Origin of the sequence: Oscillatoria nigro-viridis PCC 7112, assembly GCF_000317475.1 — a bacterium.
Taxonomy (GTDB): Bacteria; Cyanobacteriota; Cyanobacteriia; order Cyanobacteriales; family Microcoleaceae; genus Microcoleus; species Microcoleus nigroviridis.
Genome location: NC_019729.1, coordinates 1,898,945 through 2,014,287, shown reverse-complemented (window position 1 = coordinate 2,014,287; position 115,343 = coordinate 1,898,945). Strand labels below are relative to the sequence as shown.

General features: G+C 45.9%; 106 protein-coding genes and 2 pseudogenes. 61 read left to right on the top strand and 47 right to left on the bottom strand.

The features are described from left to right. Positions 1 to 68 precede the first annotated feature (68 nt). Positions 69 to 158, bottom strand: coding sequence for a cytochrome b6-f complex subunit PetN (gene petN, locus OSC7112_RS35480; protein WP_071883976.1), 90 nt, complete (start codon positions 156 to 158; stop codon positions 69 to 71). 82 nt (positions 159 to 240) lie between these two features. Here petN and OSC7112_RS08590 point away from each other — a divergent pair, with 82 nt between their 5' ends. After that, positions 241 to 720, top strand: a complete 480-nt coding sequence (locus OSC7112_RS08590) for a hypothetical protein (RefSeq protein WP_015175537.1) — start codon at positions 241 to 243, stop codon at positions 718 to 720. 141 nt (positions 721 to 861) lie between these two features. Here OSC7112_RS08590 and OSC7112_RS08585 read toward each other — a convergent pair whose 3' ends face one another. From OSC7112_RS08585 to OSC7112_RS08560, 6 genes are all read right to left on the bottom strand, one after another. Beyond that, the gene (locus tag OSC7112_RS08585) at positions 862 to 1,536 is read right to left on the bottom strand and encodes an SDR family oxidoreductase (RefSeq protein WP_015175536.1); all 675 of its coding nucleotides are present in this window, start codon (positions 1,534 to 1,536) and stop codon (positions 862 to 864) included. A 171-nt stretch (positions 1,537 to 1,707) separates the two neighbouring features. Then, on the bottom strand, positions 1,708 to 2,319 hold the full coding sequence (locus OSC7112_RS08580) for a class I SAM-dependent methyltransferase (protein WP_015175535.1): 612 nt from the start codon (positions 2,317 to 2,319) through the stop codon (positions 1,708 to 1,710). Positions 2,320 to 2,553: 234 nt separating this feature from the next. Beyond that, positions 2,554 to 3,597, bottom strand: a complete 1,044-nt coding sequence (gene bioB, locus OSC7112_RS08575) for a biotin synthase BioB (protein WP_015175534.1) — start codon at positions 3,595 to 3,597, stop codon at positions 2,554 to 2,556. Positions 3,598 to 3,614: 17 nt separating this feature from the next. Next, positions 3,615 to 4,919 carry an adenosylmethionine--8-amino-7-oxononanoate transaminase gene (gene bioA / locus OSC7112_RS08570; protein ID WP_015175533.1) on the bottom strand — a complete coding sequence of 435 codons (1,305 nt, stop codon included), beginning with the start codon at positions 4,917 to 4,919 and terminating at the stop codon, positions 3,615 to 3,617. 215 nt (positions 4,920 to 5,134) lie between these two features. Then, positions 5,135 to 6,547 (bottom strand): adenylate/guanylate cyclase domain-containing protein, encoded by a 1,413-nt coding sequence (locus OSC7112_RS08565; protein WP_015175532.1) that lies wholly within the window; start codon positions 6,545 to 6,547, stop codon positions 5,135 to 5,137. 395 nt (positions 6,548 to 6,942) lie between these two features. Beyond that, the gene (locus tag OSC7112_RS08560; RefSeq protein ID WP_015175531.1) at positions 6,943 to 8,412 is read right to left on the bottom strand and encodes an adenylate/guanylate cyclase domain-containing protein; all 1,470 of its coding nucleotides are present in this window, start codon (positions 8,410 to 8,412) and stop codon (positions 6,943 to 6,945) included. Between the two features lie 306 nt (positions 8,413 to 8,718). On the opposite strand from OSC7112_RS08560, the gene OSC7112_RS08555 reads away from it, so the two are divergent. Beyond that, complete coding sequence (locus tag OSC7112_RS08555; protein WP_015175530.1) at positions 8,719 to 9,468, top strand: class I SAM-dependent methyltransferase; 750 nt, start codon at positions 8,719 to 8,721, stop codon at positions 9,466 to 9,468. 147 nt (positions 9,469 to 9,615) lie between these two features. Further along, positions 9,616 to 10,974, top strand: a complete 1,359-nt coding sequence (locus OSC7112_RS08550; protein WP_015175529.1) for an FAD-binding oxidoreductase — start codon at positions 9,616 to 9,618, stop codon at positions 10,972 to 10,974. 155 nt (positions 10,975 to 11,129) lie between these two features. On the opposite strand, the gene OSC7112_RS08545 is transcribed toward OSC7112_RS08550, so the two are convergent. The 3 genes from OSC7112_RS08545 to OSC7112_RS08540 form a co-directional block, all read right to left on the bottom strand. Further along, positions 11,130 to 11,513: a hypothetical protein gene (locus OSC7112_RS08545; protein ID WP_015175528.1), complete on the bottom strand. Its 384-nt coding sequence runs from the start codon at positions 11,511 to 11,513 to the stop codon at positions 11,130 to 11,132. A 311-nt stretch (positions 11,514 to 11,824) separates the two neighbouring features. Further along, positions 11,825 to 11,992, bottom strand: coding sequence for a hypothetical protein (locus OSC7112_RS39525; protein ID WP_190274352.1), 168 nt, complete (start codon positions 11,990 to 11,992; stop codon positions 11,825 to 11,827). 136 nt (positions 11,993 to 12,128) lie between these two features. Further along, complete coding sequence (locus tag OSC7112_RS08540) at positions 12,129 to 13,019, bottom strand: ABC transporter permease (RefSeq protein WP_015175527.1); 891 nt, start codon at positions 13,017 to 13,019, stop codon at positions 12,129 to 12,131. Between the two features lie 152 nt (positions 13,020 to 13,171). Here OSC7112_RS08540 and OSC7112_RS34410 point away from each other — a divergent pair, with 152 nt between their 5' ends. The 5 genes from OSC7112_RS34410 to OSC7112_RS40855 are packed head-to-tail and all read left to right on the top strand — an operon-like array spanning position 13,172 to position 14,861. After that, positions 13,172 to 13,693, top strand: coding sequence for a hypothetical protein (locus OSC7112_RS34410; RefSeq protein WP_015175526.1), 522 nt, complete (start codon positions 13,172 to 13,174; stop codon positions 13,691 to 13,693). A gap of 18 nt (positions 13,694 to 13,711) precedes the next feature. After that, entirely contained in the window at positions 13,712 to 14,131 is a 420-nt protein-coding gene (locus OSC7112_RS08530; protein ID WP_015175525.1) for an element excision factor XisH family protein, read from the top strand. Continuing rightward, entirely contained in the window at positions 14,116 to 14,454 is a 339-nt protein-coding gene (locus OSC7112_RS08525) for a XisI protein (RefSeq protein ID WP_015175524.1), read from the top strand. The genes OSC7112_RS08530 and OSC7112_RS08525 overlap by 16 nt, the downstream gene beginning before the upstream one ends. Before the next feature lie 17 nt (positions 14,455 to 14,471). Continuing rightward, entirely contained in the window at positions 14,472 to 14,594 is a 123-nt protein-coding gene (locus OSC7112_RS41695) for a hypothetical protein (RefSeq protein WP_015175523.1), read from the top strand. 57 nt (positions 14,595 to 14,651) lie between these two features. Beyond that, entirely contained in the window at positions 14,652 to 14,861 is a 210-nt protein-coding gene (locus OSC7112_RS40855; protein ID WP_015175522.1) for a hypothetical protein, read from the top strand. Between the two features lie 102 nt (positions 14,862 to 14,963). Here the strand turns inward: OSC7112_RS40855 and OSC7112_RS08510 are convergent, their stop codons facing one another. Continuing rightward, positions 14,964 to 15,488, bottom strand: coding sequence for a hypothetical protein (locus OSC7112_RS08510; RefSeq protein ID WP_015175521.1), 525 nt, complete (start codon positions 15,486 to 15,488; stop codon positions 14,964 to 14,966). 33 nt (positions 15,489 to 15,521) lie between these two features. After that, complete coding sequence (locus tag OSC7112_RS08505; RefSeq protein ID WP_015175520.1) at positions 15,522 to 16,022, bottom strand: DUF2273 domain-containing protein; 501 nt, start codon at positions 16,020 to 16,022, stop codon at positions 15,522 to 15,524. A 374-nt stretch (positions 16,023 to 16,396) separates the two neighbouring features. On the opposite strand from OSC7112_RS08505, the gene OSC7112_RS08500 reads away from it, so the two are divergent. Together OSC7112_RS08500 and OSC7112_RS08495 are read left to right on the top strand one after the other, a co-directional pair. Beyond that, positions 16,397 to 17,836 carry a helix-turn-helix domain-containing protein gene (locus tag OSC7112_RS08500; RefSeq protein ID WP_015175519.1) on the top strand — a complete coding sequence of 480 codons (1,440 nt, stop codon included), beginning with the start codon at positions 16,397 to 16,399 and terminating at the stop codon, positions 17,834 to 17,836. A gap of 31 nt (positions 17,837 to 17,867) precedes the next feature. Then, positions 17,868 to 18,482, top strand: a complete 615-nt coding sequence (locus OSC7112_RS08495; protein ID WP_015175518.1) for a Uma2 family endonuclease — start codon at positions 17,868 to 17,870, stop codon at positions 18,480 to 18,482. Positions 18,483 to 19,060: 578 nt separating this feature from the next. Here the strand turns inward: OSC7112_RS08495 and OSC7112_RS08490 are convergent. The 3 genes from OSC7112_RS08490 to OSC7112_RS08480 all read right to left on the bottom strand — a co-directional run bounded on the left by OSC7112_RS08490 (position 19,061) and on the right by OSC7112_RS08480 (position 22,113). Beyond that, positions 19,061 to 20,083: a daunorubicin resistance protein DrrA family ABC transporter ATP-binding protein gene (locus OSC7112_RS08490; RefSeq protein ID WP_015175517.1), complete on the bottom strand. Its 1,023-nt coding sequence runs from the start codon at positions 20,081 to 20,083 to the stop codon at positions 19,061 to 19,063. A 590-nt stretch (positions 20,084 to 20,673) separates the two neighbouring features. Then, positions 20,674 to 20,862, bottom strand: a complete 189-nt coding sequence (locus OSC7112_RS08485) for a hypothetical protein (RefSeq protein ID WP_015175516.1) — start codon at positions 20,860 to 20,862, stop codon at positions 20,674 to 20,676. Between the two features lie 327 nt (positions 20,863 to 21,189). Continuing rightward, positions 21,190 to 22,113 (bottom strand): histone deacetylase family protein, encoded by a 924-nt coding sequence (locus OSC7112_RS08480; RefSeq protein WP_015175515.1) that lies wholly within the window; start codon positions 22,111 to 22,113, stop codon positions 21,190 to 21,192. A 397-nt stretch (positions 22,114 to 22,510) separates the two neighbouring features. On the opposite strand from OSC7112_RS08480, the gene gyrA reads away from it, so the two are divergent. The 3 genes from gyrA (at position 22,511) to OSC7112_RS08465 (ending at position 27,510) form a co-directional block, all read left to right on the top strand. Further along, on the top strand, positions 22,511 to 25,222 hold the full coding sequence (gyrA, locus tag OSC7112_RS08475) for a DNA gyrase subunit A (RefSeq protein WP_015175514.1): 2,712 nt from the start codon (positions 22,511 to 22,513) through the stop codon (positions 25,220 to 25,222). Positions 25,223 to 25,340: 118 nt separating this feature from the next. Continuing rightward, positions 25,341 to 25,997: a Uma2 family endonuclease gene (locus OSC7112_RS08470; protein WP_317623939.1), complete on the top strand. Its 657-nt coding sequence runs from the start codon at positions 25,341 to 25,343 to the stop codon at positions 25,995 to 25,997. Positions 25,998 to 26,217: 220 nt separating this feature from the next. Next, entirely contained in the window at positions 26,218 to 27,510 is a 1,293-nt protein-coding gene (locus OSC7112_RS08465) for a 3'-5' exonuclease (protein WP_015175512.1), read from the top strand. A gap of 547 nt (positions 27,511 to 28,057) precedes the next feature. On the opposite strand, the gene OSC7112_RS08460 is transcribed toward OSC7112_RS08465, so the two are convergent. From OSC7112_RS08460 to OSC7112_RS42565, 3 genes are read right to left on the bottom strand one after another with little or no spacing between them, the layout of a single operon-like run. Further along, positions 28,058 to 29,065 carry an aldo/keto reductase gene (locus OSC7112_RS08460; protein WP_015175511.1) on the bottom strand — a complete coding sequence of 336 codons (1,008 nt, stop codon included), beginning with the start codon at positions 29,063 to 29,065 and terminating at the stop codon, positions 28,058 to 28,060. Positions 29,066 to 29,092: 27 nt separating this feature from the next. Beyond that, a complete protein-coding gene (locus tag OSC7112_RS35475; protein ID WP_015175510.1) occupies positions 29,093 to 30,145 on the bottom strand; it encodes an NAD(P)-dependent alcohol dehydrogenase in 1,053 nt (350 codons plus the stop codon). A gap of 12 nt (positions 30,146 to 30,157) precedes the next feature. After that, positions 30,158 to 30,568 (bottom strand): (R)-mandelonitrile lyase, encoded by a 411-nt coding sequence (locus OSC7112_RS42565; RefSeq protein ID WP_015175509.1) that lies wholly within the window; start codon positions 30,566 to 30,568, stop codon positions 30,158 to 30,160. Between the two features lie 444 nt (positions 30,569 to 31,012). On the opposite strand from OSC7112_RS42565, the gene OSC7112_RS08445 reads away from it, so the two are divergent. Together OSC7112_RS08445 and OSC7112_RS08440 are read left to right on the top strand one after the other, a co-directional pair. After that, positions 31,013 to 31,996, top strand: coding sequence for an AraC family transcriptional regulator (locus tag OSC7112_RS08445; protein WP_015175507.1), 984 nt, complete (start codon positions 31,013 to 31,015; stop codon positions 31,994 to 31,996). 202 nt (positions 31,997 to 32,198) lie between these two features. Then, positions 32,199 to 32,558: a hypothetical protein gene (locus OSC7112_RS08440; RefSeq protein ID WP_015175506.1), complete on the top strand. Its 360-nt coding sequence runs from the start codon at positions 32,199 to 32,201 to the stop codon at positions 32,556 to 32,558. A 25-nt stretch (positions 32,559 to 32,583) separates the two neighbouring features. On the opposite strand, the gene OSC7112_RS08435 is transcribed toward OSC7112_RS08440, so the two are convergent. Together OSC7112_RS08435 and OSC7112_RS08430 are read right to left on the bottom strand one after the other, a co-directional pair. Continuing rightward, on the bottom strand, positions 32,584 to 32,928 hold the full coding sequence (locus tag OSC7112_RS08435) for a hypothetical protein (RefSeq protein WP_015175505.1): 345 nt from the start codon (positions 32,926 to 32,928) through the stop codon (positions 32,584 to 32,586). A 94-nt stretch (positions 32,929 to 33,022) separates the two neighbouring features. Next, positions 33,023 to 35,554, bottom strand: a complete 2,532-nt coding sequence (locus OSC7112_RS08430; protein ID WP_015175504.1) for a vWA domain-containing protein — start codon at positions 35,552 to 35,554, stop codon at positions 33,023 to 33,025. 213 nt (positions 35,555 to 35,767) lie between these two features. Between OSC7112_RS08430 and OSC7112_RS08425 the strand changes: the two genes are divergently transcribed. Together OSC7112_RS08425 and OSC7112_RS08420 are read left to right on the top strand one after the other, a co-directional pair. After that, positions 35,768 to 36,754: an AEC family transporter gene (locus OSC7112_RS08425; RefSeq protein WP_015175503.1), complete on the top strand. Its 987-nt coding sequence runs from the start codon at positions 35,768 to 35,770 to the stop codon at positions 36,752 to 36,754. Positions 36,755 to 36,916: 162 nt separating this feature from the next. Beyond that, the gene (locus tag OSC7112_RS08420; protein WP_015175502.1) at positions 36,917 to 42,361 is read left to right on the top strand and encodes a trifunctional serine/threonine-protein kinase/ATP-binding protein/sensor histidine kinase; all 5,445 of its coding nucleotides are present in this window, start codon (positions 36,917 to 36,919) and stop codon (positions 42,359 to 42,361) included. Positions 42,362 to 42,637: 276 nt separating this feature from the next. Here the strand turns inward: OSC7112_RS08420 and OSC7112_RS39520 are convergent, their stop codons facing one another. Next, complete coding sequence (locus tag OSC7112_RS39520) at positions 42,638 to 42,808, bottom strand: hypothetical protein (RefSeq protein WP_190274351.1); 171 nt, start codon at positions 42,806 to 42,808, stop codon at positions 42,638 to 42,640. A gap of 93 nt (positions 42,809 to 42,901) precedes the next feature. Here OSC7112_RS39520 and OSC7112_RS41690 point away from each other — a divergent pair, with 93 nt between their 5' ends. Further along, entirely contained in the window at positions 42,902 to 44,536 is a 1,635-nt protein-coding gene (locus OSC7112_RS41690) for a calcium-binding protein (RefSeq protein ID WP_015175501.1), read from the top strand. Between the two features lie 67 nt (positions 44,537 to 44,603). On the opposite strand, the gene OSC7112_RS08410 is transcribed toward OSC7112_RS41690, so the two are convergent. Continuing rightward, the gene (locus OSC7112_RS08410; RefSeq protein WP_015175500.1) at positions 44,604 to 44,966 is read right to left on the bottom strand and encodes a hypothetical protein; all 363 of its coding nucleotides are present in this window, start codon (positions 44,964 to 44,966) and stop codon (positions 44,604 to 44,606) included. Positions 44,967 to 45,367: 401 nt separating this feature from the next. Here OSC7112_RS08410 and OSC7112_RS08405 point away from each other — a divergent pair, with 401 nt between their 5' ends. Then, on the top strand, positions 45,368 to 46,210 hold the full coding sequence (locus tag OSC7112_RS08405; protein ID WP_015175499.1) for a photosystem II manganese-stabilizing polypeptide: 843 nt from the start codon (positions 45,368 to 45,370) through the stop codon (positions 46,208 to 46,210). A 463-nt stretch (positions 46,211 to 46,673) separates the two neighbouring features. Next, positions 46,674 to 47,447, top strand: a complete 774-nt coding sequence (locus OSC7112_RS08400) for an RNA polymerase sigma factor SigF (RefSeq protein WP_015175498.1) — start codon at positions 46,674 to 46,676, stop codon at positions 47,445 to 47,447. A 141-nt stretch (positions 47,448 to 47,588) separates the two neighbouring features. On the opposite strand, the gene OSC7112_RS08395 is transcribed toward OSC7112_RS08400, so the two are convergent. After that, a complete protein-coding gene (locus OSC7112_RS08395; protein ID WP_015175497.1) occupies positions 47,589 to 48,755 on the bottom strand; it encodes a pyridoxal phosphate-dependent aminotransferase in 1,167 nt (388 codons plus the stop codon). A gap of 237 nt (positions 48,756 to 48,992) precedes the next feature. Here OSC7112_RS08395 and OSC7112_RS08390 point away from each other — a divergent pair, with 237 nt between their 5' ends. The 15 genes and pseudogenes from OSC7112_RS08390 to nrdJ all read left to right on the top strand — a co-directional run bounded on the left by OSC7112_RS08390 (position 48,993) and on the right by nrdJ (position 66,648). Continuing rightward, positions 48,993 to 49,505 carry an adenine phosphoribosyltransferase gene (locus OSC7112_RS08390; RefSeq protein WP_015175496.1) on the top strand — a complete coding sequence of 171 codons (513 nt, stop codon included), beginning with the start codon at positions 48,993 to 48,995 and terminating at the stop codon, positions 49,503 to 49,505. A 224-nt stretch (positions 49,506 to 49,729) separates the two neighbouring features. After that, positions 49,730 to 50,770: an ABC transporter permease gene (locus tag OSC7112_RS08385; protein ID WP_015175495.1), complete on the top strand. Its 1,041-nt coding sequence runs from the start codon at positions 49,730 to 49,732 to the stop codon at positions 50,768 to 50,770. Between the two features lie 45 nt (positions 50,771 to 50,815). Continuing rightward, complete coding sequence (locus OSC7112_RS08380) at positions 50,816 to 51,250, top strand: hypothetical protein (protein WP_041622428.1); 435 nt, start codon at positions 50,816 to 50,818, stop codon at positions 51,248 to 51,250. Positions 51,251 to 51,257: 7 nt separating this feature from the next. Further along, positions 51,258 to 51,830: a hypothetical protein gene (locus OSC7112_RS08375; RefSeq protein WP_015175494.1), complete on the top strand. Its 573-nt coding sequence runs from the start codon at positions 51,258 to 51,260 to the stop codon at positions 51,828 to 51,830. 41 nt (positions 51,831 to 51,871) lie between these two features. After that, a pseudogene (locus OSC7112_RS42340) lies at positions 51,872 to 52,540 on the top strand (leucine-rich repeat domain-containing protein); the annotation flags it as partial. Beyond that, a complete protein-coding gene (locus OSC7112_RS42335; RefSeq protein ID WP_397319554.1) occupies positions 52,520 to 53,599 on the top strand; it encodes a DUF6745 domain-containing protein in 1,080 nt (359 codons plus the stop codon). The pseudogene OSC7112_RS42340 and the gene OSC7112_RS42335, both read left to right, overlap by 21 nt. An 80-nt stretch (positions 53,600 to 53,679) precedes the next feature. Further along, entirely contained in the window at positions 53,680 to 53,802 is a 123-nt protein-coding gene (locus OSC7112_RS41685; RefSeq protein WP_263053594.1) for a hypothetical protein, read from the top strand. A gap of 440 nt (positions 53,803 to 54,242) precedes the next feature. Continuing rightward, complete coding sequence (locus OSC7112_RS08365; RefSeq protein WP_015175492.1) at positions 54,243 to 55,196, top strand: ABC transporter ATP-binding protein; 954 nt, start codon at positions 54,243 to 54,245, stop codon at positions 55,194 to 55,196. A 198-nt stretch (positions 55,197 to 55,394) separates the two neighbouring features. Beyond that, positions 55,395 to 57,056, top strand: coding sequence for a hypothetical protein (locus OSC7112_RS08360; RefSeq protein WP_015175491.1), 1,662 nt, complete (start codon positions 55,395 to 55,397; stop codon positions 57,054 to 57,056). Between the two features lie 700 nt (positions 57,057 to 57,756). Next, the gene (locus OSC7112_RS08355; protein WP_015175490.1) at positions 57,757 to 59,919 is read left to right on the top strand and encodes a DUF4394 domain-containing protein; all 2,163 of its coding nucleotides are present in this window, start codon (positions 57,757 to 57,759) and stop codon (positions 59,917 to 59,919) included. A gap of 163 nt (positions 59,920 to 60,082) precedes the next feature. Then, positions 60,083 to 60,370 carry a hypothetical protein gene (locus OSC7112_RS08350; protein WP_015175489.1) on the top strand — a complete coding sequence of 96 codons (288 nt, stop codon included), beginning with the start codon at positions 60,083 to 60,085 and terminating at the stop codon, positions 60,368 to 60,370. Positions 60,371 to 60,578: 208 nt separating this feature from the next. Continuing rightward, entirely contained in the window at positions 60,579 to 60,980 is a 402-nt protein-coding gene (locus OSC7112_RS08345) for a ribonucleoside-triphosphate reductase (protein WP_041622427.1), read from the top strand. Positions 60,981 to 61,625: 645 nt separating this feature from the next. Beyond that, positions 61,626 to 63,455, top strand: coding sequence for a group II intron reverse transcriptase/maturase (gene ltrA, locus OSC7112_RS08340; RefSeq protein WP_015175488.1), 1,830 nt, complete (start codon positions 61,626 to 61,628; stop codon positions 63,453 to 63,455). 21 nt (positions 63,456 to 63,476) lie between these two features. After that, the gene (locus OSC7112_RS08335) at positions 63,477 to 64,322 is read left to right on the top strand and encodes a glycyl radical enzyme family protein (RefSeq protein ID WP_223300792.1); all 846 of its coding nucleotides are present in this window, start codon (positions 63,477 to 63,479) and stop codon (positions 64,320 to 64,322) included. A 289-nt stretch (positions 64,323 to 64,611) separates the two neighbouring features. Beyond that, entirely contained in the window at positions 64,612 to 66,648 is a 2,037-nt protein-coding gene (nrdJ, locus tag OSC7112_RS08330) for a ribonucleoside-triphosphate reductase, adenosylcobalamin-dependent (protein ID WP_223300791.1), read from the top strand. A 183-nt stretch (positions 66,649 to 66,831) separates the two neighbouring features. On the opposite strand, the gene OSC7112_RS08325 is transcribed toward nrdJ, so the two are convergent. Next, positions 66,832 to 67,050, bottom strand: a complete 219-nt coding sequence (locus tag OSC7112_RS08325; protein WP_015175487.1) for a hypothetical protein — start codon at positions 67,048 to 67,050, stop codon at positions 66,832 to 66,834. A 161-nt stretch (positions 67,051 to 67,211) separates the two neighbouring features. Between OSC7112_RS08325 and OSC7112_RS08320 the strand changes: the two genes are divergently transcribed. The 4 genes from OSC7112_RS08320 to OSC7112_RS08305 are packed head-to-tail and all read left to right on the top strand — an operon-like array spanning position 67,212 to position 68,649. Continuing rightward, positions 67,212 to 67,412, top strand: a complete 201-nt coding sequence (locus tag OSC7112_RS08320) for a helix-turn-helix transcriptional regulator (protein ID WP_015175486.1) — start codon at positions 67,212 to 67,214, stop codon at positions 67,410 to 67,412. A gap of 30 nt (positions 67,413 to 67,442) precedes the next feature. After that, on the top strand, positions 67,443 to 67,751 hold the full coding sequence (locus OSC7112_RS08315; RefSeq protein ID WP_015175485.1) for a hypothetical protein: 309 nt from the start codon (positions 67,443 to 67,445) through the stop codon (positions 67,749 to 67,751). A 12-nt stretch (positions 67,752 to 67,763) separates the two neighbouring features. Next, complete coding sequence (locus tag OSC7112_RS08310) at positions 67,764 to 68,246, top strand: hypothetical protein (protein WP_015175484.1); 483 nt, start codon at positions 67,764 to 67,766, stop codon at positions 68,244 to 68,246. 4 nt (positions 68,247 to 68,250) lie between these two features. Then, positions 68,251 to 68,649: a hypothetical protein gene (locus OSC7112_RS08305; RefSeq protein ID WP_015175483.1), complete on the top strand. Its 399-nt coding sequence runs from the start codon at positions 68,251 to 68,253 to the stop codon at positions 68,647 to 68,649. Positions 68,650 to 68,727: 78 nt separating this feature from the next. On the opposite strand, the gene OSC7112_RS39515 is transcribed toward OSC7112_RS08305, so the two are convergent. Together OSC7112_RS39515 and OSC7112_RS08300 are read right to left on the bottom strand one after the other, a co-directional pair. Beyond that, a complete protein-coding gene (locus tag OSC7112_RS39515) occupies positions 68,728 to 68,889 on the bottom strand; it encodes a hypothetical protein (RefSeq protein WP_190274350.1) in 162 nt (53 codons plus the stop codon). Between the two features lie 16 nt (positions 68,890 to 68,905). Beyond that, positions 68,906 to 70,192: a Glu/Leu/Phe/Val family dehydrogenase gene (locus OSC7112_RS08300; RefSeq protein WP_015175482.1), complete on the bottom strand. Its 1,287-nt coding sequence runs from the start codon at positions 70,190 to 70,192 to the stop codon at positions 68,906 to 68,908. A 354-nt stretch (positions 70,193 to 70,546) separates the two neighbouring features. Between OSC7112_RS08300 and OSC7112_RS08295 the strand changes: the two genes are divergently transcribed. After that, positions 70,547 to 71,158 (top strand): DUF4126 domain-containing protein, encoded by a 612-nt coding sequence (locus tag OSC7112_RS08295; protein ID WP_015175481.1) that lies wholly within the window; start codon positions 70,547 to 70,549, stop codon positions 71,156 to 71,158. 322 nt (positions 71,159 to 71,480) lie between these two features. Here OSC7112_RS08295 and hemH read toward each other — a convergent pair whose 3' ends face one another. Next, positions 71,481 to 72,644 (bottom strand): ferrochelatase, encoded by a 1,164-nt coding sequence (hemH, locus tag OSC7112_RS08290; protein ID WP_015175480.1) that lies wholly within the window; start codon positions 72,642 to 72,644, stop codon positions 71,481 to 71,483. 804 nt (positions 72,645 to 73,448) lie between these two features. Here hemH and OSC7112_RS42560 point away from each other — a divergent pair. Beyond that, positions 73,449 to 73,568 (top strand): class I SAM-dependent methyltransferase, encoded by a 120-nt coding sequence (locus OSC7112_RS42560; protein WP_317623938.1) that lies wholly within the window; start codon positions 73,449 to 73,451, stop codon positions 73,566 to 73,568. A 48-nt stretch (positions 73,569 to 73,616) separates the two neighbouring features. Next, positions 73,617 to 73,847: a hypothetical protein gene (locus tag OSC7112_RS42555; RefSeq protein ID WP_317623937.1), complete on the top strand. Its 231-nt coding sequence runs from the start codon at positions 73,617 to 73,619 to the stop codon at positions 73,845 to 73,847. 272 nt (positions 73,848 to 74,119) lie between these two features. Here OSC7112_RS42555 and OSC7112_RS08280 read toward each other — a convergent pair whose 3' ends face one another. From OSC7112_RS08280 to OSC7112_RS08270, 3 genes are all read right to left on the bottom strand, one after another. Then, entirely contained in the window at positions 74,120 to 75,244 is a 1,125-nt protein-coding gene (locus OSC7112_RS08280; protein ID WP_015175479.1) for a hypothetical protein, read from the bottom strand. Positions 75,245 to 76,084: 840 nt separating this feature from the next. After that, positions 76,085 to 76,783 (bottom strand): GDYXXLXY domain-containing protein, encoded by a 699-nt coding sequence (locus OSC7112_RS08275; protein ID WP_015175477.1) that lies wholly within the window; start codon positions 76,781 to 76,783, stop codon positions 76,085 to 76,087. Between the two features lie 98 nt (positions 76,784 to 76,881). Next, positions 76,882 to 78,282, bottom strand: a complete 1,401-nt coding sequence (locus OSC7112_RS08270; protein WP_015175476.1) for a DUF2157 domain-containing protein — start codon at positions 78,280 to 78,282, stop codon at positions 76,882 to 76,884. Positions 78,283 to 78,599: 317 nt separating this feature from the next. Here OSC7112_RS08270 and OSC7112_RS08265 point away from each other — a divergent pair, with 317 nt between their 5' ends. Then, complete coding sequence (locus tag OSC7112_RS08265) at positions 78,600 to 79,193, top strand: Uma2 family endonuclease (RefSeq protein ID WP_015175475.1); 594 nt, start codon at positions 78,600 to 78,602, stop codon at positions 79,191 to 79,193. 215 nt (positions 79,194 to 79,408) lie between these two features. On the opposite strand, the gene OSC7112_RS08260 is transcribed toward OSC7112_RS08265, so the two are convergent. From OSC7112_RS08260 to OSC7112_RS35470, 5 genes are all read right to left on the bottom strand, one after another. Continuing rightward, positions 79,409 to 81,349 (bottom strand): leucine-rich repeat domain-containing protein, encoded by a 1,941-nt coding sequence (locus tag OSC7112_RS08260; protein ID WP_051041498.1) that lies wholly within the window; start codon positions 81,347 to 81,349, stop codon positions 79,409 to 79,411. A 246-nt stretch (positions 81,350 to 81,595) separates the two neighbouring features. Next, the gene (locus OSC7112_RS39510) at positions 81,596 to 82,516 is read right to left on the bottom strand and encodes a hypothetical protein (protein WP_015175474.1); all 921 of its coding nucleotides are present in this window, start codon (positions 82,514 to 82,516) and stop codon (positions 81,596 to 81,598) included. Positions 82,517 to 82,545: 29 nt separating this feature from the next. Next, positions 82,546 to 82,677 carry a hypothetical protein gene (locus tag OSC7112_RS41680; protein WP_263053593.1) on the bottom strand — a complete coding sequence of 44 codons (132 nt, stop codon included), beginning with the start codon at positions 82,675 to 82,677 and terminating at the stop codon, positions 82,546 to 82,548. Positions 82,678 to 82,743: 66 nt separating this feature from the next. Next, positions 82,744 to 83,454 (bottom strand): DUF547 domain-containing protein, encoded by a 711-nt coding sequence (locus OSC7112_RS08250; RefSeq protein WP_015175473.1) that lies wholly within the window; start codon positions 83,452 to 83,454, stop codon positions 82,744 to 82,746. 200 nt (positions 83,455 to 83,654) lie between these two features. Further along, complete coding sequence (locus OSC7112_RS35470) at positions 83,655 to 83,837, bottom strand: pentapeptide repeat-containing protein (protein ID WP_223300862.1); 183 nt, start codon at positions 83,835 to 83,837, stop codon at positions 83,655 to 83,657. A gap of 270 nt (positions 83,838 to 84,107) precedes the next feature. On the opposite strand from OSC7112_RS35470, the gene OSC7112_RS08245 reads away from it, so the two are divergent. Next, positions 84,108 to 85,586: a bifunctional orotidine-5'-phosphate decarboxylase/orotate phosphoribosyltransferase gene (locus tag OSC7112_RS08245; protein ID WP_015175472.1), complete on the top strand. Its 1,479-nt coding sequence runs from the start codon at positions 84,108 to 84,110 to the stop codon at positions 85,584 to 85,586. Positions 85,587 to 85,916: 330 nt separating this feature from the next. On the opposite strand, the gene OSC7112_RS39505 is transcribed toward OSC7112_RS08245, so the two are convergent. The 3 genes from OSC7112_RS39505 to leuB all read right to left on the bottom strand — a co-directional run bounded on the left by OSC7112_RS39505 (position 85,917) and on the right by leuB (position 87,664). Then, the gene (locus OSC7112_RS39505) at positions 85,917 to 86,063 is read right to left on the bottom strand and encodes a hypothetical protein (RefSeq protein ID WP_190274348.1); all 147 of its coding nucleotides are present in this window, start codon (positions 86,061 to 86,063) and stop codon (positions 85,917 to 85,919) included. Between the two features lie 184 nt (positions 86,064 to 86,247). Next, positions 86,248 to 86,394, bottom strand: a complete 147-nt coding sequence (locus tag OSC7112_RS39500) for a hypothetical protein (RefSeq protein WP_190274347.1) — start codon at positions 86,392 to 86,394, stop codon at positions 86,248 to 86,250. Positions 86,395 to 86,578: 184 nt separating this feature from the next. Then, on the bottom strand, positions 86,579 to 87,664 hold the full coding sequence (gene leuB, locus OSC7112_RS08240) for a 3-isopropylmalate dehydrogenase (protein ID WP_015175471.1): 1,086 nt from the start codon (positions 87,662 to 87,664) through the stop codon (positions 86,579 to 86,581). A 119-nt stretch (positions 87,665 to 87,783) separates the two neighbouring features. Here leuB and OSC7112_RS08235 point away from each other — a divergent pair, with 119 nt between their 5' ends. Both OSC7112_RS08235 and OSC7112_RS08230 read left to right on the top strand, forming a co-directional pair. Then, complete coding sequence (locus tag OSC7112_RS08235; protein ID WP_015175470.1) at positions 87,784 to 88,584, top strand: Uma2 family endonuclease; 801 nt, start codon at positions 87,784 to 87,786, stop codon at positions 88,582 to 88,584. A 126-nt stretch (positions 88,585 to 88,710) separates the two neighbouring features. Beyond that, on the top strand, positions 88,711 to 89,916 hold the full coding sequence (locus OSC7112_RS08230; protein ID WP_015175469.1) for a DUF4336 domain-containing protein: 1,206 nt from the start codon (positions 88,711 to 88,713) through the stop codon (positions 89,914 to 89,916). 157 nt (positions 89,917 to 90,073) lie between these two features. Here OSC7112_RS08230 and OSC7112_RS08225 read toward each other — a convergent pair whose 3' ends face one another. The 3 genes from OSC7112_RS08225 to OSC7112_RS08215 form a co-directional block, all read right to left on the bottom strand. Then, positions 90,074 to 90,715, bottom strand: a complete 642-nt coding sequence (locus tag OSC7112_RS08225) for a HEPN domain-containing protein (protein WP_015175468.1) — start codon at positions 90,713 to 90,715, stop codon at positions 90,074 to 90,076. 13 nt (positions 90,716 to 90,728) lie between these two features. Next, positions 90,729 to 91,976 (bottom strand): DUF262 domain-containing protein, encoded by a 1,248-nt coding sequence (locus tag OSC7112_RS08220; protein WP_015175467.1) that lies wholly within the window; start codon positions 91,974 to 91,976, stop codon positions 90,729 to 90,731. Between the two features lie 117 nt (positions 91,977 to 92,093). Next, positions 92,094 to 93,917 (bottom strand): metallophosphoesterase family protein, encoded by a 1,824-nt coding sequence (locus tag OSC7112_RS08215; RefSeq protein WP_015175466.1) that lies wholly within the window; start codon positions 93,915 to 93,917, stop codon positions 92,094 to 92,096. A 314-nt stretch (positions 93,918 to 94,231) separates the two neighbouring features. Between OSC7112_RS08215 and OSC7112_RS08210 the strand changes: the two genes are divergently transcribed. Together OSC7112_RS08210 and OSC7112_RS08205 are read left to right on the top strand one after the other, a co-directional pair. Then, complete coding sequence (locus OSC7112_RS08210) at positions 94,232 to 95,209, top strand: acetamidase/formamidase family protein (protein ID WP_015175465.1); 978 nt, start codon at positions 94,232 to 94,234, stop codon at positions 95,207 to 95,209. A 156-nt stretch (positions 95,210 to 95,365) separates the two neighbouring features. Next, positions 95,366 to 95,650 (top strand): hypothetical protein, encoded by a 285-nt coding sequence (locus tag OSC7112_RS08205; protein WP_015175464.1) that lies wholly within the window; start codon positions 95,366 to 95,368, stop codon positions 95,648 to 95,650. Positions 95,651 to 95,997: 347 nt separating this feature from the next. On the opposite strand, the gene galT is transcribed toward OSC7112_RS08205, so the two are convergent. Then, complete coding sequence (gene galT, locus OSC7112_RS08200; RefSeq protein WP_015175463.1) at positions 95,998 to 97,044, bottom strand: galactose-1-phosphate uridylyltransferase; 1,047 nt, start codon at positions 97,042 to 97,044, stop codon at positions 95,998 to 96,000. A 238-nt stretch (positions 97,045 to 97,282) separates the two neighbouring features. Then, positions 97,283 to 97,963: a hypothetical protein gene (locus OSC7112_RS08195; protein ID WP_015175462.1), complete on the bottom strand. Its 681-nt coding sequence runs from the start codon at positions 97,961 to 97,963 to the stop codon at positions 97,283 to 97,285. A gap of 117 nt (positions 97,964 to 98,080) precedes the next feature. Between OSC7112_RS08195 and OSC7112_RS08190 the strand changes: the two genes are divergently transcribed. The 12 genes from OSC7112_RS08190 to OSC7112_RS08140 all read left to right on the top strand — a co-directional run bounded on the left by OSC7112_RS08190 (position 98,081) and on the right by OSC7112_RS08140 (position 106,568). After that, entirely contained in the window at positions 98,081 to 98,596 is a 516-nt protein-coding gene (locus OSC7112_RS08190) for a DUF433 domain-containing protein (protein ID WP_015175461.1), read from the top strand. After that, entirely contained in the window at positions 98,574 to 98,936 is a 363-nt protein-coding gene (locus OSC7112_RS08185; RefSeq protein WP_015175460.1) for a DUF5615 family PIN-like protein, read from the top strand. Before OSC7112_RS08190 ends, OSC7112_RS08185 begins: the two co-directional genes overlap by 23 nt. A 121-nt stretch (positions 98,937 to 99,057) precedes the next feature. Further along, positions 99,058 to 101,028: an acetate--CoA ligase gene (gene acs / locus OSC7112_RS08180; RefSeq protein ID WP_015175459.1), complete on the top strand. Its 1,971-nt coding sequence runs from the start codon at positions 99,058 to 99,060 to the stop codon at positions 101,026 to 101,028. Positions 101,029 to 101,195: 167 nt separating this feature from the next. Beyond that, positions 101,196 to 101,885 (top strand): WG repeat-containing protein, encoded by a 690-nt coding sequence (locus tag OSC7112_RS08175; protein ID WP_015175458.1) that lies wholly within the window; start codon positions 101,196 to 101,198, stop codon positions 101,883 to 101,885. A 102-nt stretch (positions 101,886 to 101,987) separates the two neighbouring features. Beyond that, on the top strand, positions 101,988 to 102,401 hold the full coding sequence (locus OSC7112_RS40835; protein ID WP_015175457.1) for a hypothetical protein: 414 nt from the start codon (positions 101,988 to 101,990) through the stop codon (positions 102,399 to 102,401). Further along, positions 102,398 to 102,796, top strand: a complete 399-nt coding sequence (locus OSC7112_RS08165; protein ID WP_015175456.1) for a retropepsin-like aspartic protease — start codon at positions 102,398 to 102,400, stop codon at positions 102,794 to 102,796. Before OSC7112_RS40835 ends, OSC7112_RS08165 begins: the two co-directional genes overlap by 4 nt. A 47-nt stretch (positions 102,797 to 102,843) precedes the next feature. Then, on the top strand, positions 102,844 to 103,422 hold the full coding sequence (locus OSC7112_RS08160) for a Uma2 family endonuclease (RefSeq protein WP_015175455.1): 579 nt from the start codon (positions 102,844 to 102,846) through the stop codon (positions 103,420 to 103,422). Continuing rightward, the gene (locus OSC7112_RS37980; protein ID WP_150111514.1) at positions 103,382 to 103,588 is read left to right on the top strand and encodes a PDDEXK family nuclease; all 207 of its coding nucleotides are present in this window, start codon (positions 103,382 to 103,384) and stop codon (positions 103,586 to 103,588) included. Before OSC7112_RS08160 ends, OSC7112_RS37980 begins: the two co-directional genes overlap by 41 nt. Continuing rightward, complete coding sequence (locus OSC7112_RS08155) at positions 103,576 to 103,911, top strand: XisI protein (RefSeq protein ID WP_015175454.1); 336 nt, start codon at positions 103,576 to 103,578, stop codon at positions 103,909 to 103,911. Before OSC7112_RS37980 ends, OSC7112_RS08155 begins: the two co-directional genes overlap by 13 nt. Before the next feature lie 3 nt (positions 103,912 to 103,914). Next, a complete protein-coding gene (locus OSC7112_RS08150) occupies positions 103,915 to 104,493 on the top strand; it encodes an acyl carrier protein phosphodiesterase (protein ID WP_015175453.1) in 579 nt (192 codons plus the stop codon). A 96-nt stretch (positions 104,494 to 104,589) separates the two neighbouring features. Then, entirely contained in the window at positions 104,590 to 105,486 is an 897-nt protein-coding gene (locus OSC7112_RS08145; protein ID WP_015175452.1) for a thermonuclease family protein, read from the top strand. A gap of 293 nt (positions 105,487 to 105,779) precedes the next feature. Next, positions 105,780 to 106,568 carry a class II glutamine amidotransferase gene (locus OSC7112_RS08140; protein ID WP_015175451.1) on the top strand — a complete coding sequence of 263 codons (789 nt, stop codon included), beginning with the start codon at positions 105,780 to 105,782 and terminating at the stop codon, positions 106,566 to 106,568. Positions 106,569 to 107,190: 622 nt separating this feature from the next. On the opposite strand, the gene OSC7112_RS08135 is transcribed toward OSC7112_RS08140, so the two are convergent. Together OSC7112_RS08135 and uca are read right to left on the bottom strand one after the other, a co-directional pair. Further along, the gene (locus OSC7112_RS08135; protein WP_015175450.1) at positions 107,191 to 108,417 is read right to left on the bottom strand and encodes an FAD-dependent monooxygenase; all 1,227 of its coding nucleotides are present in this window, start codon (positions 108,415 to 108,417) and stop codon (positions 107,191 to 107,193) included. Between the two features lie 1,088 nt (positions 108,418 to 109,505). Beyond that, entirely contained in the window at positions 109,506 to 113,123 is a 3,618-nt protein-coding gene (gene uca, locus OSC7112_RS08130; protein WP_015175449.1) for an urea carboxylase, read from the bottom strand. A 334-nt stretch (positions 113,124 to 113,457) separates the two neighbouring features. Here uca and OSC7112_RS08125 point away from each other — a divergent pair, with 334 nt between their 5' ends. Next, a complete protein-coding gene (locus tag OSC7112_RS08125) occupies positions 113,458 to 113,901 on the top strand; it encodes a hypothetical protein (protein ID WP_041622426.1) in 444 nt (147 codons plus the stop codon). On the opposite strand, the pseudogene OSC7112_RS34400 reads toward OSC7112_RS08125, so the two are convergent. Both OSC7112_RS34400 and OSC7112_RS42325 read right to left on the bottom strand, forming a co-directional pair. Beyond that, positions 113,879 to 114,648 (bottom strand): annotated as a pseudogene (locus tag OSC7112_RS34400) (IS5 family transposase). The gene OSC7112_RS08125 and the pseudogene OSC7112_RS34400 overlap by 23 nt on opposite strands. Before the next feature lie 234 nt (positions 114,649 to 114,882). Continuing rightward, positions 114,883 to 115,335, bottom strand: a complete 453-nt coding sequence (locus tag OSC7112_RS42325) for a transposase (protein WP_397319076.1) — start codon at positions 115,333 to 115,335, stop codon at positions 114,883 to 114,885. Between the last annotated feature and the right edge of the window lie 8 nt (positions 115,336 to 115,343).

Sequence of the window (115,343 nt, the reverse complement as noted above, 5' to 3'; positions counted from 1 at the left end):
TTGTGTTAAATAGGATTAAAAAAAATGCGGGGCAGTTAAAAAGCTTGCCCCGCAAGCTATTGTGGAATCTAGAAACCGTTGCGTCCCCAAATGACCATTGAAATTGAGAAGGAGAACAGAACTAGCACCGAAACCCAACCGAGTGACAAAATATCCATAGCTATTTATTGAACAAACTGTACAAAGTGACTCCAAACCTTATGATAAGTCAATTTGAGCCATTTTTGAAATGAGGGCGCCGTGAAGGACTCGTCAAATTTTAGTGCCGCTGAACGGGTAGAATCTTTGAAAGCAGGGAGTGTTGCTGCTTTGTCTTGTTTGCTGGCTTTTGGGGCGATCGCCCTTGGTAATAGCTTAATTCTAGCGGATAGGTTCGATTCTCTGGCGAGTTTGCAGGTAAGGGAAATTGACCTAAATTTTGCCTTCAGAGGGACTATCGCACTTTTGGGCGGTTTTTTGTTCGGCGTGACTTACCGCTATGCGATTCGCCGAGATGTTAACCCGCAGCTTAAATCTGGTGCGGTGTTGGCTTTTGGGTTGGTGCGGGCTTTTGGACAGTTGGATGCTGGATTGTTTTTTGAACCCGGGAAGATGCCAGCCCTCGAGGAGTTATTGCCGTTTGCTGTTCGCGGTGCCGAGAGTGTGGTATTGTTCGCGATCGCGGGTTTGGTTTTGGATTGGGCGATCGGGCGATCGTGGATTAAGCCCTTTGATTCTTGAGTGCCAAATCTTGCAGCATTTTTAGGAACAGGCAAGATGCCTGTTCCACAAAAGTTCAATTTTCCTCTCGGGCGTTGCTCCTAGCCCGCCCAAAAAATACTATTTAGATGCGATACAGCTTATTTTGCGCTAAACCCGCCCCTAAAGATTTAATACCTCAAATTCTGAATGGCCGTAAACCATCTGTTTATCTACCGCCGACACAACTTTATTGTTAGCAGCATCAGAAACTAAACACTGACAAACTAGCTGCGCTACATCTGCCCGGTGAATCGTTCCAGAAACTCGACAATCTTCTGTTAAAATACCGTTGCCTGTTGCAGGTTCCGATTTAAGCCCGCCGGGACGAATCACTGTATAAATCATCCCGCTTGCTATCAAATGATTTTCGGCTTTTTCCTTTTCAATTAAAACCGGGCGCAAAGTTTCTAAAGCTTGGGGCGGCAAAGCGCCGACACTGTTACCGCTGCCGATTGATGAAACTAAAATAAATTTTTGCACGCCTGCTTTGAGGGCCGCATCAATCAAGTTTTTGTTGCCCAAATAATCGGCTCTTTCCCCATCTTTGGGCAAGCCGCCAATTGTGCTGATTGCGGCATGAATTGGCTCACCGCCAGCCATCGCAGCTTCCATAGCTGCTGCATCCAAAGCATCGCCGGTCACGACTTTGATGCCCATTGCTTCTAATTCGGTGCTGGTGGCGGGCGATCGCAAAAGTGCTGTTACTTGCATTTTTTGTGCTGCCAGGCATTTCGCGATTTCTAAGCCGACTCCTCGGCTAGCACCCGCTAAAAAAATGTGGGATTTCTCTGTCATATTAATTGTGTTTTAAGTTGTGCAGAGATTGGTTATTTTGACTGTGGAACAGTATACAACAATCCTCTGTAAATTTTTGAATTAGTTTTTTTTTACCGCAGAGGGCGCAGAGGGCGCAGAGGAAGAGAGGGGAATGATTGGCAATTACCGATTGCCTATTGCCAATTTAAGTTAGATTTTTTTGCCCACTATTACTACCCAAGATTGAGCTTCGCGCGGTAAGCCGGGGGGACGATAGTAGCGATCGACAATGGCAAATCCCGCTTGTTCTAAACAAGGCGCTAAAGTATGATATTCCCATCCGGCAGTATAGCGTTTTCCGGTTGGCCGCTCGTCGTATCCCTCCCAATTTCCCCGGCACATTGACATGACAATTGCACCGCTAACAACTAAGGCTTTGTGCAAATCTTGCAGCACTTTCACCATCTCGTCGCTGGGAACGTGAATCAGGGAAGCATTGGCAAAAATACCGTCAAATTCTGCCTTTGGCAAGTCGAGATTCAGAAAAGATTGCTGCCAAACTTCGCATCCCGATAACTTCTTTGCTATTTCTACAAAAGCTGGAGTTGCATCTAAGCCTACAACTGTGTGTCCTTGGCTCTTGAACGCTACTAAATCTCGTCCCGGCCCGCATCCTATATCGAGAATTTTACCGGGATTGCGGGGCATGGCAGCGGTCAGTGCGTCGCGATTTTGGGATACGTCGTGATGCCAAGTTCCTTCTCGGAAAGATTCGGCAGTTAGCTGGTATTCTGCGATCGTAATTTCTTCGCGTTTGTCCACAATTTCCCCCTCTTGTATTATTTTAGATTTTCGATTTTAGATTTTAGATTGAAGAATGTCAACCGTAGAATAAGGGTTTCTGGCTACAATCTCAGAACTTACGGCTGACGAATTTGCTACCTCAGAAACCCGGTTTCTCTTCCCGATGCGTAAACGTGAAATATAGATATTGGGTATGGACACGGCACGGCCGTGTCCTACTCTATTTCATCCGATTGACAACTGGTAGAAGAGTTACACAACCAGGGTTTTTTGTTCGGATTTGGTAACTGCTGAATCAGCTTCTAAGACAGAACCTTCGGGGGATTCGATCGCAAATCCCGCATCTCGAATCATGTCCCAATCTTGATGGGCAGCTTGTCCGGGAGTTGTCAGATAATCGCCAACAAAGATAGAATTAGCGGGGTAGAGTCCCAGAGGTTGCAGCGATCGCAAATGCACCTCCCGTCCCCCAGCAATCCGAATTTCTTGACTGGGAAGCAAAAATCGGAACAAACAGAGAATTCGCAAACATTGGCGGGGAGTTAACCTGTTCACATCTGCAAATGGCGTTCCGGGAATCGGAATGAAAAAGTTAACGGGCACGCTAGTAACGCCCAATTTGCGAAGCGAAAGCGCTAAATCGATCGCATCATCATCCGATTCGCCCATCCCCAAAATTCCGCCCGAACAAGTTGTGATTCCCGCTGCTTTTACGTGTTCGACGGTTTCCACCCGATCGCCAAAAGTGTGAGTGGTGCAAATGTCCGTGTGATATGATTCGGAAGTATTGAGATTGTGATTTACGCGATCGACTCCAGCTTTAGCCAGCCGGTGAGTTTGTTCCTCGCTCAACAATCCCAAACAAGCGCAAATTTTCAGGTTATAATTTGCCTTCACAGTCTCGACAGCATCCAAAACGCGATCGAAAGTAGATGCGCTGGGTTGGCGGCCCGAAATCACCAAACAAAACGTACCAGCTTTTAAGTCTGCTGCGCGTTGGGCGGCATCCAGAATTTTCTCCTTAGCTAAAAGCGGATATTTCTCAATTTCCGCAGTCGAAATTTTTGACTGAGAACAATAATGGCAATCTTCAGGACAAAGCCCGCTTTGAGCATTTAACAAATAATGCAGCCTGACTCGGTTTCCCCAGTAGTGGCGGCGCACCCGGTAAGCTGCGTTTAGTTGTTCCAGCAAAACCTCATCCGGTGCGCGCAATACGGCTAAAGATTGCTCGCGAGAGAGACATTTGCCCGCCAGCGCGTCGTCAGCCAAATCGTTCCAATTGGGTAAATTCATTACTAAAATTAAAGGGTTTACAGAGTATCCAAAACCTGACGAATCACCCGATAAATCGATTCTAGTTCATCAGGAGAAATGCAGTAGGGGGGCATCAAGTAAAGCGTATTTCCCAAGGGGCGGAGCAAAAACCCCGCTTCGAGAAATCTGGCTTTCAAAACAGAACCGATGTCATTAAAATAACCGGAAACGCCGTCCGTTTTCACATCCATTGCTGCGATGGTGCCGCAAGTCCGAATCCGTTCGAGTTTAGGATGATTTCTCAGCCATTGATTCAGATATTTGCGGTGCAGTTTTTCCATCCCTTGATAAACATTTGGGTTTTGCTCCAAAAGCTCCATAGATGCTACACTCACCGCACAAGCTAAAGGATTTCCGGTGTAAGAATGACTGTGAAAAAAAGCTTTGTCCGGTTCATCTCGCCAAAAAGCTTGATAAATATCCTCCGATGCCATTGTGACAGCAATTGGCAAACAGCCGCCAGACAATCCTTTAGACAAACACAGGATATCCGGTGAAGTTGCAGATTTAACCGAGGCAAACAGTTCGCCCGTGCGGCCAAAACCCGTCATTACTTCATCGTAAATCAACAATACATTAAACTGGCCCGCAAGTTGTGCGATCGCCTGCAAAAACTCAGGGCGGCACATTCGCATTCCCCCGGCACCTTGCACCAAAGGTTCGATAAAAATTCCCGCATAGCCGCCCTGCTTTAACAAAAACTCCAATTTTTCTAAACTCGCCGCCTCCTTGCTTTCCACCTCCTCATCGCCGTCAAAAGTCGCAGGAAAAGGAACAACATCCCCAGCAAACATTAAAGGTGCAAAAGATTCCCACCACAGCGAACTTCTGCCAGCAGACATCGCGCCCACAGTATCGCCGTGATAACCTCCCTCAAAACTAATAAAGCTAGTGCGATTAGTTTCTCCGAGATTTTGCCAATATTGAAATGCCATTTTCAGAGCAACTTCAACAGCAGTCGATCCGTTATCAGAAAAGAAAATCCGCGTTAAAGAAGCAGGCGTATGAGTTAGCAATTTACTCGCAAGTTTCTGGGCAGGTTCGTGAGTAAATCCGGCAAAGATTACGTGCTCTAAATTTTGAGCTTGTGCGTAAAGAGCCTCAGCCAGAACCGGATGGCTGTGCCCGTGAACTGTCACCCACCAACTAGAAATGCAGTCGAGAATTGGCCGCCCGTCTGCTAATTCCAGCACCGATCCTTTGCCGCGAATTACCTTCAGCGGCGGGGCAGCCGTTTTCATTTGCGTGAAGGGCTGCCAAATTGGTGAAAGTGAAGAATTATGTTCCTGATTCGCAGTCATTTTTACCCATACAACTAATATCAAGTCGCCTTTTAATATAGCAATTTTAGCTCACTTGTGAACTTTTTATTTTTGATTCTTTCTTCTTCTCTTCCTTCGTGTCCTTAGCGTCTTCGCGGTTCGTTCAAAAAAAATCGAGTTTGGTGTTAAAGGCGGCTGCCCTGCAACGTCTGCCGCCAGATCACGTATTCCCGGGCGATGGTTAAAATAGTCAGTTATAATTTTCTGCCTTTGAGCAAATAAGTCGTCATAGATCCTTTGCCTTTAACATTAATTTTACCGCGCTTTTCCAACAAATACTTATCGCACAGCAACTCATAAGTTGAGTTGCTAACTTGAATTTTACCCGGAAGTCCCTGAGATTCCATGCGGCTTGCTGTATTCACAGCATCTCCCCACAAATCGTAAATAAACTTTTTAGTGCCGATGACACCTGCTACAACAGGCCCAGTATTAATGCCAATGCGGATATTGAGAGGTTTACCGCATTCGTCGCGGAATTTCATAATTTCTTGCTGCATTTCCAGGGCCATTTCGGCAATAGATTCGGCGTGATTTGTACAGGGAAGTGGCAAACCGCCTGCTACCATATAATTGTCGCCGATCGTCTTAATTTTTTCTAAGCCATATTGTTCGCTTAAGCGATCGAAAGCTGAAAATATTTTGTTAAGTAATTCTACTAATTCTTCAGGAGATGTGCGCGAAGATATTTCGGTAAAGCCCACAATATCAGCAAACAAAACCGTAACCTCGGCAAATCCGTCCGCAATATTTATCTGACCTTGTTTTAGGCGATCGGCAATCATTACCGGTAATATATTTAGTAATAAACGTTCCGACTTTTCTTGTTCGGCGCGCAATACTTCCTCAGCTTGTTTCCGCTGTGCAATTTCCTTGTAAACTCGGTGAAACATTTGATTAAATGCTACCATGAGTTCTCCCAACTCGTCATCGCGCTTGACAGACAGAGAGTAGAAATCAGGTTTTTCTCGATCTTTGCTCAAAGCGTCTCCAGCAGCGATCAAGTCATCGCGCAATCTCAAGATAGGTGAAATTACTGTCACCCCTAAAAAAAACATAGTCACAGAAGTGACAAAGGCTGATATAATGATGACTAGAACCGCAATCCGCCCGATAAATGCGTATAGTTCCGGTTGAACGGTGGAAGCATCGTGGCGAACAATTAAGATGTAATCGCCTCCCAAATGTCGCTCCGTCCACGCAATATCGTAGCGATTGCCATCGAAATTGTGACTGTGAACTATACGAGATTTTTTTAGTTGCTCTAAACTGATTTCTGGGGGTTCGCCAAGTGTATATATTAGTTCACCGTTAGCTTGGTAAATAGATAGTCCTAACACTACTTGAGAATCCTTAGTAATATTTTTTACTTCTTCTTGCAAGAAAGTGCGATCGGAAATATCTTGTTGGAGCAAAAACTCTAGGGAATCAACAGTCGCCCGAGATACCTGTTCTAATTGACTTAAAAGTTCATTTTCTCGCCGAAAATAAGAGGGAACTAAAATAATTCCCTCTATCACAAGAATGCTAGCAAATATCCACAAAGCTATTTGCCTAGACAAGCGAGATTGAAAAAATTTTAAGAATGAGAAAATTCGCACTTGCATAAAAATTACTATTTGACAATGGGCTAATTTAGGACATACAAAAAGAAACCGGATTTCTGGTAATTAATAAATTTGGGGTCGATCGACAAAGCAACTGCACAGAAACCGAGTTTCTCACCTCCCCTGTGTAATTCCTGTAATTTTCAGCAGTCAACAGCCAGCATCTATTAACTGTTAGTTCTTGGTTGACGACTAACAACGAATGACTGATGACCCACCCAAAAACGGATACCAGCCCCCGACTTAACTCGTGGATATATAAAAATTTTAGACCAAAGTTCAAGCTCCCAGATTCACCTGTGCAGTAAATCTCAAATCTCAAATCTCAAATCTCAAATCTCAAATTGACTGACTTCGGACTAACTAGCAGACCCCTTGATAATATAATAAACAAATTAAGCCAAAATTGCGCTGACTAACCTGCCTGCAAGCAGATAAGTATTCATATCGCCCTTGCCTTTGACGTGGATAATTCCTCTCTCTTCAAACAGATACTTATTTTGCAAGATATCGTAAGTTGATTGTGTGACTTGAATCGCGCCGGCAATCCCGTGGGATTCCATGCGGGCTGCTGTATTGACGGCATCGCCCCAGAGGTCGTAAATAAATTTTTTAGTGCCAATAACCCCCGCAATTGCAGGCCCGGTATTGATGCCGATGCGAATGTTGATTCCTGCATGATGTTTGGCATTAAATTTTGCTAATTCCTCCTGCATATCTAAAGCCATTTCCGCAATGCTTTCGGCGTGGTTGGTGCTGGGGTTGGGCAAACCTCCGACTACCATGTAAGCATCTCCAATTGTTTTGATTTTTTCCAAGCCGTACTTTTCCGTTAAACCATCGAAGGCTGAAAAAATTTCGTTGAGAAAATCGAGCACTTCTTCGGGAGATATTTGTGCTGACAGCGCGGTAAAGCCTACGATATCCGCAAACAAAATCGTGACTTCTGCGAAGCCGTCAGCAATACTGCTTTGACCATCTTTTAGCTTAGCAGCAATGGACTCGGGTAAAATATTCAGCAGCAGGCGATCGCACTTTTCCTGTTCTTTTACCAATTCTACATTAGTTTCTTGCAATTGTGCCGTGCGTTCCCTCACGCGCTGTTCTAATTGTTTAGCATTTTGGCGCAACCTGCTGATAGATAAAGTTAATCCTGTCACCCCTAAAAGTGAAAGTCCTACTAACAGTAAAAACAGGTTTTTAAGTTCGCTGCGAGTATTTTTAGTGATGGTATCGAGAGGTTGAGTAATTTCTAATATCCCCCGCACATCTCCCACTTTCCAATCATTTTTAGGACTGTAGGGGTGAGTATTGTGACAGTTAACGCAGCTAGCAGTTAGAATATCCGCCTCGGCATATCGAAAGGCTGGTTTGCCGCGAAAATCCTCACGTCTAAAAAACTTTTGTGTCGGATTTTGCGTCAAATACGTAATAGCTTGTTGTTCAAAATCGTCTCGAGCTCCACCTTCTTTTCGCCGCCAGGGAAACGGGTAGTTGCTGTAGAGACGAAGTGATACTTCGGGATTTTTTGTGCTGATATGGTTGCCCAGTTCTATTAAGAAAGTGGCCGGTACGGGAACAGTTACTTTTGTGGGGTTGTAGTCGTGGGTAAAGTTAATTGCTTTAGCAGTGTTGAGAGGATTGACAACATCGGAACTGTAAAGCGTGCGGGCTTCTTTAATAGCTTGGGCATAGAGGGTAGCATTTTGGAGGGCTTGCGATTCGATTAGGGTGGAGGAAAGACGAGACATATTTGCCATCGCTACTCCTACACCTACACAAAATAAAATTGTCACCGCAAGGAGAATTCGCTTATAAATTAATTGGCTGATGGCAGCCCGAATTCGAGAAATCAACTGGCGCATGGTATCCTCAAGTGTGAGGTTTAATCTTGATGGGAATTTATGCACTACTAACATAACACTGCTTTTTCAGACTGTTTTGCTGGCGTCTGGGGTAAAGCAAGACTCTCTGAGTGCAACCGAGGGTTAATTATTGTTTACCGCGAGTGTTTCGCTTATCCGTAAGAATACGCATAACTTTAGAGTGGTTTTCTGTTGAGTGAAGTACAGATGATCGAGTAAGGATACGGCGCCGTGCTCTGTCCCTACTTCACGCACTTTTTGTTCTATCTCGGTTAGGATAGCAATTGTAGTCTATGGTTGGCGATCGTGAATCCTGACTCTACTGCCTCACCGGCGCGCAATGAAATTTATCCGGGAGAAGTTTTCGTCAATACTGCTGATTTTGATACCGGCATTCGGCGACTTTTACCTAAATATGACGAAATGTTGGATGTATTAGCAGGCTGCATTGCTAACACAAACTACCGCATTTTAGAACTCGGCTGCGGTACGGGGGAACTCACTGTAAAAGTTCTCCAACGCTACCCGTCTGCGGAAATAGTGGCTGTCGATTACTCGCCGCGAATGCTTGATTTTGCCCGCGCCAAAATAGAGTCGGCAGGATACGCAGCCCGGTGGACTGGAATAGAAATGGATTTTGGAGAATGGGCGAACAATCCAAATTTATCAGGCTTGGGCGATAAATTCAATGCTTGCATTTCCTCTCTGGCAATTCACCATCTTGAGGACGAGATGAAGTTAAAATTGTTTCAACGGATTCGCGAAAGTTTAAATGCTGGTGGCTGTTTTTGGAATGCCGATCCTCTTTTAGCAGAATCAGCAGCAATGAAAGATATTTATCAAGCGGCGCGAGAAGATTGGTCGCTAAATCAGGGGGAAACGTTAGCACAAATTCGGGCAAATGTGGGGACGAGTGTCTCTTGCGGATATTCTAATCCCGATCGCCTAGCTACACTTTCGGCACAGTTGGAAATGCTGGTAAAAGCTAGATTTGAGACTGTTGCAGTGCCTTGGAAATACTACGGTATGGCGGTGTTTGGGGGATTTGTTAATTGAAAAAAGCAGTCTTGGAGGCAGAACTTCTATATGTAGGGTGCGCCGGGCCGCGCACCTTACTACTTAAATAAAGATTGCAGTTAGTATTTTAGGTTACTAAGTTCTGCTCGATCAAATATATAATACTGCCAGCATGGAGGAAACAAAATGACTGCAACTGCGATTCAAAGTATTGACTGGGATGCTTTTTATTCGGAACTTTCGGGAATTGAAATAATTAGCGATCGCGCGCAAGTTGTCAAGCTATCTCAAGACTATTATCACTTCAGTCCTGTTTTGCAACCTCTCTTAAGTGATAAAACAGGAGATTTAGTAGTTCGTCCCGCCAGCGAAGCCGAAGTTTTGCGGATTGCTGCAGCCTGCGTCAAATCCCAAATTCCGCTAACTGTCAGAGGTGCAGGAACTGGCAATTACGGGCAGTGCATTCCCCTCAAGGGCGGCGTCATTTTAGATACCAGCAAAATGAACAGTATCCGCTGGATAAAACCGGGTTTAGCTTGCGTAGAACCGGGGGTGAAAATGTCGGTTTTCGACAAACAAGCGCGAGAAACTGGTTGGGAATTGCGGATGCTTCCCTCAACTTATCGCACCGCAACGATTGGGGGATTTATCGGCGGCGGTAGCGGGGGAATTGGTTCGATAACTTACGGGCAATTGCGCGATCGCGGAAATCTTCATGCCGTTCGAGTCGTTACAATGGAAGACGAGCCCCGCGTCATCGAATTGCGCGGCGATGAAGTGCAGAAAGTCAATCACGCTTACGGCACAAATGGGATTATTACTGAGTTAGAAATTCCTCTCGCCCCTGCTTATGCTTGGGCGGAAATCATCGTCGCTTTTGACGATTTTATGAGATCGGCAAACTTCGGTCAAGCTTTGGGGGATGCTGATGGAATTATCAAAAAACTAATTTGTGTTTGTGCTTGGCCGATTCCTGCTTATTTTGCGGCTTTCCGCGATGCAATTCCTGAAGGTAAGCACTGTGCTTTGTTAATGGTAGCTGAATCTTGTCTGGAACCGCTGCAAGATTTGGTGCGCGAATATGGCGGCACAATTTGCTATCAAAAAAACGCGGCAGCAGCGAGCAAAGGTGCAGCAATTGCTGAATTTACTTGGAATCATACAACTCTGCACGCTCGCAGCGCTGACCCGTCTCTGACTTATTTGCAGACGCTTTTTCCCCCAGATAAAGGTTTGAAGTTAATTGAGGAACTGTACAATTATTATGGGGATGAGGTGATAATGCACTTGGAGTTTTTGCGGATGAATGGCAGGGCGATCGCCGCGGCTTTGCAAATAGTTCGCTACACTACGGAATCACGGCTCAATGAAATTATTCGCTATCACGAAGAGCAAGGCGCACTGATTGCTAATCCTCATACTTATATATTGGAAGATGGAGGGATGAAAAGTATTAATGTGGAACAGTTGCAGTTTAAAGAGTTGGTCGATCCTTACGGTTTGCTTAATCCGGGTAAAATGCGGGCGTGGTTGGAACGGGATTAAGGGCGATAGTGTTTAGTTTAGATCGTTCGGCGGTTGAAACCGCTCCTACACAAACAAAGTCCGCCTTCGCGGACTAAGAAATCAAGATTAAAACTCGGCGGTTGAAACCGCTGCTAGACAAACGAAGTCCACTCCAAGCGGACTAAGAAAGCAATTTAAGGGACAGGGGCGGTAATTTCTGTAGGTGCGATCGCCCCTTCAGAAGGTACAGCTTGCTTTTCCAGTAGTAGGCGCTGTTTGTTCCGATATTCTGCAGCAGCATCGTTCAAATTTTGGCGCTGTTCGCTGTTAAATTCTTCCATGCTGCGGCCGCCTCCCAATTGGGATCTGTGAATTAAATCAAATATTGCGCTGCCGCTGCTGCGGCCGGAAAATGGGTCGGTATTGTCTTGAGTTTGAAAGTCTTGCAGCGGTTGGGCGTTATTTAAACCGCTGGCTTGAGCGAAGCTGGCTTGAGGCGAGAACAGAGCACAGGATGCGATCGCGCTGGCAGCAATCCCCATCATCAATTTGTCCGATTTAGAAGCTTTGGTGTTCATAATTTATTAGTTGAACTTTCAAAAAAACAATTCTATCTAAACAATATTCTGACTTGCGACTAAATATTATATTACTTCGCTGGGGTTAAGCACAGAGCAATGCCTTTCGTCGTGTCAACTTAAGCTTTTAGTCCGCCAGTCCTCCCGCTGGCCCGGCATTCCGCCAGGGAATGAATTCCCTGTCTCATAGCTAAAGTCCTCTCAAAGAGGACTGAAGAACTCATTAGTCCTCTCGCTGACCCGGCAGTCCGCCAGGGAATGAATTCTCTGTCTCATAGCTAAAGTCCTCTCAAAGAGGACTGAAGAAGTCATTAGTCCTCTTTCAGAGGACTTTGGCTTTGAGGCTGTTGTTTCAACCGCTGACGGACTATGGGTTTTACCTTAAGTTGACACGAGGAACCGCTTACCCAGCAGTCCGCCAGGGAATGAATTCCCTGTCTGATAGCTAAAGTCCTCTCAAAGAGGACTGAATAAGTCATTAGTCCTATGCAAGAGGACTTTCGCTTTGAGGCTCTTGTTTCAACCCCTGACGGACTATCGGTTTTACCTTAAGTTGACACGACGAAAGGCATCCTAGAATTGACGGTGCAGGTGAAACGATCGCCCCGCCCTTCCTCACGCAAACCTGCGTCTCAGCAGCGGTTGAATGCTCAGCAGCGCCACCAAATCAAACGCCAGCAGCACTAATAGGGCTCCTCCAAAGGTAACATTACCCCAAGGAGCGTGCATCACGACACTGGCTAGGGACCAATCGCTGTGCAGGTACAGGTAGCGGATGGGTTCGATCGCGTAACTCAGAGGATTGAGAGTCACCACAACTTGCAGCCACTCTGGCATAAACGACAGCGGCGCGAGGGCTGTGCTGGCAAATAACAGCGGCAAGTTAGTAACAAAAATTACCGCTATTAATTCTACGTGGCCGGGAAGGGCGAAGGCTAAACCCAGACTCAAGCCGGTGACGCCCAAAACTAACAGCAGGACAATTAGGGCGATCGCCCCCAGTCCGGCAATTCCAGGCAATCCCGCGCCCAAAAACGCTCCCGCCGTAACGATTGCGCCGGTTTGGATCAAACTCAGGGTGACGATGAAAATAGCCGAAGCGAGGACGATCGAAAATCTCGAAGCCAGCGGCGCGACTAACAGACGGTTGAGAAATCCGAACTCGCGATCGAACATAATCGGCAAACCGGCATTCAGCGCCCCGGCAAAGGCTGTAAAAACGATCACGCCGGCACCGAGAAATTGTCCGTAATTCTGGCTTTCGCCGAACAAGCCGGAGGGAGCATTTTCAAACAGAGCTCCGAACAAAACCAACCACATCAGGGGCTGAATAATGCCTGCAACTAGCGTCGAGGGGCGGCGCTGCAATTGAATAAACAGGCGCTTGGTTAAGGCGAGTGTTTCTTGGATGAAGTCGCCCAGCAGGGAACTGGAAGTGTCAGCGGATGCCGTGGAGAGTGGCCGCTGCTGGTTGAGGTTGTTGGGGGATGTAACAGTACCGCTCATAATTGCTTGCGCTGATTTTGATTAAATCTAACTCTCTTTACAGTAGCAAGTCTGGAGGTATTGGTGGTGTTGGGCGGGCGATCGCTCTAAAATTGAGAATAAGCTCATCAAATATGCTAAATAAAAACTTGATTTACTAGGAGGATAAAGCTATGTCATCAAGGGCGTTAGCGAAGCCCTCGAAGAGGATCGCCACTTTGGTCGAAATTATGGAATCTCTGCCGGAAACTCTGCAAGATAGAGTTGTTGAACACCTGCGAGAATACATTCTGAAATCAAATATTACTGTTCCTGTCAACCCGGACGGTAAGTTAGAAATTCCCGCTGAGATTGAGGCTCAACTGAAGCCTGGGGATAGATATGCAGTTACAGTGACAGGAGATAGTATTGTTTTTGAGAAGGTAGCAGGTTTCCACTGGAAGGAATGGGAACGGCGAGTAGAAGCAGCGAGTCCAGATCCTGATGAGTTAACAATGAAAGAAATTTGCGAACTTGTCAGGGAAGTACGTCGCGATAAAGGTTTCGACTGGGAGGAACTGCGACGGCATAGAGAGTCTTTACCACCCGATCCTAATCCGATGACAATGGAGGAAATTTGCGAACTTGTCAGGGAAGTACGTCGCGAGAAACGTTTGGAAAGAGAGTCGCAACTAGGATATAATCGTATTGATTAAAAATTGACTTCTTCCAATATGCCAGCCAAAGACCTATATCACAATGTTGTCAAAAATGCCCTCATCAAAGACGGATGGAGAATTACCCACGATCCCTTGAGATTAAAATGGGGAATTAAAGATATGTACGTCGATTTGGGCGCAGAGCGGATTTTAAGTGCTGAGAAGGCTGGACAAAAAATAGCTGTAGAAGTCAAAAGTTTTGTGGGCGCATCAGACATGAATGACCTGGAGAATGCCCTGGGTCAATACTTAGTTTACCGTTCTGTAATCGCTAGAACTGAACCAGATAGAAAGCTCTATCTAGCTATTACACAATCAGTTTTTAGCGAATTATTGTCTGAACCGCTTGGTCAAATTATTAGAGCCGATTATCAAGTATGTTTAATCGTTTTTGCCGAACAAAATGAGGAGATAGTACAATGGGAACCTTCTTAGAAAATTATCGTTGCATTATCAAAAAGATTCTGACTGAATATGCTCAAATACCTTATGCTTATGGAGATATTCAGATTCAAACGGTTTTTGATAGCGATTCCGACCGTTATTTGCTAATGATATTGGGGCGTGAAAACGATATCAGGGTTCACGGATGTTTAGTTCATGTTGATATTATTGAGGGGAAAATTTGGATTCAAAGAGATGGAACTGAAGAGGGAATTGCCAATGAGTTAGTAGCGGGGGGAATCCCCAAAGAACAGATTGTTTTGGGATTTCGTTCTCCCAATATTCGGCAGTACACGGGATTTGCTGTAAATTAAATATGGAGGATAAAGTTATGTCATCAAGTGCGTTAGCGAAGCCCTCGAAGAGGATCGCAACTTTGGTCAAAATCATGGAATCTTTGCCAGAAACTCTTCAAGACAAAGTGGTTGAACATTTGCGAGAATATCTTGAATAATTAAGGGATGAAGAGGAGTGAAATTTATCTTGTGAGAACACACAACAATCGCTGATTGTGGCTGCACAGCGCGCCAAACAGGAAATTTTCGCAGGAAAAGCACAGCCATTAGATATTGATATAGATTTAGAAATACCAACACTAGCCGACTATCCCAGTCGCCGAGAATTTATGCAATTGCCGCTTGAAGAGAGGCGAATCATTCTAGCAAAACAAGCTGAGGGAATGTTGCAGCATTACCAGGAAGATAGAGAATGGCAAGAATGAGAGTATCAGTAGTCTCTTATAAAGAGCGATCGCACTTGGTTTAAGTAAGGGCGATCGCAGACTTACAACTTAGCATTCGCAGGTTACGCAGTCAAAAGGCAGTTATGGTTTAGCAGCTTTAACATCTTCAACCATTTTAATCGCCTCTTTGATTGCAATTTGACCGCTTTCTACGGCGCTAATTAAATCCTGAGCGTCTTTCGGGCTAATTAAATTGAGCCTGACGGGTTCTTTCAAGGAAACAATAAATTTATTTTTATCGCTGTCTTCCAGCTTAGAGGCTGTTTCTTTGGCTTTAATATCTCTTGCCTGTTGTTTTAAGTTTTCAAGCATTTCTGCTTTTTTTCCATCGTCAAAATTGCCATCAAATATTCGTTTTACCCCTACAAGAGCAGCAGCACCTAAAAGTGCACCGCCAACAACTAATCCTACGGGAGGTGCAACGGTTATTAACCCAAATAGAACTGGTACACCACCGAAAGCTGCCACCGCCGCACCAGCACCGGCAGCCCCCACTACACCAATGCCAATATCTGCTAAAATCCCTAATTTATCGTGTGGGTTTTTTTCCAGTTGCTCAATTGCCTTCAGAATTTGCTCTTTGGTTGGCGTTTTATTGGCCGACATATTAAACCTCAATCTTTTTGCTAATTTGGGCAGTTAAGCAGTGATGACGTTGCGGAAAATTGTATTGAAAACGTCTATCAGTAATTGAAAAAAATCTTTGGCAATCTCAATAATCTCTTGAACAATTCCAATAATTCCATCAGACACCTCTTTGCCTCGATCGAGTCGGTGGCCGGCTATTGCACCAATTGGGATACCCAGCGCTGTTGCCAAAGGTTCTAATAACGGGCCGACAAATGGTATCGAACTTGCCAAAATTCTTACAGCAACACCAACAGCAACCCCTATCGCTAAATGGGGATGCGCTTTGACAAATTCTATGATTTTAATGAGGAGAATTTTGCCGATAAGTAAAACTTTGTTAGCAGCTTTTTTCGTGTATGTGGCGAGTTCATGCAGCCGCATCGAGACTTCATGCGGCAAGCCGATATCATTTAACCACACATACAAGTCGCTGCTACTCATTGCATCAGCATCGACTTGCCAGAGAGCCATTTTTAAATTAGCTTGCGGTAGGGATAATGCACTAGACATAATTTTTTATCCTGTTGGAAACTACCAAATTTTTACGAACATTTCACGAGGCGAAAATCCCCTAGACATTGCTCACCGATGCAGCCACATTTTGAGCAACTTTTTGAACCGTTAGGGATGGACGGTGCTTTCTGGCATAGTTGCGCCAGTCAGATTTACATTGTTAAAATCTTTTAGGTTGCCTAAGATTGTTTTCAAGCCCGTTATTAAATTTTAATTTAATTTTTATGTATTGGAAAGTAGGAGAATGTCACAATTTGCCAGGAGTTAATAAAATTAGCTAGCCGTTAAAAGTCATATTTTGTCCTTCTTAGCCATAAAACGTCAGAAAAAGTCTGATACAATAGATAAAACCTCCTACATTTACCCAATAAATGGATGTTCAAGAACTCTTAAGGTTGGCCGATGGCTTGGTGTTCGCTAAGACGGGCAAACGATTGGACGATCTGCAACAGGCAGTAGTACGGGGAACGTGGCAAGGTAAAAGATACTCCGAAATTTCTAAAGAGGTTCATTGTACTGAACGCCATGTCAGAAATGTTGCATCAAAGTTATGGCAAACTCTTTCAGAAATATTAGATGAAGATGTAATGAAATCAAATTTGCGCTCCACGATGGAGAGGTATGAATTTTCTCAAGTTTCAAATTTTGGTGATTTTAATTTTGTACAAAACAAAGGTAACATCAACGTTTGCACAGAAACCTCACGCCCTCCAAAAGCTCCACAACACTCACCCCCTACACAAACCTCAAATGAAGACAACACCCAACAGAAACCGCGACTCGATTTAAGAGATGCACCGGAGATCAAAACCTTCTACAACTACCCCAACTCACCCCTCACCGCCCTCGAAACCTGGATTCTAGAGCAAAACTGCCGCCTCCTCACCATCACAGGCATGGCAGGCACCGGCAAAAGTACGATCGCCCGTCACCTCATCCCCCAAATTCAAACTCAATTCGATCGCATCATCTGGCACAGTCTCCGCACCTCCCCACCCCTCGAAACAACCCTCAAAAACCTGATTCAATTTCTATCAGATAAAACCCCCCCCAACCCCCCCTTGGTAAGGGGGGGCGAAGAGGGGGTTTTCCCCGCCAACATCGATGCTCAGTTGTCAATCCTAATAGAAACATTGCGCGAAAATCGCTGTCTCATCATCCTCGATGACGTGCAGCAAATTCTCAGCAGCGGGCAACTTGCAGGACATTATAAACCCGGATATGAAAACTACGGAACCCTATTTAAACTCATCGGCGAACTTCCCCACAATAGCTGCTTAATTCTCAATAGTTGGGAACCTCCCTCAGACATCATCACATTCACCGACGATTATTCAGCAGTATGTTTGTTGCAGTTAACCGGTTTAGGTGAAGCCGCAACAGAAATTTTTAGAGAAAAGGGTTTGTTGGATGAAGAAGCCTGGCCAGACTTGATTAACCTTTATCAAGGTAATCCCCTGTGGTTAAAATTAGTCGCTCAAACCATTAACAACTTATTTGGCGGTAGAGTATCTCAATATTTAAGCTATCAACCAGTATTTTTATGTGACGAATTGACACCGATATTGCAGCAGCACTATCAGCGGTTGTCCGAAATAGAAAAACAGGCTATCTGCCTAATCAGCAATGAAATTGAGCCTGTTTCCTTTACCGAATGGATGGCAAAATGTCAAGGGTCGCAAGGCGAATTATGTAAAGCAATTCAATCTTTAGCCAGACGGGGAATTATCGAAAAATTGAGCGGTGAAACTGAAACCGTTTTCACGATTTCACCTGTGTTAAAACAGTATGTTAAAATGGTTGCAGAATAGTCCTAAATATATAGCTAAATGAGAGCCAACCATGACCGCAACTCCTACCCAACCTAAGCAGATGCTCAGTTTCGAGCAATTTGTCAAGCAACTTCCCGACGAAGAAGGCCGCTATGAGCTTGTGAATGGAGAAATTGTGAGAATATTACCAATCCGACTGCACGAAACCCTCGCTGAATTTCTTTCAGACGCTTTCAAAGACGAGGTAAAAAGACTCAAGCTCAACTACTGGGTATCTGGCCGAATTGTGGTGAGGACGTTAACTCCAAATGGTAAAGAACAAGGCCGCCATCCTGATGTGAGTGTAGTAGATAAAACGGTCTGGGACTCAGCTCCTTTCGCTTACTCAGCACTAATTGAACCGCTGCAATTAGCAGTAGAGATAGTATCAACAAATTGGGAAGATGATTATATCGACAAGCTAGATGAATATCAGCGGCTGGGAATTTCTGAATATTGGATTGTCGATTATTTAGCTTTGGGCAGCAGAAACTATTTGGGCAACCCGAAAGAGCCGACTGTTTTTGTTTACCTGCTCGATGAAAATGGCGTTTATCAAATGACTGCTTACCGAGGGACTGAGCGAATTATATCCCGAACTTTCCCAGAATTAGCGCTGACAGCAGAGCAAGTGTTAGATGTCTGATATCAAATATGCCGAAAAGATAAGAATACAGCAATCCTCCTTGGTTTCAACTTAAACCGAAAGACCGCCAGGGAATTAATTCCACGGGGCTTTTAGCTAAAGTCCTCTTGCATAGGACTAATGAGTAATGATTTCTTCAGTCCTCATAGCGAGGACTTTAGCTTTGAGGCAGGGAATTCATTCCCTGCCGGACTTCGGGAAAGAGCGTTAAGTTGACATAAATGAGCAATACTATGTCCCTAGAAATAATATCAAATTGGATTAAATAACCATAGCCGCAGCATAGTTAACCCTCAAGATTGTTTTTGGGCTAACAAGCCCGATCGCACAACGCCCAGATCCGGTTAAATGCCTAACAAACGCTGACGGAGGGAATCTGCTAATTGCTCGCGATAATATAGGACTAAGCCCCAAAAAACCCGGTTTATTAGGAAAATCTGGTTTGGCGACGAGAAATCTGTGAATAAACCGGGTTTCTGACCCCGCGCGCTGAGCTTCAGACATCTCCAAAAAAGCTAGTATAGAACAGGCAAGATGCCTGTTCCACAATAATTATTGGACAGGTTTATTAAACTAAACTACGATCGCATCGCCTGTTTTTGCTCGGCCTTCAAATCGCGGTTGCTAGCAGCAGCCAACTCGGCATCCAACAGCGTCTTACCAGTCGCAGCCAAATACACATCATCCAAACTCGGCCGAGATTGAGCAATCCCAAAAGTAGGAAGTCCCGCATTTTTCAAAGCTTGCTGAATAGTCACCAGCGCGTCGCTTTGCGGTGTTACTACTAAATTGAGAGAATTTCCTTGGGCCGTATTGACAATTACTTCCTGCACAAAAGGCAGAGATTGCATCAGAGTTTTGGCTTTTTCAGCTTCTTCGATCGGCGAAAACTCCCGAATCCGCAAAGTCACTCGATCGCCCCCAACCCGATTTTTCAACTCCTCCGGCGTGCCCTGTGCAATCACCGTACCGTTGTCAATAATCGCCACGCGATCGGCCAAAGCATCCACTTCTTCGAGATAATGGCTGGTAATCAAAACCGTCGTACCTTCTTCCCGCAAGCGCCGCAGGAAATCCCACACAACCACCCGACTTTCAATATCGAGCCCGACAGTCGGTTCGTCTAACACCAAAACATCCGGCTGGTGCAGCAATCCAGCAGCCAAATCCAAGCGTTTGCGGATACCGCCGGAATAAGTACCCGTCTTTTTATTTTCCCACTCTTCCAAACCGAGGAGTTTCACCATTTTGTCAATCCGCCCTTTAATCGTATGGCGCGGCAAATGGTAAAGCGCTGCTTGCAGTTGCAGGAGTTCCCGCCCCGTCAGCACCTTATCGAGAGCCACTTCTTGGGCGACGTAGCCTAGTCTTTGTCTGGCAATTCTCGGCTGGCTGACAGCAGAAATGCCAGACACTTCAATGCGTCCGCTATCGGGCGCACTCAAAGTACAAAGTACCCGCAGGGTTGTGGTTTTGCCTGCACCGTTGGGGCCTAGCAAACCAAATATTTCCCCCGGTTCTACCTTGAAGGAAACATCTTTAACGGCTTCTACAGTGCCGTAGCGTTTCTGAAGATTTTCAATTAAAACGGCGGGAGCCATATATTTTGGGGATGAACTGGTTGTTAATATTTTGACACTTCCGGGCTCAAATTGCCGGAATGCTCGATCGACCTATGCGACTCGGTGTGCTTGTACGATCGCACACTCCTCCTCAACCGGAAACTGCTTCTCGTTTTGATTCTTAATGCCCGTTTTAAAAAAATTAACTTTCTAGCGGTTCTCAACCCTGATATTCATCAGTTTTCCCGCTCTCCAATCTCCCGTCTCACCCCCAAAAAATTATGAGTTTTGAGTTAATTATAACTTCTCAGTTAGTAACTCAAAACTCACAATTGTTCAACAAGTAGAGATGCACCCGAAACCTGTGATTTTATAATTATCTCTACCTATAGGCTGATGTGTAGCGAGATTTTGATAATTAACACTCTGGTCAAAGACATCACACTTTCTAGCCAACTATTAAACACAAAAAACTTCCCGAAGTGGCAAGTTCTACTTTTAACGAGTTCCCCAAAAAATGTAACTGTATGCCCGTGATCTCAACCCCGATAGTTATCAGTAATTACCAATTCTTTAATCGAAAATCGAAAATGGTATTAACTCCCCTACAGAGAGTGGCTGCCACCTCTTTAATCGACAATTTTTACCCAACCGCGGCGAACGTTGTACAGCAGTCGGTTGATGATGGCATACTCATCTTCATTCAGTGTTCTTTCTAAGAGGGCAGATCTGAGCTGTCTCCGGTCGTGGCGAGTCACGACGCTGGAGAACATGACCTGACCAAATAACTCTTCGAGTGTCATTTGGGAGACTGACATGATAAACCTCCTAGTTGATTGAGACAGATAAAATTTTAACAGGCTTGTTGTATTTGTATTATGCACTCTGGGAGAGATTTCCAAGGCGATCGAAAACATTGACACGGTGTGATTTTTCGGATAAAAATCTGTGACCGAGACTTTGAGGCCCAGTGACTTGGATCTCTTAAATTGGTGATGCTTGTCACTAAAGTCAGAAGGAAGAAGTCAGAGGGAAGAAGTCAGAAGTCAGAGGGAAAAAGACCTTCAAGGGCGATCGCCCTCAAAAACTCTCAATCTTATCCTCATGGCTTCTCAACCTCATTTTCCCCTACACCAATTTTCCAGCTAATTGAGGCATCGGTCAATAGTCGCCACAACCGACTCGGCCAACTCTTTCAGCGCGTAACCCCCCTCCAAACCAAAGGCGATGCGGCGGGTGAGTTGCAGGCAGTATCCGGTGAAAGTACCGAAATCTGACGGCATCAGAGTCATGCTCGCCAGCGGATCGGACGCAGTAGCGTCATAACCAGCGCTGACAATCAACAAATCCGGTTCAAATTTGGACAAAAAAGGCACGACAAGAGATTCAAAGGCGCTCAGGTATTCAGCGATGCCGCCGCCCGGATAGAGGGGAATGTTCAGCACGTTGTCGTAGGAACCGCGCTCCTCGGCATCTCCCGTTCCCGGATAGCACGGAGATTGATGCAGGGAACAGTAGGCAATTTGGCGGCAGTTTTCCACCAAAGATTGAGTGCCGTTGCCGTGGTGCACGTCCCAGTCGAGGACGGCGACGCGGTTGATTCCCGGCTGTTCCAGGGCGTAGCGAGCGGCGATCGCAGCATTGGAAAACAAGCAAAAACCCATGGCGCGGGCGTTTTCGGCGTGGTGTCCCGGCGGTCTCGCCAGCACAAAAGCCGGTTCCCCCGCAGCCACCACTCGATCGACCCCATCGAGCCAAGCACTCGCAGCCAGCAGCGCTACGTCGTAACTTTCTGCAGAAATCGGCGTATCGCCGTCGAGGTAGCCGCCTCCCCGATGAGCCAAATGTTGGACTTCTTTGATGTATCTTTGCGAGTGAACTTTTTTGATAGCCGAGAACAGTTGTTGTTCGCGCTGCGCCACTGGGGTGGGCAGTTGCCACTCAATTTGATCCGCCCAGGGAGCAGCTTTCAGAGCGTTGACGATCGCCGTTAAACGTTCTGGTCGCTCTGGGTGAAGCATTCCAGTCTTGTGCAGCAAGAAATCTTCGGAGTAGATGACGGGTAGCATCGGCTGATTTTAGATTTTAGATTTTAGATTTTAGATTTTTAGTTTGCTTTAAGAAGGCCTTCGGTTTTGTGAAATTCAAATTGCGATCTGGCAACCCTTTTATTTTTTTAGATTGCCTTCAAAAAAACTCACCAAAGCATGAAAGCCTTCCCCCTAAAAAACCCTTTCTAGCTTTTGCCAATTGATGACTAAATCACCAACTGCTTTCCTTACGAATTTACATTGTTTCGTCCCTTAATTTTTCTAGCAACTTTCCCATAAAGTCAAAGGCAAATTGTGATATAATTTCAGGAGTAATTTGCAATATTTGGCAGCTCTACTGAATCCAAACCGATTTTATCGCATTTTTGAGATTTATAGCCGTCAAATTTAAATTTTTAACGGAGTTTTTCAACCTATGAGCACCTCTGAGTCGCGGATAATCCCGACGGATCTGGGTAATGAGATGTCCCGATCGTACTTGGAATACGCCATGAGCGTAATTGTCGGTCGGGCGCTACCAGATGCTAGGGACGGTCTCAAGCCCGTTCACCGACGCATTCTCTACGCCATGAACGAATTGGGCTTGGCTCCCGATCGACCTTTCCGCAAATGCGCCCGCGTCGTGGGGGAGGTGCTGGGCAAGTATCACCCGCACGGAGATACAGCGGTTTACGACGCCCTGGTGCGGATGGCTCAGGATTTCTCCATGCGGGAACGCCTGATCAACGGCCACGGCAACTTCGGCTCCGTTGACAACGACCCGCCCGCTGCCATGCGTTACACCGAGTGTCGCCTCACAGCTTTGACCAGCGACTCCATGCTGCGCGACATCGACTCGGAAACAGTTGATTTCGGCGACAACTTCGACGGTTCCCAGCAAGAACCCCTCGTACTGCCGGCACGCATTCCCCAAATTTTGCTCAACGGTTCCTCCGGGATTGCTGTAGGGATGGCAACCAACATTCCGCCGCACAATTTAGGCGAAATAATTGACGGTTTAGTAGCACTAATCCACAATCCAGCAATTACCGACCTGGAATTGATGCAGTACATCCCCGGCCCGGACTTTCCCACCGGAGGGCAAATTCTGGGCAGAAGCGGCATTCGCGATGCTTACACTACCGGGCGCGGTTCGATTACAATGCGCGGAGTCGCCAGCATTGAAACCATCGAACATCCCGGCCGCCCCGACAAAGAAGCAATTATTATCACCGAATTGCCTTACCAAACAAACAAGGCAGGGCTAATTGAGAAAATTGCCGAACTTGTCAACGACAAAAGATTAGATGGAATTTCCGACATTCGCGACGAAAGCGACAGAGACGGAATGCGGATCGTGATCGAACTCAAGCGCGACGCCTATCCCCGCGTCGTCCTCAACAACCTCTACAAACAAACACCCCTCCAAGCCAACTTTGGAGCCAATATGTTAGCGCTAGTAAACGGGGAACCCCAACTACTTACGCTCTCCCAATTCCTCAATGTCTTCCTAGACTTCCGCATTGAGACAATTACTCGCCGGACTCAATACGAACTCCGCAAAGCAGAAGAACGCGACCACCTTCTGCAAGGCTTATTAATTGCCCTAGAGAACTTAGATGCAATTATTCACCTAATTCGCGCCGCTGCCGACTCCGCAGCAGCCAAACAGGAATTGATGGATAATTACGGTCTTTCGGATCAGCAATCCGATGCAATTCTGCAAATGCAGCTCAGGCGTTTGACAGCATTAGAAGCGCAAAAAATTCAGCAAGAACACGAAGAATTGCGAGCTAAAATCGCGGATTTAGAAGATATCTTAGCGCGCAGGGAACGCATCTTAGAAATCGCCGAATTTGAAGCAGTCGAAATCCAAACCAAAATCGCCACTCCCAGACGCAGCGTCATCGAACACGCCGAAGGAGAAATCGATGAAAGAGATTTAATTGCCAACGAACAAGCAATTATTCTGATCACAGAGCAAGGCTATATCAAGCGGATGCCTGTCAGCACTTTCGAGGCCCAAAGTCGCGCTACTCGCGGCAAAGCAGGCGCGAAAATGAAAGAAGACGATGGAGTAGAACATTTCCTTTCCTGCTGCGATCACGACAGCGTTTTGTTCTTCAGCGACAGGGGCGTAGTTTACTCTGTCAAAGCTTATCAAATCCCCGTCTGTTCCCGGACGGCACGCGGCACTCCCGTGGTGCAACTGCTGCCGATTCCTATAGAAGAAAAAATCACTTCTATGGTGTCAGTCACAGAATTCACCAGCGAAGAATACTTAGTGATGCTGACTCGCGGCGGCTACATCAAGAAAACTGCGCTTTCCGCTTTTGGCAACATCCGCACTAACGGATTAATCGCCATTTCTCTAGAAGAAGGCGACCAACTGCGCTGGGTGCGGAGAGCAAAAGTGGATGACAGCATCATCATCGGCACGCGCCAAGGGATGGCAATTCATTTCCGCACCAATCACGAACAGTTGCGCCCTGTCGGCCGCGCGACGCGGGGTGTAAAATCAATGAAATTGCGATCGGGCGATGAGTTGATCAGCATGGACATTTTGCCCAGTTCAATTGTTGCCGAAATTGCTGAATTGGATGCAGAAGATTCGGAATTTGAGGGAGCTAATATTGCTCAATTAGAAATAGAAGACTCGGAATTTGAAGGGGCAGAAATTGCTGACTTGGAAAATGAAGAGGCGGAATTGGAAGATGAAGAATTAGAACTGCAAGCCGAGGAAATAGAAGGCGAAGAAGCCGAAGAAATTCAGAAAAATAGCAGCGGAGTTCCTTCCGTGTTGGTAATTACAACCAACGGCTACGGCAAGCGGGTTCCAGTTTCTCAATTCCGACTGCAAAGACGGGCTGGCAAGGGATTGACGGCTACTAAATTTAAGTCTAAAAAGGCTAAAGATTACGTAGCGGCGCTGCGAATTGTCAACGAAGATGACGAGTTGATGATCGTTACCAACCGAGGTATTATTATCCGTCAGGCTGTGAGTGCAATTTCTACTCAATCGCGCACAGCAACGGGCGTGCGGGTGCAGCGGTTGGACGAGGATGATTCGATCGTAGCTGTGGCTTTAGTGCCGCCTGCCGGTGAAGAATCGGCCGAAGAATCGGAATCTGAGGAAGTGGCAGAATAGTCATAGGTTAATAGTTTGTAAGGTGCGCCTAGCGCACCTTACTGCTGAATGGTAAAAATGCGATCGCCCCTACTCAGAAGTTTTCCCTCAAAAGTCAAAGATTTTTTCCGGTGAGGTAATGATGAGTCAACTCCAAACCAAACTACTAACTGATACCTGGGTTACAGCGACTTGGGATGAATATATAGAAATTATTAAACAGCCGGAGTACGATCGAGCAAAATGCTACTATTACAACGGACAGTTGAGGATTGAAATGGCTGCAGTCGGGCCCGATCGTGCTGATGACAAAGGAATTATCGTCATCTTAATAAATTTATTTGGCATTGCTAAAGGTATAAAAATGAGACTGCTGGTCAACTGTAGCTACGCCAAAACGGGTGTCAGAGGCGCTCAACCTGATGCTTCTTACTACATCGGAGACCGGGTGCAAACGGCACCTCGCGGCAGTTCGGTAGTGAATTTAGATAGCGCAGTTTCCCCAGATTTAGCGATTGAAATTGCCGACAGTTCTCTCGTTGACGATTTGGGGACAAAAAGAATGATTTATGAAGAATTAGGAGTGTCTGAGTATTGGGTAGTAGACGTACAAACAGCCCAAGTTATTGCTTTCAAAATAATTGCTAACCGGGGAAGCGAACGTCTGACGGAATCTCAAGTTTTGCCGGGGCTAAAAGTTGCTTTATTAGAGGAAGGTTTGCGCCGCAGTCGCCAGACGGACAATACAGAAGTCGGCAACTGGTTTTTAGAGGAAGTTCGCGGGAATCCTCAATAGTGCGATCGACTGCATTCTTTTGTGAAACTGAAGGCTAAAAACCCGGTTTCTACGAGTTTTGTGAACAGGAACGAGAAATATAGGAAGAAACCGGGTTTCTGAGGTTGGCGCGTCTCCAGGACACGGCAAAGCCATGTCCGGCGCTTGAATCGTTGACAATCGAGCCGATAATTGCTATAGCTTAATAGAATCAAAAAGTTAATAGCAAAAGTCTCTAAAAATGCCTTATTTAACAGCAGAAAACGACATCAAAGCACTCATCGCTAAATTTTACCAAGCTAAAATACTGTGGGTTGACACAGAAATAGCCGACTATAAATCCAACCCCAGATTATCTCTGATTCAAGTGTTAGCTGACTCCACAGATTCCACGGGAGATGCCACTTTTCTACTAGATGTCTTGGATAAACCTGAATTGGCAAAAGATTTTATCAACCAAATAATGGTCAATCCAGATATTGAAAAAGTCTTGCACAACGCCAGCTATGACATCCGATTTCTAGGCAATGACGACGCTCAAAATGTCACTTGCACATTACAAATGACGAAAAAGATTCCAGCTTACATTCTGCCATTACCTAATCGACAACTCAAAACTTTAATAGAAACACTTTGCGGCATTGCTTATGTAGATAAAACAGAACAAAGCGGCGATTGGGCCAAGCGTCCCCTGACCCAGAAACAGCTAGAATATGCCAAGATGGACGCGGTTTATTTAGCTGGACTGCATCGCCGCCTGCTAGAAATTCTTGCCCAATGTTATCCCGAACCCGCAACGGAAAACTTGACAGCATTGGGCGAAAAATATCAGGAAATAGAATCTCGGTGGAAGCCGCTAGATTCAGAAATCGCCGAAGTGAAAGAACGCATTAAAGCAGGGATGCTGGCCCAAAAGCTCAAAGACAGTTCTTATTTTGAGCTTTCCAGTTCGATAACGATGAAAGTAGATTTTATGACGCTGGCCAGACTGACGCAAACTGAGGGAATTGAGTTAAATTTTCCGGTAACGCTGACTAAAGAAATTCAAAAACAGTTAGGCCAACTCATCGCCGATCCATCTTTGGCAGTTGAGGAGATTGCGAGTTGGCGGTTAAATTCTAATGTACAGCAGCGGCGAAAATCTACTAAGAAAATTGCGCCGGAACCGGAGAGTGAGGATTTAACTGCATTGGGGGCAAGGTACAAAGAAATTTTGCCTGAATGGAAGTTGCTGGATTCTGAAATTGAGCATCTGAAAGAGCGCATTAAAAAAGCAATGTTGGTGCAAAATAAGGAAAATACTCCCCATTTTAAGTTATCGAGTTCCTCGATTTTGAAGGTAGATTTTGCTAGCTTGGCAAAACTTGCGCTATCTGTGGGAGTTGAGTTAGATTTTATGGTGCCGCTGACTCAATACATCCAAAAGCGGTTAGGCGAAGCGATTAACAAAATTGACGTGCAAATTGAGTATATTACCAGTTGGCGGATGACGGCTAAGACTGTGGAAGATGAAGATGAGGAAATCCCATTTTAACTACTAAAATATCATGTTTACTCTCATTTTTCTGTGTGATATCATGTCCGATCGATTGACCGCGATTAAAGGCTTAGGAAGGGTTTACAGATTTTCCCGTTTCTATTCAATATCTTGGTGAACCCGCCCCTACAGGAATCATGGTTAATTGACCGGACATGATATGATCGGGGGTCTTGGAGGGTGAGAAAGAGGTATAGGAACAAGACGGAATAAGGGTTACAGCCTGTATACCCTGTTGATAAAAGCGACGTTGATTACGAGTTAAATTCATTAACTATTGTACAGATTCAGAATATTTATCCAAATAATTCACCCACTGCTCTCCATCTTGCGCCAACGCCAAAGGTACTCCGTCTGCGGTATTTTTCGATCGGTTCTTTAGGCGGAACTTCCCCGCTTTGGCAGGGCGTTCCGCTTAATCAGGTCTTGTTCACCGCTGACCTTTTCCATCCACTCGTCGGTATTGCCGCAGCAGTCGTTTGTCTCGCCTATGTAGTCTGCTATCCTGACCGTAATGTCAACGAGAGAACGTATTCTTCGCCGCTCAGCGACCGGTCATTTGCTCCAGTTTTTCGGGATATCGATCGCCTTGCACCGCTATCTTGGAGGCGGCGTCATCGATGTCACGCAGATCGTCGGGCGTGAGTTCGACTGAGACTGCCCCGATGTTTTCGTCCAAGCGATGCAGCTTTGTTGTGCCTGGAATCGGAACAATCCACGGCTTCTGCGCTAGCAGCCAGGCGATCGCAATTTGAGCTGCTGTCGCCTGCTTCCGTTCTGCAATACTGCCGAGCAGATTAATCAGGGCTTGATTCGCCTTAAGGGCTTCCGGCGTGAAGCGAGGCAGAGTGCTGCGGAAGTCGGAACTGTCGAAGGTCGTGCTTTCGTCCATCTTACCAGTGAGAAAGCCCCTGCCCAGCGGGCTGTACGGAACAAACCCGATGCCAAGTTCCTCAAGAGTCGGTATCACTTCCTTTTCAGGAGTCCTCGTCCACAGAGAGTATTCGCTCTGGAGAGCAGTCACGGGCACAACCGCGTGGGCGCGCCGAATCGTTTTCACGCCTGCTTCAGATAGTCCGAAGTGCTTAACCTTGCCTTCCTGAATCAGTTCCTTCACTGTTCCTGCCACGTCTTCGATCGCCACGTTCGGATCGACCCGGTGCTGATAGAGTAGGTCGATCGCCTCAACTTTGAGCCGCTTGAGCGATCCCTCCACGGCTTCCTTGATATGCTTCGGTTGGCTGTTCAGTCCGGGTGAACCTTTCATGCCGCGAGGATCGGAATTCGGACTGATGCCGAACCCAAATTTGGTGGCGATGACGACCCGGTTGCGGAAGGGAGCGAGGGCTTGACCCACAAGCTCTTCGTTTAAGTACGGGCCGTAGACTTCGGCAGTGTCAAAGAATGTTATGCCGCGATCGACCGCAGCCCCCAAAAGAGCAGTCATCTCCTGTTTGTCTTTGGGCGGGCCGTAGGAAAAGCTCATTCCCATGCAGCCGAGCCCGATCGCCGAGACTTCCAGATTACTATTTCCAAGTTTGCGCGTTTGCATGATGACTCCTTCGAGGTTCCACCTGGGTTATTCAGATTTCAGAGATGCCATATCAATTACGAAGCGGTACTTCACATCGGACTTGAGCAGTCTTTCGTAAGCTTCGTTGACTTTTTGGATGGGGATGACTTCAACATCGGCGGTGATGTTATGTTCGCCGCAGAAGTCGAGCATCTCCTGGGTTTCCGCGATGCCACCGATGCTAGAGCCGGAGAGACTGCGGCGGCCCACGATCAGGCTGAAGGCCGAGACTTCCAGGGGATTCTCCGGTGCGCCGACAAGGGTGATGTTGCCATCGAGGCGAAGCAGGTTGAGATAGGCGTTGATGTCGTGATTGGCGGAAACGGTGTCGAGGATGAAGTCGAAGCTGCCAGCGTGCTTCTGCATCTCGTCGGCATTGCGAGAGACCACTACTTCATCAGCACCGAGGCGCAGAGCATCTTCCGTCTTATCGGGCGAGGTGGTGAAGACAACGACGCGGGCACCGAACGCACGGGCGAACTTCACACCCATGTGGCCCAGCCCGCCAAGACCGACTACGCCGACCTTCTTGCCCTTAGTGACGCCCCAGTGGCGCAGGGGCGAGTAGGTGGTGATCCCGGCGCAGAGGAGCGGCGCAACCCCGGCGAGATCGAGGTTATCTGGAACGCGCAGAACGAAGCGTTCATCGACGACGATGCTGTCGGAATAGCCACCATAGGTAACCGGAGCGGTCTTGTGCTGGTCTGGGGAGTTGTAGGTGAGGGTCAGGTTCGGGCAGAACTGTTCAAGATTAGCTTTGCACTGGGGACAGGTTCCATCCGAATCAACCATGCAGCCGACTCCTGCCAGATCGCCAGGCTTGTACTTCGTCACTGCCGAGCCAACCTGGGTGACACGACCCACCATCTCGTGACCGGGGACGATCGGGTAGACCGCGCCGCCCCACTCGTTACGCACTGAATGGAGGTCGGAGTGGCAGATGCCGCAGAAGAGGATTTCGATCTGTACGTCGCGATCGGTTGGATCGCGCCGCGCGATCGTGTCGGAGGCTAGCGGTGATGTTGCACTGGCTGCGGAATAAGCTTTCGTGTTGTACATAAATTGATGCTCCTATTGGTTTACTTTTGGTGTCTGGTATTGTTCGTCGCTGACCTGTTCCATCCAGTCCACGGTTTTGCCGTCGAGCTGTTCCACAATGGCGATGTGCGTCATAGCCGTGGTGACCGTGGCACCGTGCCAGTGCTTCTGGCCCGGCGCGAACCCGATCGCGTCCCCTGGCCGAATTTGCTCGATCGCTCCGCCCCAGCGCTGTGCGAGACCGCAGCCAGCCCTCACGATCGGGGTTTGTCCCAACGGGTGCGTGTGCCTGGGTGTCCGATCACCAGGCTCGAACGTGACACTGGCACCAAGTGTGCGTGCTCGATCGTGCGCCTCGAACAGGGGGTCAATGCGGACAGTGGCGGTAAAATACTCAGCCGATCCTTTGGCGGAAGGATGTGAGCCACTTCGTTTAATCTCCATTTCTTAATTCCTTCACTTGATGCCATTTCGGTGGCTGTCCTAATCGTAGAAATTGAACACTTATCGCTTCGGGAGCATCTCAATGAAAGCAGCCCAGCTAGAAATAGGAGTTAGGAGTCAGGAGTCAGAAGCCAGGAGAAAAGAGTCAGAAGTCAGAAGTCAGGAGCGAGAATCAGTGTTTTTACAAATATGAGATGCTCCCTATCGCTTCTCTATCAATAGGGATGGATTTTTTAAGAAGCAAGGTTAGCTTTGATGGCATTTTGGTTGTCACTCAGCAGATTTCTTGCCCAATCAAAACAGAGTTTTCTGCTGCATAAAAGTCCAGAATGCTTACAATTCGCCGGAACTATTTTTCATTGCTTTAGCCTCATTCTAAGAATCCTCAAGGGCAAGCAATAGAACGATCGTCTAAGATTGTTGTACAATCCTGCAAACTTAGAAATGAACGCTGCCAAAACGAGTGAAAAGTCCGCTATGGAGTTAATGAACGACCAGCAGGCAAAGCGCTTTGCAGATAGAGCGCAAGCCCACAGAGACGAACTGACTGAGCGGATTGCACAGGCGATCCGTCATGATGGGACGATCGAGCCGCTCAAAGGATTGCACTTCAATCGCTCCTCCTCACCGTCGGAATGCGTTCACAGTGTCTCTCTCCCTGCCTTTTGTGCGATCGCTCAGGGCAGCAAAGAAGTCCTTCTGGGCTGCGATCGCTATCAGTACGACCCTTTGCATTATTTGCTGGCGACGATCGAACTGCCGATTGCCAGCCAAATTCTGGAAGCGTCGGAGGCGCAACCGTACCTGAGCCTTCGCCTCGATCTCGACCCCACAGTTGTCGGTTCAGTCATGATTGAGGCGGGCGATCCCTCACCACAAAGGGGTGCCAATGTAAAAGCGATCGACGTAAGCCCGTTGGATGCAAATCTTTTGGACGCTGTGGTGCGGCTCGTCAGGCTTCTAGATTCCCCTGCAGAAGCTAAGGTTCTGGCACCGCTGATTAAGCGAGAAATCATTTACCGACTGCTGATGGGAGAGCAAGGTAGTCGGCTGCGTCATATTGCAGTTCTGGGTGGCTCTACCCACCAAATTGCTAGAGCAGTCGATCGACTTCGTAAAGACTTTAACCAGCCGCTTCGGATTGAAAGCATCGCACGAGAGCTTGGAATGAGTGTATCGAGCTTCCACCATCACTTCAAGTCTGTCACTGCCATGAGTCCCTTGCAGTTCCAGAAGCAACTGCGGCTCCAGGAAGCTCGCCGTCTGATGCTGGGGCACAACCTTGACGCTACCAGTGCTGCTTACCGCGTGGGCTATGACGATTCGTCGCACTTCAACCGAGAGTACAAGCGGCTCTTTGGTATACCGCCGATGCGCGATGTGGAGCGGCTGCGAGAAGCTGCTAGGGAGATTGCTGGTTCAACATGAGCTCCTCAAGATGCCCTAATCAGGCCAGAAATCCCTAAAACATTCAAAAGCGGTTAGCGGAAGCGATTAACAAAGTTTATGTGGAAATTGAGTATATTACCAGTGGGCGGATGACGGCTAAGACTGTGGAAGATGAAGATGAGGAAATTCCTTTTTAAGTAATAGAATATCACTTTGGTATAAGTGAGGATATACTGAAAGTATGAGTAAAACAACTTGGAATATCCTCGGTATCCTCACCATCTTGGCAGGGATTTCCTTCTTCATGTTGATACCAGAAAAATTTGCAGTCTTACCTCCCGATCAGCGCCCTAAATTTATTGAAGGTTGTGTTTTGCTTGGGGGAGTGCTTGGTGTGATTGTCGGTATCTGTTTCTTTCCCAAATCTCGTCCTATAACCTTGCGAATTTTGGGAGCGATCGGTATAGCGGCTTGCGTGTTTAATCTTATAGACGGCGCTCAGAGAGGTAACTTTTCTCAATTTCCCGTCACTCTCGCCTTCTGGCTACCAGGATCGATTTATCTGGTGGTTAAAGGTCAGTTAGGACCAGTTCAGGGGTGACAACACCTCTGAAGTGCGATCGCTACTAACCTTGTTCTTCCAAATACTCTGCAACTGCTTGCAAGTCTTCCACTCCTCGGTTTAAGCGGTTGATCGTAGCTTCCCCAATCTCAGTATCAAAATTGAGTTTAGGATTTTGCAAAGCTAACTCTTGAATTGCCTCTAACCATAGTGAAAGCGGTACATGACGAACAGCTTCCCGTAACCCCATATTTGCCAATACTGCAAGATAAAAACCTGTGAAGTCTTGCCATCCATAATTATAGAAACCATGCCATAGTTCTAGCTTTTCAGGCGTGTAGGCTTCGTATTGATCGAAGGTTATTGGTGTGGGATCTAGTTGGGGTTGTGGCAGTGGTGGTTTATCCATATTTTTTGTCTTGTAATATTACCATCGACTAGATGTGGCAGTTCATTTCAATCACCCATATTGAACCAAGGTGGGCCAATGCCCACCCTAATTCCTACTTCCCTACCGTGAAATACTCATTCTTAGCATACACGCTAATAATGCAGTCGCCGACTTCAAAAAACATCCCCTCTTGCTCATCTTTAGAAAGTTGCAAGTGGCCGTATTTAGAATTAATTTCCTCAGCAGTCGCCGCTTTTGCCTCCATTTCATCCGGGATCAGTCCGGTAGAACCGATATAGAAAACCAGCGGTGAAACTTTTTCCCCGTACACTTTTTCCGCATAAGCTTCCAGTCGCTCGTTGGCATTAGCTAAAGCAGCGACAAACTCCTCTCGCTTGACATCTTCTCCCTGCCATTTCGCTTGCAAAAGGCGCAGCAAACTATCTGCACCCACTTTGGCTAAAGTAGCGCTAACAATTCCGTTATCCTCCAACCCCAAAAACTCATCGAAAATCAGTTTCATCAAGTCGTCAACTTTGGTGATTTTGGTTCGGGATGACAGCGTTTTGTGTGCGAAGACAACAGGCTCATCTAAGGTGATGTCAAATGTCGGTTTTGCTAGCTTTTCGCCCGTGTTTTTGTGGTAAACTTCATAAAGGCGATCGAGAAATTTGTTGGCCGAGTGCAATTTGCCGAAGTTGAGGATGTTTTTGCTGCCGATGTCGATTTTATAGCTGACTCGCGAATCTACTGAACCGTTGGCGATCGCACTTTTTAAATCTGTGTATTCCGTCGTCGTCGGAAAGTTGATGTAAAGGCTTTTTGACAGATAATGCTGTTTCAATTCTTCCAATTGTTCCGCAGTGTAAGCCTCGGATTCTTCCTTCAAATGAGCCGAGAGAATGCTGGAGAGAATTTTGATTTCTGCGAGTTCCTCAAACACTCCGTCAAGGCTGCCGTAACGCCCGTCAAAAGGCACGAGGGGCAAATCCTCTAACTTAATATCGTACTCTGAACGGAAGTCAAATTCTTGCACGGGCGAACCGTCTTTTTCCAGGACACCGCATTTTTTGAGCAAATCAAACACTGGTTTGCTGCTGATTTTGGTTCGCAGCGACTTAATATTAACTTCGCCGTCGCTGACAATGGTATAATTGTTGAAAGTATTGAGGTCTGTAACTAGAATTCCCGCCACTTCTGCGATTAAAGTTTCATCCTCAACTTTTACCAGCTTAGCTTTTCGGGTAATCAGCATATTGATGGTAGCGGTATTTTGATTGATGGCAAATGAACCCATTTGCACGTATTCGCCACCATCTAAGAATTCAGTTTTCAGCCAAGGCTTGACAAGGTTGCCGTTTTCGTCTCGCTTTCCTTCAATTCGCTTCAAACCTTTTCGCTGATAATTTTCTTGCAAGTGTTTCAAGTTGATGATGATGCTGTTGCTGTTTTCCTCCAATATCTCGATTAACTCCAGCAGGGAAATTTTATCGCTGACTTTTACCCGATCGCCAATTTCATGATTTTTCAACACATCAGGCGCAAAAACAGCCTGTTCCAAATCTTCCGTAAACTCCGCTATTTGGGCATTTGTCAAAGCTTTTGCGTGTTTTTCCGTCAAAGTAGCGTCGAAGGTACTCGCCAGCGCATACTTAGCCGTATTTAAATTGCCGTCAGCGAGGTTAGCTTTCGCAAAAGCAAACACCGACTCATCAGTTTGAGCAACGGGAACATCTAGTTTGTCATACTCATCTTTGGCGACTTTCTGATATTTGTAAAACAGTCCGCGATCGTCTGCTTTCAGCCCGCAGATTTTCAGCGTGCTCGATGAACCGTTGATTTTCTTGCCGCTTTGGGAAACAAAAACTTGATAATCGTATTCCTTAATTAACGGTTCTTCCAGCGGAGGTGCAACGGAACTGCCTAACAGTTTTGTGCTGTCGTAAAGAGCATCGTAAACCATTTTGACTTCGCCAGCGCGGATGCAATTTCCCGATAATGTGTTGGCGATTTTGGAAAGAAGTTTGAAGTCAGCCGAGGCATAGGATATCGTGTTGGCAAACACATCCATGTCTTTGAGTTCTTCGCAAATTTCCCCTAGTTTTGCAGCTTCGGAATTGGCGCTGGGGTCATTTGCATAGCCGTCTGTGTGCAAATTGATCGCTGTCATTTCTCCCGCTTTTACCAGAGATTTAGCGAGTTGCATCGACTGCGATATGCAGGTACAGCCAGCCGTGTGGATTTTTTGAATTTCTTTGATGTATTGAGAGTCAAACTTCAGCACTTCTTGAATGGAAATTCGCTGGAAATGACAAATTACGTCCCCCTTATCAGCATAGGAAATCAGGCTGACAATTAGCTGGTAATTGTTGTATTCGTCTAAGGTCAAAAGCTTGATTAGGGTTTCTTTGAGCGGTTCTAAGTCATAATACATTGAGCCGGAACGGTCGATGATGATGATGCTGTGAGCGACGGATTTTTCTGGGATATCGCCTGGTGTTCTTTCTAAATTAATGCGATCGACTAGATAGAATGCCTTTGCGTTGCCGGCAAAATTGTAGAGGGTAAATTTGGTGCGATTATTGGAGGCTGCTTGGCTGCTGGAACTTTTGACTTGAGATGATTGTTTTGCTTGCCGTGCCATAGTTTTCACGTATGTTGACTTATTCCTCAACTTTATGATTACACGCGCTTCTGTGGATGTCAAGGCCTGTGTGGAAAATTATCTGCGAAGCTGAATAAGCATTAATATTTAGGGCTGCGGTGGCAGGGAAAACTGCGGCGCTAGGCTAAAGGTGGGCTTTTTTGGCAAAAGTAGGATATCTGCATAAGTCGTTTAGTAAATATTTAGTCAATCATGGTTTATTTAGAAAATCCGCTGCTCAAACTTTATCTAAATACGATCGGATGGGTGGCGTTGGGATTTTTTATCGGCCGCCTGCTACCGAGAAGCTATTCTACATATTTAGCCAAGTTTCTTTTCTTTTTTGGCACGCCATTGAGCATTGTTGCTTTTATCCGCAGCGCCAATTTGTCTGGCGCTATTTGGATGGCGCCGCTGATAGCTTGGGCGGCAATTCTAGCAGGTGGAGGACTCGCTGGGATTTTGATAAATTTCGGTGTCGGCGACGAACGTTTCAAGACTCTTAATCCGATCGCCCAAAATAGCCCGGAACACACCAGCGCTTGGAGTTTGCCCAGTCGAGGCAGCTTCTTATTGGCAGCGATGGTTGGTAATACGGGTTTTTTAGGCATTCCCGTCACCTTGTCCTTATTGGGATCGGAACACTTTGCCTGGGCGTTGTTTTACGACTTGCTAGGCACTACCGTGGCCATCAATGTACTGGGAGTTGCTATTGCTTCTCACTGCGGTAAAAGCGATCGGCGTCAGAGTTGGTTGGGTTCCCTGCGGGCAATTTTTCTGAACCCGGCACTGTGGGCTTTTGGTCTAGGATTTGTCTCGCGAAGCTGGCCGCTGTCGGCACAAATCGCAGAATTTTTAACAACAGGTGCTTGGACTGTAATTACTTTATCTTTAATTACGATCGGGATGCAGTTGAGCAAGTTGAATTCCTTGCACAACCTCAAACAAGTTTTAGCTTGTCTGGCGATTAAAATGCTGTTAGTTCCTTTGGTAATTGGCACGGGATTAACGTTTTTGGGGATCGCGGGCGCGCCGCGACTTGTGCTAGTGCTGCAAATGGCGATGCCTCCTGCTTTTGGTACTACATTGCTGGCAGAAGCTTTCAATCTCGATCGCGAATTAGCCGTAACTGCGATCGGCATGGGCTGCCTTAGTTTATTATTCACTATTCCCCTATGGATGAGGCTATTTAATTTTTAAATAAAATTGGATTGGTTTATTTTAAAAAAACCATTTTTTAGTGATATAAATCACAAGTCTCATGCGGTCATATTAATTATATTTAACTATCACAGGATTTGGAAACTATCTTCCCTTTTGTTAAGCTACAAATAGCCCGCCCATAAGCCGGATAATAAAAATATGAAAACTCAAAATTTTACATTGACAGGTTATCAAATTCTCGATCGCATTTACTCAGGAACTCGCACCCTAGTTTATCGAGCTTTCCGCACTGGCGACAAACAGCCCGTCGCCATCAAAGTCTTGCGGAACGAGTATCCCAGCTTCAGCGAACTGCTGCAATTTCGCAATCAGTACACGATCGCCAAAAACCTCAACTTGCCCGGAATCATCGAAACCTACAGTTTGGAACCCTACCAAAACAGCTATGCACTGGTAATGGAAGACTTTGGGGGAATTTCTCTGAACGAATGGACGGAAAAAGGGGAAACTCGGCCTTCTCTGAAGGAGTTTTTGGAAGTGGCGATCGACCTGAGCAATACATTAGATATACTCTACCGCCACCGGATAATTCACAAAGACATTAAACCAGCGAATATTTTAATTAATCCGCATACAAAACACGTCAAACTCATTGACTTTAGTATTGCATCCTTGCTGCCCAGGGAAACTCAAACCCTGATGAATCCTAACGTGCTCGAAGGCACACTCGGCTATTTGTCTCCCGAACAAACGGGAAGGATGAATCGGGGGATTGACTACCGAACAGACTTTTACTCTTTGGGCGTGACTTTTTACGGATTGCTGGCGGGACAGTTGCCGTTTCAATCCAACGATGCGATGGAATTGGTACACTGTCATATTGCCAAGCAACCGCCATCACTGCATGAAATCAACCCCGCAATCCCGCCCGTACTTTCGGAGATTGTCAGCAAATTAATGGCAAAGAATGCCGAAAACCGGTATCAGAGTGCGTTGGGACTGAAATTCGATTTAGAATTTTGTTTGCAGCAACTTGAAGAAAACGGTAGGATAAAGAGTTTTACGATCGCCCAGAGGGATGTTGGCGATCGCTTCATCATACCAGAGAAACTCTACGGTCGCGAAACTGAAGTTGCCGAATTACTGGCAGCATTCGATCGAGTAGCAGGTTTTTCCCAGCAGGCATCAGAACAGGGTGGAGGCTGTGAGTTAATGTTAGTCGCGGGTTTTTCTGGGATTGGGAAAACTGCAATTGTCAATGAAGTTCACAAACCAATTGCCCGCCAGCGCGGCTATTTCATCAAAGGCAAATTCGACCAATTTAACCGCAACATTCCTTTCTCAGCTTTTGTCCAAGCATTTCGAGATTTAATGGGACAATTGTTGAGCGCCAGTGACCAGCAGTTGAAAAATTGGCAAACTCAAATATTGCAAGCAGTGGGCGATAACGGACAAGTCATTATTGAAGTAATTCCCGAACTAGAAAGAATTATTGGGCCACAACCGCCCGCACTCGAATTATCAGGAACTGCGGCCCAAAATCGGTTTAATTTGCTATTTCAAAACTTTATTAAGGTGTTCACCAAACCAGAACATCCCCTGGTGATATTTTTGGATGACTTGCAGTGGGCTGATTCCGCCTCGCTGCGGTTAATGCAACTGCTGGTTGCCGAGTCAGCAACCGGCTATTTATTAGTAATTGGTGCCTACCGAGATAATGAAGTGTTTGCAGCACATCCGTTGATGCTGACACTGGATGCAATGGTAAAAGCTGGGGCCACGGTGAATACTATTACGCTGGAACCGTTGAGTTCAGAAAGTCTAAATCATTTGGTTGCTGATACGCTCAATTGTACTCTATATTGGGCAAGACCGTTGACTGATTTGATGGCACAAAAAACCCAAGGAAATCCCTTTTTTGCAACGCAGTTTCTCAAAGCACTGCATCAGGATGGTTTGATTGAGTTTGACCGGCAAGCTGGTTATTGGCAGTGCGATCTTGTGCGAGTTCGGGAGGCAGCGCTGACGGATGATGTGGTCGAGTTTATGGCGTTGCAGTTGCAAAAATTGCCGCCTGGGACTCAGAATGTGTTGAAGTTGGCTGCTTGTGTGGGGAATCAGTTTGATTTGGGGACTTTGGCAGTTGTTTCCCAGCAATTGGAAACGGAAACGGCGGCGGATTTGTGGAAGGCTTTGCAAGAGGGTTTAATCCTGCCTGAAAGTGAAATCTACAAGTTTTATATGGGGCGAGAAAGACGGGAGGAGACCGAAAATTCGGAGGTGGTGAATTACAAGTTTTTGCACGATCGCGTTCAGCAAGCTGCCTATTCTTTAATTCCCGAACAAGAGCGATCGCGCGCTCACTATCAGATCGGACAATTGCTGATCCAGCAAATTTCACCCGCAGCTATAGAAGAGCAAATTTTTTCAGTCGTCAATCAGTTGAATTATGGTATTGCGCTGATTGAAGACCAAACAGAACGCGACGATTTGGCACAACTCAACCTCACGGCTTGCCGCAAAGCCAGAGGCGCTACTGCTTATCAAGCTGCTCGCGAGTATGCTGCGATCGGGCTAAATTTGCTGTCCGAGAGCGCTTGGCAACGACAGTACGAGATGACTTTGAACTTGCACGACATAGCAGCAGAAGTGGCTTCACTCTCTGGCGATTTTGACCAGATGGATCGGTGGATTGACACTGCGATCCATCATACCAGAACTCCCCTAGAGCGAGCGAACGTTTACATCGTCAAAATTCAGGCATTATCATCCCAGAACAAGTTTTTAGAAGGAATTGCTATCGGTTTGTTGATTCTCAAAGAATTAGGAGTTGAATTGCCCGATAGCGCTACAGCAGAAGATATTCAGCAAGCAGTGCAGGAAATTAACAGCTCGATCGGCGATCGACCGATTGAAGAGTTATTCGATCTGCCAGCGATAGTGGATGCCCAAAAGCTGGCTGCGATGCAAGTGGCGGCAAGTATTGCGACAGCTTGTTATCTTGTCGGTTCGTCTTTGTTTGCGCTGGTGACTGCCTTACAGGTAAATTTATCTATCCAATACGGCAACAGTCCTACTTCAGCTTATAGCTATAGCTGCTATGGGATGATTCTCAACAACTTTCTACAAGATGCGACGGTAGCCGATCGGTTTGGCCGATTAGCTTATCGTCTTGCCAGTGAGGCGGATGCCAAAAATATTCGCTCTGCAACTTTTACTGCGATAGGAGTCTTGTTGTACCATCGCAAATCGCATTTGCGGGAGACCCTCCCCATTCTTCAGGCAGGCTATCAAGCCGGATTAGAAACAGGCCATTTAGAGTTTGTCGGGCATAATGGGCATGGATTTTGTCTAAATTCCTACTGGTGCGGTCAACCTTTGGCAGAACTCGAACCCCAAATTCGGGCATACCGCCAGCAATTACTCGACCTCAACCAACTAACGACGGCAAATTATTGTTCGGTTTTGTGGGAAGCAACGCTGTTTTTATTGGGTAATCCAAACAAGTTTGAGATTTCCTTTGAACAGGAAGGCTATGATGAGAAGCTGGTTTCTCAGTCGCTTGCCTCTAACGATTTTTACCGACTCTGCAGCTTTTATCTGTACAGGGCGACGTTGAGATTCCTGCTGGGAGACATTGCTCGGGCCGCAGTAGATGTCGATCGAGCAAGACAGTATATAGCGGGAAGTGCAGGAACTACTTCCGAAGCTGGTTTATATTTCTATGACTCACTCATCGCCCTTGCCACTCCTGAGTCCGAGACGGAGTTAGAAACGCAGCGGCAACGAGTTCAGGAAAATCAAAGGAAGTTGCAGCATTGGGCAGAACACGCCCCCATGAATTATTTGCATAAGTGGCAGTTGGTAGAAGCAGAGAAATACCGAGTTGCCAGGCAGAGGGCAGAAGCTATTGAAATGTACGATCGCGCCATTTCTGGATCGAAAGAAAACGAATACATCCAAGAAGAAGCCCTCGCTAACGAACTAGCAGCTAAATTCTACCTCGACTGGGGCAAAGAAAAAGTGGCGCAAGCTTATATGGAAGAAGCCTACTACTGTTATGCTCGCTGGGGTGCGAAAGCCAAAATTGATGACTTAGAAAAACGCTATACCCAACTTCTTGCTCCCATATTGCAGGCAAGAGAAAATCGTTTTGGAATCAGCGAAACCCGCCTCCACACAATCAATAAATCGTCAGTTTTACATCAAACCTGGCACGCAACTCTATCTAGCAGCAGCAGTATTTACGAAGCCCTCGATTTCGCGACTATTCTCAAAGCCTCCCAAACTCTATCGAGTGAAATTGAATTAGAAAAATTACTGGCTGCACTGATGTGTGTGGTGATAGAAAATGCCGGGGCAAAAAAAGCTGTTCTGCTGTTGCTTAAGGATGGGAATCTCGCCATCGAAGCTGTGGCATCCTTCCATCAAGATGTCATCTCAATATCTGTACCGCTGTCAGCCAGCGACGAGTTTCCCCCTGCTGTGGTCAACTATGTTAAGCGGACTTGGAAAACTGTCGTTTTGGATAATGCAGCAGTACAAAACGATTTTATTGCCGATCGGTATTTGATGCAGAAAAAGCCCAAAAGTGTGCTGTGCGCGCCGATGTTAAATCAGGGTAAGTTAATCGGGTTGCTCTACCTAGAAAATAACTTAACAATTGGTGCATTTACAGAAGATCGTACTGATGTCATCCAACTTTTGTGCGCCCAAGCGGCTATCTCTATAGAAAATGCTCGATTGTACCAACAATCTCAAGCTTATGCACAAGAATTAGAGCGATCGCTCCTCGATTTGCAGCAAGCACAGTTACAGATCGTGCAAAGCGAAAAAATGTCCGCCTTGGGCAATTTAGTAGCGGGAGTTGCCCACGAAATTAATAATCCTGTAGGCTTTATTAGCGGCAATATTGAGGAAGCAACTACCACGATCAAAGATGTGATTGGTCACTTAAAATTATATCAAGAAAAACTACCAGATCCCGGCGATGAAATCGAACAAGATGCTGAGGATATTGATTTAGAGTATGCCTTAGAAGATTTGCCAAAGATGCTGTTGTCGATGAAAGTGGGGTGCGATCGCATTCGCGCCATTAGCACCAGCCTCCGCACCTTCTCCAGAGCCGATAAAGACTACAAAGTTCCGTTTAATATCCATGAGGGCATTGACAGCACCATCTTAATTTTGAAACACCGGCTGAAAGCCAACGAACACCATCCCGCGATCGAAGTCGTCACAGACTACGGCAATCTCCCCCCAATCGAATGCTTTCCCGGTCAACTGAACCAAGTCTTTATGAACCTGCTTGCTAACGCGATCGATGCCCTAGAAGAATCAAACCAAGGACGCAGTTTGGAGGATCTTAAAGCAAATCCACACCGTATCACTGTTCGTACCAGTCTGTCGGGCGATCGGCATATCAAAATTCAGATTGCCGATAACGGTGCGGGCATGACAGAAGCCGTGAAAGAACGGATTTTTGACCATTTGTTCACAACGAAGGCAGTAGGAAAAGGCACGGGGTTAGGATTGGCGATCGCCCGCCAGATTGTAGTCGAAACCCACGGCGGAACAATTAATGTGAATTCTACTTTGGGGGGAGGAAGTGAATTTCAGATAGTGTTACCTATTAGCGAATAAAAGTTGACTGTTGACTGTTGACTGTTGACTGTTGACTGTGAGTCAAAAAAATGAAAATTGCGCTCCTGATTTGTTGGCCTCGGGATTCGACTTTACGCCCGACTCCCGAAGCGCGGATTTGATATCATTCCGGCCTGACTGCCGGAATTGATATGACAGATGACCTAATGATTTGGCTCACGGGTCTACAGTTGCATTCTGTTTTTTAACTGGTATCCGAAGTAAAATTTTGAGGAGGGGCAAGAATGAAAAAGGTTATTCATTTTTTGTTCTTGCTCATTTCGTTTGTCGAGTTTGAATTCCTTGAGTCCGATCGACTAATTTGTATTTGAAAAAATCCAGAATAACTAAATTAGATTGCCGATCGGGCATTATACCAGCCCCGATCGCAACTGCGGACACGGGCAAAACTTTCAGCGCCCCTTCGCCAGAGTGCCAAAATCTCAACTATGCTAACGTAGGCAAGCAGCAATCCCTTGTCACGAAGGCGATTAACATAATTTCAAACAATTTATTTGATTGAGGAGCGGTGTATCCCGTATGGCAAACCTGATCGGCACAGACAGCAACGACTTTATTCTAGGAACTCCGCTGAGCGATCGAATTCGCGGCTTAGATGGCGATGACACGCCCCTGGGTGCGGGAGGAGATGACACCCTAGAGGGCGACGGCGGCAACGACCAGCTTCTGGGAGGTGACGGAGCAGATTCGCTGATTGGCGGTGAAGGAAATGACGAACTCATTGGCAACCAAGGCCGCGATTTTGCTTCCGGCGGGAACGGCGACGACTCGATTCGCGGCGGCTTGGGCAACGACATTCTCGAAGGCAACGACGGGATAGACAGCGTGTTGGGAGACGCCGGGGACGACTTAGTTAGCGGAAACGCAGGCTTTGATGTGATTGCCGGCGGTACTGGCAACGACACCCTCACAGGGAATGACGGCGACGATTCCGTGTTCGGCAATGCTGATGACGACTTTCTCTACGGGAATTCCGGGAACGATTCTCTCAACGGCGGCAGTGGCAGGGATCAACTGTTGGGCGGTGACGGCAACGATTATTTGACCGCCAGCGACGGCGACGACACTTTGTACGGCAATGCCGGCAACGATTCGCTCTTCGGAGACGCTGGTAATGACCAGATATTCGGCGGCAAGGCTGACGATACAGTTTTTGGCGGCACAGGTTCTGATACCCTTCGCGGCGATGAAGGCGACGACTCGGTACTGGGAGATGAAGGTAACGACTTCCTGTTTGGCGGCAAAGGTAATGATGGTATCGACGGCGGTTTTGGCGATGACTCCTTGGCCGGAGGTATCGGCGACGATACGATTTTGGGAGGTTTCGGCAATGACAATTTATTTGGGGCAGAAGGTAATGATTCTTTAATCGGAGGCGAGGGTTCGGATACTCTGACTGGCGGCAGCGGCAGCGATGTGTTTGGATTGGGAGCCGGGCCTGGCAGTTTGGTTTTAATTACTGATTACAATGACGCAGAGGATTTCTTTGGACTGCCGAGCAATTTATCTTTCGCTCAACTGCAAGTTCGGCAAGGTAACGGTGCAAATGTCAGGGATACAGTAATTACGACGCTCGACGGCAAGCTTTTAGCAATTTTGACCGACACTCCGGCGGGGCTGATCGAGGCGAATGATTTTATCACGGTGACTGGGACGGTTACTCCCAGGCCAACCACCATTACCACTACAACTACAACTACAGTTACAAGCACAAGTACAGATCCAACTCTCACTCCGACTCCGACTCCGACTCCAACTCCGACTCCAACTCCGACTCCGACTCCGACTCCGACTCCGACTCCAACTCCGACTCCGACTCCGACTCCGACTCCGACTCCGACGCCGACACCGACTCCGACTCCGACTCCGACTCCGACGCCGACACCGACTCCCACAGCAGCACCGACTCCGACTCCCACAGCAGCACCGACACCGACTCCCACAGCAGCACCGACTCCGACGCCGACTGCTTCGAGGATTCCGACTCCGCCGACAGTTAGCGTGCCTGATTCGCCCCTGCTATCAATTAGTTCGATCCCCCCGACGGCGACTCCCAGACTATTGCCAATGCCGGGCCCGACGCCGATATTCCCGACGGCGGTGCCGAACCCGATTCCTTTTCCTACACCTGTTCCTACACCTTTCGGGTTCTAGGTGCGATCGCGCCGCTCAGTGATGAGTTATGAGTTAATGTAAAACTCACTAAACTCATCACTCATAACTATTTAACGTCCTGGGGAGTTTCGGCTGAGTCTTCTGGCGACTCGGCTGGAGAATCTTCTAGGGGAGATAATTGTTGGCTGTACCCCAAGAGCGATCGAAGTTTCATGCGGTGGATGTAAGGCCAGCCGCCATTGGCTTCAATATTCCTGAGCAGTTTGTAAAGTGCTTGGCGGTTGTCGGGAAAAGACGCTTGAAACAAACCGTCCCGAATTTCCCGGTGCGAAGCTTCCAGCCTCCGCAGCAGGGCCAAAAGCAGCAGACTGTCTCCCTGACAACTTTCGGCTAAAGTCCGAATCGCCTCTGTCAGCGATTGCATTTGAGACTGCAACTTTTCTGACTCTAAATCTTTGCCGTTGTCCATACCGCTGCTTCCTTTGAAATCTACAAGGCCTTTGTCCCCAGCCTTTTGGTCAACCGACTAATCGAGTTAGTCGCGATCGCCATTCGGGGTCATAAGCAAAGTAACTTAAGTAGGTTGACTTAAGCAATATTAATTTGCAGTCCAAGTCAGGAAAAGAGCACAACCCGTCGTACCATGTGTATTGGGCTGCGATCGGAACATGATTGAGAAATCATAAGTTCATGCTTATTTTCACGGCGCACTAGCTTGATTTTTTGAGTCAATGCCGGTGTCGGTGAAGCGAGCGATCGGGATCTAAATGCTGCCCTAAGCGCTGGCCTAGCCTGCCGGCGGGCAATTATATTTTGCTCGAAGCAGGGCTTTTTCTTAATATAATCCGATGTTGGAGATTGAGGTTTGCAATGAAATATCGTGCTTTAATTGTTGCACTTTTAGCATTTTGCATGAGTGCGCTGGTTGCTTGTTCTTCGGCTCCTGACACGACGGTGGCGACTACCGAGTTGCTCACCTACGACCAGATTAGAGGTACTGGCTTGGCTAATAACTGCCCTAGCTTAGCAGAAACTTCTCGGGGATCGATCCCCCTCGAAGCGGGCGCCACCTATAAACTGACTGGTTTATGTTTGCAGCCCACAACTTATTTTGTGAAGGAAGAACCAGCAAACAAACGCCAAGAAGCGGAATTTGTGCCTGGTAAATTGCTGACCCGGTTCACGTCGAGCATTGACCAAGTTCAAGGTACGCTCAAGGTCGGTACTGACGGAACTCTAACTTTCACAGAAGAGGACGGCTTGGACTTTCAAGCAATTACGATTCAGTTACCGGGCGGAGAGCAAGTACCTTTCTTGTTTACCATTAAACAGCTAGTGGCAAGTTCCGAACCGGGAGTGGTTGCTATCAATACTTCCACCGATTTGCGAGGGGAGTTTAACGTTCCTTCTTACCGCAGCGCAGGCTTTTTAGACCCTAAAGCTCGCGGGGTAGCGACTGGCTACGACAATGCTGTCGCGCTTCCGGCTTCTGACAATTCCAAACGCGTGCGGGCTAATGTTAAGGTAGCTGACACCCGCACTAAGGCGGGCAAAATTTCTCTCCAAGTTGCTAAAGTCAACAGCGCCACTGGCGAAGTTGGCGGGATTTTTGAGAGCACGCAGCCTTCTGATACTGATTTGGGAGCTAGACCGGCTCTAGACGTGAAAATTCGGGGTTTGTTTTACGCTCGCATTGAGCCTTCTGTATCGTAAAATTGGCTTTCTGGATCGATCGAACTTGAGCAGTTTTTTACCCTAAAGCTACGGCTCGCCATTCATTAGCCAACAGTCTCGAGCAACATAACTTAGGACTGTTGACTAATGACTAAATTTATGATTGAATTGGGATCGTTCCCAAGTTATGAAGTTGGAATTTTTTATTAATTAAAGTATTGTATTCACAGGGCTTTCAGCTTAATAAGATTTTTTTCAAAAAAAATGGTAAAATTGGGGATTGTGCCGAAGGCCTTCTACCTGGTAAAAGTCTGCATTATGCCGAAAACCTTCGGATAATCCCGCTAAATCCGTTCACGTTCCGAAAGCTCAACTGGTGTGTCCGCTATCACACCTATTAAGTGCTAGGATTACACTACCTAAAAGTGAATTTTTTTAGACTAGATTGGAAACTAGATCTAAAGCAACTTCAGTCCTCTGCTCTACCCACCCTTATGCCACCATGTCTACCACACTGCCGAACGAGCTAAAAAGCGAAAATTTGCAATTGTTGCGCGAGTACCAACTTTCTGGATCGAATGAAATCCGCAATCAGTTAGTTAAACAGAATACTGGACTGGTCAGAAAAGAAGTTTATCACTGGATCAACCAGTGCGGTGAAAGCTACGACGATTTGCTGCAAGTCGGGTGTATTGGGTTGATCAGGGCGATCGAGCGGTTTGATATCGCGAAGGGACACGCTTTTAGTTCCTTTGCAATTCCCTACATACGGGGCGAAATTCAACACTACTTGCGGGACAAAAGCCCTTCTGTGCGATTTCCCCGCCACTGGCAGTCCCTGGAACGCAAATCTGTTGCAGCGATCAAGGATTTGCAGGTGCAGTTAAACCGCAAACCTACGGATGCTGAAGTAGCAGCAGTCCTTGAGGTTTCTTTAGAAGAATGGCAAGAAATTAAGTTGGCCCATCTCAACCGATCGCCTCTGAGTTTGGACGCGCCGATGCAAGATGAAGATGAGGGGGCTACTTGTCTGGGAGAATTGGTGCCCGATAGCAAGTATCGGAGTTTTCAGTTGGCGCAAGAGGATCAAATTCGCGTACAGCAAGCTTTGGCTATGTTGGAAAAACGGACTCGCGAGATATTAGAGTTTGTTTTTCTCTACGATTTGACGCAGAAAGAAACGGCTGAACGCTTGGGTATCAGTGCGGTGACAGTTTCTCGGCGAGTTAAGAAGGGGCTGGATTTGCTCAAAGAGATTATGACTAAACAGCTTTAGTGATTAGTCAGTTGTTGGTTGTCAGTTGTCAGTTGTTGGTTGTCAGTTGTGAACAGTTAACAGTCAACCGTTAACAGTTAACAGTTAACAGTGAACCGTTAACAGTCAACAGTCAACAGTCAACAGTCAAAAAACTAATTTTTAGATGCTGCGGACAAATTTATCGAGCCTTTCTACGGCTTTTTTAATTGTGCCTAAATCGGTAGCGTAAGACAACCGAATGTGGTCGTCTGCACCAAAAGCAATCCCCGGAATAACTGCTACTTGCTGCTGTTCTAAGAAAGCGTCGCAAAATTCCAAAGAATTCATTCCAGTCTTGCTGATGTTGACAAACATATAGAAAGCACCATCTGGTTTGATGCAGCTAATTCCAGGGATAGCATCGAGTAATTCAAATATTACCTGACGCCTTTCGGCAAAAGCTAGGCGCATTTTTTCGACAGATTCTTGGCTGCTTTCCAAAGCTGCGATCGCGCCGTACTGTGCAAAGGTACACACGTTTGAGGTACTGTGACCTTGAATGGTGCTGGTGGCTTTGATTAATTCGATCGGCCCGGCCAAATAACCGATTCGCCAGCCTGTCATCGAGTAAGCTTTGGCAAAACCGCTGCTGATCAGGGTGCGATCGAAGATTTCTTTGCCCAGGGAACCGATGCTGACGTGTTGGGCACCGTCATATATAATTTTTTCGTAAATCTCGTCAGCAACGACTAAAATATCTCGATCGACTATCACCTCGGCCAATGCTTTGATTTCCGCCGGAGTATACACCATTCCCGTCGGGTTAGAAGGCGAATTCAGTACAAATAACTTGGTTTTGGGAGTAATCGCTCGACTCAGTTGTTCCGGTGTAATTTTATATCCTGTAGAAGCATCAGTCCGTACAATTACTGGGCTGCCGCTAGCGAGTTTCACCATTTCTGGGTAGCTCAGCCAGTAGGGAGCCGGAATAATTACTTCATCCCCCGGATCGATCAGAGCCATCATCAGATTGTAGAGGGAATGCTTGCCGCCGTTGGTGACGATGATATTTTCAGGTTGATAGTTAAGGTTGTTGTCGGATCGGAGTTTGCGGGCGATCGCAGCTTTTAACTGCGGTTCCCCAGTCACAGGGCCGTACTTAGTCTTCCCCTCGTCTAAAGCTTGTTTTGCCGCTGCTTTAACGTGTTCGGGAGTATCAAAGTCGGGTTCTCCGGTACTCAAACTACAGACATCAATCCCTTCGGCCTTCATGGCTTTAGCCTTAGCTGCGATCGCCAAGGTTATGGAAGGAGAAACCTCACCCACTCGTGCTGCCAATTTAATCATTGGATTTTAGATATTAGATTTTTGATTTTAGATCATAGGGTGACAAATCTTGATATTCAACCCTGTTGTTAGGGAATTATCACATTTGTTTACATATTACGTAAAGGATTAAGCAATTAAAGAATAAAAATTAAAGAAGCTCTTAGTTTTAATTTTTATTTTTTAATTTTTAATTTTTGACGTTATTATTGTACCATTTTTGATGCCTCGTTACCTTCAACCCGGATCTGCAAGCTTATGGATCTCAAATCTCTAATTCGCGACATTCCTGATTTCCCAAAGCCGGGAATTATGTTTCGAGACATTACAACTTTGCTGAGCAACCCGCAAGGGCTCAGCTACACCATTGACAGCTTAGCGGAAAAATGCTCTGCTGTGTCTGCTGACTATGTGGTGGGCATGGAATCGCGGGGCTTCATCTTTGGCGCGCCTTTGGCTTATAAAATGGGAATAGGCTTTATTCCTGTCCGCAAACCGGGGAAACTGCCCGGTGCGGTTCATTTTGCTGAGTACGAGTTGGAATACGGTGTCGATCGACTGGAGATGCACCGAGATGCGATGACATCCGGCAGCCGGGTGCTGATTGTGGACGATTTAATCGCCACTGGCGGAACAGCGGCAGCGACAGCTAAATTGTTGGAGCAAGCTGGCTGCGAGCTTGTCGGTTTTGCTTTTATCATTGAATTGCAGGCTTTGGGCGGCAGGCAGAAATTGCCGGATGTGCCGATCGTCACGCTAGTTGAATATTAGTTAGTTAACTGTTGGCAGTTGACAGTTGACAGTTGACTGCTGACAGTTGAATAAAAACTACTGACAAATAATATCCTTGACCTTTGCATCGGAATTATTCATCTCTCTCTTCTCTTTCTCTGCGCTCTCTGCGTTCTCTGTGGTTAAATCATTCCGATGCAACCGGAATTAATATCATTCACAATTACTCAATCTAAAATCTAAAATCTAAAATCTAAAATCCTATGACTTCTCTTAAGTTAAACCGAAATTGGCGGATGTTGAATTCTCTGTTTGGCAGCGAGACATTTACTTATGTTTTAAAGCGACTGTTACAGGCACTTTTAACCCTATTTTTGGCATCTGCTCTTTGTTTTGCAATTATTGAGCTAGCACCGGGAAATTACTTGGATACTTTGAGCCAAAATCCGAAGATTTCGCCGGAGACACTCAAGCAACTCGAACAGCAGTTCGGCTTAGATAAACCAGCGATTGTGCAGTATTGGCTGTGGCTGCAACAAATTGTAACGCGGGGGAATTTTGGCACGAGTTTTGTGTATCAGCGATCGGTAGCTTCGCTGCTGTGGGAACGGGTACCGGCGACGCTATTGATGGCGATCGCATCTTTGATTGTAACTTGGGCGATCGCCATTCCCTTGGGAATAGTCGCGGCCGTCAATCAAAACCGCACAGTCGATCGAGTTCTGCAAGTAGTCAGCTATACGGGACAGGGATTTCCCAGCTTTATCACAGCGTTGCTGCTGCTCTTTTTTGCTCAGAATACTTCGCCTTTGTTTCCCGTCGGAGGAATGACAAGCATCGACCACGCAGACTTACCTTGGTGGGGTCAAATCCTCGATTACGGCTGGCACTTAATTTTGCCAACAGTCGCCCTCAGCCTTACTGGTTTTGCGGGTTTGCAAAGATTGATGCGCGGGCAATTGTTGGACGTGCTGCGTCAAGATTACATCCGAACAGCGCGGGCGAAAGGTTTGCCGGACGATCGAGTAATTTACGTTCACGCTTTGCGGAATGCTGTTAATCCGTTGATTACGCTGTTGGGTTTTGAGTTTGCTAGTTTGTTGAGCGGTGCGTTTATTGCGGAATTTTTCTTTAATTGGCCGGGTTTGGGAAAGCTGACTTTGGAGGCGGTGAACAATCAAGATTTGTATTTAGTAATGGCAAGTTTGATGATGGGTGCCACCATGTTGATTGTGGGGAATTTGTTGGCAGATTTGCTTCTGAAAGCTGTCGATCCTCGGATTAAGCTGGAAGATTTGAAGTGATAGAATCATATTTGACTGTAAATTTGATTCTCGTTAAATTCTGTTGTGACACAATCATTTTCAAATAATGTTCCTAGCCCTCGCTTTTCCAATCAGTCCCCCGCGACGCTAAATGATGAAATTCGATCGGCAGATGAGTTAGGTATCAGACCCATTAAAGTGGGAGAAGCAGGATTTGACGATATAATTAATGAAGGTACTGTCAAATGGGCAGTGACAACCAACCTAGAACTCCTTATAATTCCGAAATTTTTAGATGTTAACAATGAAATTTACCATACGGTTATAACTCGCGGTCAGCCTGTTTTGGCGGCGGGAGAAGCCGAGATTGTCGGCACCAACGGTTTGTATATTTTGCTAACAATCAGCAATCACAGCGGGCATTTTAGACCCAATTCAGAGAGCTTAGAACTAGGAATTGCAGTTTTTAGGCAGCAAGGAGTCGATACAAATAATGCTGATATCGAATATGTGGAGTAGATAAATTATGACTCAATCTCCTGCGACAATATCCCTCGATCGCATTCTCGAACAAAATGCCGAATCTGTACTGATTTGGGCCAACAACATATTTTCAGGTCAAACCACCGAACCACAAGGGTTTAACTGGCTATTATTAGCCGATGTTGCCTCGGCTAAGGCTCGAAAAGGTGAAAATGGTTCTGGTTTGTGCGATCGCAAATGGGCAGAAGTCGCGATCGCAATTTACGATCGCAAAGCCGATGAGGCCGATCGGAAAAAACCAGGTAGTGGCGAGTCTTTTACGATTTCCTCAATGATGTTGCGAGCTGCGATGATAGAAAAACAGGAAGTAATTTCCGATCGTGCTGTTCTTGATGTTAACTTAATTTTAGAATGGTTTTGGGATAACATCAAAGAGTCGCAGGAAGATGTCGAAAAAAAGGCAGCTAATTGGAGAACGCTACCTATTGCAGAAATTCGCGAGTTAAGAAAACTTAAAAATCGATTGAAAGTTATTGCAGCACTTTCTGATACTGATAAATATGTTTTAGATGAAAAACTCAACACTTGGCTTGACCTGCGTGACAAACTACCATAAAAGTGCGATAAATATGCCCATGCCCCATCTAGGAGTATTTTATGTCAGAAAAACAACCAAACGAAGCCATGAATTTTAGCAGCTTTGCCGACTGGTGCAGGCATATTGACAGTCTTTCAGAAGACGCAAGGTGTACAGTTAAGATGTTGTTAAGGAAAACTGGCACTGATGACGCTGAAGAAGCGGAGCAGATACTTTCAAGCATGACAGAACTGGATCTCTCTCGCCATGGAAAGTATGACTATAAAATTACGGATATCAGCCCGTTGGGCGAGCTAGCCAATCTGACAAACCTGGAACTAGGCTACAATGAAATTACGGATATCAGCGCGTTGCGCGAGCTCACCAATCTGACAACCCTGGAGTTGACCTACAATCAAATTACCGATATCAGTGCGTTGGGCGAGCTAGCCAATCTGACAACCCTGAAGCTCGGCCGCAATCAAATTACCGATATCAGCGCGTTGCGCGAACTCACCAATCTGAAATTACTGGAGCTGGGTTCCAATCAAATTACCGATATCAGCGCGTTGCGCGAGCTCGCCAATCTGACAAAACTCGATCTGGGTTTGAATCAAATTACCGATATCAGCGCGTTGCGCGAGCTCGCCAATCTGACAAAACTCGATCTGGGTTTGAATCAAATTACCGATATCAGCGCCTTGCGTAAGCTCACCAATCTGACAGAACTGAATCTCTTCGATAATCAAATTACCGCTCTGTGCGTGTTAGGCGAACTCGCACAGAAACGTCTTACTCTCTCAACTAGGCCAATTGATGGTCAAAAAGCCACAGAAGCCATCAAAGTTGCTTATGCCGCTATTGGCCTAGAAGAACCCGAAGTTATTGTTTGCAGCAGTCCCCGCGATGTTTGTCTCCAAATCTTCAACTTGCTCAAACGCGACCATTCACAAAACTACTCAGACGAATACAGCAATAGATTGGGGAAAAATCTAGACCGGAAATGGATGTCCTCTGTGGGAGAATTTGCAAGTCCGGCGGTGTGGAAGTACGAGCTCGATTGCATGACGATCGAGTCCGAAGCAGACAGCACACTGCGTTCGCTAATCAACCAATTCGTTGACGAATATAAGCGATCGGAACGAACGATGGGGAATGTTTTGCCTGCTAATTTGATATACCTGAAATTGCCTGTAACCCCCACGACTTTCTTTAAAGAAATCTCTTTGACCCAATGGTATATCTCTTCATTAGGCGTCAATCTTTCCCAAAAGGCACAAGAAATACTTCGCTGCCAAAAGCTGCTTTTCGAGCATTGCGGTTGGATATTTCCCTTTGAAAAGTTTTGCCTGGTGTCCGATCGCCCCCGCCACCTGCGCTTTGACAGTCAAAACCGCTTGCACGCAGAAGGAGAACCTGCGATCGAGTTTGCGGACGGATGGAATTTTTACTATTATCACGGCGTCAGATTGCCTGAAGAATACGGCAAAGTCCACCCAAATCAATGGCAATCCCAATGGATTTTAGCAGAAGAGAATGCCGAGCTGAGGCGAGTGTTAATTGAAGGAATTGGTTACGATCGCATTTGTCAAGAATTGGCAGCGAAACAAATAGATAATTGGCAGGAATATGCACTATTACAAATAGATAATGCCGATGTCGAGCCGATTTGTTTGTTAAAAATGACTTGTCCGAGTACGGGATTCATTCACGCTTTGAGAGTGCCGCCTGACCTAACATCAGCTAGGGAGGCAATTCGCTGGGTAAATTGGGATATCGATCCAGAGGAATTTTCCGTGCAGACTTGATATAGCAGAAGGAAGAAGGAAGGCACTACACGGATTAACACGGATACACGGATACACGGATTAAAGGGTGCGCGTATCAGATGTCATACCGAATCAGCGATCGGGAAGAAGGAAGACTTAATACTAGCAAGAATTTCAGCGATCGAGAATGTCCTTGTTTTAATTTCAGAAACGAGATGACAATTCCTGGAAGAACGAGCTAGGGTAGCTGTAGGCATCTATTGCGATCGGGATTTACGCACGGGCGATGGGAAACGGTTTTTTTTGGGGAATACTTAGTTATAGCACCTAAAAGCGACAAAAACCCTGTTTCTTTGGTGTGGATGCGTAATATCCTGTCCGGTAGATTAGCGATTTGTCGTCGGGCGGGGGCAGGTTTATGAAATTGTCGGTTTTCGGCAATTATTGTCGGTGAACCTGCCCCTACAAGACATGGCATTTGTCATAACGGATCGGATCTATCTGAGATATTGCAGCATTCTCCATTAGCTGTAGGGGCGGGTTCGCCAGCAGGCTTAAAGTTTGCAGACAGGTTAAATAAACCCGCCCTCCCCCACGAATAATCCCCTCAAATCAATCGGACTCGATATAACTTTTATGATTCCCAGGAATGCACCAATAAAACTTCATTCACCCTCCAAACATGGCAAAACAACTAGCAATAGAAACTCGCGGGCTGACAAAACAATTCGATCGCCATATAGCCGTCAATGACATCGATTTGCAAGTAGCAGCAGGCGAAGTATGCGGACTGATCGGCCCCAACGGTGCCGGCAAAACTACTTTGCTGCGGATGTTGGCGGCGGCTGAGGAACCGACTGTAGGGGAAATTTACATCAACGGGGATAGGTTATTGCGCGATCGATCGCACCCGATTCTCAAACAGCGCATCGGCTTTCTTCCCGATGACTTTCCCCTCTACGATGACTTGACTGTTTGGGATTATTTAGACTATTTTGCCCGACTCTACAACCTCCAGCAACCGCGCCGCCGAGAGCGAATCAATTCCGTGTTAGAACTCGTGCAACTAACCAACAAGCGCAACAGCTTAATTTCCACCCTGTCGCGGGGGATGAAACAGCGCCTGAGTTTGGGGAGAACTATCATCCACGAACCGCTGTTGCTGTTGTTAGACGAACCCGTTTCTGGCTTAGATCCGATCGCCCGAATGCAGTTCCGCGAAATTATCAAAGTTTTGCAAGAAGCCGGCATGACCGTAGTCATATCATCTCACGTCCTCAGCGACTTAGCCGAACTTTGTAGCTGGGTGGGTATCATGGAACTCGGATATCTGGTCGAAAGCGCACCTTTACAAGAACTTTACAAACGCCTCAGCCGCCAGCAAATTTTGATGTCGGTTTTAGGAAATAAATTAGAAGCGCTAACATCGGCATTAAAAAACTTTCCTTGGGTGGAAAATTGGGCAATAATCGCGGAAACTCAACAGGTGTGCGTTGATTTTTCAGGAAGCGCGGAAGATGCGGCAAATTTATTGCGCGAACTCGTCGCGGCCAACATTCCCCTAACCGAATTCCACTGCACTCAAGAAGACTTAGAAACTATCTTTCTCAAGATGGGACACAAACAAGCATCCTAATTTGCTCGTTTCCAGAATCAAATTAATTCTTTGTGGAACGGGCATCTTGCCCGTTATTGAAAATAATTCAACAGTGAGTTATAACTGAGTTATATTTTTTACGGTTGGATCGGAATTATTTCACCGCAGAGAGCACAGAGGACACAGAGGAAGAGAAGAGAGAGAATTACCAATCAAATCACCAATAACTAATCAACCATGACACTCCACTTACTAGACAAAATAGGCAACTGGAATCCCCAGTTATTTCGAGAAATCAAAGGCCGCTTGAATACTGGCAATATGGCGATCGCCTCTGCCTTTTCCCTAAGCGGTCAACTGCTGCTATTGATGTATTACAGCGCCCAGATACCCGTTACCCCTCGTAATGGGGAGTACACTTACCCCATCTATCACAGATTTTGCTTAGAGACTGCCGATTCCTCTACGAGAAAGTGTGTCAGAGATGCCTTGGGCAACTTTGTCATTAACTGGCGGGAGTGGTGGCTAGAGATATTCATTTGGCTGAGCATATTGAGCGTGTTAGCTTTATTAGTAGCAGGGACTTATCTACTTGTCAGCGACTTAGACAAGGAGGAACGCCGCGGCACGCTCAACTTTATTCGCCTCAGTCCCCAGTCTGCCAAAACTATTTTTCTCGGCAAAATTCTTGGCGTCCCAATTTTACTGTATCTAGCAGCAATTCTGGCCGTACCGCTGCATTTGTATGCTGGATTAGCTGCTCAAATACCCCTGAATGAAATTTTATGTTTCTACACAGCGGTTGCAGCTAGCTGTGCTTTATTTTACAGCGGTTCGATGCTATTTGGATTGACAACCAGTTGGTTGGGAGGATTTCAACCTTGGTTGGCTAGCGCTACGGTTTTTGTTGTGTTTGGGATTTCTTGCCTCCCGCTCACGCGAGCTGCTGGGGATGTGTTACATTTTTTGTCTCCCCTTGCTATCCTGAGATATTCGCTTTTTCTAGCTGATAAAACAGATTTCGATTCGTTAGTTGAAAACTTAGACAAGTTGCAATGGTTTTACTCGCCAGTGGGTACAAATATTGCGAGCGGCATTGCTTTGTCTCTCTTGGTTTGCGGTACAGGAACCTACTGGATGTGGCAGGGATGGCAGCGCCGCTTTCCAAATCCCAGTGCTACAGTTTTGAGCAAGCGGCAAAGTTATTTGCTAGTTATCTGCTGTCAGGTAATATTTTTAGGGTTTGCACTCCAATCAGACCCCCCAAACTCCGCTAATCTCATCTGTTTACTTATCTTGAATTTGGTGATGTTCTTAGGTTTAATTGCAGCTTTAACATCTGACCGACAATCATTGTACGATTGGGCGAGGTATCGGAAACAAATCGTTCCCAGCAATCAGAAGCTGTGGCGGCGCTACCCGCTACTCGATTTAATTTGGAGCGATAAAAGTCCGGCTGTAGTTGCGATCGCGATCGATTTCCTCAGCTCAGTAATAATTTTAACACCTTGGGCGCTGTTGGAAAAACCTGATATCAACGGATTTTGGGGTGTAATTGGCTGTCTGAATCTCATCCTAATTTACGCAGCCATCACCCAACTATTCCTATTTACCAAAACCCGAAATCAGGAAATGTGGGCCATCTGCACAGTCGGTGGCGCTATCTTGTTGCCGCCTCTGATTTTATCTATGCTCTTACTAACCCCAGAAAAAGCTCCTATTCTCTGGTTGTCTTCAACATTTAGTGGCTTTTGGTCTTCGTCTTTGGCAGCGTCAGGAAATACATTTTTGCTCTCCATACTCAGTCAGTGGACTGTCTTGGTGTTGTTGAACTTCAAATTGCGATCGCAACTGAAACTCGCAGGGCAATCAGCTTCTAAAGCACTGCTGAAAGCTTGAAAAAGCAGGGGAAGGTATCAAACGTGAAACTCCGATTCAGGCAGGGATTTACACCCCTGCCTGAATGCTTGAGTCCTCTTCAGATGACTGTTCAACTTATTAGACAAATTCGGCAGTTATTATCCACTTTATTTTGAGCGATGGTGGTCGCTGCTACACACACATAGCCCACCTTCGCAGACTTTAAGATTAAAGTTTAAAAATAATTTCTAAGGAATTAAAATTAAATAAAATCCACTTTTCATGTTTGTTGTGGGATGGGCGTCCCGCCCGTCCCCAATAGACGGGCGGGACGCCCATCCCACAAGAAGAAAAAAGGGAAATTATTTAACTGCCTCTCTAACTGTACAGATCCAAAATTATAGAGTCAGCGTATATTACTAATGAATGCAGTACAAAATTTCATAGGTTCGCACCGCTAAACATTTCAGCTTGACTGTTTGCAGTTGAGCTGCGATCGCCCTTGCCTACACAGGCAACTATAAAATACGGCTAAGCGATCTGTATTTAGGAGTGGGTTTATTTGAATCGGGGGCGGGTTTATATATCATTTTAGCTGCGTGTAATACTTTTATGGCAACCCACCCCTACAGGCGAAAATAAGAAAAACTATCCTAAAAGTGCGAATTTGTGATATTTTGACTGAGAATACCACCGCCGTTAGGCAACAGAAGTATCAAATTTAGAGGGTGACTAGAACATGGCAGAAATTAGAGGCACCGCCCAAGCAAACTTGCTAGCAGGAACTCCAGAAGATGACCTGATTTTTGGTTTGATGGGCACTGACACCATTGCCGGAAACTCTGGTAATGACAGCATTTATGGAGGTAAGCAAAGCGATTTAATTGATGGCAATTCTGGTCAAGATTCGCTTTTTGGAGATTTAGATAACGACACTATTAACGGCGGAGAAGGTAACGATTTTTTAGTGGGCGGGAAAGGCAGCGATTCTATATCGGGAAACTCCGGTAATGATGTTTTGTCGGGCGATCGAGATACTGATGTCCTGATAGGCGGAGACGGGGCAGACCTATTTGTTTTGAGGCGCTACGCAGAGGCTGACCCGAACCGTACCAGCGGCGGTGTTAGTTTGGCAAATGCGGACGCGATCGCCGATTTTACAGTCGGTACAGATTTAATCGGTTTGGGCGAAGGTCTCAGTTTTAGCGAGTTAAATATTCTCGAAGCTGGAAACAATACTGTTATTCAAGACCGGGTAACAGGAGAATTTCTCGCTACTCTCCAAGGAGTGAGACAAGGTGCGATTAACCAGGCAAGTTTCACTAATAATATTAGCAGCGTTGTTCCCAGTCCCCCGCCTCCAGCGCGGACAACGGCTTATGCTTTAACTCCTGCTAATCGGATTGTCGGTTTTAGTCTTTCCAATCCCGGAAGTGTGATCTCTGATTTGCCCGTGACTGGATTGCAGCAGGGAGAAAGTTTGCTGGGAATTGATTATCGGCCGGCTAACGGTGTGCTTTACGGTGTGGGTTCTAGCAATCGCTTGTATACTATCAATCCGAGAACCGGGGAAGCCAGTCAAGTCGGTAGCGGGCAGTTTGCTGTTCCCCTAACTTCGGGGGCTGCAGGTTTTGATTTCAATCCGACAGTCGATCGAATTCGGTTTGTCAATGAAGCCGATCAAAACGCCCGCCTCAACCCGGATAACGGGGCGATTGTCGATTTTGACACGCTGGCGGGGGGAATTCAACTCGACGGGAATTTGGCTTACCGGGCGGGCGATCGCAATTTTGGGTCAAATCCTGCTGCAGCAGGGGCTGCGTACACAAATAACTTTGCGGGCGCAACTTCGACAACGCTATTTGCAATTGACAGCAATTTGGATGTTTTGGTGCGACAAGATCCGCCGAATAATGGAGTGTTGAATACGATCGGATCTTTGGGAGTTGATGCTACTAGCGTTCTCGGCTTTGATGTCAAGAGTGTTGGCGGCCGCGAGGTGGCGGTGGCGGCGCTGGAAGTTGGTGGCATTTCCGGCTTGTACAATATCAATTTAAGTAGCGGTCAAGCTTCCTTTGTCGGTCAAATTGCCGACGGGAGACAGATTAACGGTTTGGCTTTGCCTTTGCCTACAGCTTACGCCTTAACTGTCAGAAATGGCGCTGAAACAATTGTCGGTTTTAACGAGGCGGCACCGCGGGCGATTCTCAGCGACGTGGCAGTTACTGGGTTGCAGCCGGGAGAAAGTTTGCTGGGAATTGATTTTCGCCCCGCTAACGGTGTGCTTTACGGTGTGGGTTCTAGCAATCGCTTGTACGCGATCGATCCGGTGACTGGGCAAGCAAGTCCAGTCGGTAGCGGGCAGTTTGCTGTTCCCCTAACTCCGGGGGCTGCGGGTTTTGATTTCAATCCGACAGTCGATCGAATTCGGTTTGTCAATCAAGCCGGTCAAAACGCCCGCCTCAACCCGGATACCGGGGCACTTGTCGATTTTGACACGCTGACGGGGGGAGTTCAACTCGACGGGAATTTGGCTTATGCTGCGGGCGATCGCAATTTTGGCAATCCCGGCGCGGCCGCTGCTGCTGCGTATGTGAATAACTTTGCAGGGGCAACTTCGACGACACTATTTGCAATTGACACCAATTTAGATGTTTTGGTGCGGCAAGATCCGCCGAATAATGGAGTGTTGAATACGATCGGGTCTTTGGGAATTGATGCTGGTAATGTTCTCGGCTTTGATATCAGGAGTGTTGGCGGTAACGAGACGGCTTTGGCTGCGATCGAGGTTGGCGGAGTTTCCAGCCTGTACAATATCAATTTGACGACCGGTCAAGCTTCGATTGTCGGTCAAATTGGCGACGGGCGAGGGATTAAAGGCTTAGCACTGACTTTGATTTAACTGCTAGATTCCCAGCGATTTTAGGCATCAATTATGTAGTTTTTAGGTAGAAAGTTGAAAAAAACTCAACTTTTCTACTATCTCAAATTGTCAGTCTAAAATCGTTTGGGCAATTCCCAATTGCCAATTTGAGGTAACATATTATTTTGGCAACCAAGATAATATGTTATCTCAAGTTTTTTACTTGCTACGTTCCCGCAGTGACGGCAAATATCTGTCCGCGAATCCCAATCCAGATGCGGCAGTGAGTTACCTGCTGATGTTTCGCGAAGACTATGAGGCTTTGAGCTATCTCAACGCCCACGCTGCTGATGTTGCCGATCGATTTGGAGTAGAATCGATTTCCGGTTCTCAGGTGAAAAAGCTGCTCGAACGTTGGGGCTTTAACGGTGTGGGGGTTGTTCAAGACCCGCTGTTACCGAATATTGAGTTTTTATTGACAAAGGGTTGACAATTGACAAGATTTGCTGTTCACCCGGTTTCAGGAAGAAATCGGGTTTTTTTGTCAAGTTTTGAGCCGATCGCGCGATCGAGCTTGTACAGTTCTGTGCCCCATATCTAGTGCAAATTGTCAAATATATTCACCTTTTACCCTAAATCTGAATCCTGTTGTATATTCGTAGTCTGTTGATTTATTCCCACACGTCAGTACACAACCTATGGTTCGAGAATTAGAACGATCGAGTGCCAGCGATCGACGCAACCTGTCTGATTTCCCCGAAACAGCACCCGCAGCCAATCCAGTATTTTTCAGGACGTACAGCCGCCGTACCGAGACGGGAAGGGAGACTTGGGCCCAAGTGTGCGATCGAACCGTCAAGGGGTTGGCATCGCTTGGAAACCTCACCCCCGAAGAAACACAACTGCTGCACCGGATGCAAAACCAGCTCAAAACCCTCGCTTCAGGCCGCTGGCTGTGGGTAGGCGGCAGCAAATGGATCGAGCAACCAGAGAATTTTTCCGGCGCATATAATTGCTCCTCAACAAATATTCTCGACTGGCGTTCCTTTGGTTTGTTGATGGATTTGGCGATGATGGGCTGCGTGCGATTCGTTGGCTAGAAACCAAGCCTCATAAGGGTTTGGGGGATTAGCCGCAAGGGTTTGTCTACCAATAACGGTAAGAACCTTGACAACTTGATAGTCATGTTGGTGACATCAAAATAAGATAATGTCAGTACAGCAAAACCATACAAATATCTAATGGTGAATCTGGAAAGCATATAAATAACTGATGAAGCCCAACCCCCTAAGTGCAAGGGTGAAAGCACTTTCCCCACGGTAGCGACTAGCCATCAATCCGTGAAGCGGGAATGAACGGTGGTAAGAAGTCAGTCCAGGCTTCGACTCCAACTAGCAAGAGAGTATGGTTAGCGAAAGCGAATCTACGTCTGAATCATCGCGATCATGTAAAACAGCCTAGTGGACTAACAGGCTGTGCCAAAAGGCAAGGATAGAGTGACCCCAATAGCATCCGTTGCGGTCTGCACCACTCGCAATCCCGGTGAACAGTAGAAACCTAAACTCTCAACCAATGACTATCAGGAACGAAGTAACCACATAGTTTCTCTCAGGAGGTCGATGCCTGAGTAGGTGCTAACCGGATGAGCTATGTGGCGAGATTGAGTCAGAAGCTAATGCCTGCGGTAATGCGTAGGATATGCTGACGGACTCACGGGAAACAGATATATGTAGGTACAAGTAGCAATGAAAACGACTAAAACGAGTTTTAAGACTACGGCGGTATGGAACAACATCAACTGGAAGAAAATTCAGAGGATGGTGTTTAAGTTGCAAAAGCGCATACATAAAGCTGCTCAACGTGGGGATGTCAAAGCAATGCGACGACTCCAGAAAACCTTGATGAAGTCCTGGTACGCGAAGCTTCTAGCAACGCGACAAATAACCCAAGACAACCGAGGCAAGAAGACAGCGGGAATAGACGGAGTAAAATCCCTCAATTACGCTCAACGTTTGGAACTAGCAAAAAATCTAAAGATTACCGGGAAGGTCAAACCAACCCGAAGAATCTGGATTCCTAAGCCAGGGACAGATGAAAAGCGACCTCTAGGAATTCCCACAATAACAGATAGGGCTTTACAGGCATTAGCCAAACTAGCCTTAGAACCACAATGGGAAGCCTACTTTGAGCCAAATAGTTATGGGTTTAGACCAGGGCGGGCAACACATGATGCCATCGAAGCCATCTACTTAGCTATCCATTGCAAAGCTAAGTATGTCTTAGATGCAGATATCTCTAAATGCTTTGACAACATTGACCATCAAAAACTGCTGAGCAAAGTAAACACCTATCCCTCCATGAAACAGTTAATCCGTAGCTGGCTAAAAGCTGGATATATGGATGGGCAGAATATATTCCCAACAGAAGCAGGTACACCACAAGGGGGAGTTATCTCTCCGCTACTGGCAAACATTGCTTTACACGGAATGGAAGAGGCTATTAAGGAATATGCGAACACCCTACCTACTCGTAGGAACCACGGGAAAAAGCAAAACCGGAATGCCCTCAGTTTGATTCGCTATGCAGACGACTTCGTGCTTATTCACGAAGACATCAATGTTGTATTAGGGGCAAAAGCCGTCATTGAAGGTTTCTTAAAAGACATCGGCTTGGAACTAAAACCAAGCAAGACTATAATTTGTCACACCTTTGAAGAATATGAAGGGCAACAACCTGGATTTGATTTCTTGGGTTTTAACATACGACAATTTCCAGTCAACGATGGGATGAGCGCCAAAGCACCCAGAGCGGGAAAAATCCTGGGATTCCAAACAATCATCCAACCCAGTAAAAAAACGGTACAGCGTCACTATAAGGCTATATCTGACATCATCGATTCCCATAAATCCGCACCACAAAAAGTGCTAATTCAGAAACTCAACCCCCTCATTCAAGGATGGGCTAACTATTACTCATCTGCTTGCTCAACAGATGCTTTCAGAGATTTGAATCATCTGATTTATACCAAGCTAACATCGTGGGCGAGATACAGACATCCAAATAAGGGTGCTAAATGGGTAGTTGAGAAATACTGGACAAAAGTAGGTGGGGATAACTGGGTGTTTGGTTATATCAACCCAGACACAGATGAAAGATATATCTTGTCAAAGCATACATGGACTAAGATTGTTCGCCATATCAAGGTTAAAGGCGATGCTTCACCATTCAACGGTGATTTCGTCTACTGGGGTTCAAGAACTGGGAAAAGTAAAGAAATTCCCTCTTTACTCGCCAAAACCTTGCACAAGCAGAAAGGAAAATGCGCCCAATGCGATCTAACTTTTACAACGGAAGATCAAATTGAGCTTGACCACATTCTACCAATCAGCTTGGGCGGGAAAAAGAAGTTCGAGAACATTCAAGCATTGCATAGACATTGCCATGACCAAAAGACAGCCAGAGATGGCAGTCTGAGCAGTTCCTATGACAGAGGTATGTTTTCTGAGGAGCCGGATGAGGTGAAAGTCTCATGTCCGGTTCTGGAGACGAGTAGCACTCGCGAGGGTGTTGCTTAGTTTAATGGCACAGGGGCAGTCTTGGAACCACAATATATCAGCCAACTGCCGCCGATTCGCAACCGCTTAACCCTAACCATGCAAGGCGAAATCGGCTCTACACCCGCCCAGTCGCGCCGTCAAGAAACAGAAGTAAAAATAGCCGAAAAAACCGCAACTATTTATGTCGGAGATTCTCGCCAAGGTTGGGTAAACTCCTATCAAACTTTGCTGGAATTATCCACAGATGAAAGATTTGCAGGAGAAGTTCAAGTATTTATCGATTTGAGCGACGTTCGCCCGGTGGGAGAACCTTTAAAAGGTTTTGGCGGAGTAGCAAATCCGGTGAAATTGCCCGACCTTTATCAGCGCTGCGCCGCTATTTTGAATAAAGCTTTAGGGCGGCAGTTAAATTCTGTTGAATGCTGCATTTTGATAGATGAAGCGGCGGTGACAATTGTTGCTGGAAACATTAGAAGATCGGCCGGAATGCGTCAGTTTTATGCTGATGACGAACTCGGAGCAAATGCTAAAAATAATTTGTGGCAACAAGATGAAAGCGGCAACTGGAGAATAGATCCCGAACGCGATGCCCTTCGGATGGCCAACCATACGCGAGTTTTCCATACCAAACCTACACTAGAAGAATGTATTGATGCTGTCCGCAAACAGTATTACAGCGGGGAAGGTGCGATTCAATGGGCTGGCGAAGCCGTAGCTAGAGCTAACGTTGATTTACTGTCAACACCGAGTCTTAAACTTGAATTTTTGAAAGCTTACGACGAAGGAAAAGCTAAAGAGTGGTTGCAGGAACGCCATCCTGACATGACTGCTGAGGAACTAGAGCATCGGTTAGTCCGTGTGGGCTTAAACCCGTGTGGTAAGTAATTTTGCCTCACGTTAAAAACCTCGCAAAATCGGAGAAGACTGAGATGTTAACTCCGAGGTAAGTAAGGGAATTAAAAATCCTTTACCACCGTAGAGCGTACCGGGTGAACCTTCTTTTTTGAAGAATATAATCCTGGCAAGAGTGCGGGGCATTTACAACTAAAGTAGATGAAAAAGTACGCCGAGCTACAGGTAAAATGGAATCTGTAGAACTAAAGGATAAAAAGCCTTTAGGGTAACAAAACTGGAAATCATCGGCTCTAACTTCCACTGCGTTTCAGGTGAAACGATGTTAATTACTCGCGATGGAATGCACCGCATTCAGGAGGTTGTCGGACAAGCTGTAGAAGTGTGGAATGGCCAGCGTTGGAGCAAAGTTGTACCGATGCTGACGGGGCAAAATCGTCAACTTTATCGCGTCTCTTTTGGTGATGGCACTTATTTAGATGTCACAGAAAAACATCGTTTTTTTGTGAAAGACCGCTTTGGCAACCAGTATGAAGAATTAACCACAGGGGCCCTCGCGGAACTCCTAAAAATCACCAAGTACAGCCTACACACTGAACCCTTCCAAATCTCTTATCGAGATGGCAAATTTGTAGAACCCATTTGGGCTTACACATTAGGTCAATTGGTGGGTGATGGTTCCCTTTGTCAGTCGAATGGCAAGCCACAATTACAACTGCGTCTGTACGGAGCTAAAAGCGACCAAGAGTTAGCTATTGCAGGCAAAACTAGCGGTAAAAAACGCTATTACACAGAATCCAAAGATGTTCCATGCTTGCTTTACGTGGGATTCCAAAAGGAGTTTGAGCCAGAACAGGTTCGCTCGCTCAAAAATACGGCCGCAGCTTTTGATGAAATTGCATCCTGGGATCGAGAATCAATTCTGAATTTCATTGCTGGTTTAGCAGATGCTGATGGTTCCATTGTTCCTAGTGGTGGCATTCGGATTTATTTGTCCGACTATGACCGCGCTTATCGAGTTTATTTACTATTGACTAAGTGTGGGATTCGTTCTTCCGTTAATCTTTTAGCAACTGCGGGAACTACTACTAACTTAGGCACTCGTAACCGTGACTTGTGGTATCTACAAATTACTGATTGTGCAGCGATTCCTTGTCAACGCTTGGATACCTCACGGGGTCATCAACCGAAAGCGAAAGGTAAATATCAGGTAATCCACTCCGTAGAAGTTTTACCGGGAAACCATGATACCTTCTGTTTCAACGAGCCAGAATTCCATAAAGGGGTGTTTGGTGGCACTCTAACTGGAAACTGCAATTTGGCGGAGGTTCACCTCAATCAAATTGATCCTTACAACTTCAAAGAACAGGAGGAAGCTTTCAGGGCTGCGGCTCTATCTGTCGCGGTACTTCTCAATCACAAATTTCTTGAACCCCGCTATCAATACAGCCGCGAACTAGACCCGATTGTCGGCGTATCTTTCACGGGATTGTTCGATTTCTTCGTTCACGCTTTCGGTGTTGAGTGGCTGCGCTGGTGGGTGGAAGGCCGCCCGCAAACTCCCCAAGGAATCGCTTTTAAACAGCGGGAAGAAGAGTATTTGAGTGGTTGGCGCGAGATTGTCGATCGGGTAGTATGGGATTATTGCGATCGCCATTCCTTAAAACGCCCGAATCGCTGCACAACCGTTCAACCGTCGGGTACTAAATCTCTGCTGACAGGTGCTTCGCCGGGGTGGCATCCGCCGAAAGCCCAGCGTTTCATTCGCCGCATCACTTTCGGCAAAAACGACCCCGTAGCCCTCGCCTGCATCGACTACGGATACAACGTGATTCCATCTCAATCTGACAAGGATGAAAACGGCAATTTGCTGAACAATCCCTTCGACGAACGCTGCACGGAATGGCTGGTAGAAATACCTGTTGCGGTAAGTTGGGCTGACTTGCCCGGTGCTGATGAAATTGATATTAACAAATTCTCAGCGGCGGCACAAATGGACTTTTATATGCAGGTGCAAAAGTTCTATGTCAGACATAACACTTCGGCCACCATTGAACTGCGCGAAAATGAAGTTGAAAGTTTGGGCACTCGGATTTATGAAGCGATTCGCGATGATGAAGGCTACATTTCCGCAGCGCTTTTAGCTCGGTTTGATGCTCTTGAAACATTCCCGCGTCTGCCCTTTGAACCGGTGAGCAAGGAAACTTACACCAAGATGGTGGAAGAGACTTTAGCGCGCCGCGAAATTGATGTTTTTCATGCGGCTTTGAGCCGTTATGACTTGGGTGAAATGATGGATTCGGGGCCGGCGGGCTGCGATTCCGATAAGTGTTTGATGCCGGAGACTAAGACTATGTAATAGCGTTGAAAGAAATCCCCCGTTTGGGGGATTTTTTTATGTTTTTAAGTGCTGGTTCAGCAAAAATCGTAGGGGTGGGTTCACCAACCATAATTGCCTAAAATCAATAATCTCGTAAACCCGCCCCCACCCAACGACTAATTGTCACTCCCTCCCCGTGTCCGGGAAGGGGTTATTTGAAAATTACCGATCGAATCTTCTGTCGCAAGTGTCAGCTTGCTGGGATTCTAGCAGGTCGGGGTTAAATATCACCGCGAATTTCCCGCCAGGAACCAAGCGACGGAGAATCTCTAGATGACCGTCCGCATCCGATCGAGTGCGGAACTGACCAACTGTCAATCGCTGCATTTTGGGTAGCAAACGAACCATAACCCAAGGGTAAAGTCGTTCTTTGTAAGGCATAATTAACTTGTCTCCATACGTATGGGAGCCAGAGCCAGTGCTGATAGGTTGGTAGCCGGGACGCACTGGCTTTCTGACGAACGTGATGTTCTCCTCTGATACTACGGACAATTTTTGGTTAAGTCAAGTTAACCATAGGAATTCTGAAATCGGTGCAGTGAATGAGTAGTGTGGGGGAAAAACTCAAACAGCGACGCCAATCGCTGTCTTTGACGCAGCAGCAAGTTGCTGATGAATTGGGCGTGACTGTAACCACTGTGAAAAATTGGGAAGCGGGCAGACATATTCCAAAACTCTATCTCGAACAGACGAAAGCATTGTGCGACCTCCTGAAGCTTTCCTTAGACGATTTGGTAGATTAATTTTTTTTTATTTTGGTAACTAATAGCAACATGATAAGAGGTGGAATTCCAGATGATATTCCTACTAATTTACAAGAGCAAATACTGCTGCAAGATGCTAAGGCTCAACCTGCCATCATGATTCAAGGCGGTTCCAGGAGACCGCTAGGAGATGCTCCCAGATTGGTTGCCAACTATGGCGGTCAGCCTGAAGATTGGTATAAAATGGCTAGTAACCAAAGCGCGATTATCGAAGGAGCTGTCGTTGAAATCCATTGGTATAGAAATGCCCGCACTCTCCTAAATGTTGAGTACAAAATCAAACGTACATACCCCAAAATAGCACCTAAAAACCAGTGAGGTTAATATACTATGAAGATTCGCTGCATTGCCAATCAAGGGGCTTATTTGCCGGAAACTTACCTAAATCCACCGTTAGACATCACCAAAGAAACTGAATTTAAACTGATAGTAGGTAAAGAGTATATTGTCTATGCTATCTCTGAATGGCAAGGGAATTTATCGTACTATATTTGCGATGAGCGGTATACTTATTATCCCATACACAATCCAGCCCCGTTATTTGAGATAGTAGATGCCAGATATTCTCGATATTGGCAAGTGCAATTAGCAACTAACGGTTTGTTAGAGATTGCTTTTGAGCATTGGTTTTCCATACCTTATTTTTACGATAAACTAACGGACGGAGAAGAAGGAACAGTTTTGATTTTTGAGAAAATGAAAGAGCTCATGGATGCTGAAGCTGCAATTCCTCAACCCCAACCTTTCTCAGTTGAGGAATTGCTCGCGATGCCTCCATTGCAGCCCGACAAACTAGCAAAAGTCCCTGGTTGAAATCATGTCAAACCACCAAAATCAACCTAGAGAATACGATGCCGTCCTCGGCGGCCAAAATCCGCCCCCGATAGATGCTGCTGTCTTAGGAGGCATCTCTGGCCTTAAAAGCCGCTTAGCATCGCCCGTTGTCTACATTAGAATCTCCGCACTCCCCGAAGCGCCTAAATATGGGGAAGCAGGCTTGGATTTTATAATTCAAGCATTGCAAGATCGGATAATGTCGGTGAGATTTGCTGCCTATTTGCTGCTAAAAGATCGCGATGAGGAGAAGATAAAACAATATTTACGAACCTATAATACATCTGACTTTGATGTCATCATAGAAGATGCTTATGGAAAAGAAAACAGCAGCAGTAACTCATTTGCTGACTTTTTTCCCAATATCGTAAAAAGGGATTGAAATCGGCGGTTTGAATCCCCTCTACACAAACTTTATTCCCCGCAACGCGAGACTAAGAGAACATAGCCGTGTTTTGCGTTATTTGAAAATATCTTTCCGCTTCTGCAACAGCAAAGTTGCGCTCAAATCAACGGCTGCGTGCAAACCTAAAATTCCCCAATTCAAAGCCAATTTTTGCCAAGTCAGTTCGTAGACTGCGCTCTTCTCGAATAAGTGCGGTAAGATTGTACGATCGCACAATCTTACCCCACTTCCCTCAACCGTTCACATAATAATCCCGCGTTCCCTTCGCATTCATCGCTTCTCCGAGTCGATTTAACCCGTACACGTAAGCAGCAGTTCTCATGGAAACTGACAATTCCTGAGATTTTTTCCAAATTGCTTCTGTTTCTTCGACCATTTTATGCTTCAACCGCTGGTTGACTTCCTCCAGCGTCCAATAAAGCCCGCTGCGGTTTTGCACCCACTCAAAATAACTAACCGTTACGCCTCCGGCATTAACTAAAATATCAGGAATTACCTGAATTCCCCTCGCTTCTAAAACCAAATCAGCAGCAGAATCAATCGGGCCGTTAGCTACTTCAAAAATAAACTTAGCCTTAACATCATTAACATTGGCTTCCGTTATTTGATTTTCCAAAGCTGCAGGAACCAGCACGTCTACATCTAATGCTAAAAGTTGTTCATTTGTCAAGATTTCGTGTTCGATAATATTGCAAACTGAACCTTCGCAGTAAACAGCTTTGATACCTTTGTTAGACTCTTTAAAGCCTCGAATACTGGGGATGTCCAGCCCTTGTTTAGCATAAATTCCCCCTTGGGAATCGCTGACAGCAACAACTTTGTAACCTGCTTTCCACAGCAATTCTGCTATTTCTGCACCGGCATTACCAAAACCTTGTACTGCTACAGTCGTATCTTGAGGATTTAGCTCAAATTTGGGTAGAATAGTTTGTACTACAAAAAAAGCACCCATTGCTGTTGCGGTATCTCTGCCCAAACTGCCGCCGATTGTCACTGGTTTTCCAGTCACAACCGCTGGACAAAGCTGCCGCTTAATAATATTGTACTGATCCATCATCCAACCCATAATCATGGGATTGGTGTAGACATCCGGCGCGGGAATATCGACATCGGGGCCGATGAAATCTGCGATCGCATCAACATAGCCCCGGCTCAACCGTTCCAATTCCAGTTTGGACAATTCCTTGGGATTGAGAGTAATTCCGCCCTTGGCTCCTCCAAAAGGCAAGTTCAAAACTGCACATTTAAAAGTCATCCAAAATGCTAAGGATTGCACTTCATCAAGGGATACTCCCGGATGATAGCGCACTCCTCCTTTAGACGGGCCTCTGGTATTGTCGTAGCGCACCCGATAACCTTGGAAAATTCGCAGGGAACCGTCGTCCATCCGCACGGGAATCGATACCACTAAACTGGATTTGGGGTGTTTCAGCCGTTCGATCGTATCCTCGGAAAGCGACACATATTTTAAGGCTCGTTCTAATCGGCGGCTGGCATCGGCAAATAATGAATCAGACATAAGAAGTTAGTTGACTGTTGTCAGTTGACTGTTGTCAGTTGTTAGTTGTCACTTGACAGTTGTTAGTTGTCAGTTGTCAGAGAGAAGAAGGCTTCTGGTGCTTAAGCTAATTTAATCACAATCCAGGTGGAATTCTGTCAACTGTCAACGGTCAACTGTTCACAAACTGCCTGGTGTCGATCGACAAGATCGCAGTGCCAAGCAGGATTAAGCAGATACACTTACAATAGAGAGTGATATTTAAGTTCAAGCCCCAATTTGAGTTCGATCGCTCAAATCACAGCCAGCCATCAGGGGAATTAAATTCTGAAATAGATCGAGGCTTTAGCTGACGTTAGAAACTGAATTATTATTATGGTTGGACTCCTAGCCGCACTCTCTGGATCTGCGGCAGGGGGTATGAGAATTGCCCTGCCCCTGCTGTTAATTGGTTTGTTGCGGATTGACAAACTTTGGTCGGAAATACCTCTCTTGTCGGGGGTTCCCCCCCAGGTGGCGATCGCCATCTTGGTGAGTTGGTCGCTGTTAGAGTTATTTGCTTCTAAAACCTTTGTAGGACAGCGGGTACTGCAAATTGTGCAAATTATTTTCAGCCCCATTGTAGGAGCAATTATGGGAATTGCGATCGCTCAAGTAAGTTCGATCGAGGAAACTATTGCTCACCCTTGGATGCTGTGGATAATTGGTATTGTCGGAGGTTTGTTGGCTTTAGTGCTGCAACTGGTACAAGCCGGATGGTTTTACCGGCTGCGGGGTTTGCCGATTTGGGTGATTTTCCTCCAAGATGTTCTGTGCATTTCCTTGGTTTTGTTTGCCTTTGACGCCCCGCGGCAGGGAGGGTTAGTTGCTATGATGCTGCTGTGGCTGGCAATTCGCAGTTCTAAAGAGTGGTATCGCTGGTACAAAAGTCAGGGAATACCGGGCGATAGGGGAAATCCCCGCCGCCGCAAGCGCGATCCTGATTAATTAGTGATTAGTGATTGGTGATTAGTTATTGGTGATTAGCTAAGCTGTTCTGTCTTTAAATTTTCTGTAAAAAAAAATAAAAGTCTTGTGGAGTGGGCGTCCCGCCCGCCCTGAATATACAATTTAAATGCGTAACAGCTTATTGGTGATTAGTTATATCGTTTACGGTTGTTTCGGAATGATTTAACCGCAGAGACCGCTATTGGCGCCCAGGAAGAGAAGAGAGAGATGAATAATTCCGATCCCAACGGATTTGATATCATTAGTCATTTGTAACAACAGTCAACTGTCAACAGTCAACTGTCAACAGTCAACTGTCAATTTAAAGCAATCCGATCGAGTGTAGCGGGCCCTGACCCGTAATTAACTCCATCAATAGTGCGATAAAACCAATCATTGCTAAACGACCGTTCCAGACTTCCGCCCCCGTAGTCAAACCCCACTCCCACTGCTCTTGAGGGTACATTTTCACTATTTTGGAAGGGCGTATAACATCAGAGAATTTAACGCTGGGAGATTCGATCGACTCGATGACTAAATCGGCCAAGGCTTCAATAAACACCGGATGAGTATTTAGGGCGGGCACTCGGTAGAAATTTTCAATCCCCGATTCTTCTGCTAATTCTCGATACTCCATGTCAATTTCTTGCAGAGTCTCGATGTGTTCGGAAACAAAACTAATCGGAACTACCAACAAATCTTGGACTCCATTTTCTGCCAATTCGGTAATGGCGTCTTCGGTGTAAGGCTTGAGCCATTCCACCGGGCCAACCCGACTTTGATAAGCTAGAGTGTGTTCGTTCGATCGGTTCAAATTTTCCATAATCAGACGAGTGCAATCTTCTATCTCGCGCTGATAGGGGTCTCCAGCCTCTTCTACGTAGCTGAGGGGGACGCCGTGGGCGCTGAAAAAGATGTGAACTCGATCGGGATCTGGATTGTGGTCTAGTTCTTGGGCAATCAATTCCGACATTGCCTGAATGTAGCCCGGCCGCTGATACCAAGAAGGAATCGCGGTATATTCTATATCCTTGAGATCTGGATCTTTGCCCCACATTTCTTCTAGCTGCCGGAAGCTAGAACCGCTGGTGCTGATCGAAAATTGAGGATACAGTGGCAAAATAGTCAAATGTTCGATGCGATCGCGCTTAATTTTGGCGAGTGCCTCTTCGGTAAAAGGATGCCAGTAACGCATCCCCACGTAAACTCGAGCATCCTGTCCCTTTTTTTGCAAGAGTTCTTGCAGCGAAGCGGCTTGTTCCTCGGTAATCCGCCGTAAAGGAGAGCCGCCCCCGATTTGGCGGTAGTTTTCCTGGGATTTTTGAAAGCGCAGGGTCGAAATCAACCAGGCGAGCGGTTTTTGCATCCACGGAAACGGAATGCGAATGATTTCCGGGTCAGCAAACAAGTTGAACAGGAAAGGACGGACATCCTCGATTTGATCTGGCCCGCCCAAGTTTAATAGCAATACTCCCACACGACCCATAGCGGTTACAGCTCTCCCATCGTCTCAGTTCTGTTACTTATCTTTATCATTTGACACTCCCGGGCCTAAAGGCGTGGGGATTCTTAATTCAGCGACTGACCTTTAAGCGCTATGTCCTTGCGGCAATTCTTAAACCTTTCAACCGTAGAAAATACCACCAATTGACGAGTTCAACTCACAGCCACCCCAGAGGGTCTGTCTCCAAAAGCGTACTAGGATATAGCCTAGAGTTCGGGTATGTCCTACCCTACTTAACAAATGAACCAAATATTTGTTTGCTGGTAAAGAGAATACGTTGATTCTCTAGCTGTTTTAAGAGTTTGCGCTGCTCTGTGTCCAACAGTTTGTGCCTAAAAGTGTGTCTTAACTGTTTCACGATGGCAAAGGAGTTGAACCTTGACTATCGTAGTATACCACAGGTGCCAGCAATTCCCTGATTTTTGGGAATGGATTTAAGAAATTAAAGCCGTGCTAGAAGGACGGGGTTTTAAACCCAATTTCCCGATAATATCTTAAGTCGATAGCAAGGTATACATAATTTTGACTGTAGCAACTATTTTTAGAGATTTAAGTTATCGGTATCAGTGGCTCTACGATGCGATCGCGCATCTGCCTGCTTTGAGCGTAGGCGGCTAGGCTCGTTTGGGTCAACTAGCCTGGGAAAATTTGACCGTCAGCGCGGAAACTAAAGTTTTAGACCTTTGCTGCCGTAGCGGTCAAACTACGCAATTTCACGTGCAATATTCCCAGGATGTCACAGGACTTGACGCTTCGCCATTCTCTCTGTAACCGGCCAGGAAAAATGTGCCATCACCCAATTATGTAGAAGCTTTTACCGAGTCGATGCCTTTTGCCGACTGTCAGTTTGACTTGGTTTACAGCAGCGTTGCGATGCACGAAATGCGATCGGCACAGTTGCGATAAATCTTTCAAGAAGTGTAGCGCGCGATCGCTCCCGGTGGTCTATTCATTTTGGTAGATTTTCATCGGCATACAAATCCGGTATTTAAGCCTGAGTTTGCTGTATTTTTGTGGTTGTTTGAGACTGAAACTGCTTGGAACTTGAGCGAAACAGACTTGGGGAGTTTGTTTGCCGAGGTGGGATTGCGATCGTACAATTCCGAAGAAACTCAACAACCCAAAATTTATGCTGGCGGCAGCATTCAAGTAATCCAAGTTCAAAAGTCATATCAAATCCGGTAGCATCGTCTGGCGTCAAATCCAGTCAACCGTCAACAATCACCGAAGGTGCAATCGGAATAGATATAATAATTTATCTGCGTTAATCTGTGTTTATCTGCCTGGATGTGCGGTAAAAACAATAAAAATCAACCGCCCCGGACAATGGATTGACGCTGATTCACGCAGACAAAGAGAATAGATATCTGAATAATTCCGACCCTAACAGATTTGATATCATTGCTTTCCCTATCAATCAAAAAATCAGCAGCAATAAGTCTACTAATGACTGCTAACTAAACAAACTTTTTCGCTTCTGCCAAAGCCGCCTCAAACTTAAGCAATACATCCTTTTCTGTGTGAATAACTTTCTCTTGTTCCAGCAGCGGGCGACCAAAGCGAAAAATGCCGTCCTGTTCTACGTGTTCTACATAAGGCAGCGTTTCTGGATGCGGCAAAAATTTTCTGCCGATGGTGTACGGCGTGTGGAAAGAAAAACTAAAATCGGGAAACTTGTCGCTTTTGATTTCAAGATAGTAAAGCGAGTAATAATCTTTGGTTTCGCAGTACAGACATTCGCGGCACTTATTTACAAGTTTGCGGTTCTGATAGAAAAAATCCCACTTGTCCCAATAGTAGCCATCTTTCATCATTTCCTGGTGGTCGTCGCACAGTTCGAGATATAATTTGTCAGAATCCGCCGGACGGTAGAAGTAAAGCATGGCGTAGGGCATTTCAATCAGTAACTTGACTGCTTGATTTTTTCGCTGATACCATTCCTGCTGGTGAGTTTCGTAGACTTCCTTATATTTATTAATTGCTTTAAAGCTGTTGAGCTGATTTTCTTTGGCCCAGCGCGACGCCCAAACAGTCCAGTAAGCTAGCTGGAAGGTTGCTGAAATTTCCGCAGAACCTTGTTCTTTCCAGTCGGCAATGATTTTTTCCCAAGCTGAACTAAAAGCTACTCGCGATTGTTCGTTTTCTTCAGGCGTTTCTGTATTGATTGGGGTGGGTATTTGGCGATCATTTTTAATCAGCCCTTTGGGTTCTTTGCGCCAATTATTAATATCGGTTGGCGTTAGACTTAAGATGAATCTTCTGTCGTGAACGGGATATTCTAAATGGATTCCTGATTTGCGGAAAGAGCGGTATTCTAAAATAGGGAGTTTGTCTTGTTCAATCCACTGCTGGCGTTCTGCTGGCGAACACTTGAGTATTGCTTCTAATTCTACCGGATCTACGGCTAATTCACTTTTGAATGTCTCCCAAAATCTTTCTTGTTCGGCTGGATTTGCTTCCAGCAGGGATACAATTCGGTTGACGAGATGATCCGTTTGGTCTTGGCAATTTTCGGGAAGTCCTAAGAAGTCGAGGAGTTTGGTCTTGAGTATTCGTCTGGCAGAGATTAGCTCGGCTAACATGAGAAGCTCCAGTAGAGTCATGACTTGCGCCCTTGAACTGGCAAGATTTTTGCAAGTCTTATATATCTTAACTCAATTGGCGTAAGTCCCACGCTGTAATTGTACTCAATTGGGCGTTGGGATATAAGCTTTCGCAAGGTCTATTAAATAATCAAAAATTTCCTGATTTCTCACAAAAAGATGGTAAGATATAAGTGGTTGCGACCCACCCACTCGGCTGCAAACAACAGGTCACAGTAGCAGTAGTATGCTTACCAAGGATAACTGCGAGAGAAAGGGGGAAAAGACAGACCGCTGGTGATTGGGATACGTTCTAATGTGAAATACAATCCAAGTTTGTCATACGGAATAGTTTTTTGCCTTGGGAAACAGGGTTTCTGCGTGGGTTCCCTACGAAGGGATAAAGGCTGCCAAGCCAGAGATGCTGTGTAAGACTTGGATCGTCTTGAGTGACGAATATTCAGCAATGGATATCCCCAACAGAGCAACGGCAAATGAGACACGAAGCCTACACGCTCACCGCAAGGTTAGTGTTAGGTATTTCACTAGATTCTCCTGGGTTGTCGGCAATTGAAATGTCCGCGCGAGCGAAGCTATCCCATTGCGCCTGGGAACCCGTTGCGGTAGGGTATCGCCGAACCTCTGCCCCTCCCTAAGCTAAAATACTCAAAACCAGGGCAAAAGACCGATCGACCTTTTGCCCTGATTGGCTAAAACTCATATGTTGCACCGTTCTCAATTACTTGTTTAGGAACAGGCTTTTCGGCCTGTTCCACAAGAAAGTTTATATTTTGTGGAACAGGCATCTTGCCTGTTGCTGACAATGGTGCGAGATATCAGCTAAAATCGATAATTGCGATCGCGCACCCACAAACTCACAGGCACAGCACGGCCTGTTTTGTCAATCTTTACTTCTACCAAAAAAGATTGTCGCTGCTTCCTCTGAGCTTCGCTAATCTCCTGATTGACTTTTTCCCTTTCGTCCTCTGGCATATAATAAGTTTCTAAGCCGTATTCCATCCGCCAACCGTTATATTTGCCCTTAATTGCGATTTGGTTGGCGGGCAAATTGCCGGGATTTTCCAGACTGACGCGGACGGGTTTCCAAGCTTGGGGGCGGCCGGGATTAGTCGCGGTTTTTGGCGCTTCTAAGATTACATAAAAACTGGTTTTTGGTTTGACATTGTGCGGATTTTTGGGACAAACAATTCCGGGCGGACAAGGTTTTTTTTCGGTAGGTAAATCTTTCCAGCCGGGTAGTTTTTGGAGATTTGTGATATCGGAAATATCATAGCTCAAAACTTGGTAATATCCGCGCAAAAAGTCGTAAGGGTCTACTGGTGCTGTTTGCAGGACAACTGTTTTGCCAGTAATAAAAGTGTAAACAGCGGTGGCGGGTACGGCGGCAATTAGTCCGATTTGCAAGAGCAAAGGAACCCACAGCCGCCACGCGGGAAGGCGTTTCGCTTCCGGGGGAAGCTGAAACAGATTTGTTGTATCTGGATTTTTTACTAATAAGTCAGTGTTGTTTGTGTTCATGTTATGTATGGGTTATATTGTTTGCGGTTGTTTCGGAATGATTAAACCGCAGAGACCGCAGAGGGCGCCCAGGGAGAGAAGAAAGAGATGAATAATTTCTATTCATCGGGGATTTTTGCGAAGTGGCGCTCGAACCACAAACCCGCAGCAATTACGCCAATTCCGCACAAAACAAATACAAAAGATTTGAGCAACAATCCTGTGTTGTATTCAAAGACTCGGCTGATAATTTGCAGGGTGATTAATACCATTCCTCCCCAAAAACTCTGGCGGTTTCCTAAAGCTAAACCTTCTCGGATTAAGCCGACAGCGAGCAAAAATAAGAAAACATTGAACAGAAAAGTGGCTAATTGAGGAATGGGGGTAAAATTGAGGTGAAAAAACGGTATTAAGGCGCTGGCGAGGATTAAAATGCCGATCGCACCTGTCGTCAAATCCACTCCTTTTTGTTTTGGTCGCCGCAGTTCCAAACGTCCCAAACGCAGCCACTCAAACACCGTGAAACCGCCCAAAACAACCACATTTGCCAGCAAAACCCAATCGGGCTCAGTTGGCGCAGGATTCGGCGAATCCGGCCACAACCAGTGGAAAGAAAGAACATAAAACACACCGGCGAGAAACAGCAGGGCTAAACTGCGGGCGGTAGGTTGAAACAGCCTGCTGTTTACCTTCGGCCAGATTGCATCGTCGTATCCCCACAGCAAAGCGGGCGGTAAAGCACAAAAAATTGCTGTACCCCAGGTTTGATTTAACCCTTGGACGATAGAAACTTGTAGGGAAAAAATTATCGCGATCGCACCTATGGCAAAAATAGCACGCGATCGACACCAATAAGCCAGCGGCACAAACATTATACTGGCTGCGATCGGCATTTGCCGCACCAAAACTTCCAGCCAAGAAAACTCGACTTTGGAAGACCAATCTAACACGGCAAGCCAATAGCCCAAACCGATTAAAAGTGCGGACAAAACGCCCAAGGAAGTCAACCGCAAACTGTAAGCCATTCCGAGCACGCCGATTCCCCAAGCAAGGTAAAGTCCGTAGGAAGAACCGCCAATGTGGAACATTTGCGCCATCAATGCCATATTTGCTCCTAAAATCAGAGCACCTAATAGCAACAATCCTTCACCTAGGAGTTTGTTTCGCCCTTTTGTTGCGGGCATATTTGGATGGGAGTTTTTGCTTCGGGATGGGGGAATTCGCCATAGATAGAAACCTGCTGCATTGACTGCTACGAAAAGACTTAGCAGCAGTGCAACTCTCACTTCGCGCGACCAAACTTGCCAGTTTGCCGCTACAAAGGTGATGACTCCTATACCGAGGAGAATGCCGCCGAGACTCATCAGAATGCTGAGGAATCGGTTGCGGGAGGCGGTTTCGAGTGTGTTGAATTGGTAGCGTTCGGAAAGTTGTTGGTAGAATGAAGTGTCGATGAGTCCTTCTGCTTGCCAGAGTTTGGCTTGTTCTCGCAACTCGCGCCGAAATTTATCTGAAATCATTTTTAATATTCCAGAGGATTTGAACTGTGATAGTTTTTAATATGTCACTTGTGGGTCGATTGTCGATGGAGGCTGGGACACCTGCTGAACTTGCACAGCAGTTTTGATTGATATCCTTCGGCTGTTAAAACCGTTTCTATAGCAATCCTAAATCATTCAGATAAATTTGTAGGGGTAGTGCCCCCGTGCCTACCCCCTATCTATCGGGGCAACCACGGGGGGATTGCCCCTACAATAATTACGCAAATCATTTAGGATTGCTATATATAAACAAACTCCCAGCAGAAAGAAACGAATAAATAAAGGAATGTAAAATTATGGTACAAGCTCAATCTAAAAAATTAACTTTTGACGAGTACCTTAATTACTCAAATGATACGGGTCAACGCTATGAGTTAATTGATGGGGAGTTAATAGCTTTGCCACCAGAATCTGAACCTAATAATTTCATTGCTAACTATCTATTTTTCTATTTTGCTAGCAGCGGGCTAGTGCCACTCAGGCTGATTAAAACGCATAATTGCGAGGTTCAAGTTGCCGTTTTGCGATCGGGAGATGCCGCCAACCGCTACCCCGATTTGATAATTCTGGAACCTGAACATATTCCGCTGACAGCAATCAGGCTAACTATCACTTTCGATATGCTGCCTCCTCGGTTTGTTGTGGAGGTAGTGAGTCCGGGTAGAGTGGGCAGGGATCGGGATTACGAGCGCAAACGAGCTCAGTACGCAGCGCGGGGCATCGCAGAGTATTGGGTTATCGATCCAATTGAACAAGTTGTGACGGTTTTGCGGCTTGAGGAGGGGCAATATGTTGAGGTTGGGGTATTTCGGGATGGAGAGGCGATCGTATCTCCGATGTTTCCACAGCTAAGTTTGACGGTTCAACAGATTTTCAGTGGAGAGGTTTAAGGGCGGATCAATAGCTAATTGGTTAGCATTCATCTAACCACCTACCGATTAGTGAAAATCTCCACCCTCAACCTGATTAAGGCCATGTTTCAATCCCTGATAGGGATTTAGGTTGATTGCAACCTGTAAGTTTCGCTAACAGTCACACCATTTTTAGATAGTGACGTGAGAATATCATCAACCTTACTTTGCTAAATAAATCTAGGCGGGCAAAATCAATTTTCCCCGCTTAGGGCTTGTAACCTTTGTAAAGGAACACTTTTGCATTTGCTGAGAAAAGTTTCATAATGTTTGCTGAGAGCGTTTTGATTTGGTGCTGTGTTTTTATCCTCTGGTAAAGCCAGTTTCCGATCAGCCAAATCTTGGTAACAGGTGCCGACGAGTTCAGGGGCAATTACCACTTCATTGGTATCTGGTCGAATTGATAGTAGATGCAAATCGAACAGAGTGTGTATGTCTGCTCTGAGCGGTAAACCATTTGTTAAATGATTGGTTTGAGTACCTTGATAAGGAATTATATGTGCTGCTTCGATAGCTGCTGCTACATCACAATCAGTTATTGGACATCGACCGCCGTAAGCAGTTAATAACTTACGTCGAAATTCAGGCTGTCCCTGTCGCTGCACAATAGAAGCAGTTGTCCGTCGTCTGGCATCTTCTTGGAGAGTTTCAGGGTCAAAATGTCCCTCAGATTTAATTTTCTGATGCTCAGCATTTAGCTCAGGTAGCGCTGGATTACGGCTGTAGAAGTAAGAGTCAAGAATGGTTGACAAATCACCACAACCTTCATAGTCTTGACCGTGCCCCAGAACTTGCGGGGGAATCGGCACCGGATTACCTCGCAAATCTAGGTTTTTCAAATTTTTCATGCTGCAAATCACATCCGGAATTTTAGTAATCTGATTATTAAGGAAGCGAAGCTCTTTCAGATTCAACAGTTGTCCGAGCGCCTCTGGGATGGAGGTAATCTTATTGTTATCGAGGTAAAGCTCTGTCAGATTCGACAGTTGTCCGAGCGCCTCTGGGATGGAGGTAATCTTATTGTTATCGAGGTCAAGGAATGTCAAATTCGATAGTTGCCCGAGCGCCTCTGGGATGGAGGTAATCTGATTTTCACTGAGACCAAAATTTGTTAGATTCGACAGTTGCCCGAGCGTCTCTGGGATGGAGGTAATCTTGTTGTTATGGAGGAGAAGCTCTGTCAGACTCGACAGTTGCCCGAGCGCCTCTGGGATGGAGGTAATCTGGTTATCATAGAGGTAAAGCTCTGTCAGACTTGACAGTTGCCCGAGCGTCTCTGGGATAGAGGTAATCTTGTTGTTATTGAGGTTAAGGAATGTCAAATTTGAGAGTTGTCCGAGCGCCTCTGGGATGGAGGTAATCTTGTTTTTATTGAGGTTAAGGAATGTCAAATTTGAGAGTTGTCCGAGCGCTTCTGGGATGGAGGTAATCTTGTTATCATAGAGGTTAAGCTCTGTCAGATTTGAGAGTTGTCCGAGCGCCTCTGGGATGGAGGTAATCTGATTTTCACTGAGATTAAGACGTGTAAGATTGAATAATTGCCCCAGTGTTTCTGGGATAAAGGTAATCTGATTTTCACTGAGATCAAGGTGTGTAAGATCGGGTAAGTACTCCAGTGTTTCTGGGATGAAGGTAATCTGATTTTCACTGAGATCAAAATGTGTAAGATTGAAGAATAATGACCAAAGCGCTTCTGGGATATAGGTAATCTGATTTTTACTGAGATTAAGACGTGTAAGATTGGATAATTGCCAAAGTGCTTCTGGGTAGGAGGTAATCTGATTTTGTCCAAGGTTGAGCCATTGCAGATTAGACAGTTGCCCGAACACTTCTGGGATAGAGGTAATCTGATTGTTACTGAGGTTAAGCTCTGTCAGATTCGACAATTGCCCGAGCGCCTTTGGAATGTAGGTAATCTGATTGTTACTGAGGTTAAGCTCTGTCAGATTCGACAATTGCCCGAGCGCCTTTGGAATATAGGTAATCTGATTGTTGCTAAGGTTAAGTCGTGTCAAATGCGTACAATTGACAATTTCCAGTGGCAATTTTTTCAAACTCAGCGACGACAGATTTAGTTCTATCAATTTTTCATTGGTAACTCGCTTAATTTTTCGCACTGCTTCCTCTCGCGTCATATGCTTTGCCTCTCCGTAGCACTTATTTTATTGTGACAATTAACTTTAACCTATTGGAAAAAACAGCAGGGATCAGGATACACTCCCGATACAATACACTAATGCCGTTTTCCGAAATTAATCTGGCAACACATATGTTTTAGGAAGGAGCATATCTTGATCCAGAGCTTAAAAGTGATACAGCTCGGTCAGGATAAACCTATTTCACCGCCTAAGCTTTGTAACCATTACCGCTACATTAGAAAACTAGAGAAAGTTTTTTGCTATTTTACAAAAAAATCTCCAAATTGCAGAAACCAATTTTACCCCCAAAAACATTCCCACACCCGAATATAGACACCTTAGTAACAGTTCCCCAAAAGACACTATATTATTTTCATCTAATGCTTTTTCGTTTTCACTTAATACCATTCCTAACGCAACTATCATTGCAATCAGACTGTAAGCTATTTCCGTTCTATTATCGTCAAACCAATTCTCCAAAAAATCATCTTTGATTTTTGGCGGATTTTTTGGCACAATAAAACTCTCGGTTATTAGTCCCAAGTCTTTAACACCTATAGAATCATCTGTGGGTGGGAGCGAGTCTGGAGAAACACCATCTATAACATTGTTATTTTTCTGAGAAGGAGACAACCCAGTATGTAGAGCTAGCCTCAATATATCCCGCTTACTCATTTGTTGCCATCCGTCAGGACTAATAGTAACCGCATATTTTTCGTAAAACAAATGGCGTTTCTGTTCCATGTTTAAAGGCGCTCTTCCAAACGCAGCTAGGAAAAAATCAAGTAAAGAAACTACGGTTAAAGACTGTTGTAGTGCTAATGCAGCTTTTTTATGTCTAGAAACGGTATAAACTATAAGTCTGTTAAAATCCTCTAAACTTATAGTTTCAACCTTTTTAGAACCCTTGGTTGGTTCACTTACTACTTTTTGAGTTTTTTTACTAAAACCCAGAGCTAGTAAGGCTTTGAGTGAGATACCATCTTTTTTACGAAGAAGCCGAGGCAGCCAGTTGTCGCCATAACCTAAAACTAAGCTTGCACCAGTTAGTCCAATACGAAACTCACCATCAGGCATCTTGTAGCCATCTAATTCGAGTCCATCAAAAAATCTCACTGTGGCTACTTCTACTGTAATTGGTTCATTACCATTAGTATTAGACATTTTGCAAAGTAAAATTAAATTGTTAAATACTATTTTAATTCAATATCTTGACGTAAACCATTTAATCCTGTTCGAGTGCAGCCGTCTGATCGCCGTGCAGCCGTGAGAGTCGATCGCCCCGTTGCCTCGGAGTCATCCGATCGCCCTGTTGAATCTGGCAATTTGAAGGGTAACGACAGACTAAAAAAATTACCCCTCAAAAAAACACCTATCCACTTCCGCAAATTTTATCCATCAACCCGATTCAAATTCCAGTCGTAAGGCAAAAAAACGATCGCCCATCCATCACCCACAGCAGCCTCCGGCCCCAAATAACCGCCCACATACTCAGCCACCGAACCCGCCGCCTTTACAAAATCCTCGCCGTACCACTTAAAAATCTTGCTCAAATAAAGCGTCTTTTTCTCGGCATCATATCGCACCTTATCAGGATTGTGAATAAAACGGCTGGCATCCGCTTCTAGTTGAGTCCGTACCGACTCCGGGAAATAAGCCCCCCGGCGCAGCAGCGGGCACCCGACTGAAGCGCAAACTAATGCAAAATGGATGCGCGGTTCCGCAAATTCCGGCCGCAAAATTGCGTGTTCGATTTGATTGAGACTGTACTTTTTGCCGCCAATAATCGTATTGGAACGGGTGAAAAAATCCAAAAAACTCAGCCAGTTGGGAATTCCCAAAACTTTGGGACGGATCGACGCGATCGGATATACTTCCAGAACTTGAGAAATTGCGATCGCATTGTACGCATTCAGCCACAACGCCAGCCGCGCATCCGCATCACTACCATCGGCCAAATCCACATCCGCCAAACTTTCCAGCCACACCCTCAAAACATCCGCCCCCTCAGTTGTCCAGCGCCGATAATTGACGCGGCCGAAATCGTCAACGTAGCGTTGCAGCAACTCGTCCCAAATCGTAAAGTCGATCGTACCGATCATTTATTACTATCCATATGATAAGGCGGGCATTGCTTTAACTTCTACTTCTACAGCAATCCTCGCATCATTTGTGAATTTCTTACGGACTCCCCTTGGGTTCGGGGAGGGTTGGGGTGGGGTAAAAAATTTACGACTCCTGCAAGGATTTCTATATTTAATACTACCGTCAACCCAAATAACACCTCCAACGGTAGCATTTTTTAGATTAGACCCGTTAAACGGGATCTGGTTAAATTAACTTGAGTCAAATTAGCGCCTTGTAAATTAGCTTGCCGCCAAGAAGCCCCGCTCAAATTTACCCCCAATAAATTAGCTTCCCTAAAATTTGCTTCTCTCAAATCTGCCCCTTGCAAATTCGCATTTGCTAAACTCGCGTACCGCAGGCGAATGCCGATCGAATCGCCGCCCGGACACAGGTTAGTTTACCACAAGTAATTGACTTGCTGCGGCTTAGGTGCAATCACCGGTGCAGCCAACCCGAAAATCATTCCCGATGAAACTACTCCTAAAGTTACAGATTTCCTGCTCTTTACCTTCTACAATCTTAAAAGATTCTTAATTTCAATTTCAACGGGGATCGGTTGATTCCGGCACAACACCCCTCCCACTTTCACCTGCAATTTTTTAATTTCCCCTTACCTCCACAACACACTATGAGCGATCGCACCAACTTTTTCGATAAACTGTTAGCGGCTGTTGAAAACAATCAAAGTTTGCTGTATCTAGCCCTCGACCCCGACCCCGAAACCTGGCCCCCGCAGGTTTCCATGACTGGCGAAGAGACTCAAACTTTTGTAACTGATTTGTTGTCAAAGCTAAAAAGTGCGATCGACCAAACAGCCGATTTAATCTGTGCCTGCAAAATCACCCTCGGTTTTTACCAATCTCTCGGTATTCCCGGTTGGGCATTGCTGCAAGAAATTTTAACAATTATTCCCCCTCACCTGCCAGTAATTTTAGATGCCAAACACTGCGATTTAAATACCAGCACAGTCTTTGCCAAAATTGTATTTCAAGACTGGCGAGTTGACGCTATTACTTTAAGTCCCTATGCCGGATTCGACCAAGTAGCGCCATTTTTGTTATACGCTGGAAAAACTGTTTTTGTCCTCTGTGCCACCGCCAACCCCTCAGCCGAGGCTGTGCAAGAATACCCGACGCCAGAAAACCCTTTGTACTTGCAATTAGTCCGACTCTCTCAACTTTGGGGAACTCCCGAAAAACTCGGTTTAGAAGTAGGAGTAATGCCGGATATGTTAGCCCGCATCCGCAAAGAGGCTCCCGAACGCCTAATTTTAGTCGAAGGAGACATCGCCGAAGAAAATGACCTCACAGAAGAAAACGACCTCGCACAACTGCTGGCGGCCGGTTTAAGCAAGAATGGTGAAGATTTATTGCTGCCAGTCCCCCCAAGTTTATTAGCGGGGAAAGAGCCGCGCCGAGAAATTGAGAAATTGCGGGATAGTATTAATAAACAGAGGCTGCGGGCGATCGAAGGTAGTCCCACTTGCGAACTGTGGCTGCCGGATGTTTGCTTTTTGCAACCGGAACCTCACCGCGATTTAATCTTGCAACTTTATGACATCGGCTGCGTAGTTTTTGGCGACCACGTACAAGCATCGGGGGCCGTATTTCCATATTACATCGACTTGCGGAAAATTATCTCTATTCCGCAGATTTTTCATCAAATTGTCAGCGCTTATGCAGACATTCTCAAGGAGTTAAAATTCGATCGCATTGCAGGAATTCCCTACGGTTCTTTACCCACAGCAACCGGTTTAGCCTTGCGGATGGAACGCCCGATGATTTTCCCGCGCAAGGAGGTGAAAACTTACGGTGCAGGCAAATTAATTGAGGGGCATTTTCAGGCAGGAGAAACGATTGTCGTAGTCGATGACATTTTGATTAGTGGCAAAAGCGTGATGGAAGGCGCGGCTAAGTTAAAATCGGCTGGCTTGAATGTGGAAGATATCGTGGTATTAATCGACCACGAACAGGGAGTCAAAGATAAGATGCAGGCTAACGGTTATCGCGCCCATTCTGTGTTAGCGCTTTCGGAAATAGCTGAAGTTTTGTATCAAGCAAATCGCATCGATACCGAGCAATTCAATCTTTTGACAGCCGAACATTAAACGCCAATTCCTATAGGGGCGGGTTTTACCAACCATAATTGCCAAAAACTAATAATATGATCAACCCGCCCCAACCCAACGTTCAACCTCAATCTACTGCGGAACATTAAACCCCAATTCCTGTAGGGGCGGGTTTTACCAACCATAATCGCCAAAAATTAATAATCTTATCAACCCGCCCCCTCTCAACGGTAAGCCTCAATGTACATTTTTGACCTGCGATCAAAGTCAAGGTGGATATAGGTTATTAGTTGTCTGGGGGCGGGTTTATGAGGTTGTATGTGTGCGTCGAATATTATTCGTAAAACCCGCCCCTACAAGGTAAATAAATTAACCTTGCAGAACTTCAATTAAAGCATCGCCCATTGCCCGACAGCCGACGAGTATCGAGCAAATCGCATCGATACCGAGCAATTTCAGCTTTTGACAGCGGAACATTAAACGCCAATTCCTGTAGGGGCGGGTTTGACCAACCATCTGGGAAAAAAATTAATAATCTTATCAACCCGCCCCCTCTCAACGGTAAGCCTCAATGTACACTTTTTCCCTGCGCTTAAAGTCAAGGTTGATATAGGTTATTAGTTGTCTGGGGGCGGGTTTATGAGATTGTGCGTGCGCGTCGAATATTATTGGTAAAACCCGCCCCTACAAGGTAAATAAATTAACCTTGCAGAACTTCAATTAAAGCATCGCCCATTGCCCGAGGGCCGACGAGTATCGAGCAAATCGCATCGATACCGAGCAATTTCAGCTTTTGACAGCGGAACATTAAACCCCAATTCCTGTAGGGGCGGGTTTGACCAACCATCTGGGCAAAAAATTAATAATCTTATCAACCCGCCCCCTCTCAACGGTAAGCCTCAATGTACACTTTTTCCCTGCGCTTAAAGTCAAGGTTGATATAGGTTATTAGTTGTCTGGGGGCGGGTTTATGAGATTGTGCGTGCGCGTCGAATATTATTGGTAAAACCCGCCCCTACAAGGTAAATAAATTAACCTTGCAGAACTTCAATTAAAGCATCGCCCATTGCCCGACAGCCGACGAGTTTCATGCCTTCCGACATGATATCACCAGTGCGATAACCTCGATCCAAAACTTCGACAACTGCTTGCTCGATTTTATTAGCAGCTTCCGGCTGATTTAAGGCGTAGCGCAGCATCATTGCCGCACTCAAAACTTGGGCGATGGGATTGGCTTTATCTTGTCCGGCGATGTCCGGTGCGGAACCGTGCACGGGTTCAAAAACTCCCGGCCCGGTCGATCCCAAACTAGCAGAAGGCAGCATCCCAATACTACCAGTTAGCATCGCCGCCGCATCGGAAAGAATGTCGCCGAATAAATTGCCGGTGACAATTGTATCGAACTGTTTCGGCCAGCGAATTAACTGCATGGCTGCGTTGTCAACGTAGAGGTGAGAAAGTTCGACATCAGGGTATTCTGAAGAAAGGGCAATAATGCGATCGCGCCACAGTTGCGAAACATCCAAAACATTCGCTTTATCAACGGAACACAGCCTTTTCCCGCGCTTCCTGGCAGTCTCAAAAGCCACTCGCCCGATTCTGTCAATTTCTGACTCGGTGTAAGCCATCGTATTAACGCCGCGTTTTTCGCCTGTTTCCGTCTCAAAAATGCCTTTCGGTTTGCCGAAATAAATGCCGCCGGTGAGTTCGCGGACGACCATAATATCCACGCCTTCGACAACTTCCCGTTTCAAACTAGAAGCATCAACCAATTGCGGTAAAATAGTCGCAGGGCGCAAATTTGCAAACAATCCCAATCCGGCGCGCAGTCCCAATAATCCAGTTTCCGGGCGCTGTTCGCGGGGCAAATTATCCCACTTGTAACCGCCGATGGCTGCCAACAATACTGCATCGCAGTTGCGGCATTTTAAGAGTGTTTCTTCCGGCAGCGGATTGCCTGTTGCGTCAATAGCAGCGCCGCCAATTAAAGCTTCTTGAAATTCAAAGCCGATGTCCAATTGTTGACCGACAAGTTTCAGGACATCTACCGCCACAGCGATAATTTCAGGGCCGATGCCGTCTCCTGGTAAAAGAGTGATGCGGTAGTTTTGAGTCATATCGATTTTGGAGTTTTGATTGTAGATTTGAGATTGAGAGTTAATGGGAATTCTTTAGAAATGCCAGACATTCTCACAAGGCTATAATCATATCAGGATAAGCAACCTCAGAATTCATTATGACATTCCCGACTTACCCGCCTGCTCAAGCTGAACCGCCTCTAGACCCCCGGCAGAGTTTGCCAACAATGTACGATTTACCTAGCGAAGATCCAAAGGAGCCCGGTTTGCCAGATACATTTCATTTAGATCAGCCGCAACTCTTGGAATTCACGTTTTTGCCGCCGGGATGGGATGCGGAACAAGTCTTTACAGCCAGTGACCTAAATTTGTATTACGATGCAACACAACCGCGCTGGCACAAACGCCCGGATTGGTTTGCTGCGGTGGGTGTGCCAAGGCTTTATCAAGGGCGCGATATGCGTTTGAGTTATGTAGTTTGGCAAGAACGGGTAAATCCGTTTGTGGTGGTGGAATTGCTATCGCCGGGCACTGAAGATGAAGATTTAGGGCGGACTGTTCAGCAAGCTGGGGAACCGCCGACTAAGTGGCAAGTTTACGAACAAATTTTGCGGATTCCTTACTATTTTGTGTTCAGTCGCTACACGGATGAATTGCAAGCTTTTCATCTTGTAGGAGGCCACTATGAACCTGCAGAATTAATTGATGGGCGGTTATTTATTCCTGAGTTGCAGTTGAGTTTAGGTTGGTGGCAAGGCACTTATAAGAGTATGAATCGGTTGTGGTTGCGGTGGTTTACGGCCCAAGGAGGGTTGATTTTGAGTCCGGGTGAAAGAGCAACGGCGGCGGAACGGCAACTGATAGAATCTCAACAGCAACTCATAGCATCTCAACAGCGAGAGGAAAGACTAGCGGCGCGGTTGCGGGAGTTAGGCATCGATCCCGAACAGTTGGTTTAATAGTTTTCGCACCCAGGCCTGGTGAAACCCCTTTTCAACTCCTCGAATCCGCGCAACAGGAGTGAAATAAGATAAAAACAGTTCGATCGCACGCACGTACAAAAAAATCGGCAAGGAGTCGCACCAGTGGCAGAGGGCGAAGGCATACCAACATCAGCACAGATTGATTCTCGGGACTATTCTTGGGCTTTTTGGCCCATCGTCCCCCTCTATCCCTACAGCAAGCGGCGCACCATCCGCAAGGAAATAGTCAAGGACACAATCTGGACTTTTGACCAACTACAAGGCATTTTCTACGTAGTCGTCCCGATTCGGATGACAGTAATTAAACTAGAACCCGAAGGCCTTCTCGTCTACGCCCCCGTGGCACCGACTCCTGAGTGCATCCGCTTGGTAAAGGAGTTAGTAGCAGAGCACGGCGAGGTTAAGTACATCCTGCTGACAACGGTTTCAGGCATCGAGCACAAAGTTTTTGTCGGCCCCTTTGCGAGGTGTTTTCCCGAAGCGCAGGTGTTTGTCGCCCCGCAGCAGTGGAGTTTCCCCGTGAATTTGCCGCTCTCGTGGCTGGGTTTGCCGGCGAAACGCACGTCTGTACTGCCCTTTGACAGCAGCAACACGCCGTTAGCCGATCAATTTGACTGGGCAATTCTCGGCCCCATCGACCTCGGTTTGGGCAGATTTGCCGAAGTTGCGTTATTTCACAGGCGATCGCGCACGCTGATGCTAACAGATTCCGTGGTTTCCATTCCCGAAAATCCGCCGGCGATCGTCCAACTCGACTCGTACCCGCTGCTGTTTCACGCCAAAGAAAGCGCCTCGGACATTGTGGCAGACACCCAGGAAAATCGGCGGAAAGGGTGGCAGAGAATCGCCTTATTTGCCATGTATTTTAGCCCCAGCGTGCTGGAAGTGCCGCCGTGGTCGGAGGTATTTGCCAGCGCGCGCCAAGCGCCAGAACGCTCTAGGAAAGCTTATTTCGGGTTGTATCCGTTCAAGTGGAAAACAGATTGGGTGCGATCGTTTGAGGCTTTGCGGGGAGGAGGGCGGTTGTTTGTCGCGCCGATTTTGCAGAGATTGATTCTCAACCGCGCGCCCAGGGAAACTCTCGATTGGGTGGATAAAGTGGCGAGTTGGGACTTTCACAGGATTGTACCCTGTCATTTCGATAGCGCGATCGACTCCCGGCCCCGTGAATTTCGGCAAGCATTCTCGTTTCTGGAAAAACACTCGCCTGTTAATTCTTTACCCGAAGACGATTTTAAATTGCTGAGGCAGATTGATGCGGGTTTGAATAAAACCGGTTTGGTTCCCCCTGCGAAAGAGAAGGTTTAATCTGACATCTTGCACCCTTCTGAATAAGCTGTTTGAGCACAGGCAAGATGCCTGTGCCACAAAAAAATAAAGTATTGTGGAACGGGCATCTTGCCCGTTGCGGCTAGAAGCCTACCAAAAAGATTAAACTCTTGACAATTGGTCTCGGTTTATTCATTTATCTCATTAAATTATCAATCAGCTCATCCACCCTCAAAAGTTCTTGAATAATTTGCTCCACCCTCCGCAGTTCATTTATAGGATTTAGGCTTCTAATAGTTTTCGGGGATGTAGCTGAAGTATGTGCCGCAACACCTCTTTCTTCCCCAAACGTATTCATGGTAGCCAGCCAAGCAGGATCTAAATCATCGGTATCTATTCCTATTGGCAAAAGCAACGCCAGAAGATTAGCTTCTTTGATTCCATGATTCGAGTCAATGCTTCGCTTAAAACTATTAATAGCTAAATCTATTTTTTTGTTGATTTTTATTTTTTCCGGTGGCAAAGCTTTACTTCCCTTAGTTGGACTCAGTGTATCTGGTGGTGCTTCCATCATTTGACCAGAAAAGCCAAGCAAGCAGATTAAAGTACGGCAAGTCTTACCCTGACTATCCCAATTCTTTTTAGCATTAAGGGCTACTTCCCAAACTCTGTCTTCAAAATAAGCCTCAATTTCGGCATGAACTAAAACTCTGTAGGCAAGAGTTAAGGCTAGCTGCCGATCGGAATATGAACCTAGAGGATTAATCTTAGGAAGAAATTGTTTTTTTAACCTATTTAACTGCTGGGTTAGAGTACGAAATCTAACTGATTTTGGCATACCTCTCAATAACTTACCTCAAACCGTTAAAGATAATATGGTTATCTACGAGTTCAGGTACATTAAACTTTACATCCAAAACCTTTAACAAAGCTTTGCCCCACAGTGAGAGACGAGTATGAGTTGCGCGAATGCTAGTTGTGGTTTTCTCAACAGCTTCTCTGAATTCGCTATTAGATGATGAACATAACTCTTTAAAAGCTTTTTCCACAGCCGCCGGATTATTCTCAGCAGCTTCTCTAATAACTGGATCTGAAAAATAAAAAACCATTACATCTAAAATAGCTCGATTAAACTTACCTCGGTAAGTATTATCACTGCTCAACCACACGCGAAATATATTTTCTTCTCCAAATATTGTAGTGGTTGTTTGCACTGCCTTTTCAAATTGGCTAACTGTATATCTGACCTCAGTTTCTTTCTCTTTCCAATCCTTGTTGAGTTTTTTGCAAGTCATATCCAGGAACACTTTAAGATTACCGCGATAATCGGATAAAAAATGATGGAATCCTACATATCGCAGTAAGAATTCGACATCGCGCATCCGAGGATCGGGATTTTGGGATTTAAGTATTTTTCTTAAAGCCTGATTTTTAATTGATTCGTCATCTAAAAAATTGATGAAATCACCTGGATGCAATGCTTGCCTGAGTTCTTGTGGAGATAGCGGAGTATTTTCTACATTCAGACGGAGAAAAATTTTGTAGAGTAAACTTTCTGTATGCCAATTCCGAATCAATGTAGTACGAAGACTTTGATTATCGAGTGCATCAAGTACAGAACTATGGAGAATATCGTTTTTTATAGCCTCATGCGTACAACCATTGAGTTCAGGTCTAAATTCTAAGTTTTTCAAAGCAAAACTATCGTTGGGAGTTTCGCTCCTTCCATAAAATTGCAGAATCGTAAGCAAGCGTTGCTTGCCGTCAAGAACTACAAATTTTCCGCGCTTTTTATCTTGAGAAGCCAAAACTATATCTGGAATGGGAAATCCCAGAAAAATTGATTCAATAAACCTGCTTTTGCGAGTTATATCCCAAGCATCTCGTCTTTGAAATCTTGGATTAAGTTGAATATTGTCACGAACAAGTTGATCGAGTATGGTGGCTGTCGTCCAATCATTCCCAGCTACAATAATTTCGGAAATTTCGTCTAATACTGATTTGGTATTACCATTAGATTCAAGCTCATAATCTAGAGCTTCATCTTCCTCATCAAAGCTTACTTCTTCTTGTTTTTCTAAGAGGTTTAGTTCAGGCATGACCGCGCTCTACTGGGTAAGTTTAATTTGGATGCAGTATACCTAAGTATAGCAGAAGTCAGAAGCCTTAAGTTATCATAGCAGTAACTAATTTATCGATTATGAAAACGAGCGCTTTTAATTTTTACGGATTTTTAAGCTAGATAGCGAATTTTTCAACTTAAACTCATCAAACTTCACCACTTCCGACTCCGGTTTCCGCGTATCAAAATAGTAGCTGCTAACCGTACCCTCCCCCGTATCAAAAATAGTAAAAGCCGTAATATCATTGCTATCAATATACGGCAGCGGCCGCCCATCTTTCCCCAACAAAGGCGCAACAGTCGGCACCACAGGTTCCAATCCGTTCGGGTCTCCAATAGCGCTGTAATCTTCCCGATATCCCGGCGGCACAAATCGGCGCTTTTCTCCCACAAAAGCACCGTAACTGTTGCCCACATTAGAAGTCTCCAAAAAGTGCATTCCGCTGGAACTTACAAACCGATTCCACAAGTGCGAATGTCCGTAAAATACCAACTGCACCCCCGCTGTTTCTAGCAGCGGCACTACATCCCGAATCAGATAATCTTGCTGTTTCGGATACTCGTAACGCACCATTTTAATCTCGCCATCGAGAGCGCGATCGACTATTTGCACTGGATCGGTATAAGCAGGTACAATATTGTCACCCAGAGAATGCGGCGGGTGGTGAAACATCACAATTTTATATTTTGCCTGCTGGAATTCCGAACTTTTTAACTCTTGTTGCAGCCAATTATATTGAGCGCTGCCCTTGACAATCGGCTCAAAAATATGCTGTCCGTATCCCCATTTTTCGGGATTATTAAAATCTTCGTCCCGTTCCCGATACCGGCCTCTCGCACCCGGATCTAAATTCGGAGTCCGCCAGATATTCGCAACGTACAAAGTCACTAACCGCACGTCGCCAAAAGTCACAGCATAGTAATTTTTACCTCCCGGTAAATTGAAAATCTCGTCATAGGTATCGCTATTAAAACTATTGTTTTTCAGCCAAAATTCGCGAACTGAAGGGTCATTATTGGGATTCAAAGAGGCAGCACGTTGAGCGTATATTTTCTCGGCAGCGGCGCGGGGAAAAGGATCGTTAAATTGGTAATCGAGTTTGCTGTTGGTTGCAAAGCGACCCATGATTTCGTGATTGCCAATGGCGGGAAATAAAGGCGCGTGTTGGATCAGTTCGCCGCCGCTGTAAACGGTTTTGATGCCGTTTTTGTCGAGTTCTGAAAATGCGCGACCTTGCATAGCGGGAAAGAAGGCGCGGCCTCGGTAGTCGTCAAACCATTCGGAAGCGCGATCGGGTATATTAATTAAATCCCCTGCCATAAAAACCGCGTCAACTCTCCCAATTGTTTCGGCTACTTTCTGGAGATTTGCCGCTGTCATCGGCATCAATTGATGGTCGGAAGTGAGGAGGATTTTGAGCGCAATTCCTGCTGCTGGTGTCGGAGAAAGAGTGAATATTTTGCTGCTGACAGATGCGCCGTCTTTCCTTTCGCTGGTGACTCGATAAGGAATGCGAACACCGGGCATTAAATTGGGGACTTCTGCTTCGTGGCGCCAGATGTCGCGGACAATTGGATTGCTGTCAATTATGCTTTGTTTGATTTCATCCGAGATGCGCGAGTCTTTGTCTTCGCGAGTGCGGCTTAGCTTGGTAGTATTTGCCGTCACAACTTGATTCAAATTTTGGCCGTAAGCAACAGTGTTCCGAGTACCGGCAAACTCTGTGAACCAGACAACTCGCACCGAGTTTGCTGTTGGAAGTTGCAAAAACGGATCGGTTAAAAGCTGAGGTTTGTTAAGGTAAGATGGCATCATGAAACCTAGCAAGAGGACAATCAAAATCCAAACAGCAAAAAACCAGGGATTGCGAGAATAACCTTGAGAAAATTCTACTTTATTAGGCAAAGGCGTTAACATAAGTCATTAGTCATTAGTTGTACGGGGGGTTTCACCAGCAAAACAGAACTCCCCACCCAAATACATATAAACCCGCGCCACCAACTCTAAATTTTAAACTACTAACGTTATCAAAAAGTTAAGAAATTAGTAAAATATCTCACATCTAACAAACTTTAACCATTTTTTCACATCTTCCGATCTCTCCATTCTCTTTCTCAGCGCCCTCTGCGCCCTCTGTGGTTCATTAAAAAAATTATCAAAAATGATTGAGACTTGCGATATAAAATTCATAACGCCCTTGCTTCAATCTAAAATCTAAAATCTAAAATCCCATGACCCGCCACCTTCTCAAGGCTAACTGCAAAACCGTACACTTGGGCGGTTTTTCTCCGAATATCGAACCTGCTTTAAGGGTGGATTCGGGCGATCGCATCGATATCGAAACCTATTCAGGATATTATGTTGCTGACAAGGCCCCGCCGAAATTTCTCACGCCCGAATTTTTAGATATTTGTCAGAATTTGCCTCCCAACCGCAAAGTTGGCCCGGGCCCCCACTTGCTAACAGGCCCGATTTATGTTAACAATGCCGAACCGGGAGACGTTTTAGAAATTCACATTGAGGATGTTTACCCAAGTTTACCAGTAGGATTTAATGCAATTCGCGCCGGATGGGGAGCTTTGCCTGAGTATTTCCCCGAACCTAAATTGCGGTTTATTCCGCTAGATTTAGAGCAAAAAACTGCTGAATTTCCCGCAGGTAGCGGCATTCGGATACCCCTGCATCCTTTTTTTGGAATTATCGGCGTTGCCAATGCAGAAATCAACCGTTCTTCTATTCCTCCAGAGCGCTACGGCGGCAATATGGACAATCAGGAACTACAAGCAGGAACGCGGTTATTTTTACCTGTTTTTCTGCGCGGCGGTTTACTGTCCATCGGCGACGGACATTCGGCACAAGGAGACGGTGAAGTTGACGGTACTGCCATTGAAACTTCGATGAACGGGACTATTCAAATCATCTTACGCAAGGATTTACTTCTGAGATTTCCGTTTGCAGAAACGCCGACTCATATTGTGATTATGGGATTTGGTATAACTTTAGATGAAGCGTTTGAGATGGCGGTAAAACAGACGGTTTATTGGCTGCAAACTTTTGCGGGTTTCAAAGAAGAAGATGCTTATGTTTTGTGTTCCCTCTCGGTAAATTTTCGGATTACGCAGGCTGTCAACAATCCTCAAAAAGGAGTTCACGGAATGATTCCCAAGTGTATTTTGCTCGATGTGAACATTATTGACCGCAGAGTTTGAGGTAATATGATAACACGCGATAGACACAAAAATTAGGATCGCGATCGCACACAATACACAAATTTGTCACTGCTGTGGTCGATCGGGATTGCTATTCTGTTGAAAATTAAGGTTAAAATGGGATAAGTTACAAAATCTACCTAAATCGAACTCAACATGAAAAATCAGACTGACGATGTTGCCAAAAAAGATTTAGTCGATCGAGCTTTTGGGAGTGCAGCAATACCAGATCCGACAGCGTGGGTGCACGAACATTATTTTTTGGCTAATTTCGCCGATACTCTGGCTCACATCCAAGAACATATGTCTGATGACAGTTGCGAAACCGGCGAGAATGGTGAATTGGGCGAGGGGATATTATCGCTCGATGCCAAAATTAGAGATATGTTGAGAGCTACTTTTGGCGACGACGGCTGGCAGTATGTCGAAAGTTTATTGTGAGTTTGGTAACATCCCTAAGTATTTATACGTTCATAACTTTAGAGCGTAAGTTATACCAGTTTAAAAAAAGAATCCAACTTTAGACCGGTGATCTAAATCCTTAGATTATCCTTTATTCCCAATTCTTTAACCTCAAATCTCAAATAATATCAGTTTCCTTCCCCAACACAGACTCGCAACTCAGAGTAGCTGCGTGCATTTCCACCCCAATTGAAGTAAATTTGACCTAAGCTGTGGCGGCATTTAAATTGTGTGTCTAAAAAAATCAAAGTCTTGTGGGGTGGGCGTCCCGCCCGCCCTCAATATACAATTTAAATGCGCGACAGCTTATTGTGATGTAGGATACTTTAGATGGGGGAGAAATTACTGTCCCGAGGAATTTCGATCGATCGCAAAAACGCCGCACTTTCTTCTGGCAAAGCAGTATTGATAAACATCCCGCTGCCCAACTCAAATCCAGCTTGCTTGGTGACTCTGGGAATAATTGCGATATACCAGTGAAAGTATTTTGTTCCCCCTTCGGCGATCGGCATCGATCGAATAGTATAGTTGTAATCGGGATTGTTCAATCCGTAATAAAGCTTAGCCAGTACAGTTTTCAAAGTATCAGCAAGATCCGTAATTTCCCCATCAGTAAGGTCATCAAATGAAGAGGAATGTCGGCGCGGAAAAATCCAAGTGTGAAACGGTGAAAGTGCAGCGTAAGGGATAAAAGCCACAAAATCTTTACTCTCACAAATCACTCTTTCTCTCGCCGCTAATTCATCTTCCACAGTCCGGCAAAACAGACATTCTCCCGTGTCGTCAAAATATCTAATAGCTTCGTCGATGCGGCTGCGAAATTGGCTGGGTACAACGGGCGTCGCTGCTATCTGCGAGTGGGGGTGTTCGAGAGAAGTTCCGGCACTTTCCCCATGATTTTTGAAGATAATAATTGTTTCAATGTGGGGATTTTTTCTAATTTCTACATAGCGCTGGCGGTATACTAAAAGTATGTTGGCAACTTCTTCAATGCTCAACAAAGCTGTCGTCAAATCGTGTCGCGGATGTTCTACAATTACTTCGTGCACGCCGATTCCCGCCATCCTGCGGTGAATTCCCGATGATATCCTCATCCATTCTGCTGTCGGGGAAAGGGCGGGATATTTGTTGGGAATTGCCCTGACTTTCCAGGCAGTGCGTGAAGCGAAGCTATCCCGTAGGGAATCGCCCAAACGGCAAGTTTCTAAGGTTGCGTCTTCCTCATTTCCCACGCAAAACGGGCAATCGGCACGGTGCGGAGGCACTAATGTTTCGCACTTTTTTGGGTTGGCGAATTGATCCGGTCTTTTCGCCCGTTCGGTGGCGATGATTACCCAATCTCTGGTAATTAGATTTTGTCTAAGTTCAGACACTTTCTTAGGTTCAGTTTCAGGGTCTCTCCGTTTCTAATTCTAGAGAACGACTTGTATTTTGTCACTCGGCTTTGTAAATTTTTAACAAATCTTGATTTCTAATTTGAGCAGCAGTTTCCCAACAGCAGTTAACAACATTTAGAACCAGCGATAGAGGGCGATTAGGGACTCAAGGGGTTTCTCCCCTACAGAATATCTGTCTAGGCAGTAGGTTAAGCACAGATTTTAACCTGAGAGATTAAGCCAACTGCAACTGCACATTCTGCAACTTGCAAATCGCTTTCAACACTTGCGCCAACAAGAGCGATCGCTCTCGGTCAATCAAATTCAATTCCGGTAAAATCTGATAAGTACAAGGATTTCCCCGCGTCACCCGCACAAACCGATAACTTTCGCCATTCGTCGTCAATCCCCAAACAGACGATTGCTGCTGCAAACTTTTATAAGTATAAGTCAGGAGTTGCGGCAAACCAGTCAAAGGTGCGATCCTCTTCGAGGGCTTCGCTAACGCACTATTTTTCGCCTCGACTACCAAAATCCAAAACTGTGCAGCCGCGAGCTCTGCCTCCGGCTGATTTACGGCTAAAACATCCAAGCGCCCTTTAATTAAAGTATCCCCATCCTCAACCTCGATCGGGATGCTATCTTCCATTGTCAGCACCACAGGAACTTGAAAAAATCCCGTTAATCTCATTAACGGTGAAAGTGCTAAAAACTTAACCAATTCTTCAGAAACTTTACCTGCTTCTAGATACCGCCAAAAGTCATTGCTGATTTCCAACAGTTGCTGTTGTTCAAAATCCGTCAGAGGTTCCAGAGAGAAAAAATCAGTAAAACCTCCTCCTGTTTGTCTTTCCAGTTTGAGAAGGCGGCGAACGTCGTTTAGAGAGAGTTGGCTTGCTTCTAAATTTTGCGTCATGGCTTTTGTGCGATCGGCTGTTAATGTCAGTTATCAAATCAATTATAAAAGCATTACCATCGGATTTGTTATGATATAATCATACCAGATATCGCTCCTGTAAATCGGGTAGATTGTATGAAAGCAATTAAAGTGATGGCAACGATCGACGATCGAGGACAATTGTGCGTTGGTGAACCGCTCAAGTTATATCGCAACAGCCGAGCCGAAGTAATTGTGCTGGTTCCCGAAGTAACAGAAATTAATCAAGAGAAGCAATCTCATGAAGCCAACCACCAAACCACGCAACTAGAAGACTACTTCAACTTCCTCAGACCTGACGATATTCGGCTCAAAGGTTCCCGCATTGGCATCGAAACCATTCTCTATGAATACCTGTTTCGCGCTCGAACTCCCGAAGAAATTGCTAACGTTTATACATCGCTCACCCTGGAACAAGTTTATGCGACTATTTTGTATTACCTGCACAACAAAGAAGCAGTCGGTAAATACATAACCGAATGGCTGGAATGGGGCGAAGAAATGCGAGAAGAACAACGTCGCAATCCTCCTCCAGTGACAGAAAAACTTCACAAATTTAAAGCAGAAAGAGAGGCAAGGAGCAAAGCTGATGCCAATCCAGTATCTCTTTGATGAAAATGTCGATCCTGCGTATGTTAACCAAATTCGCAGGCGCAATCCCGATCTGGTTGTTCTAGCAGTGGGAGAACTAACAGCACCTTCTAAAGGCACTCTCGATCCAGAAATTCTTATTTGGTGTGAAATCCACAATTTCATTCTTGTTACCAACAACCGCCGCTCTATGCCAGTTCATTTAACAGAGCATTTAGAGCAAAATGGTCATGTCCCAGGAATCTTTATCCTGAATTCCAAGCTGAGTATCGGTCAAAATATTGAACTACTGCTTCTGATTTATGAAGCATCATTTGATAATGAGTACCAAGATATAATTTACAATTTACCAGTGCTATAATTTCTAATACAGTCCCAACATTTACAAATTTCCCCAAAGTCTTAAGGAAAATAAACATACTTTTGCCCCAACTTATGCAAACAATAGTTAAAAAGACGAACCGAAGTGAAAGTTAAAAGCAATGTCACAAGATACCATCGAATCAATTCTGCATGAAAAACGGCTATTTCAGCCGCCCGCTGAATTCTCCCAAAAAGCTCACATCAAAAGCCTAGAAGAATACCAAGCCCTCTACGACAAAGCCAAAGCTGACCCCCAAGCATTCTGGGCAGAACTTGCCGCCGAAGAATTGCACTGGTTCCAAAACTGGGATACCGTGCTCGACTGGCAGCCGCCTTTTGCTAAATGGTTTGTCAACGGTAAAATTAACATTTCCTACAATTGTCTCGATCGCCACTTAACCACTTGGCGCAAAAATAAAGCCGCCCTGATTTGGGAAGGCGAACCCGGAGACTCCCGCACCCTCACCTACGCGCAACTCCACCGCGAAGTCTGCCAAATGGCGAACGTCATCAAACAATTGGGAGTCCAAAAGGGCGATCGCGTCGGCATTTATATGCCCATGATTCCCGAAGCTGCGATCGCCATGCTAGCCTGCGCCAGAATCGGTGCAGTACACAGCGTTGTTTTTGGCGGTTTTAGTGCAGAAGCTTTGCGCGATCGGCTTAACGACGGCCAAGCAAAACTCGTCATCACCGCTGACGGTGGCTTCCGCAAAGATACCGCCGTCGGCCTCAAAACACAAGTAGACAAAGCATTAGCAAATAATGCCACACCCAGCGTTACCAACGTTCTCGTAGTTCAGCGCACCAAACAGAAAATTGACATGGAACCAGGGCGCGATCATTGGTGGCACGATTTGCAAAAAGGTGCATCGGCAAATTGTCCCGCCGAACCGATGGACAGCGAAGATATGCTGTTCGTACTCTACACCAGTGGCAGTACCGGCAAACCGAAAGGTGTCGTCCATACAACCGGTGGTTATAACCTTTATACCCACATGACAACCAAATGGATATTCGACCTCCAAGATACCGATGTTTACTGGTGTACTGCTGATGTCGGCTGGATTACTGGACACAGTTATATTGTCTACGGGCCGCTGTCCAACGGTGCGACAACTTTAATGTATGAAGGTGCTCCTCGCCCTTCAAATCCTGGCTGTTTTTGGGATGTAATTGAAAAATACGGCGTCACCGTTTTCTATACTGCACCCACCGCCATCAGAACATTCATGAAAATGGGCGAACACTTGCCCAACGCGCGCAATTTGTCATCTTTACGACTGTTAGGAACCGTCGGCGAACCGATCAATCCCGAAGCTTGGATGTGGTATCAACGAGTAATTGGCAAGTCGAATTGTCCGATCGTCGATACTTGGTGGCAAACAGAAACCGGGGGAATTATGATTACCGCTTTGCCCGGTGCAATTCCTACAAAACCCGGTTCTGCAACCCTACCGTTCCCCGGAATTGTGGTCGATGTTGTTGACCAAGATGGCGAACCAGTCACTAAGGAAAGCGGCGGTTATTTAGTGGTGAAACATCCTTGGCCGGGAATGATGCGTACACTTTACAACGATCCCGATCGCTTCCGCCGCACTTATTGGGAATATTTGCACCCGAAAGATGGCGAATTCGTCTACTTTGCAGGGGACGGGGCGCACAAGGACAAAGACGGTTATTTCTGGGTAATGGGCCGCGTTGACGATGTAATTAATGTGGCCGGACACCGACTCGGCACAATGGAAGTCGAGTCAGCTTTGGTATCGCATCCAGCCGTGGCGGAAGCTGCGGTTGTCGGTAAACCCGACGAGATTAAAGGTGAGGAAATTGTCGCCTTTGTCACGCTGGACAACTCGCAGCAACCTAGCGATGAATTGGCTAAGGAGTTGAAGCAGCACGTTGTTAAGGAAATTGGGGCGATCGCCCGTCCCGGCGAAATTCGATTTACTGATGCTTTGCCGAAGACTCGAAGCGGGAAGATTATGCGGCGTTTGCTGCGTTCTTTGGCTGCGGGACAAGAGGTTTCTGGGGATACTTCGACTTTGGAAGACCGGACGGTTTTGGATAAGTTGCGGGGAGGTGCGTAGGGGTATTTTGTAACCGCAGATAAACGCGGATAGTAGTCTGGTTTATCTGCGGTTAGATTGAGATCGCTCTTTTTCCTTAAATCAACAGAGCGCTCGCCTTTTACTTAAACAATAAATAACTAGGATTAGGTAAAATCAATTAATTAGCTCAATGGAGATTGTATGCAATGAATACTCAGCTAGCACCATTTCAACAAGATGATTTGTGGGGATATCGAGATGAAAACAATGAAATAGTAATTTCGCCTGAATTCAATTATGCTCATGAGTTCTCGGAAAGTCTAGCAGCAGTGAAGATAGTAGAAAAGTGGGGTTATATTGACAATCTTGGAAAGATAGTAATACAGCCTAGATATGATAGTGCTGGAAAATTTTATAGTGGTCTTGCAAGAGTTAAAGTTGGTAATAAGTATGGATATATCAACAATGTCGGGCGAATGCTAATTCAACCTAAATTTGATTGGTCTGGAAACTTCGGCGAAGGCTTAATTCCAGTTAAAATTGATGAAAAAATAGGTTATATTGATAAGATGGATAACGTAATTATAACCCCTCAATTTGACAAGGCGATTAGTTTTTCGGAGGGTATTGCAGCAGTCAAAATAGATAATAAATGGGGGTATATAGATCAGAGTGGTCGCCTACTAGGTAAGCTGGAATTTGATGAAGCGACTCAACTTTGTGAGGGTTTAGGGCGAGTCAAAGTTGGTAATAAATGGGGGTATGTTAATCAGAAAGCTCAAATGGTAATTCAATGCCAATTTGATGAAGTTGCTGACTTTACAGAAGGAATTGCTCAAGTGATGAAGTCCAATGAAATTTATCATATTGACAAAATGGGTGATGTATTATGGTAACTAGCCTGAGTTGGGTATTCAAGAATTATCTAGGTAAAGCTAAGTTATCAGCTAATTCAAGAGTTATCAGAGAAATTACCTCAACATCCCTTGAGACACGCCATGCTCCCAGAAACCGTCCAGTTGCAAATTCCTTTTCAAGTCCTGCTAGATGCGATCGCCTCCCTCCAACTCGAAGAAAAACGCCGACTTTGGCAAATCTTAAATGAAGAAATTACTCAAGCAGAAACCAACCAGCCCTCTCAAGTTCTGATTCAAAATAACAACGGATCGGATTACCAACCCACAGGGGAAATCTTGACTGCGACAGAAATACGCGATCGCTATCCCCGCGAGTGGGTGCTAATTGCTGATACTGAATCCGACGATTTATGGAATGTGATTCGCGGTGAAGTCTTAGCTCATTCACCGGAGCGAGAAGAAATAGACCGAGCTTTGACAAAATTTAAAGATATCCGGTCAATTTCTATAGAATACACTGGTCCTATTCCTGATGACTATTCGGCGATATCGTGACTTCACAAAGACTTTATCGGTGTTCGCGTTACGGAAATTTACTCGTCTTAAAAGCTGCTGCCTCTAGCACAAGTAATACTGTCAGACAATTCAGATTATTAGTTGATACAGGCTCAACTTATACCGTCTTGCGGGTAAATATATTAGAAGCTCTTGGTTGCGATATCCAAAATCCTCTACGCAGAATTAGGACATCAGCAGGTGGCGGTATTGTCGAAGCACCAGTAGTATCTGTGCCTTGGTTTAATTGCTTGGGCGAGCGTTTAGAAAATTTTCCTATAGTTGCCTACACGTTACCTGCGACCACTTTTGTAGACGGTCTGCTAGGGATGGATTTTCTTACTCCTATGCAAGCTGTTATCTATGCTAAAGAGGGAGAGATTCGCATTCGTTAAAAATACAAGCTACAATCAAGATAATTTCTGGACTGGATCTGAGCGCGATGCCTCCACTACTAAGCAAAACCACAGACCAACGCATTGTCCATCATGGAATGTGGGAACGGTTTAAATTTATCCAAAAGGGCTTTGAAGGCTCCCCTGGGGTGCGACTATTTTACTATGATGGGACGATCGAGATTCTGATGCCTGGAGAAGACCACGAAACTTTTGCTCATGTTATCGGTTACTTAGTAACTACCTTTCTCGTCGAACAGGGAATTTTCTTCAAGCCCACAGGGGCAATGACGCAGGAAAGATCGGGAGTTGTCTCTGTGCAAGCAGATGAATCCTACTGCATCGGGAGTGTAAAACCGATTCCAGATTTGTCGATCGAAGTTGTCTTTACCAGTGGAGGAATCAGTAAGTTAGAGCGCTATAAACCTTTGGGTGTTCCAGAGGTTTGGTTTTGGGAAGATGGATTACTGAAGATATATCATCTCCAAGACGGTAGCTATGAAAAGAGCGATCGCAGTCAGCTACCCGGACTCAATAACCTCGATCTCGATTTGATGAAACGCTGTATTTTGATGGCCGAAACTGATGCTGGGGAAGCTATTAGAGCGTTCCGTCAAGAGATGTAGCCGATCGCAAGCAATATTTGAGTGTGGGTGCAGCGATCGCCAGCATACTACAGTTAGGAGATCGCTCTTTTGTTATCCGATCGGTCAATTAATGATTGAAGATGAAAAGCTCAAGCTGATTGTATTCGACCCAAATCAAGAGGCGATCGTAAAATGGATACTTTAGCTAACTTTAGAAACACGATTAAAACAGTTCTCGAACCTTACAAAAAAATTCCTTACTATCATGGCGATATAATTTGTAAAGCCGTGTTTGATGAAAAATCTGATTGTTACCTGCTAGTTAATTTAGGCTGGGATAAAGCCAAACGAATTCACGGCTGTTTGGTTCATATAGATATTATTGATGATAAGATTTGGGTACAGCGAGATGAGACAGAATACGGCATGACGAAAGAACTTGTAGCTGCTGGAATTTCCAAGGATTCCATTGTTTTAGGTTTTCATCCTGCAGATGTCAGACCCCATACAGGTTATGCAGTTGTGTAGTTAATGAATTATTTGGCTCATCTATTCTTATCAAAAGGCACGCCAGAATCCCTGATTGGCAACCTCTTAGGAGATTTTGTCAAAGGTTCTGCCGTCAACCTTTATTCCGAGGAAATTAGAAAGGGCATCGATTTGCACCGCAAAGTAGATAGTTACACGGACTCTCACGCAATAGTGCGATCGAGTAAAAGCCTTGTTTGCGCCGATAGACGCAGGTTTGCTGGAGTTTTGATAGACGTGTTTTACGACCACTTCTTGGCTAAAAATTGGCTGGAATATTCAGAAATTCCGCTCCGGGATTTTTCTCAGAATGTCTATAAAATATTGCAAGACAACCGCGATATATTACCTGACTCTCTCCAGCGTTTGCTGCCCACAATAATTGCCCGCGACTTGCTTTCATCTTATCAGGAAATTGCCGAAATCGGCATCACTCTTACAAGAATGTCGGCGCGACTCAAACGGACAAATAACTTGGCAAGCGGCATAGAAGATTTGACAGCTAACTATCAGCGATTAGAATCAGATTTTCGAGATTTTTTCCCCGATTTGATAAAATACGCCACAGTTGACAAATATTAATACAAACAACAAAAATTACAGTTGCTATTGATAACGAACTCGTGTATGATCCAACCGATACCTGCATGAAATCTCAAGTGCAACAGGGTTCACAATATGGCAACCAGAATTCCGAACCTGCAAATAACTAAAGTAGTTGATGGCGACAGCATCAAAATTTCTCTCAACGGCAAAACCGAGGCTCTGCGCCTGATTTGCGTCGATACCGAAGAAAGTCATTCGGGAGGTTCCAAACCTGTAACGGCAGCGGGGAAAGCAGCTTCGGAAATGGCTAAAAAATACTTCGGCACAGCAGATGGCGGACTTGCTCAAATTGACATAGAATTTGATACAGACGATTCGGTTGAAGTGGCTCTACAAAAACACCGCGACAACTACGGGCGTCTCCTCTGTTACGTACATAAAGACGGAGAAAATTACAATCTTAAACTGATTGAAGAAGGCTGGAGTCCTTACTTCGTCAAATACGGGCGCTCCAGATTGTATCACCGACAAATGACTGAGGCAGAATCGGCGGCAAAAGCTTACAATCTGATGATTTGGAATCCGATTATCAATGCCAAAGTCCCCTCTCGCAACTATGCTAATTTACTGCCTTGGTGGTCGATGCGAGGCTCGATTGTTGAAGAGTTTCGGTTGTCGGAAGCAACGGCAGGAGCGCTTTCTTTGAGGTTGCACTACCCGAAAATATTAGCGGCTTCTGAGAAAGCTAAATCTATTACTATTTTCTGCGATTTGCAGGCGGGAATTACTAAATGGATCGGCGGAAGCGCTCTAATTTATGCTGGTTCGGTGTATCATAAATTAGATTTGTGGATACCAAATGCTGAAACTGATGAAAGAGCTCCCTTGAAGCGGCTAATCGAGAAGCGTTATGCGGGTCTGGGACGGGGATATGTGTATGTCAGTGGGAAGGTAGAACAATACAAAGGGAGGCCTCAAATAGTTTTGAAGGATATCAAACAACTTTCAGACTTTCCCCCACAAAAGTGAATTTTACATAAATTTAATTAAAAAAATTGCAGGACAAATGGAACGATGAAGACTGTTCTCCGGGGAACGCGATTGAATTTTGGGCGATTCCCTACCGCAACGGGATCGCACGCGCGTTCGGGATAGCTTGGCTTCACGCATTTTTGAAAATTTAATTAGCATTACGGTTGACAATCGAAAATTATTCTGTCTTTTTTATTAGGCTAAATCAATTCATACTATAATAGTATAATGGTCAATCTGTAGCTGCCAATAGCTGCGCGATCGATCCACACTCCAGAGACTTAAAAGCTATGTGCCAATTACTGGGAATGAACTGCAATGTTCCGACAGATATTTGCTTTTCTTTTGAGGGTTTTTCTGCAAGGGGGGGCAAAACTGACGTTCATCAAGACGGTTGGGGAATTGCTTTCTTTGAAGGTTTGGGATGTCGCCTTTTTATAGACTCTAAACCTGCGATTGCTTCTCCGGTTGCAGAAGTAGTGCGTCGCTATCCCATTCATTCAACTAACGTCATTGCTCACATCCGCAAAGCTACGCAAGGCGAAATTGCTCTGGAAAACTGCCACCCTTTTATTCGGGAACTTTGGGGACGTTATTGGGTGTTTGCTCACAACGGAAATCTCGAAAATTTTGATCCAGAATGTACCGGAGTTTACAAACCGGTTGGCAAAACTGACAGCGAAAAAGCATTCTGTTTGATATTAGAAAAGCTGCGCTCTACTTTTCCTCAAAGTAAGCCTGCTTTAGCAGAAATTTACCCGGTACTGGAGGAAATTACTAAAAGTTTGGCAGAACACGGAATTTTTAATTATTTACTTTCCGATGGAGAACACTTGTTCACCCACTGTTCTACTAATCTGCATTATATTGTGCGACAAGCACCTTTTGCTAGCGCTCACTCGATCGACGAAGATGTAACAGTCGATTTTCGGGAATTGACCAACGAGGGCGATCGCGTGGCTGTTATTGCCACTTTTCCTCTGACAGATAACGAAGTTTGGACGCAAATTCAGCCGGGAGAATTGCTGGTATTTCAGGATGGTTTGCCGCTCTCTTCTGGGCTGCTGGAGTTAAGTTAACGGGACTTAAACAAATTTCAAGCCTAAACAGAACATCGAACCTGCTATGTGTTACGCAAATACGTCACCATTATCTTCCAGCCAAGGGACAAATCGATAAGATATAGTTGTTAAGCTGACAAGGCAGAGCGTAAATGTTTTCACAGGTTTGTTTCCCCAAAACCTTCTCCATCCTCCTGTTAACTGTTGGCAAATAATCAAACGGCTCTTTCGTACTTACTCTGCTAAAAATGTAGAAAAGTTTCAGCTAATCAAAGCTCTAATTTCAAAGTTATTAAAGTTTTTCAACCTAAATTCACAACGCTTTAATAATTTGGTAGAGGTGCATAGTTAGGGAAATCGGGTAGAATCATTTAGCTCCACTTTCTTAACTTCCTTCTCTATCAATTGTCCCCCTTGCGGTTATAAAAATGTCAGAAACAATGGTCTGACTTATTGTGGCAAGCAAAACTTTAAAGGTAAAGAGTGTCTCTGACAGTTTGTTTGCCGATCTCTGGTGTTTTATCCATCATTATAACGATTATTGAAGTTAGTGAAAAAATATCTTAACCATGACTATGCAGGACTACCAATTATCGCATTGGGAAACTGACAGAGTATTTCACGTTTCCCAATGTCAAGCTTATGCGGAATGATTTGTACGGGTCTGATTCCATTGAGGTTGGTAATCAAACAACCATTTGAACTGCAAGTCAGCCAACCAAGTAGGAGTGAGCTTGTAAATGCCGTTCCGCAACAAACATCCGATCGCCGTATCCGCCTGCCCCAATTTGCCTATTTGTCTGGAACTATTGAATACGCGAGTAACTCGCTGAGCGCGGCTGGCTTCAAACTGCCGCAATAGGTAAGGAACAGTATCGCCACCAGCTTGGCTAGTACATAGGAGTTTCGCTAGTTCAAAAGAGTCTTCCACCGCCATACAGCCCCCTTGACCGATACTCGGTTGAACTGGGTGGGCGGCATCCCCGATTAAGGTAACTCGCCCTTGCCCCCATTGGGTTCCCAGCGGTGGCCGATCGACAATATCATCTCGGTAAATTTTCTCCCGATCGAGAGCCTCGATGATAGCGGGTACTGGGTCAGCATAGCCTTTAAACAGCGAGCGCAAGGCATTCAAGGAACCGCCCAGTGCATCGTCATTACCGCCCGCTGGGGTATTGTTGAAAGCATAGAAAGCAAACCGACCGCCACCGACATCGAAGTAGCCAAAACGAGTGCCCTGACCCCAGAATTCTGCCCAACTGTATTGTGGATCTAGTGGTAAGCCAGAGCCATCAAAGTAGCCTCTCCAGCAGCAAGTCCCACTGTAAACAGGCTCCTCTAACCGCTCCCTACCATTGAGCTTAGCCCGTACCTTGGAGTAAAGACCATCTGCGCCTACTAAGATGTCACCCTCAGCAGTGCGACCATCAGAGAAAAAGACCCGAATGCCGTTGCCCGTGTCCTCAAATTTCTCAAAGGCAGCGCCAGTCCGCACAGTTCCCTCTGGCAAGGCTTCCCATAAAATCTGCTGAAGTTCAGGTCGCAGGAGGCACACACCCAAGTCATCTTCGCCTATGAATTGAGGAGCGTTAATGTAGAGGGGTTCCGCTTTTTGGTCAAAAAACCCACCTTTGAGGATCTTGCCTCCCTGCTGGTAGAAACGCTGGTAAATCTGCCCTGATTGCAAAAGCTTGTAGACGCGCAAAGCATTGCGTTGGATGAATATGCCTCCGGGCCCGGAAAGCATAACATCCAGACCGCGCTTCTCGTATAGTTCAACTGCAATGCCCACATCGAGACAGGCACGGGCTAGGGTCAGACCGCCAATTCCACCCCCGATGATAATTACCTTTGATACTGAAGCCATATTATTGGGTGAGCTGTACAACATGAAAAAATTTAGGAAATTAGCTGGTGATTTGGCTGAACCTCTCCAAAAATTTCTAAATTTACCTGGAAATTAACTTTATGTTCATCCATTTCGCTCATCTGCGCCTTTCTTAACTTGATTGTGCAGAGCCAACAAATATCAACACTTTGACACTCCCCGGTCTAAAGGCGTGGGGATTCTTAATTCATCGACTGACCTTTAAGCACCATGTCCTTGCGGCAGTCCTTAAACCTTTCAACCGTACAATAGTACAAATTGACGAGTCTAATTCACAGTAACCCGCCTAGGGTCTATCTCCAAAAGCGTACGCTTGATACAAGCAAGCGAGTTTGGGTATGCCCTACCCTACTTAACAAATCAAGAAATTGTTTGTTTTTACTGGTTTAAGGATGGGTTGATCCTTTAGCTGTTTTAAGAGTTTTCGCCGCTCTGCGTCCCCCGGTTTATACCTAAAAGTGTGTCTTAACTGTTTCACGAGGGTATTGCGAGTTTAACCTTGACGATTTTAGTATACTACAAATACCAGCAATTCCTGATTTTTAGGAAGGGATTTAAGAAATTAAAGCCGCCCTAGAAGGAGGGGGTTTTAAACCCAATTTCCTGATAAATGCTAAATTAACGATTCGCTTTGGTCAAACAGTTTTACAGGCGATCGCGTGATGGTCTAGCGGGGAATGAAGTCCCACTGTTGCCCACCAACGACAACAGCAAATCCTTCTGAGAAGAAATTCACATCCGCGTATTGGGGTCGGGCAGCCCACCGGGAGCATCTCATATTTGTAAAAACACTTCTTCTGGCTCCTTCCTTCTTCCTCTTTCCTCCTGCCTCCTTCCTTCTTCCTCTTTCCTCCTGCCTCCTGCCTTAAAACTCCAATTTCTAGCTTAACTGCAAAAGTGAGATGCTCCCCAGCCCACCGACCTCGGCGGTCAATAAATCCCCAATTAGCCGAGAATCCTTGAGGATCAAAACTAACGTATAACGTATGCAGCGGCTAACCCAGAGAGTAGTTACAGATTTGGTTGCTGCCTAGCTTCCCACTGTCCCCGAACTGACAACAGAGGGATTAATTCGGTTGAACAGCCGCTAGAATTTGTCCGGCTGTCACTGTTTTTCCCTTTTCACAAAACAACTGAGCGACAGTGCCCGCACCATCAGCAGTAATAGCAATTTCCATTTTCATCGCTTCCAAAATTAACAGGCGATCGCCCTCAGCAACCGCATCTCCCACATTAACCAGCACCTGCCAAACATTGGCCGAAACGTGAGCGACAACTGCCTCACAGCCGATCGGCAAAGTAACCTCCGCCGCCGTGTCAGAAGCCACATCCGCCGAGGATTCTGCGGCAGATTCAGCTTCAAATTCCCCGGATGCGGCCCAGCGATCGCGCTCTGCATTAAATGCGGCCTGCTGCTGCGCTTTAAACTCAGCCGCACTGCCCGCAATAGAATGCAAAAACTCATTGTATTCTCTCAAATTAAAAGTGATTTCCTCAACCTTTAATTTAAACTTCCCTTCGATAAATGCTTCCCGGCAGCGGTGCAATTCCTCATGAGAAACCGGATAAAATCGGATTTGGTCAAAAAAGCGCAAAAGCCAAGGTTTACCAGACTGGAAATCCGCCGTTTGTTTGAACCGATTCCACATTTGCACTGTGCGGCCGACAAATTGATAACCTCCCGGCCCTTCCATCCCGTAAACGCACAAATACGCGCCCCCAATGCCAACTGCATTTTCAGGAGTCCAAGTGCGGGCGGGATTGTATTTAGTAGTAACCAAACGGTGGCGCGGATCGAGGGGAGTTGCGACGGGCGCGCCTAAATAAACGTCTCCCAAACCCATTACTAAATAGCTAGCATTAAATACAATTTCTCTGACTTGTTCGATGCTGTCAAGCCCGTTTATGCGGCGAATAAACTCAATATTTCTGGGACACCAAGGTGCATCCGATCGCACAGACTGCATATATTTTTCAATGGCCAACAGCGTCGATTCATCTTCCCAAGATAAAGGCAAGTGCACAATTCGCGCCGGCACTTCCAAATCCTCGATCGCCGGAAGTTCCGCCTCCGCCGCAATCAGCGCCTGCATTAGCTGCTGTTGCGAAATCTGGCGGCCCTCAAAGTGAATTTGGAGCGATCGCATTCCCGGCACTAATTCGATCACACCGGGCAACGGATTTGCTTTCAACTGTGCCATCAATGCGTGCGCCCGAAAACGCAAATTTAAATCCAGCACCAACGGGCCGTATTCAACTAGAATATATTTATCCCCAGCTTGACGGTAAGTAACAGCAACCTGTCCCGGAAATTCAGGAATTTCGTGCAAAATTGGAGAAGCGGAAACTGCGGGCAATTTCTCCGCATTTTCCCCAAAAACAGGCAAGCAAAAAGTAGCAATTTGCCTATTTTGTGCTAATTCCCGCTGCAAAGCTTCAGCAAAACTCAAACAGTGAAAGCGAATGCTGTCCCCCGGTTTCAGTTGCCCGATTTTCCACAATTCCGACTGCACAATAGTAGCAGGACACACAAAACCTCCCAAACTCGGGCCGTCAAGACCGAGAATTACCGGCATATCGCCCGTAAAGTCGATCGTGCCGATCGCGTAAGCATTATCGTGAATGTTAGACGGGTGCAAACCCGCTTCTCCTCCGTCTTGACGCGCCCAAGTCGGTTTCGGGCCGATCAGCCGAATGCCCGTCCGCGTCGAGTTGTAATGCACCTGCCATTCTGTGGAGAAAAACATTTCCATGTCTGACTCAGTAAAGAAATCCGGCGCGCCGTGAGGCCCGTACAAAACACCAATTTCCCAATTATTGCTGTAGGTGGGAATTAGTTCGGGAGGCAAAGATAATTCCGCTTCCAGAGTTGCAGTTTGATGCAGTTTAAGCACATCTCCCGGACGCAGCGTGCGGCCGGCGTGTCCGCCAAATTTGCCCAGTACAAAAGTTGATTTGCTGCCCAAATAATCGGGGACATTCAAGCCGTGTTTGACTGCTAAATAAGTGCGGTAGCCGCCGCCTTGAATGGCTTTTAACTTGAGAATGCTGCCAGCTTTAACGGGAATTGCCGTCCAAAACGGCACCGATTCGCCGTTTAGCGTTCCCTTCATAGTTGCACCGGTTAAACTAATAACTGTATCGGCATTAAAGCGCAGAGTTGGGCCTGTCGCTGTGAATTCCAATCCTGCTGTCGATTCAGGATTTCCTACTAAACGATTTGCCGATCGAAATGCCAGATGATCCATCGGCCCAGAAGGTGGCACGCCAACATCCCAATAGCCAATCCGCCCCGGATAATCTTGAATGCTGCTGTAGGTTCCCCCATCCAATACATCGATCGTTAAAGGGGCGTATTCAAAAGAGTTTAAAAAGCGCGTGCTCAGTTCGCCCCGGCTGAATCGGGAATCGTCCAAAATCTGGCGCAGGTAATCTAAATTAGTTTCAATTCCCGCTATTTCACTGGCATCTAAAGCAGCTTTTAGTTGAGCGATCGCCTGGGTTCGATTATCCCCGCAAACGATTACTTTGGCTAGCAGCGGATCGTAAAAAGGAGTAACCTCCGTGCCGCTTTCTATCCAACTGTCGCAGCGGACGTTTTCGGGAAACGCAACTTGATTCAGCAACCCGGAACTCGGCTGAAAATTCTTGCCGGCATCTTCCGCATAAATTCGCACCTCAATTGAGTGTCCCTGCGGCCGATAGCGGTACTCTTCCAGGGGGAACAAATCTCCCGAAGCCTGTTTTACCATCCACTCAACGAGGTCGATGTTGTTGACAGCTTCAGTAACGCCGTGCTCGACTTGCAAGCGCGTGTTGACTTCCAAAAAATAAAACTGTTTTGCATCGACATCAAATACAAATTCAACAGTACCCGCTGACTGGTAATTTACCGCTTTTCCCAACCGCACGGCTGCACCGTACAACTGATTTCGCTGTTCGTCGCTAATAGCAGGGGCGGGGGTCTCTTCTATTACTTTTTGATTGCGGCGCTGCACCGAACAATCTCGCTCGCCCAAGGCTATGACATTTCCTTTGCCATCTCCAAAGATTTGGACTTCTATGTGTCTGGCTGTTTGAATGTATTTCTCTAAAAAAACGCCGCTTTGTTTAAAATTGCTTTTACTCAAACGCTGTACTTTTTCAAAGGCTTCTGCCAAATCTCGATCGCCAAAACAAGCCTGCAAACCGATGCCGCCGCCGCCTGCGGTACTTTTGAGCATCACCGGATAGCCGATCGCCCCAGCCGCTTTTTGGGCATCCTCTAAACTTGCTAAAAGTTCGCTTCCGGGAGTTAGCGGCACTTGATTTGCAGCGGCTATTTCCCGCGCGGTGTGCTTCAATCCAAAGCAGCGCAACTGACTCGGAGTCGGGCCGATAAATGCAATATTTTCGCTTGCACAAGCTTCGGCAAATTCAGCATTTTCGCTCAAAAATCCGTAACCCGGATGGATAGCTTGAGCTTTTGTTTGGCGCGCAACTTCGAGAATGCGATCGAACCGCAAATAACTCTCGGCTGCGGCGGCTGCACCGATACAAACGGCTTCGCTGGCGGCAAAAACGTGCGAGGCGCGGGCGTCGGCTTCAGAATATACTGCTACCGAAGCAATTCCGAGGCGATCGAGGGTGCGGATAATTCGGCAGGCAATTTCACCGCGATTTGCAATCAAAACTTTGTTAAACATTTAGGGAATTGGGAATTGGGAATTGCATTGGTGTCTGCTTACATCTTGTACTATCCTGAAGAGCAGGCAGGATGCCTGTTCCACAAAGAGTGAATTTTCTTGTGGGCCTAACAGGCAGGATGCCTGTTCCACAAACATTAAATTTTCTTGTGGCCTAACAGGCAGGATGCCTGTTCCACAAACATTAAATTTTCTTGTGGGGTGGGCTTCTAGCCCAGCCCTGTCAAGGTGTTTGCTGAGCTTGATCTGGAAGTCCTGTCTGCACGGCAGTCTCGATAGTGTATTCCGAAGAACAGAAGGTAGGCTGGGAATAGGATAAGCGAGGAAAAAGTTGATGCTAGAAGCAATATTTGACAGATTTGTCCAAAAAACTCCCATCACCATCATGGTGCGAGGTCTAATGGAGCGTATATTGAGCCATGAGCAAATGGATAGCATTTTTGAGAAAAACGCTCAAAGCCAATATACACGGGAGTTATTGTTCTCCAGTCTTGTAGACATGATGAGTTTGGTGGTTTGTGGCATTTATCCTTGCGTCAATGCTGCGTATCGACACAAAGCGACTGAACTTAATGTGAGTCGCAGGGCTGTCGATCAAAAACTGTCGGGAATAGAACTGGCTGTCAGCGCAGCAGTGTTGAGAGAGACCTCGGCCTCGATGGCAACTTTAATGGAGCTGATTGGAGGTGTTCCTCATCCCATCTTATCAGGTTATCCAATCAGAGGATGTTTTAAAAGTAGGAGTGAGCTAAAAATTATGCAAGCCGTCGAACCATAATACGTATCATGGCAATATAGATAAAAGTCTCCGAAGTTTCAGGTAGTCTTTCGTAATCTTTACTCAAACGCCGACACCAGTTGAGCCACCCAAAAGTTCGCTCTACAACCCAACGTTTAGGTAAGTGAACGAAACCCTTCTTCTCTAATGGTCTTAGGACGATTTCAACAATTCAACGGAACATATCCATTACCCATCGCATAAAGTCTTCACCCCGATACCCACCATCCATCCAAATCGTATGTAAGCGATTCACGCGACCCATATGATGAAGTCGTTTGAGGACTTATGAAGGCTCCAGCACGTTCTGGCATCGAAGCGGATGTCACTAAAACTCGTAAAACTAGACTACCGTAAATCAACTGTCAAATGTCGCTTCCGCCCGTGTATTTTTTTACCTGCATCATAGCCGACTTCTTGGTAGATCATCGTTACTGTTTCGACTGATTGACTGTCTACAGCAGCTTCTGAGGGACTAGGCTCCCGTCCGGCTGCCACCCTGACCCATTGATAAAGTTTGTCGTGGACTTTCAACCACGTACCGTCTTGGCGCCATCTTCGGAAATAGCCGTAAACCGTAGACCAAGGTGGAAAATCGCCGGGTAATGCTCGCCAGGTACATCGCAAGACATAGCACTACCGAGAATGGCATTAACGACAGCGTAGATTGCTATGCTCCGGGGACGACCACCACGCGCAAGCTTCTGGAAACAGGTATACAATTAATTCCCACTGTTCCCATGTCAAATTGTTAGGATATGCTGCACGTCATTTGCTCACAAGGTGCTGTTGTCTACAAATCTCAGCTTAAACCTTGTGAGCTTTCTTACAAAAGCTCCTCACTTTTAAAACATCCTCTCAGAATCCTGGATGGTAATTGTTTGGCACCCACTGACCATCGCTTGAAAGTTCTGAGACCGCATGCTGCTGCTGCGCTACCAGGCAAAACCCTAGTACAGCTCGGCGAAAATAGAATACCCACTAAACCGCTAATACTTTACCCTTATAAGTCCACTTGAATGGCTTTGCCATAGTTCGATTAAAGTAGTCGATGAAATCTAATATCCGGTTTTTTAGTTCATTGGTACTCGTGAAAGTTCCCCGTCTGAGCAGCTTACGGACAAGGATACTAAACCATATTTCAATTTGATTAAGCCAAGATGAGTGTTTGGGCGTGTAATGGAAAACAATTCGATGCGTTGGGTCACTTAAAAAGGCTGCTCGTGTTTGCATTGATTGAAGGATGCCACTTTTACCCTTAACACCCAAATCAATTTCTAATCCTTCCAATTCAACTACAAGGCGAACCAAAGATTCAGACTGATGAGTATTGAGGCAATCCATAATTAAATGCCACTTTTTGGTATCAGGGTCGCAAAGCGAGCAGAGCAGATAGGTTTTGGGCAAAGTCTTGTTCAGTTCGTGAGTCTCCACAAGTCGGA

Bases quoted from the DNA above. Each gene is read 5' to 3' on its own strand.
- nrdJ (WP_223300791.1), top strand. From the start codon at position 64,612: ATGTTAATTACTCGCGATGGAATGCACCGCATTCAGGAGGTTGTCGGA.
- OSC7112_RS39500 (WP_190274347.1), bottom strand. From the start codon at position 86,394: ATGGTTGGTCAAACCCGCCCCTACAGGAATTGGGGTTTAATGTTCCGC.
- OSC7112_RS08405 (WP_015175499.1), top strand. From the start codon at position 45,368: ATGAAATATCGTGCTTTAATTGTTGCACTTTTAGCATTTTGCATGAGT.
- OSC7112_RS08395 (WP_015175497.1), bottom strand. From the start codon at position 48,755: ATGATTAAATTGGCAGCACGAGTGGGTGAGGTTTCTCCTTCCATAACC.
- OSC7112_RS08360 (WP_015175491.1), top strand. From the start codon at position 55,395: ATGACACTCCACTTACTAGACAAAATAGGCAACTGGAATCCCCAGTTA.
- OSC7112_RS08280 (WP_015175479.1), bottom strand. From the start codon at position 75,244: ATGTTAGCCGAGCTAATCTCTGCCAGACGAATACTCAAGACCAAACTC.
- gyrA (WP_015175514.1), top strand. From the start codon at position 22,511: ATGAGCACCTCTGAGTCGCGGATAATCCCGACGGATCTGGGTAATGAG.
- OSC7112_RS08550 (WP_015175529.1), top strand. From the start codon at position 9,616: ATGACTGCAACTGCGATTCAAAGTATTGACTGGGATGCTTTTTATTCG.
- OSC7112_RS08355 (WP_015175490.1), top strand. From the start codon at position 57,757: ATGGCAGAAATTAGAGGCACCGCCCAAGCAAACTTGCTAGCAGGAACT.
- OSC7112_RS08125 (WP_041622426.1), top strand. From the start codon at position 113,458: ATGCTAGAAGCAATATTTGACAGATTTGTCCAAAAAACTCCCATCACC.
- uca (WP_015175449.1), bottom strand. From the start codon at position 113,123: ATGTTTAACAAAGTTTTGATTGCAAATCGCGGTGAAATTGCCTGCCGA.
- OSC7112_RS08155 (WP_015175454.1), top strand. From the start codon at position 103,576: ATGGATACTTTAGCTAACTTTAGAAACACGATTAAAACAGTTCTCGAA.
- OSC7112_RS08585 (WP_015175536.1), bottom strand. From the start codon at position 1,536: ATGACAGAGAAATCCCACATTTTTTTAGCGGGTGCTAGCCGAGGAGTC.
- OSC7112_RS08375 (WP_015175494.1), top strand. From the start codon at position 51,258: ATGACTCAATCTCCTGCGACAATATCCCTCGATCGCATTCTCGAACAA.
- OSC7112_RS08195 (WP_015175462.1), bottom strand. From the start codon at position 97,963: ATGACGCAAAATTTAGAAGCAAGCCAACTCTCTCTAAACGACGTTCGC.
- OSC7112_RS08390 (WP_015175496.1), top strand. From the start codon at position 48,993: ATGGATCTCAAATCTCTAATTCGCGACATTCCTGATTTCCCAAAGCCG.
- petN (WP_071883976.1), bottom strand. From the start codon at position 158: ATGGATATTTTGTCACTCGGTTGGGTTTCGGTGCTAGTTCTGTTCTCC.
- OSC7112_RS08300 (WP_015175482.1), bottom strand. From the start codon at position 70,192: ATGTCTGATTCATTATTTGCCGATGCCAGCCGCCGATTAGAACGAGCC.
- OSC7112_RS08215 (WP_015175466.1), bottom strand. From the start codon at position 93,917: ATGTTAACGCCTTTGCCTAATAAAGTAGAATTTTCTCAAGGTTATTCT.
- OSC7112_RS41685 (WP_263053594.1), top strand. From the start codon at position 53,680: ATGTCATACCGAATCAGCGATCGGGAAGAAGGAAGACTTAATACTAGC.
- OSC7112_RS08560 (WP_015175531.1), bottom strand. From the start codon at position 8,412: ATGCGCCAGTTGATTTCTCGAATTCGGGCTGCCATCAGCCAATTAATT.
- bioA (WP_015175533.1), bottom strand. From the start codon at position 4,919: ATGACTGCGAATCAGGAACATAATTCTTCACTTTCACCAATTTGGCAG.
- OSC7112_RS37980 (WP_150111514.1), top strand. From the start codon at position 103,382: ATGCTGGGGAAGCTATTAGAGCGTTCCGTCAAGAGATGTAGCCGATCG.
- OSC7112_RS08440 (WP_015175506.1), top strand. From the start codon at position 32,199: ATGAGTAAAACAACTTGGAATATCCTCGGTATCCTCACCATCTTGGCA.
- OSC7112_RS08265 (WP_015175475.1), top strand. From the start codon at position 78,600: ATGGTACAAGCTCAATCTAAAAAATTAACTTTTGACGAGTACCTTAAT.
- OSC7112_RS08350 (WP_015175489.1), top strand. From the start codon at position 60,083: ATGTTATCTCAAGTTTTTTACTTGCTACGTTCCCGCAGTGACGGCAAA.
- OSC7112_RS39505 (WP_190274348.1), bottom strand. From the start codon at position 86,063: ATGGTTGGTCAAACCCGCCCCTACAGGAATTGGCGTTTAATGTTCCGC.
- OSC7112_RS08530 (WP_015175525.1), top strand. From the start codon at position 13,712: ATGCCAGCCAAAGACCTATATCACAATGTTGTCAAAAATGCCCTCATC.
- OSC7112_RS08400 (WP_015175498.1), top strand. From the start codon at position 46,674: ATGTCTACCACACTGCCGAACGAGCTAAAAAGCGAAAATTTGCAATTG.
- OSC7112_RS08500 (WP_015175519.1), top strand. From the start codon at position 16,397: ATGGATGTTCAAGAACTCTTAAGGTTGGCCGATGGCTTGGTGTTCGCT.
- OSC7112_RS08485 (WP_015175516.1), bottom strand. From the start codon at position 20,862: ATGTCAGTCTCCCAAATGACACTCGAAGAGTTATTTGGTCAGGTCATG.
- OSC7112_RS08135 (WP_015175450.1), bottom strand. From the start codon at position 108,417: ATGGCTTCAGTATCAAAGGTAATTATCATCGGGGGTGGAATTGGCGGT.
- OSC7112_RS08420 (WP_015175502.1), top strand. From the start codon at position 36,917: ATGAAAACTCAAAATTTTACATTGACAGGTTATCAAATTCTCGATCGC.
- OSC7112_RS08540 (WP_015175527.1), bottom strand. From the start codon at position 13,019: ATGAGCGGTACTGTTACATCCCCCAACAACCTCAACCAGCAGCGGCCA.
- OSC7112_RS08160 (WP_015175455.1), top strand. From the start codon at position 102,844: ATGCCTCCACTACTAAGCAAAACCACAGACCAACGCATTGTCCATCAT.
- OSC7112_RS08270 (WP_015175476.1), bottom strand. From the start codon at position 78,282: ATGATTTCAGATAAATTTCGGCGCGAGTTGCGAGAACAAGCCAAACTC.
- bioB (WP_015175534.1), bottom strand. From the start codon at position 3,597: ATGAATTTACCCAATTGGAACGATTTGGCTGACGACGCGCTGGCGGGC.
- OSC7112_RS08430 (WP_015175504.1), bottom strand. From the start codon at position 35,554: ATGGCACGGCAAGCAAAACAATCATCTCAAGTCAAAAGTTCCAGCAGC.
- OSC7112_RS08185 (WP_015175460.1), top strand. From the start codon at position 98,574: ATGCCAATCCAGTATCTCTTTGATGAAAATGTCGATCCTGCGTATGTT.
- OSC7112_RS08490 (WP_015175517.1), bottom strand. From the start codon at position 20,083: ATGGCTCCCGCCGTTTTAATTGAAAATCTTCAGAAACGCTACGGCACT.
- OSC7112_RS08150 (WP_015175453.1), top strand. From the start codon at position 103,915: ATGAATTATTTGGCTCATCTATTCTTATCAAAAGGCACGCCAGAATCC.
- OSC7112_RS34410 (WP_015175526.1), top strand. From the start codon at position 13,172: ATGTCATCAAGGGCGTTAGCGAAGCCCTCGAAGAGGATCGCCACTTTG.
- OSC7112_RS08445 (WP_015175507.1), top strand. From the start codon at position 31,013: ATGAACGCTGCCAAAACGAGTGAAAAGTCCGCTATGGAGTTAATGAAC.
- OSC7112_RS42565 (WP_015175509.1), bottom strand. From the start codon at position 30,568: ATGGAGATTAAACGAAGTGGCTCACATCCTTCCGCCAAAGGATCGGCT.
- OSC7112_RS08205 (WP_015175464.1), top strand. From the start codon at position 95,366: ATGAAAAATCAGACTGACGATGTTGCCAAAAAAGATTTAGTCGATCGA.
- OSC7112_RS08565 (WP_015175532.1), bottom strand. From the start codon at position 6,547: ATGCAAGTGCGAATTTTCTCATTCTTAAAATTTTTTCAATCTCGCTTG.
- OSC7112_RS08220 (WP_015175467.1), bottom strand. From the start codon at position 91,976: ATGCCTGAACTAAACCTCTTAGAAAAACAAGAAGAAGTAAGCTTTGAT.
- OSC7112_RS08260 (WP_051041498.1), bottom strand. From the start codon at position 81,349: ATGACGCGAGAGGAAGCAGTGCGAAAAATTAAGCGAGTTACCAATGAA.
- OSC7112_RS08480 (WP_015175515.1), bottom strand. From the start codon at position 22,113: ATGCTACCCGTCATCTACTCCGAAGATTTCTTGCTGCACAAGACTGGA.
- OSC7112_RS08345 (WP_041622427.1), top strand. From the start codon at position 60,579: ATGGTTCGAGAATTAGAACGATCGAGTGCCAGCGATCGACGCAACCTG.
- leuB (WP_015175471.1), bottom strand. From the start codon at position 87,664: ATGACTCAAAACTACCGCATCACTCTTTTACCAGGAGACGGCATCGGC.
- OSC7112_RS41695 (WP_015175523.1), top strand. From the start codon at position 14,472: ATGTCATCAAGTGCGTTAGCGAAGCCCTCGAAGAGGATCGCAACTTTG.
- OSC7112_RS08140 (WP_015175451.1), top strand. From the start codon at position 105,780: ATGTGCCAATTACTGGGAATGAACTGCAATGTTCCGACAGATATTTGC.
- ltrA (WP_015175488.1), top strand. From the start codon at position 61,626: ATGAAAACGACTAAAACGAGTTTTAAGACTACGGCGGTATGGAACAAC.
- OSC7112_RS35475 (WP_015175510.1), bottom strand. From the start codon at position 30,145: ATGTACAACACGAAAGCTTATTCCGCAGCCAGTGCAACATCACCGCTA.
- OSC7112_RS08545 (WP_015175528.1), bottom strand. From the start codon at position 11,513: ATGAACACCAAAGCTTCTAAATCGGACAAATTGATGATGGGGATTGCT.
- OSC7112_RS08465 (WP_015175512.1), top strand. From the start codon at position 26,218: ATGCCTTATTTAACAGCAGAAAACGACATCAAAGCACTCATCGCTAAA.
- OSC7112_RS08235 (WP_015175470.1), top strand. From the start codon at position 87,784: ATGACATTCCCGACTTACCCGCCTGCTCAAGCTGAACCGCCTCTAGAC.
- OSC7112_RS08435 (WP_015175505.1), bottom strand. From the start codon at position 32,928: ATGGATAAACCACCACTGCCACAACCCCAACTAGATCCCACACCAATA.
- OSC7112_RS08495 (WP_015175518.1), top strand. From the start codon at position 17,868: ATGACCGCAACTCCTACCCAACCTAAGCAGATGCTCAGTTTCGAGCAA.
- OSC7112_RS08525 (WP_015175524.1), top strand. From the start codon at position 14,116: ATGGGAACCTTCTTAGAAAATTATCGTTGCATTATCAAAAAGATTCTG.
- acs (WP_015175459.1), top strand. From the start codon at position 99,058: ATGTCACAAGATACCATCGAATCAATTCTGCATGAAAAACGGCTATTT.
- OSC7112_RS08505 (WP_015175520.1), bottom strand. From the start codon at position 16,022: ATGTCTAGTGCATTATCCCTACCGCAAGCTAATTTAAAAATGGCTCTC.
- OSC7112_RS08325 (WP_015175487.1), bottom strand. From the start codon at position 67,050: ATGCCTTACAAAGAACGACTTTACCCTTGGGTTATGGTTCGTTTGCTA.
- hemH (WP_015175480.1), bottom strand. From the start codon at position 72,644: ATGGGTCGTGTGGGAGTATTGCTATTAAACTTGGGCGGGCCAGATCAA.
- OSC7112_RS39525 (WP_190274352.1), bottom strand. From the start codon at position 11,992: ATGACTTATTCAGTCCTCTTTGAGAGGACTTTAGCTATCAGACAGGGA.
- OSC7112_RS08175 (WP_015175458.1), top strand. From the start codon at position 101,196: ATGAATACTCAGCTAGCACCATTTCAACAAGATGATTTGTGGGGATAT.
- OSC7112_RS08250 (WP_015175473.1), bottom strand. From the start codon at position 83,454: ATGATCGGTACGATCGACTTTACGATTTGGGACGAGTTGCTGCAACGC.
- OSC7112_RS08145 (WP_015175452.1), top strand. From the start codon at position 104,590: ATGGCAACCAGAATTCCGAACCTGCAAATAACTAAAGTAGTTGATGGC.
- OSC7112_RS08210 (WP_015175465.1), top strand. From the start codon at position 94,232: ATGACCCGCCACCTTCTCAAGGCTAACTGCAAAACCGTACACTTGGGC.
- OSC7112_RS40835 (WP_015175457.1), top strand. From the start codon at position 101,988: ATGCTCCCAGAAACCGTCCAGTTGCAAATTCCTTTTCAAGTCCTGCTA.
- OSC7112_RS08320 (WP_015175486.1), top strand. From the start codon at position 67,212: ATGAGTAGTGTGGGGGAAAAACTCAAACAGCGACGCCAATCGCTGTCT.
- OSC7112_RS08315 (WP_015175485.1), top strand. From the start codon at position 67,443: ATGATAAGAGGTGGAATTCCAGATGATATTCCTACTAATTTACAAGAG.
- OSC7112_RS08510 (WP_015175521.1), bottom strand. From the start codon at position 15,488: ATGTCGGCCAATAAAACGCCAACCAAAGAGCAAATTCTGAAGGCAATT.
- OSC7112_RS08410 (WP_015175500.1), bottom strand. From the start codon at position 44,966: ATGGACAACGGCAAAGATTTAGAGTCAGAAAAGTTGCAGTCTCAAATG.
- OSC7112_RS08365 (WP_015175492.1), top strand. From the start codon at position 54,243: ATGGCAAAACAACTAGCAATAGAAACTCGCGGGCTGACAAAACAATTC.
- OSC7112_RS08470 (WP_317623939.1), top strand. From the start codon at position 25,341: ATGATGAGTCAACTCCAAACCAAACTACTAACTGATACCTGGGTTACA.
- OSC7112_RS08425 (WP_015175503.1), top strand. From the start codon at position 35,768: ATGGTTTATTTAGAAAATCCGCTGCTCAAACTTTATCTAAATACGATC.
- OSC7112_RS39510 (WP_015175474.1), bottom strand. From the start codon at position 82,516: ATGTCTAATACTAATGGTAATGAACCAATTACAGTAGAAGTAGCCACA.
- OSC7112_RS08385 (WP_015175495.1), top strand. From the start codon at position 49,730: ATGACTTCTCTTAAGTTAAACCGAAATTGGCGGATGTTGAATTCTCTG.
- OSC7112_RS08295 (WP_015175481.1), top strand. From the start codon at position 70,547: ATGGTTGGACTCCTAGCCGCACTCTCTGGATCTGCGGCAGGGGGTATG.
- OSC7112_RS08245 (WP_015175472.1), top strand. From the start codon at position 84,108: ATGAGCGATCGCACCAACTTTTTCGATAAACTGTTAGCGGCTGTTGAA.
- OSC7112_RS08460 (WP_015175511.1), bottom strand. From the start codon at position 29,065: ATGCAAACGCGCAAACTTGGAAATAGTAATCTGGAAGTCTCGGCGATC.
- OSC7112_RS08225 (WP_015175468.1), bottom strand. From the start codon at position 90,715: ATGCCAAAATCAGTTAGATTTCGTACTCTAACCCAGCAGTTAAATAGG.
- OSC7112_RS41690 (WP_015175501.1), top strand. From the start codon at position 42,902: ATGGCAAACCTGATCGGCACAGACAGCAACGACTTTATTCTAGGAACT.
- OSC7112_RS08305 (WP_015175483.1), top strand. From the start codon at position 68,251: ATGTCAAACCACCAAAATCAACCTAGAGAATACGATGCCGTCCTCGGC.
- OSC7112_RS08275 (WP_015175477.1), bottom strand. From the start codon at position 76,783: ATGAACACAAACAACACTGACTTATTAGTAAAAAATCCAGATACAACA.
- OSC7112_RS08190 (WP_015175461.1), top strand. From the start codon at position 98,081: ATGAAAGCAATTAAAGTGATGGCAACGATCGACGATCGAGGACAATTG.
- OSC7112_RS08310 (WP_015175484.1), top strand. From the start codon at position 67,764: ATGAAGATTCGCTGCATTGCCAATCAAGGGGCTTATTTGCCGGAAACT.